The sequence below is a fragment of the Thiohalocapsa marina genome, assembly GCF_008632335.1.
In the GTDB taxonomy this organism is placed as follows: domain Bacteria; phylum Pseudomonadota; class Gammaproteobacteria; order Chromatiales; family Chromatiaceae; genus Thiohalocapsa; species Thiohalocapsa marina.
Genome location: NZ_VWXX01000012.1, coordinates 1 through 82,500, shown reverse-complemented (window position 1 = coordinate 82,500; position 82,500 = coordinate 1). Strand labels below are relative to the sequence as shown.

69 protein-coding genes and 1 tRNA gene (1 of these 70 only partly in view) are annotated in these 82,500 nt (G+C 67.6%); 23 read left to right on the top strand and 47 right to left on the bottom strand.

Annotated features, from left to right (window positions below; all coding sequences use genetic code 11):
- Window positions 1–342 carry the beginning of a tyrosine--tRNA ligase gene (gene tyrS, locus F2Q65_RS09870; RefSeq protein ID WP_150092909.1) on the bottom strand. The gene continues 861 nt to the left of window position 1, outside the view, so 342 of the gene's 1,203 nt are visible here — the first part of the coding sequence; its start codon is at window positions 340–342; the stop codon falls past the left edge of the window.
- A 222-nt stretch (window positions 343–564) separates the two neighbouring features.
- On the opposite strand from tyrS, the gene F2Q65_RS09865 reads away from it, so the two are divergent.
- The gene (locus F2Q65_RS09865; protein ID WP_150092907.1) at window positions 565–837 is read left to right on the top strand and encodes a hypothetical protein; all 273 of its coding nucleotides are present in this window, start codon (window positions 565–567) and stop codon (window positions 835–837) included.
- A gap of 55 nt (window positions 838–892) precedes the next feature.
- Here F2Q65_RS09865 and erpA read toward each other — a convergent pair whose 3' ends face one another.
- The 5 genes from erpA to F2Q65_RS09840 all read right to left on the bottom strand — a co-directional run bounded on the left by erpA (window position 893) and on the right by F2Q65_RS09840 (window position 3,865).
- On the bottom strand, window positions 893–1,246 hold the full coding sequence (gene erpA / locus F2Q65_RS09860; protein WP_150092905.1) for an iron-sulfur cluster insertion protein ErpA: 354 nt from the start codon (window positions 1,244–1,246) through the stop codon (window positions 893–895).
- Window positions 1,247–1,321: 75 nt separating this feature from the next.
- Window positions 1,322–2,041, bottom strand: coding sequence for a DUF6776 family protein (locus tag F2Q65_RS09855; protein WP_150092903.1), 720 nt, complete (start codon window positions 2,039–2,041; stop codon window positions 1,322–1,324).
- Between the two features lie 58 nt (window positions 2,042–2,099).
- Window positions 2,100–3,143: an N-acetyl-gamma-glutamyl-phosphate reductase gene (gene argC / locus F2Q65_RS09850; protein ID WP_150092900.1), complete on the bottom strand. Its 1,044-nt coding sequence runs from the start codon at window positions 3,141–3,143 to the stop codon at window positions 2,100–2,102.
- A gap of 48 nt (window positions 3,144–3,191) precedes the next feature.
- On the bottom strand, window positions 3,192–3,551 hold the full coding sequence (locus F2Q65_RS09845) for a HesB/IscA family protein (RefSeq protein ID WP_150092898.1): 360 nt from the start codon (window positions 3,549–3,551) through the stop codon (window positions 3,192–3,194).
- Window positions 3,552–3,700: 149 nt separating this feature from the next.
- Window positions 3,701–3,865 carry a rubredoxin gene (locus F2Q65_RS09840; RefSeq protein ID WP_150092896.1) on the bottom strand — a complete coding sequence of 55 codons (165 nt, stop codon included), beginning with the start codon at window positions 3,863–3,865 and terminating at the stop codon, window positions 3,701–3,703.
- A 215-nt stretch (window positions 3,866–4,080) separates the two neighbouring features.
- On the opposite strand from F2Q65_RS09840, the gene hemL reads away from it, so the two are divergent.
- Both hemL and F2Q65_RS09830 read left to right on the top strand, forming a co-directional pair.
- On the top strand, window positions 4,081–5,367 hold the full coding sequence (gene hemL / locus F2Q65_RS09835) for a glutamate-1-semialdehyde 2,1-aminomutase (protein WP_150092894.1): 1,287 nt from the start codon (window positions 4,081–4,083) through the stop codon (window positions 5,365–5,367).
- A gap of 68 nt (window positions 5,368–5,435) precedes the next feature.
- Window positions 5,436–7,538, top strand: coding sequence for a VTT domain-containing protein (locus F2Q65_RS09830; RefSeq protein WP_150092892.1), 2,103 nt, complete (start codon window positions 5,436–5,438; stop codon window positions 7,536–7,538).
- A 10-nt stretch (window positions 7,539–7,548) separates the two neighbouring features.
- Here the strand turns inward: F2Q65_RS09830 and mpl are convergent, their stop codons facing one another.
- The 15 genes from mpl to F2Q65_RS09755 all read right to left on the bottom strand — a co-directional run bounded on the left by mpl (window position 7,549) and on the right by F2Q65_RS09755 (window position 32,335).
- Entirely contained in the window at window positions 7,549–8,952 is a 1,404-nt protein-coding gene (gene mpl / locus F2Q65_RS09825; protein WP_150092890.1) for a UDP-N-acetylmuramate:L-alanyl-gamma-D-glutamyl-meso-diaminopimelate ligase, read from the bottom strand.
- Between the two features lies 1 nt (window position 8,953).
- Window positions 8,954–9,472, bottom strand: a complete 519-nt coding sequence (locus F2Q65_RS09820) for a hypothetical protein (RefSeq protein ID WP_150092888.1) — start codon at window positions 9,470–9,472, stop codon at window positions 8,954–8,956.
- 6 nt (window positions 9,473–9,478) lie between these two features.
- Window positions 9,479–10,678 (bottom strand): 2-methylaconitate cis-trans isomerase PrpF, encoded by a 1,200-nt coding sequence (gene prpF, locus F2Q65_RS09815; protein WP_150092886.1) that lies wholly within the window; start codon window positions 10,676–10,678, stop codon window positions 9,479–9,481.
- A 13-nt stretch (window positions 10,679–10,691) separates the two neighbouring features.
- Window positions 10,692–13,298 (bottom strand): Fe/S-dependent 2-methylisocitrate dehydratase AcnD, encoded by a 2,607-nt coding sequence (acnD, locus tag F2Q65_RS09810; protein ID WP_150092884.1) that lies wholly within the window; start codon window positions 13,296–13,298, stop codon window positions 10,692–10,694.
- A gap of 50 nt (window positions 13,299–13,348) precedes the next feature.
- On the bottom strand, window positions 13,349–18,136 hold the full coding sequence (locus F2Q65_RS09805; protein WP_150092882.1) for an Lhr family helicase: 4,788 nt from the start codon (window positions 18,134–18,136) through the stop codon (window positions 13,349–13,351).
- A gap of 113 nt (window positions 18,137–18,249) precedes the next feature.
- The gene (locus F2Q65_RS09800; RefSeq protein ID WP_150092880.1) at window positions 18,250–19,320 is read right to left on the bottom strand and encodes an FAD:protein FMN transferase; all 1,071 of its coding nucleotides are present in this window, start codon (window positions 19,318–19,320) and stop codon (window positions 18,250–18,252) included.
- Window positions 19,317–19,958, bottom strand: a complete 642-nt coding sequence (locus F2Q65_RS09795) for a GNAT family N-acetyltransferase (protein WP_150092878.1) — start codon at window positions 19,956–19,958, stop codon at window positions 19,317–19,319. The genes F2Q65_RS09800 and F2Q65_RS09795 overlap by 4 nt, the downstream gene beginning before the upstream one ends.
- Before the next feature lie 4 nt (window positions 19,959–19,962).
- On the bottom strand, window positions 19,963–22,134 hold the full coding sequence (locus tag F2Q65_RS09790) for a DNA topoisomerase 3 (RefSeq protein ID WP_150092876.1): 2,172 nt from the start codon (window positions 22,132–22,134) through the stop codon (window positions 19,963–19,965).
- A 131-nt stretch (window positions 22,135–22,265) separates the two neighbouring features.
- Window positions 22,266–24,311 (bottom strand): acyl CoA:acetate/3-ketoacid CoA transferase, encoded by a 2,046-nt coding sequence (locus F2Q65_RS09785; protein WP_150092874.1) that lies wholly within the window; start codon window positions 24,309–24,311, stop codon window positions 22,266–22,268.
- Between the two features lie 57 nt (window positions 24,312–24,368).
- Window positions 24,369–25,343: an alpha/beta hydrolase gene (locus F2Q65_RS09780; RefSeq protein ID WP_150092872.1), complete on the bottom strand. Its 975-nt coding sequence runs from the start codon at window positions 25,341–25,343 to the stop codon at window positions 24,369–24,371.
- Between the two features lie 9 nt (window positions 25,344–25,352).
- On the bottom strand, window positions 25,353–27,743 hold the full coding sequence (locus tag F2Q65_RS09775; protein ID WP_150092870.1) for a DUF3141 domain-containing protein: 2,391 nt from the start codon (window positions 27,741–27,743) through the stop codon (window positions 25,353–25,355).
- 38 nt (window positions 27,744–27,781) lie between these two features.
- A complete protein-coding gene (gene fabI, locus F2Q65_RS09770) occupies window positions 27,782–28,561 on the bottom strand; it encodes an enoyl-ACP reductase FabI (RefSeq protein ID WP_150092915.1) in 780 nt (259 codons plus the stop codon).
- 65 nt (window positions 28,562–28,626) lie between these two features.
- Complete coding sequence (locus F2Q65_RS09765; protein ID WP_150092868.1) at window positions 28,627–29,817, bottom strand: acetate/propionate family kinase; 1,191 nt, start codon at window positions 29,815–29,817, stop codon at window positions 28,627–28,629.
- Window positions 29,818–29,908: 91 nt separating this feature from the next.
- Entirely contained in the window at window positions 29,909–31,339 is a 1,431-nt protein-coding gene (locus F2Q65_RS09760; RefSeq protein WP_150092866.1) for a bifunctional enoyl-CoA hydratase/phosphate acetyltransferase, read from the bottom strand.
- Between the two features lie 114 nt (window positions 31,340–31,453).
- On the bottom strand, window positions 31,454–32,335 hold the full coding sequence (locus F2Q65_RS09755) for an SDR family NAD(P)-dependent oxidoreductase (protein WP_246156121.1): 882 nt from the start codon (window positions 32,333–32,335) through the stop codon (window positions 31,454–31,456).
- Window positions 32,336–32,508: 173 nt separating this feature from the next.
- On the opposite strand from F2Q65_RS09755, the gene F2Q65_RS09750 reads away from it, so the two are divergent.
- The 3 genes from F2Q65_RS09750 (at window position 32,509) to F2Q65_RS09740 (ending at window position 34,863) form a co-directional block, all read left to right on the top strand.
- Window positions 32,509–33,009 carry a methyltransferase family protein gene (locus F2Q65_RS09750; protein WP_150092862.1) on the top strand — a complete coding sequence of 167 codons (501 nt, stop codon included), beginning with the start codon at window positions 32,509–32,511 and terminating at the stop codon, window positions 33,007–33,009.
- 273 nt (window positions 33,010–33,282) lie between these two features.
- Window positions 33,283–33,852: a LemA family protein gene (locus F2Q65_RS09745; protein WP_150092860.1), complete on the top strand. Its 570-nt coding sequence runs from the start codon at window positions 33,283–33,285 to the stop codon at window positions 33,850–33,852.
- 84 nt (window positions 33,853–33,936) lie between these two features.
- Window positions 33,937–34,863, top strand: a complete 927-nt coding sequence (locus tag F2Q65_RS09740; protein ID WP_150092858.1) for a GIDE domain-containing protein — start codon at window positions 33,937–33,939, stop codon at window positions 34,861–34,863.
- Between the two features lie 122 nt (window positions 34,864–34,985).
- Here the strand turns inward: F2Q65_RS09740 and ppa are convergent, their stop codons facing one another.
- The 8 genes from ppa to mnmL form a co-directional block, all read right to left on the bottom strand.
- A complete protein-coding gene (gene ppa / locus F2Q65_RS09735; protein ID WP_150092856.1) occupies window positions 34,986–35,534 on the bottom strand; it encodes an inorganic diphosphatase in 549 nt (182 codons plus the stop codon).
- A gap of 152 nt (window positions 35,535–35,686) precedes the next feature.
- Window positions 35,687–37,696 carry a sodium-translocating pyrophosphatase gene (locus tag F2Q65_RS09730; RefSeq protein ID WP_150092854.1) on the bottom strand — a complete coding sequence of 670 codons (2,010 nt, stop codon included), beginning with the start codon at window positions 37,694–37,696 and terminating at the stop codon, window positions 35,687–35,689.
- A gap of 70 nt (window positions 37,697–37,766) precedes the next feature.
- The gene (locus F2Q65_RS09725; protein WP_150092852.1) at window positions 37,767–37,970 is read right to left on the bottom strand and encodes a hypothetical protein; all 204 of its coding nucleotides are present in this window, start codon (window positions 37,968–37,970) and stop codon (window positions 37,767–37,769) included.
- A 71-nt stretch (window positions 37,971–38,041) separates the two neighbouring features.
- Entirely contained in the window at window positions 38,042–39,295 is a 1,254-nt protein-coding gene (locus tag F2Q65_RS09720; RefSeq protein WP_150092850.1) for a 6-phosphofructokinase, read from the bottom strand.
- Window positions 39,296–39,368: 73 nt separating this feature from the next.
- Entirely contained in the window at window positions 39,369–39,740 is a 372-nt protein-coding gene (locus F2Q65_RS09715) for a hypothetical protein (RefSeq protein WP_150092848.1), read from the bottom strand.
- 267 nt (window positions 39,741–40,007) lie between these two features.
- A complete protein-coding gene (ubiV, locus tag F2Q65_RS09710; RefSeq protein ID WP_150092846.1) occupies window positions 40,008–40,946 on the bottom strand; it encodes a ubiquinone anaerobic biosynthesis protein UbiV in 939 nt (312 codons plus the stop codon).
- A gap of 14 nt (window positions 40,947–40,960) precedes the next feature.
- Complete coding sequence (ubiU, locus tag F2Q65_RS09705) at window positions 40,961–41,956, bottom strand: ubiquinone anaerobic biosynthesis protein UbiU (protein ID WP_150092844.1); 996 nt, start codon at window positions 41,954–41,956, stop codon at window positions 40,961–40,963.
- Window positions 41,957–42,052: 96 nt separating this feature from the next.
- Window positions 42,053–43,009: a tRNA modification radical SAM protein MnmL/YtqA gene (gene mnmL, locus F2Q65_RS09700; RefSeq protein ID WP_150092842.1), complete on the bottom strand. Its 957-nt coding sequence runs from the start codon at window positions 43,007–43,009 to the stop codon at window positions 42,053–42,055.
- A 290-nt stretch (window positions 43,010–43,299) separates the two neighbouring features.
- Between mnmL and F2Q65_RS09695 the strand changes: the two genes are divergently transcribed.
- From F2Q65_RS09695 to F2Q65_RS09680, 4 genes are all read left to right on the top strand, one after another.
- Entirely contained in the window at window positions 43,300–43,725 is a 426-nt protein-coding gene (locus tag F2Q65_RS09695) for a secondary thiamine-phosphate synthase enzyme YjbQ (protein WP_150092913.1), read from the top strand.
- 82 nt (window positions 43,726–43,807) lie between these two features.
- Complete coding sequence (locus F2Q65_RS09690) at window positions 43,808–45,100, top strand: RuBisCO large subunit C-terminal-like domain-containing protein (RefSeq protein ID WP_150092840.1); 1,293 nt, start codon at window positions 43,808–43,810, stop codon at window positions 45,098–45,100.
- A 171-nt stretch (window positions 45,101–45,271) separates the two neighbouring features.
- On the top strand, window positions 45,272–46,042 hold the full coding sequence (locus F2Q65_RS09685; RefSeq protein WP_150092838.1) for a carbonic anhydrase: 771 nt from the start codon (window positions 45,272–45,274) through the stop codon (window positions 46,040–46,042).
- Between the two features lie 10 nt (window positions 46,043–46,052).
- Entirely contained in the window at window positions 46,053–47,021 is a 969-nt protein-coding gene (locus F2Q65_RS09680; protein WP_150092836.1) for a metallophosphoesterase, read from the top strand.
- On the opposite strand, the gene F2Q65_RS09675 is transcribed toward F2Q65_RS09680, so the two are convergent.
- Window positions 47,013–47,516, bottom strand: a complete 504-nt coding sequence (locus tag F2Q65_RS09675; RefSeq protein WP_150092834.1) for a CDP-archaeol synthase — start codon at window positions 47,514–47,516, stop codon at window positions 47,013–47,015. The two genes, F2Q65_RS09680 and F2Q65_RS09675, sit on opposite strands and share 9 nt — an antisense overlap.
- Before the next feature lie 34 nt (window positions 47,517–47,550).
- Between F2Q65_RS09675 and F2Q65_RS09670 the strand changes: the two genes are divergently transcribed.
- Window positions 47,551–48,312 carry a phosphate-starvation-inducible PsiE family protein gene (locus F2Q65_RS09670; protein WP_170265624.1) on the top strand — a complete coding sequence of 254 codons (762 nt, stop codon included), beginning with the start codon at window positions 47,551–47,553 and terminating at the stop codon, window positions 48,310–48,312.
- A 44-nt stretch (window positions 48,313–48,356) separates the two neighbouring features.
- Here the strand turns inward: F2Q65_RS09670 and F2Q65_RS09665 are convergent, their stop codons facing one another.
- The 3 genes from F2Q65_RS09665 to F2Q65_RS09655 form a co-directional block, all read right to left on the bottom strand.
- Window positions 48,357–50,435 carry an NAD(+) synthase gene (locus F2Q65_RS09665; RefSeq protein ID WP_150092830.1) on the bottom strand — a complete coding sequence of 693 codons (2,079 nt, stop codon included), beginning with the start codon at window positions 50,433–50,435 and terminating at the stop codon, window positions 48,357–48,359.
- A 234-nt stretch (window positions 50,436–50,669) separates the two neighbouring features.
- Window positions 50,670–51,479: an ABC transporter permease gene (locus tag F2Q65_RS09660; RefSeq protein WP_150092828.1), complete on the bottom strand. Its 810-nt coding sequence runs from the start codon at window positions 51,477–51,479 to the stop codon at window positions 50,670–50,672.
- Window positions 51,476–52,159: an ABC transporter ATP-binding protein gene (locus F2Q65_RS09655; protein WP_150092826.1), complete on the bottom strand. Its 684-nt coding sequence runs from the start codon at window positions 52,157–52,159 to the stop codon at window positions 51,476–51,478. The genes F2Q65_RS09660 and F2Q65_RS09655 overlap by 4 nt, the downstream gene beginning before the upstream one ends.
- 267 nt (window positions 52,160–52,426) lie before the next feature.
- Between F2Q65_RS09655 and F2Q65_RS09650 the strand changes: the two genes are divergently transcribed.
- Window positions 52,427–52,801, top strand: a complete 375-nt coding sequence (locus tag F2Q65_RS09650) for a thiol-disulfide oxidoreductase DCC family protein (RefSeq protein WP_150092824.1) — start codon at window positions 52,427–52,429, stop codon at window positions 52,799–52,801.
- 158 nt (window positions 52,802–52,959) lie between these two features.
- On the opposite strand, the gene trmB is transcribed toward F2Q65_RS09650, so the two are convergent.
- Window positions 52,960–53,676, bottom strand: a complete 717-nt coding sequence (trmB, locus tag F2Q65_RS09645) for a tRNA (guanosine(46)-N7)-methyltransferase TrmB (RefSeq protein ID WP_246156119.1) — start codon at window positions 53,674–53,676, stop codon at window positions 52,960–52,962.
- A 56-nt stretch (window positions 53,677–53,732) separates the two neighbouring features.
- Between trmB and F2Q65_RS09640 the strand changes: the two genes are divergently transcribed.
- The gene (locus F2Q65_RS09640; RefSeq protein ID WP_150092820.1) at window positions 53,733–54,323 is read left to right on the top strand and encodes a class I SAM-dependent methyltransferase; all 591 of its coding nucleotides are present in this window, start codon (window positions 53,733–53,735) and stop codon (window positions 54,321–54,323) included.
- On the opposite strand, the gene F2Q65_RS09635 is transcribed toward F2Q65_RS09640, so the two are convergent.
- From F2Q65_RS09635 to pcnB, 7 genes are all read right to left on the bottom strand, one after another.
- Entirely contained in the window at window positions 54,320–55,108 is a 789-nt protein-coding gene (locus tag F2Q65_RS09635) for a thiazole synthase (protein ID WP_211354012.1), read from the bottom strand. The two genes, F2Q65_RS09640 and F2Q65_RS09635, sit on opposite strands and share 4 nt — an antisense overlap.
- A 79-nt stretch (window positions 55,109–55,187) precedes the next feature.
- Window positions 55,188–55,388 carry a sulfur carrier protein ThiS gene (gene thiS, locus F2Q65_RS09630; RefSeq protein WP_150092815.1) on the bottom strand — a complete coding sequence of 67 codons (201 nt, stop codon included), beginning with the start codon at window positions 55,386–55,388 and terminating at the stop codon, window positions 55,188–55,190.
- Between the two features lie 176 nt (window positions 55,389–55,564).
- A complete protein-coding gene (gene katG / locus F2Q65_RS09625) occupies window positions 55,565–57,736 on the bottom strand; it encodes a catalase/peroxidase HPI (RefSeq protein ID WP_150092813.1) in 2,172 nt (723 codons plus the stop codon).
- A gap of 378 nt (window positions 57,737–58,114) precedes the next feature.
- Complete coding sequence (panD, locus tag F2Q65_RS09620; protein WP_150092811.1) at window positions 58,115–58,495, bottom strand: aspartate 1-decarboxylase; 381 nt, start codon at window positions 58,493–58,495, stop codon at window positions 58,115–58,117.
- A gap of 205 nt (window positions 58,496–58,700) precedes the next feature.
- Window positions 58,701–59,552: a pantoate--beta-alanine ligase gene (gene panC / locus F2Q65_RS09615; RefSeq protein ID WP_150092809.1), complete on the bottom strand. Its 852-nt coding sequence runs from the start codon at window positions 59,550–59,552 to the stop codon at window positions 58,701–58,703.
- 14 nt (window positions 59,553–59,566) lie between these two features.
- On the bottom strand, window positions 59,567–60,370 hold the full coding sequence (gene panB, locus F2Q65_RS09610; RefSeq protein ID WP_150092807.1) for a 3-methyl-2-oxobutanoate hydroxymethyltransferase: 804 nt from the start codon (window positions 60,368–60,370) through the stop codon (window positions 59,567–59,569).
- Between the two features lie 82 nt (window positions 60,371–60,452).
- A complete protein-coding gene (pcnB, locus tag F2Q65_RS09605; protein ID WP_246156117.1) occupies window positions 60,453–61,838 on the bottom strand; it encodes a polynucleotide adenylyltransferase PcnB in 1,386 nt (461 codons plus the stop codon).
- Between the two features lie 153 nt (window positions 61,839–61,991).
- Between pcnB and F2Q65_RS09600 the strand changes: the two genes are divergently transcribed.
- Window positions 61,992–62,066, top strand: a tRNA-Glu gene (locus F2Q65_RS09600).
- 141 nt (window positions 62,067–62,207) lie between these two features.
- Here the strand turns inward: F2Q65_RS09600 and dnaJ are convergent.
- From dnaJ to hrcA, 4 genes are all read right to left on the bottom strand, one after another.
- Window positions 62,208–63,341: a molecular chaperone DnaJ gene (gene dnaJ, locus F2Q65_RS09595; protein ID WP_150092803.1), complete on the bottom strand. Its 1,134-nt coding sequence runs from the start codon at window positions 63,339–63,341 to the stop codon at window positions 62,208–62,210.
- 185 nt (window positions 63,342–63,526) lie between these two features.
- Entirely contained in the window at window positions 63,527–65,482 is a 1,956-nt protein-coding gene (dnaK, locus tag F2Q65_RS09590; RefSeq protein ID WP_150092801.1) for a molecular chaperone DnaK, read from the bottom strand.
- A gap of 203 nt (window positions 65,483–65,685) precedes the next feature.
- Window positions 65,686–66,309, bottom strand: a complete 624-nt coding sequence (gene grpE / locus F2Q65_RS09585; RefSeq protein WP_246156115.1) for a nucleotide exchange factor GrpE — start codon at window positions 66,307–66,309, stop codon at window positions 65,686–65,688.
- A 91-nt stretch (window positions 66,310–66,400) separates the two neighbouring features.
- Entirely contained in the window at window positions 66,401–67,492 is a 1,092-nt protein-coding gene (hrcA, locus tag F2Q65_RS09580) for a heat-inducible transcriptional repressor HrcA (RefSeq protein ID WP_211354011.1), read from the bottom strand.
- A 341-nt stretch (window positions 67,493–67,833) separates the two neighbouring features.
- On the opposite strand from hrcA, the gene F2Q65_RS09575 reads away from it, so the two are divergent.
- The 4 genes from F2Q65_RS09575 (at window position 67,834) to F2Q65_RS09560 (ending at window position 73,528) form a co-directional block, all read left to right on the top strand.
- Entirely contained in the window at window positions 67,834–68,709 is an 876-nt protein-coding gene (locus F2Q65_RS09575; RefSeq protein WP_150092797.1) for an NAD(+) kinase, read from the top strand.
- Window positions 68,703–70,382 (top strand): DNA repair protein RecN, encoded by a 1,680-nt coding sequence (gene recN, locus F2Q65_RS09570; RefSeq protein ID WP_150092795.1) that lies wholly within the window; start codon window positions 68,703–68,705, stop codon window positions 70,380–70,382. Before F2Q65_RS09575 ends, recN begins: the two co-directional genes overlap by 7 nt.
- Window positions 70,383–70,470: 88 nt before the next feature.
- Complete coding sequence (locus tag F2Q65_RS09565; RefSeq protein ID WP_150092793.1) at window positions 70,471–72,672, top strand: HAD family hydrolase; 2,202 nt, start codon at window positions 70,471–70,473, stop codon at window positions 72,670–72,672.
- A 1-nt stretch (window position 72,673) separates the two neighbouring features.
- Window positions 72,674–73,528: an HAD-IIB family hydrolase gene (locus F2Q65_RS09560; protein ID WP_150092788.1), complete on the top strand. Its 855-nt coding sequence runs from the start codon at window positions 72,674–72,676 to the stop codon at window positions 73,526–73,528.
- Between the two features lie 31 nt (window positions 73,529–73,559).
- On the opposite strand, the gene F2Q65_RS09555 is transcribed toward F2Q65_RS09560, so the two are convergent.
- The gene (locus tag F2Q65_RS09555; RefSeq protein ID WP_150092786.1) at window positions 73,560–74,333 is read right to left on the bottom strand and encodes a YdcF family protein; all 774 of its coding nucleotides are present in this window, start codon (window positions 74,331–74,333) and stop codon (window positions 73,560–73,562) included.
- Window positions 74,334–74,351: 18 nt separating this feature from the next.
- Entirely contained in the window at window positions 74,352–75,992 is a 1,641-nt protein-coding gene (gene pgi, locus F2Q65_RS09550; protein ID WP_150092784.1) for a glucose-6-phosphate isomerase, read from the bottom strand.
- A gap of 428 nt (window positions 75,993–76,420) precedes the next feature.
- On the opposite strand from pgi, the gene F2Q65_RS09545 reads away from it, so the two are divergent.
- The 5 genes from F2Q65_RS09545 to F2Q65_RS09525 form a co-directional block, all read left to right on the top strand.
- Window positions 76,421–78,112: a thiamine pyrophosphate-dependent enzyme gene (locus tag F2Q65_RS09545; protein WP_150092782.1), complete on the top strand. Its 1,692-nt coding sequence runs from the start codon at window positions 76,421–76,423 to the stop codon at window positions 78,110–78,112.
- Between the two features lie 30 nt (window positions 78,113–78,142).
- Entirely contained in the window at window positions 78,143–78,637 is a 495-nt protein-coding gene (locus F2Q65_RS09540; RefSeq protein WP_150092780.1) for a 2-oxoacid:acceptor oxidoreductase family protein, read from the top strand.
- 10 nt (window positions 78,638–78,647) lie between these two features.
- Complete coding sequence (locus F2Q65_RS09535) at window positions 78,648–79,982, top strand: phenylacetate--CoA ligase family protein (RefSeq protein WP_150092778.1); 1,335 nt, start codon at window positions 78,648–78,650, stop codon at window positions 79,980–79,982.
- A gap of 28 nt (window positions 79,983–80,010) precedes the next feature.
- Window positions 80,011–80,448, top strand: a complete 438-nt coding sequence (locus F2Q65_RS09530) for an amino acid-binding protein (RefSeq protein ID WP_150092776.1) — start codon at window positions 80,011–80,013, stop codon at window positions 80,446–80,448.
- Window positions 80,449–80,635: 187 nt separating this feature from the next.
- A partial coding sequence (locus F2Q65_RS09525) for a hybrid sensor histidine kinase/response regulator (protein ID WP_150092774.1) occupies window positions 80,636–82,500 on the top strand: 1,865 nt, incomplete at its 3' end.

Genomic DNA, 82,500 nt, shown 5'->3' with positions numbered 1-82,500 from the left:
GGGGTCCAGCACACGGAAGACCTGCTCCTTGTAGGTCTCGGCATTCACCGCGACCTCTTCCCGCGTCAGCGGTTTGCGGGTTGCGTTCTTCCCTGTCGGGTCACCGATCATGCCGGTGAAGTCGCCGATCAGGAACAGCACCCGATGTCCGAGCTGCTGGAATTGGCGCAACTTGTTCAGCAGCACCACATGCCCCAGGTGCAGATCTGGAGCGGTGGGATCGAAACCGGCCTTGATGCGCAGCGGCTTGCCCCTGGATAGCTTGGTCTTCAGGGCATCGACAGTGAGGACCTCATCGGTCCCGCGGGTGAGCAACGACAAGGCACCTTCGAGTTCGGACATCTTCTACTTCATCCTGATGGGAGACGGCGATGGGCAGTGGTGCCCGGAGGAGACAGGAGCGACGCCTCACCAGCCGAATCCGGCAGAGACGGGCCGGAAGTCCGCCGGAATCCGGCCGAAACCGGCAACGTGCAGCACGGGACGACGCTTCCGGCTTTATGAGCAAGCCGCTGCTGTTCTAGAATCCGGGCAGGAAAGCAGAGTAACCGACCGGGGCGTCACATGAAAGACTATAAGCGGAGCGCACGCAGCCTCCAGTTTCGCGAGCGCCAGTCAGCGCGCCCCAGACGCCTCGTATCGCCAGCGCTGCTCATCATCGGCGTCATCGTGCTCATCGCCGGACTTGGCGTCTACTGGCTGCAGATACCAGGTGTAGGGTCGACATCGGATGTCTCAGGCCGGGCGGCCTCGGCGCCGGGCACCATCACCATCCCCCTGACCCTGCCGGCGAAAGGCGAACCTGTCAATGCGCCGGGCGAGAGCGCCGAGCGCTGAGGCGGCGCCCACCCAAGGCACATGACCGACGCCAATCGCCGGCGTCGGTGCGCGATCAGACGCCGAAGGACGAGCCGCAGCCGCAGGTGGTGGTGGCATTCGGGTTGCGAATGACGAATTGCGCCCCCTGCAGCCCTTCCGAGAAGTCGATCTCGGCACCGGTCAGATACTGCAGGCTCATGGGATCGACCAGCAGCGTCACGCCATCGGTGACGACCTCGGTGTCGCCCTCTTCCGCCCCCTCGGCGAAGGTGAAGCCATACTGGAATCCGGAACAGCCGCCGCCCTGGATGTACACCCGGAGCATCAGGTCCGGGTTGCCCTCCTCAGCGATCAGGTCGGCCACCTTGGCGGCCGCCTGGGCCGTGAACACCAATGGAGCGGCGTCTTCCGCGATAACATCTGACATGTCTTAGTACCCGTTGCAAATGCGATTTCGGTTTTCGCAGGTTGGGGAGTCCGTCCGCGGTCTTGCGGGCCGCCGCTAGGGATCGTCCGATGGGATGTCGGCCTCGTCTGCCCGCAGCAGATCGACGGCGGCGTCCCCGGTCCGCCAGACAAAGGACTCGGATGTGGCAAGGAGATTGTCACTACCGGGCTCGATGTCAACCACCACCTGCCGTGGTGTCGCGTCCGCAGGCAACTGGATCACGCCCTCGAGCCGCTGGAAGTGATCGAAGGCCAGTTCGTGCCGGCCCAATGACGACCCCGGCAGATCCGACAAGGCCAAGGTTTGAAGCTGACTGTCGCGCTCCAGCACCACGTGCACCGACGCCTCGCCGACGGAGCGGCCGAACTCCGGCACCAGCTGACTCAGGATGATGCGATATCTGTAGGCGCCGGGTGCATCCATCGCGGTGAGCGCGAACGCCCGGATCTCCACCGCGCCACGATCGCCTTCGCGGATCAGGCTGCCCAGGTAGGCGACCTGCCTCGCCAGGCGCAGGCGCTCGCCCTGCAGTTCGACCAGCTGCGCCTGAACCGCGCGTCTGGCCTCTTGGTCGATCATGTGCGTCCGCTCCAGACGCACCTGCGCATCGCGCATTTCGGCCAGTGCCTCGCTGAGGGTATCGCGCTCGGTCTGCAGGGCCTGGATTCGGGCCATGGCGCGCTGGGCATCGTGCCCAGCCAGCAGGTATCCCAGGGCGAAGGCGGTGCCGATGACCAGCAGCCAGCCCGCGGTCACAAGCAATCTGAACGACATCCGGTCGCCCCGACGCCGCTTCAGCCTGCTTCTGACCGACATGACCTGGGGCGGGCCGTCAGGGCACGAGACCCACCGTCGGCAAGGCCAGGGCTTCGTCCAGCCCGAACATCAGGTTCATGTTCTGCACCGCCTGACCCGCGGCCCCCTTGACCAGGTTGTCGATCACCGACTGCACGACCACTACACCATTGCCCAGCGGCTCCACCACCGACAGCCGGCACAGGTTGGTGCCGCGAACCGAGCGGGTCTCGAGGGCCGCGGCCGACGGCATGACATCCACGAACGGCTCGTCCGCATAGCGCTGCTCGTACAGGGTCTGCAGGTCTGTGCGGTCGTCGGTCAAGAAGGCGTACAGGGTCGCCTCGATGCCGCGGGCCATGGGCACCAGGTGCGGCACGAAGGTCAGGCCAACCTCCTGGCCGGTAGCGCGCCGCAGGTTGGCGCGGATCTCCGGCTGGTGACGATGCCCGGACACGCTGTAGGCCTTGAAGCTCTCGCCCACCTCGGCCATCAGCAGACCGGTGCTGGCCTTGCGACCGGCACCCGTGACGCCGGACTTCACATCACAGATCAGACGGTCTTTGTCCACCAGACCCGCCTCAGCCCCCGTCTCCAACAGGGGCAGCAGGCCCAGGGTCACGGCGGTGGGATAGCACCCCGGATTGGCCACCAGGCGGGCGCCGCGGATCGCCTCCCGATTGATCTCGGGCAGGCCGTAGACCGCCTCGCCCAGCAGCGACGGGGCCGCGTGGGTCATGCCGTACCAGTGCTCCCAGACCTCGACCTGGTCGAGGCGAAAGTCCGCCGCCAGATCGATGACCCGCACCCCCGCCGACAGCAGCGCCGGGGCGTGCTGCATGGCCGTACCGTTGGGCGTGGCGAAGAACACCAGCTCGCAGTCGCTCAGGGCGGGCGTGTCCGGGGAGGCAAACTCCAGCTCCACATGGCCGCGCAACTGCGGGAACATCGCATCCACGCGCGTGCCGGCGTCCGCGCGCGAGGTCACCACGGACACCGCTACCCCGGGGTGGTGCACCAGCAAGCGCAACAGTTCCGAACCGGTGTAACCGGTGCCACCGACAATGCCGACCTTGATCATGCTGTTACCGCGTCGCAATCGGGGGTTGGAAAGCCACGGAGGGCCGCGTCAGGAACAGCCCGACGCCGAGCCGCAACTACTGCAACCGGAGCCGGCAGACGGCAGGTTATTGAAGACGAAGGTGGCATTGCCGTCGCCGGGGTCGACAAAGTCGATTTCAACACCGCGGATATACTCCAGGGTCGCATCATCCACCACAACCTTGTACGCCGAGAAGTCACGCACACCGTCGTTGTCGTTGATCGCATCCGTGAAGGTCATGCCGAAGCTCACGCCGCTGCAGCCGCCCGCGGTGGCGTAGACGCGCACGCCGGCGATACTGTCGTCGATGTCGTCGAACAGCTCGCCCATCTTGCGGCGGGCGGATTCAGTCAACGCAAGTTCCTGATCGGTCAGTTCCATCAGCATGGGATTCTGTGCCTCGATAAGCCCGTTGGAAACCCGTCACGCTACCATAAGGCCCGGATGGAATACCAGAGCAGGCTTCAGGGTTTCTCGCCCGGTGGCGCTATCCTGCCCGTTGCCATCGGCATCGGTACGTCGCGGATCGGACGGCCTCAGACCTCCACCATCTCGAAGTCTTCTTTGCCGGCACCGCACTCCGGACACAGCCAGTCGGCGGGCACATCCTCCCAGCGGGTGCCAGGGGCGATGCCCTCATCGGGCCAGCCCTGTTCCTCGTCGTAGATCACGCCACACACCAGACACGCATACCGTTTCATCGTTCGAGCCTCCTGTTCGTCTCGCCTTCGGTTTCTCTCCGGGGCCAATGGTCAGGCTGTCAGGCAGGTTTTTCAATCGCGCGCGGTCGCCCTGCTGACGTGGAGAGGTTGCCAACAACAGCAGCGGCGCCGGACAATGGGGGGTTCATGCCGCCATAAGCGACTGGCCACATCAGCCGCGGGGAAACCCGCCTCGCCCGACCGGAGACAGCACCTTGTCCAGATCACACGACTTTTTCGCAGCCGCCCAGCGCCACATCCCCGGTGGCGTCAATTCCCCGGTACGCGCCTTCCGCAGCGTCGGTGGCGATCCGGTGTTCTTCGACTCCGCCTCCGGCGCCTATGCCACCGATGTCGACGGCAAACGCTACATCGATTACGTCGGCTCCTGGGGGCCGATGATCCTCGGTCACGCCCATCCGGACATCATCGGCGCGGTCGCGGCGCAGATCCAGAAGGGGCTCTCCTTCGGCGCGCCGACAGAGCTGGAGACCCGCATGGCGGACGCCGTCTGCGAACTGGTCCCCAGCATGGACCTGGTGCGCATGACCAGCTCCGGCACCGAGGCGACCATGAGCGCCCTGCGTCTGGCCCGCGGCTACACCGGTCGCGACAAGGTCATCAAGTTCGAGGGCTGCTACCACGGCCACGTCGACTCGCTGATGGTCAAGGCCGGCTCGGGCATGCTCACCCTTGGCGAACCCAGTTCCCCCGGTGTGCCGGCGGCGCTGGCGGAACTCACCATCACCCTCAGTTACAACGACATCGATCAGGTGCGCGAGACCTTCGACGCCATCGGATCGGAGATCGCCTGCGTGATCGTGGAGCCGGTCGCCGGCAACATGAACTGCATCCCGCCGGTGCCGGGCTTTCTGGAAGGACTGCGGGAGCTCTGCACGGCGCACGGGGCCGTGCTGATCTTCGACGAGGTGATGACCGGTTTCCGGGTGTCCCGCGGCGGCGCCCAGGGCCTCTACGACATCACGCCGGACCTGACCGCACTGGGCAAGATCATCGGCGGCGGCATGCCGGTGGGCGCCTTCGGCGGCCGTCGCGAGATCATGCAGCAGCTCTCGCCCCTGGGCCCTGTTTATCAGGCCGGCACCCTGTCCGGCAACCCCATCGCCATGACCGCCGGACTCAAGACCCTCGAGCTCATCTCCGCCCCCGGCTTCCATGACGCGCTCACGGCGAAGACCGAGCGACTGACCGATGGCCTGCGCGAGCGCGCCGCCGCCGCCGGCATCCCGCTGGCCACCAACCGCGCCGGCGCCATGTTCGGTCTGTTCTTCACCGACGCCGACGCGGTGACCAACTTCGCGCAGGCCACCGCCTGCGATCAGGAGCGGTTCAAGGCCTTCTTCCACGCCATGCTCAAGCGGGGTGTCTACCTGGCGCCGTCGGCGTTCGAGGCCGGCTTCGTCTCCGCGGCCCATGGCGATGCCGAGCTCGACGCCACGCTGGAGGCCGCCGCCGCGGCCTTCGCCGAGATCGCCGGCTAGGGCGCCATCGACGGCGCCAGCGCAGAGCGCCGCAACGCCGTTCTCACGGACGCCGGTCAAGGGGTGCGATGGAGGGATTCATCCAGACACTGCTGCAGTGGGTCCAGGCCAACCCGGGCTGGGCCTACGCAGCGGTGTTCCTCGCCGCCTTTGCCGAGTCCCTGGCCATCGTCGGCGTCATGGTGCCGGGGGTGGCGATCATGCTCGGCGCCGGCGCCCTCATCGCCACCGATGCGCTGCAATTCTGGCCCGCCTGCCTCGCTGCTGTTGCCGGTGCCGTACTCGGCGACGGTCTCAGCTACTGGCTTGGCCACCACTACCGGCACCGCATCCGCCACTGGTGGCCGTTCAGCCGCCACCCCCGGCAACTGGACCAGGGCATGGCGTTCTTCCGGCGCCACGGCACCAAGAGCGTCGTCATCGGTCGCTTCTTCGGACCGGTCCGTGCCGTGGTACCGCTGGTGGCCGGCATGCTTGCCATGCCGCCGTCGCGGTTCGTCGCCGCCAACGTCGCCTCCGCGCTGGCCTGGGCGCCGGCCTACCTGGCGCCGGGCATCGCCTTCGGTGCCTCGCTGCAGCTTGCGGCAGAGGCCGCCACCCGGCTGGTCGTGCTGCTGCTGGTGCTGCTCGGCGCGCTGTGGTTCAGCGCCTGGGCCGCGAAACGCCTGTTCTGGTTCTTCAGTCCGCGCGCCAACACCTGGGTGCAGGCACTGCTGCGCTGGAGTGCGCTGCACCCGACCCTGGGCCGCATCGCCCAGGCCCTGGCAGAACCTGCACACCCGGACGCCCGCACCCTGACGGGGCTGGCCGGCGCGTTGCTGCTGGCCACGGCGCTGTTCGGCATCACCCTGAGCATCGGCCTGTTCGGTCCGCAGGAGCTCGGCCTCAACCGGATGGTGCTGCAGCTGGGGCAGAGCCTGCGCACCCCCTTCGCCGACACCCTGATGGCTGGCCTGGCGCTGCTGGCCTCGCCGCTGGTGCTGCTGGGGCTGGTGGTCACGGTGTTCGCCTACCTGCGCCGTCTGCGCCAGCGCCGCGACAGCGCCTACTGGCTGGCCGCCAGCCTGTTCGTGCTGTTTGCCACACCGGCCCTTGGCTGGCTGCTGCGCATCCCGCGACCCGCTCCAGGAGCCAATGCCGGTTTCGCTGTCGACCCGGATGTCAGCCCAGACGCCGGCCTCGATCCCGGAATGCATCCGGGCATCGGTCTGGTGCTGGAACTGCCCTGGCCCTGGTCCTTTCCGAGCGCGGCCGTGCTCGGCGCCACCTTGAGCTACGGCTTTCTCGCGCTGATGCTGTCGCGCGGCGTCAGTGGTCCGGGGCGCTGGCTGCCCTACGGCATCGCCGCCGGCATCGTCGCCTGCGTGACCCTGGCCCGGCTGTACTTCGGCGCCGAATGGCTGACGGACATCCTGGGCAGCATCGGCCTCGGCCTGATCTGGATTACGGCCCTCGGGCTGGCCTTTCGCCGCCACACCCGGCAGGTGCCCCCCTGGGGCGGCCTGGCGTTGGTCAGCGTGCTAGGCCTCGGGGTCGGCCTGGGCACCAGTCTGGTGCTTGCGTCCGCACTACGGCCACCGGCCGATGCCGTCGCACACCGCGCCCGCGGCAACGTCGAGCACATCAGCCCCGCCCAGTGGCAGGCCCGAGACTGCAGCCGCCTGCCGAGCCATCGCTCTGATCTGCGGCAACGCCATCAGCGGCCGTTCCGCCTGGTCTATGCGGGGGATCTCGACGCCCTGGCCAAGGCACTGGCACCCAGCGGCTGGGGCGAGGCAGAGCGCCTGACCCCGTCGACGGCACTGCGGCTGCTTTCACCATCGCTGTCCATGGCCGAACTGCCGGTGATCCCCCAGGTGCATGACGGACAGCATGAACGGCTGACCCTGGTGCGCGAGGCGGGCGCGGATCGCCGGTATGTGTTGCGCATGTGGTCAACAGACTGCCGCATCGCGCCGGACGTTCCGGTCTGGGTTGGTGACGTCACGGCACTGCGCAAGGTCAGCATCGGGCATTTTCTCGTGCTGCCGCTGACACGCGGGGATCACGACAGGGCACAGGGGCAGTTCGAGGCAGACCTGCGGGCGACCCCTGAGCTGGTCACGGGACCCGGCCAGCCACTGCTGGTCGTCGGCAGCGACAGCGGATTATTGCCTCCAGAGCGGCGCTGACAACGGCGCCCTACTCCGCGCCGACGTTCGCCCCGTCGGCACCCGCAAGGGCCGTCAGCAGCCGTCGATGGATGCCCTGAAACCCGCCATTGCTCATCACCAGCACATGGTCACCGGGGCTGGCCTCGGCGGCCACCGCCTGCACGATGTCCTCCACGGCATCCGCCACCGACACCTGTCCGCCCAACGGCGCCAGGGCCACGGCGGCATCCCAGTCGAGGCCAGGAGGGACGAAGACATGGACGCGATCCGCCTGTTCCAGGGCGTTTGCCAGCGCCGCCGCGTGCACACCCATGCGCATGGTGTTGGAGCGCGGCTCCAATATGGCCAGGATGCGCGCCTGGCCCACGCGCCGACGCAGCCCGCCCAGCGTACTGGCGATGGCGGTCGGATGATGCGCGAAATCGTCATAGACCTGCACGCCGCCGGCCTCGCCCACCAGTTCCATGCGTCGCTTGACGCCATGGAAGCGGCCGAGGGCGTCCGCCGCCCGCGCTGGCTCCACGCCCACCTCCGCGGCGGCGGCGATGGCCGCCAAGGCGTTCTGCACATTGTGCGCGCCGCAATGCTGCCAACGCACGGCGCCCACCGGCTCCGCTCCCTGCAGCACCGCGAAGGCCGAGTCATCGGCCGCAAGGGGCTCGGCCTTCCAGTCGCCGCGGGCCCCGCCAGAATCGCCGGTGGTCCGACCAATGGTCCGGGTCGGCGTCCAGCAGCCCATGGCCAGCACCGCATCGATGGCGGGCTCGCCGACGGGATGCAGGATGGCACCCGAGCCGGGCACCGTGCGCACCAGGTGATGGAACTGGCGCTGGATCTGCCCGAGATCGTCGAAGATGTCGGCGTGGTCGAACTCCAGGTTGTTGATGATCAGCGTCCGCGGGCGGTAATGGACGAACTTGGAGCGCTTGTCGAAGAAGGCCGTGTCGTACTCATCGGCCTCCACGACGAAATGGCGCCCCGCCCCCAGCCGCGCCGACAGGCCGAAGTCGAGCGGGATGCCGCCGATGAGAAACCCCGGTTCAAGCCCCGCCTCCTGCAATATCCAGGCAAGCATGCTCGCAGTGGTGGTCTTGCCGTGGGTGCCGGCCACGGCGAGCACATGCCGCTCCGCCAGCAGGTGCTCCGCCAGCCATTGCGGCCCGGACACATAGGGCAGCCCGGCATCGAGCATGTACTCCACGGCGGGCAGGCCTCGCTTCATGGCGTTGCCCACTACCACCACATCCGGCGCCGGTTTCAGGTGGTCGGCGGCGTAGCCCTCCGACAGGGTGATGCCGGCGGATGCCAGCTGGGTGCTCATGGGCGGGTAGACATGGGCGTCGGAGCCCGTGACCTCATGCCCCAGGGCACGCGCCAGCAGCGCGATCCCGCCCATGAAGGTGCCGCAGATGCCAAGGATGTGCAGATGCACTTCAGGCCGTTCCCTGGGTGAGGCCGCCGATCAGCATGAACGACAGGATGTCGAAGGCCACCGCAATGGCCGCCCCCTGCGCCAGCCGGATCTCGAGGGCGTGGCGCAGGATGTGCGCCGCCACCAGCACGCTCCAGACCACCAGACCAAGGAACAGCAGGCCGGCCAGCATCAGTTGCCCGCCCGCATCGGTGCCCGGAGCGGCCAGGCCCACTGGCAGCAGGGCCACCACGCCGATCAGGGTGTCAGCGCCGAGCAGGCTGGTGGCAGTCTGCAGAAAGCGCGGCTGCCGGTTCAGCAGTTTCAGGCCCAGGTGCAGGGCGCCCAGCAGCAGCAGGATGTCCAGCGCCGTCTGTGCCAGACCCGCCATGACGGATGCACCCGCGGTGATGGCCAGCAGCATGCCTCCAAGCAGCGCCGCCAGCACCACCAGCCCCAGCAGCGCCCGGGAACCCGGCAGGTCCTGAGGCCGCCGGCGAAGCAGGCACAGCTCGACGAAGAAGTGCAAGATGGGCAGCACAATCGCCTACCGGACCTGGCTGAACACATCAGAGGGCACGCGCACGAAGCCCTCCATCAGCACCCGGGCGCTGCGGCTCATGACGGCCTTGGTGATGGTCCACTCCCCCGCCGCCAGCCGGGCCTCGGCGCCGACCCGCAGGGTGCCGGAGGGATGACCGAAGCGCACCGAGGTGCGGTCACCGCCGCCAGCGGCCAGGTTCACCAGGGTGCCGGGGATGGCCGCCGCGGCGCCGATGGCCACCGCCGCCGTGCCCATCATGGCGTGGTGCAGCTTGCCCATGGACAGGGCGCGCACCAGCAGATCGATGTCGCCGGCGGCCACCGGCCGACCGCTGGAGGCGACATAGTCCTTCGGTCCGGCCACGAACGCCACCTTCGGCGTGTGCTGGCGGCGGGCGGCCTCGTCCGGGTGGCTGATCAGCCCCATGCGCAGGGCGCCCTGAGCGCGGATGGCCTCGAATCGGGCCAGCGCCCCGGCGTCGCCGTTGATGGCCTCCTGCAGCTCGGTGCCGGTGTAGCCGATATCCTCGGCATTGACGAACACGGTGGGGATGCCCGCATCGATCATGGTGGCCCTGAGGGTGCCGAGGCCGGGGACCTCCAGGTCGTCCACCAGGTTACCGGTGGGAAAGATGGCGCCGCCGCCGTCCTCGTCGGCCGCCGGGTCCATGAACTCGATACGCACCTCGGCCGCCGGGAAGGTGACGCCGTCGAGCTCGAAATCGCCGGTCTCCTGCACCGCGCCATTGGCCATGGGCACATGGGCAACGATGGTCTTGCCGATGTTGGCCTGCCAGATACGCACCTCGGCGATGCCGTCCCGGGGAACGCGTTCGGCGTCCACCAGCCCGTTGCTGATGGAGAAGGGTCCCACCGCCGCGGACAGGTTGCCGCAGTTGCCGCTCCAGTCGACGAACGGCTGATCGATGGAGACCTGGCCGAACAGGTAGTCGACATCGTGTTCCGGCCGGCTGCTGCGCGACAGGATCACCGTCTTGCTGGTGCTGGAGGTGGCCCCGCCCATGCCGTCGATCTGTTTGCCGTAGGGATCGGGGCTGCCGATGACCCGCAGCAGCAGCGCATCGCGGGCCGGACCCGGCTGCCGGGCGGGCTCGGGCAGATCCTGCAGACGGAAGAACACGCCTTTGCTGGTGCCGCCACGCAGGTAGCAGGCGGGTATCCGGAGTTGGGGTGCGTGAGTCATGGGCATCCTGGGGTCAGGCCGCATGGGCCGAGTCGAGAAAGTCCTGGGCGAACCGCTGCAGCACGCCCCCGGCCTCGTAGATCGAGACCTCCTCGGCGGTGTCCAGGCGGCAGGTCACCGGCACCTCCAGCCGCTCGCCATCCTTGCGCTGGATCACCAGCGTCAGGTCTGCCCGCGGTGTGCGCTGGCCGACCACATCGAAGGTCTCGCTGCCGTCGATGTGCAGGGTCTTGCGGTTCTGCCCCGGCTTGAACTCCAGCGGCAGCACGCCCATGCCGATGAGGTTGGTGCGGTGGATGCGCTCGAAGCCCTCGGCGACGATGGCCTCGACGCCGGCCAGGCGCACGCCCTTGGCCGCCCAGTCGCGCGACGAGCCCTGGCCGTAATCGGCGCCGGCGATGATGATCAGCGGCTGCTTGCGCTGCATGTAGGTCTCGATCGCCTCCCACATGCGCATCACCTGGCCATCCGGTTCCACGCGGGTCAGCGAGCCCTGTTTCACCTCGCCGTCCACCACGGCCATCTCGTTGATCAGCTTGGGGTTGGCCAGGGTCGCGCGCTGGGCGGTCAGGTGGTCGCCGCGATGGGTGGCGTAGGAGTTGAAGTCCTCCTCCGGCAGGCCCATGCGCGCCAGGTACTCGCCGGCGGCGCTGTCCGGCAGGATGGCGTTGGACGGCGACAGGTGGTCGGTGGTGATGTTGTCCGGCAGCACCGCCAGCGGCCGCATGCCGCGCAATGTGCGCTCGCCGGCCAGCGCACCCTCCCAGTACGGCGGACGGCGGATGTAGGTGGACTGCGGGCGCCAGTCGTACAACGGGCTCCTGGCCTGGTCCACGGTGCCCAGGTCGAACATGGGCACGTACACCTGCCGGAACTGCTCCGGCTTCACGCAGCGGGCGACGATGTCGTCGATCTCCTGGTCCGTGGGCCAGAGGTCCTTCAGCGTGATGGGCCGGCCGTCGGCGTCCAGACCGAGGGCGTCCTGCTCGATGTCGAAGCGGATGGTGCCAGCGATGGCGTAGGCCACCACCAGCGGTGGCGAGGCCAGGAAGGCCTGCTTGGCGTATGGATGGATGCGGCCGTCGAAATTGCGGTTGCCAGACAGCACCGCAACCGTATACAGGTCGCGATCGATGATCTCTTGGCGGATCTGCGGCTCCAGCGCGCCGGACATGCCGTTGCAGGTGGTGCAGGCGTAGCCGACGATGCCGAAGCCGAGTTGCTCCAGCTCCGACAGCAGGCCGGCCTCCTCCAGATACAGCCGGGCGACCTTGGAGCCGGGGGCGAAGGAGGTCTTGACCCAAGGCTTGCGTACCAGGCCCAACGCATTGGCCTTGCGTGCCAGCAGCCCGGCAGCCACGACGTTGCGCGGGTTGGAGGTGTTGGTGCAGCTGGTGATGGCGGCGATGATGATCGCACCGTCGGGCATCAGGCCCTGCTGCTCCTGCGCCAGCGCCTTGTCCAGGTCCACGGCGATGCCGCGCTCGGCCAGGGCGGAGGTGGGCAGGCGCCGATGCGGGTTGGACGGCCCGGCCAGATTGCGCACCACCGACGACAGATCGAACTCCAGCACCCGTTCATAGTCCGCCTGGGCCAGGTCATCCGCCCAGAGTCCGGCGGTGCGGGCGTAGGTCTCCACCAGGGCCACCTGCTCGGGTTCGCGGCCGGTGAGGCGGAGATAGTCGATGGTCTGCCCGTCGATGGCGAACATCGCCGCGGTGGCGCCGTATTCAGGACACATGTTGGAGATGGTGGCGCGATCACCGATGGTCAGATCCGCCGCCCCCTCGCCGAAGAATTCCACGTAGGCGCCGACCACCCGCTGCTGACGCAGGAACTCGGTCAGCGCCAGCACGATGTCGGTGGCGGTGATGCCCGGCTGTCGGCTGCCCGTGAGCCGCACGCCGACGATGTCCGGCAGGCGCATCATGGAGGCGCGCCCCAGCATCACGGTCTCCGCCTCCAGGCCACCGACCCCCACCGCGATCACCCCCAGGGCGTCCACATGGGGGGTGTGGCTGTCGGTGCCGACGCAAGTGTCGGGAAAGGCGACGCCATCGCGCACCTGCACCACCGGCGACATCTTCTCCAGATTGATCTGGTGCATGATGCCGTTGCCGGCCGGGATCACGTCGACATTCTTGAACGCGGTGCGGGTCCAGTCGATGAAATGAAAGCGGTCCGCGTTGCGCCGGTCCTCGATGGCCCGGTTCTGCTCGAAGGCATCCGGCTCGAACCCGGCATGCTCCACCGCTAGGGAGTGGTCGACGATGAGCTGGGTCGGCACCACCGGATTCACCAGCGCCGGGTCGCCGCCCTTGTCGGCGATGGCATCCCGCAACCCGGCCAGGTCCACCAGCGCCGTCTGACCAAGGATGTCGTGGCAGACCACCCGCGCCGGATACCAGGGAAAGTCCAGGTCCCGCTTGCGCTCGATGAGCTGCCGCAGCGCATCCGTCAGTTGCTCCGGGTCGCACCGACGGACCAGGTTCTCGGCCAGCACGCGGGAGGTATAGGGCAGACTGGCGTAGGCACCGGGGGCGATGGCATCCACCGCGGCGCGCGCGTCGAAGTAGTCCAGCGTGGTACCGGGCAGCGGTTTGCGGTTGGCGGTATTCATTGGCGGTTCGTGTTCGTCCGATAGGAAGTCCGATTGGCAGAGCGCAGATCTTAGCAAATCCCATCCACTGACGCCCGGGGCCGCCAGCGGACTGGCACCAGGGCGTCGTAATCCAGCTCGAATCCGGCGCCGAGAAAGGCCTCGCGCAGGGGCGACTCCAGCGCCGGAAGGCCGTCGATATGCTGGATCAGCAGCCGTTTCCGGCCGCCGGTGGGCAGCCGCTGCAGCGCTGCCAGGGCCAACGCCAGCGTGCGCTGTCCCGCCTCCTGTCTGTCGTCGAAGGCATCCGGAAAGCTCAGCAGCTGACGACCACCGGCGCCGACATAGAACACCGGCCAACCGGCCACCAACACCACCGAGGCCGCGGCCACGCGTTTCGGCGGCTGTCGGGCGCTGCGCCCGTTCCCTGCCCTGTCGCCGGCCCCGGGCTCGGCTCCGGATCTAGGCCAGGGCAACAAGCTGCCGTAGGGGTTGGCCGGGTCCGCCGCAGACAGCACGCAGACCTGTTCCTCGCCGAAGCCATCCACCGGCGCCTCCTCCAGACGTGCAGCGCGCAGTCGCTCCACCGCCCCGGGCAGCGCGAACTGCGCCCCGGACAACCCCTCGACGAAGTGTCCGCGCCGCACCCGTCCGCTCTCCTCCATCTGCTTCAGCACCCGGTACAAGGTCGAGAAGCCGCCGGGCAGGCCATCGGCGGCCACCGCCTCGCGGCTGACGACACCATAGCGCTCCAGCAACCAGTGGGCGCGGGCGAACTGCCGACGACTCTCCACCGTCGCGGCCTGTTCGGCATCGCCGGCGTGCGCCTCCGGTCCCGCCCCTGGTCCAAGCACTGGGGTGGCCACCAGCGACCAGCGCCCCCCCGCCAGTGCATGGGCGCCGACCCCGCGTCGGCCCCGGGCGGATGCCGGGCGCCCGCGAGCACCCAGGGCCCGCAGCGGCGCGAAGGTGTCGTTGCTGATGACCCCGTCCCAGACCAGGTCCCAGAGGGCCCGCTCGAAGTCCTCCCGCGCCGCCGCAGAGGTCAGCCGATGCCCGGCGCGCTCAACCACCTGCTCCAGCTCCATCAGGAAGCAGGCACCCCGCTGTCGCAGCGTATCCAGCAGCACCCGCCGGATCCGCGCCGGCGGATCCTGTGCATCTGGGCCCCCATTCGCTCCAGCGGTTCCGTCAGCGGCCGGCTCCGCGGCCCCCGAGAGCCCGTCCCCGGTCACCGCGTAGGCAAGATTCTCCCGCCGATACAGCGCGATGCGACCGTCCTTCGGTCCCAGCGCCCCCTGCCCCACCCACACCACCTGCCCGGTGGCGGCGAGCATGTCCAGGTCCTCGGAGCGATAGCCGGGCACCCGGGCCGGCAGCAGCACGCGGTCCAGCAGGCCCCAGCTGACGGCGAACCCCTCCAGCTGCATGACCGCCTCCAGCAGGCGCTCCGGCCCCCGGCGCTCCTCGCCGAGGCCGTGCCAGGCAGGCAGAAAACGGGCCAGGGTGGCGCCGTCCACCGGTGCCACCTCATCGCGCGCACGCGCCAGGGTGCGCCGCCGCAAGCGTCGCATGACCTCGGCATCGCACCACTCGGGCTCCACGCCCAATGGGCGGATCTCGCCGTGCACCAGCACGCCCCGGGTCTCCAGCAAGCGCAACACCGGCTCCACCTGGGCCGCACGCAGGCCAAAGCGGCGCGCCACCTCGGTGGTCGGAAAGGGGCCATGGGTGCGGGCGTAGCGGGTCAACAGGTGCTCCAGCGGCGCCGTCGTCGGCGCGATGAAGCCCTCCGGCAGGCCCGGCGGCGGCACGCAGCCCAGGGCATCGCGATAGAGGCCGGCGTCCTCGGCGGCGATCCAGCGCAGCTGCCCGGCAACGCGCACTTGCACCGCGCGGCGCTGGTCCTGCAGCCGCGCCAGCCAGCCCGCTGGTGGTTCCGTGCTGCGCCCGGCCAGTTCGGCGTCGGTCAGGTCGCCCAATCGGCGCAGCAGATCGTGCAGTTCGTCGGCATCGCGGGCGCGGCGCTCCGGGTCCAGGTGCGCCAGCTCCGCCTCCAGCTCGTCCAGCACCCGCGGATCGATCAGCTCGCGCAGCTCCGCCTGGCCCAACAGTTCCGCCAGCAGCCCGCGATCCAGGGTCAGGGCCTGGGCGCGACGCTCCGCCAGGGGCGCGTCCTGTTCGTAGATGTAGGCGGCCACATAGGCGAACACCAGCGAGCGGGCGAACGGCGATGCGCTCTGCGTCTCCACCTCGTGAACGCGGATGCTGCGGGAGCGGACGGCACCCAGCAGCGTCTTCAGCCCGGTCAGGTCGAACACGTCGCTCAGGGCCTGGCGGTAGGTCTCCAGCACCACCGGAAAGCCCGGATAGCGGCGCACCACCGCGAGCAGGTTCTGTGCCTTGAGCCGCTGCGCCCACAGGGGCTGGCGACCCCGAGCGGAACGACGCGGCATCAGCAGGGCGCGGCCGGCGTTCTCGCGGAACAGGCTGGCGAACAGCGAGGTGTCCGCCAGTTGCTCGGTGATGCGCTCTTCCACCTCGTCCGGCGGCGGCAGCAGGGCGTCCAGATCCGGCAGCGCCTCGCCGTCCGTCAGGCGCAGCACGATGCCGTCGTTGGTGTACATCACCTGCACCTCGAAGCCCTCGCGGCGCTCCAGCTGCCACTGCAGGGCCATGGCCCAGGGGGCGTGGATGCGGGCGCCGAAGGGCGTCAGGATGCAGACGCGCCAGTCGCCCAGCTCGTCGCGGAAGCGCTCGACAACGATGGTCCGGTCGCTGGGCACCACGCCGGTGGCCTGCCGCTGCTCCTGGATGTAGGCCGCCAGATTGCCGGCGGCAAAGTCGTCCAGCGGCGTCTGCTGCCGGATCCAGTCCGCCGCCGCCTCGCCCTTGAGCCGTTCCACCCGCCGGCAGAAGGCACCGATGGCACGGCCCAGTTCCACCGGCCGCCCCGGACCGTCGCCGCGCCAGAACGGCAGCTTGCCCGGTTCCCCCGGCGCCGGCGAGACAATCACGCGATCACGGGTGATCTCCTCCACCCGCCAGCTCGACGCGCCCAGCAGGATGCACTCCCCGGCGCGGGTCTCGAACACCATTTCCTCGTCCAGCTCACCGATGCGCGGGCCGTCGCCGCCCAGGTGCACGGCATAGTTGCCCCGATCCGGGATGGTGCCGGCGTTCAGGCGGGTGATCATGGGCGTGCCCTTGCGCGCGCTGAGGCGGTCACTGGCTCGGTCCCAGGCCAGCAGCGGCTTGAGGTCGGCGAAGTCGCTGGACGGAAAGCGCCCCGAAAGCATGTCCAGCACCGCCTCCAGGGTGCCGCGGCCGAGTTCGCGGTAGGGACCGGCGCGATTCACCAGCTGCCGGATATCGTCGACGCTGCGGTCGGCGCCGACGCAATGGGCGGCGATCTGCTGGGCCAGCACGTCCAGCGCATTGCGCGGCATGCGAAACGGCTCCAGTTCCCCCTCCAGCATGCGTGCGGCAATGACCGCGCATTCGAGCAGGTCGCCGCGAAACTTCGGAAAGATGCGCCCGCTGCTGACCTCACCGACGCCATGGCCCGCACGCCCGACCCGCTGCAGCCCCCGCGCCACCGAACCCGGCGACTCCACCAGCAGCACCTGGTCCACGCCGCCCATGTCGATGCCCATCTCCAGCGAACTGGTGGCGACGATGGCCCTGAGCGTACCGCGCTTGAGACCGTCCTCGATCTCGGCGCGCCGCTCGTGGCTGACGCTGCCGTGATGGGCGCGCACCAGCTCCACCGGAGCGTCATCGCCGATCGCCGTGTCCGCCGGCGTCGCGCCAGAGTCCAAACCGAGCCCGGGGCCGATAGCATCCAGCACGTCTTCCCCGGCGGCCACCTCGTTCAGGCGCCGGCACAGCCGCTCGCACAGCCCGCGGCTGTTGACGAAGACAATGGTGGAGCGATGCCCCAGGATCTCGTCCAGCAGCGCCGGGTAGATGGCCGACCACATGCCCTTCTTCGCCGGCGGACGCGCCACCTCGCGGGCGTAGAGTTCGCCCAGGATGGGGCCGCCGCCATGGTTCGGATCCGGGTCCGGTGTCGACGGCGGCCGCTCCATGTCCGCCACCGGCACCGTGACCCGCAGGTCCAGGCGCGGCGGCGCGGCGGCGTCCACCACGCGCACCGGGCGGTCGCCGCCCAGCCAGCAGGCGGCCTCGGCCAGGGGCTTCACCGTCGCGGACAGGCCGATGCGCTGCGGATCCTGCTCGCAGAGCAACGCCAGCCGCTCCAGCGACAGCGCCAGATGCGCGCCGCGCTTGGTGGCCGCCAGGGCATGCACCTCGTCGACGATCACCGTGTCCACCCGGCGCAGGTTCTCCGCCGCCCGGGAGCCCAGCAGCAGGTACAACGATTCCGGCGTGGTGACCAGGATCTCCGCCGGCTCCTTGAGTTGTTGCTGGCGTTCCCGGGCTGAGGTGTCGCCGGTGCGGATCGCCACCCGGGGCGGCGCACAGGGCTCGCCGAGCAGTGCCGCCGAACGGGCGATGCCGGCCAGCGGCGCGCGCAGGTTGCGTTCGATGTCGTAGACCAGGGCCTTCAGCGGCGAGATATAGAGCACGCGGGTGCCGGACGCACCGGGTTTACCGGTTGCGCCGGACGGGCCGGTTGCGTCGCCGGATGCGGCCGATTCCGGCCCCGCGGGCACGCGCATGAGCCGGTCGATGGACCACAGGAAGGCGGCCAGGGTCTTGCCGCTGCCCGTCGGCGCGGTGATGAGCACATGATCGCCGGCGGCGATGACCGGCCAGCCGGCGGTCTGCGCCTCGGTGGCACCGTCGAAATGCTGCCGGAACCAGTGCCGGGTGGCGGGGCTGAACAATTCCATGAGGACTCGGGAACGGGAGGACTCGGGAACGGGAGGACTCGGGAACGGGACGCTGCGCCCCGGATGGCTGTGCTGCGGATGTCCTGTCGCGCGAAGCGGCGGTCAGGACGACGTCAGGGCGACGCCAGCGGTGGTGACAGCACCAGCGGCGCCTCGCGATCCAGGATGGTCAGGCGGTCGCGAAACCCGGGGTTCAAGTGCACCCGCCCGTCGTCATCCACCAACAGCGCGTAGCGGATGCCTAGCGACCGGGCGATGTCGTGCCAGCCATCCGGGCCGGCGACGAACAGCGCCACCGCCGCCGCTGCGGCCACCGTGGCCTCCGGATGGACCACGGTCACCGCTTGCACGCCGCGGGCCGGGCGCCCGCTACGCGGATCCAGGATCGGGTGATAGGTGACGCCGTCGTGGATCCAGTCCCGGTCCTGAGCGGTGCGGGTGGCCACGCTTTCGTCGCCCTCGATGTTCAGCGTGGCAAAGACGCCGCCGCTGCCGCCCCGGCGCACCGGGATGCGCCAGGGCTGGTCGCTGCGATCCCCGATGGCACGCAGATCGGCGCCGATCTTGATCATGGCGTGCCGCACATCCAGTTCGCGCAGCCGCGCCACCGCCAGATCGATGGCATAGGCCGGGATGATGGGCGAGAAATCCAGTCGCAGCGCCGCGTTGTTGCCGCGCACCTGCAGGATATCGATCTCGATGTCGGACATCCGCGGGTCCGCCTCCAGCAACTGCGCAATGGCAGGTTCCGGCGGCGGGCGCATGCCCTCGGGCACCTCGACATTGAAACCCCAGAGGGCGATCAGCTTGCCGATGGCCGGATTGAACAGATCATCGGTGAGCTCGGCGTAGCGCTGGCTCAGATGCACCAGGGGCAGCACCGTCACCGGCGCCTCGAAGGCCTCGCCAGTGGGCAGCAGGCGGTTCACGCGGGCCATTTGCCCATCCCCCCACACCTGCAGGTCCCGCTCCAGCGCGGCAAAGTCCTGGCGGATGGTCTCCACCGCCTGCTCCGCCCGCTCCGGCGCCACCTGCAGCAGGGTCAGGTCGACACTGGTGCCGAAGGCCTTGAAGCGCGAGTTCACCGCCGGTGACTGCTCGCCGCAAGCAGACAGCAGCAGCGCCAAGGCGACGATCAGCGCCGGAACATTGCCGCGGATCAGGCCGGACTGCAACGGCCTCATCGGTCCGACTGCCCGCCGGTCGGCTTGAGCCAGAACACCATGGGCTTTGGCGACTGGCCCGTTTCGCCCAGTTCCTGCCAGGCAAAGGTCGTCCGCAGTTCCGGGTGACGGCGATAGCCCCGATGTTGCCAGAAGGCGTCCAGCGGCACGTAATCGGCGGGGCGGCGCGGATCGTCCGCGGCACGCTCCACGGCGCAGAAGCTGTACCACCGCCAGGGGCCGAAGCCTGTGCCGGGGTCTGCCGCCAGCGTCCGGGCATGGGCCTCGCGCTCCTGGAAGAAGCGCACGCCGATGCCGCGACCGCGATACGCCGGCAACAGCACCGACTCGCCCAGATAGAACACCCCGGCGGGATCGTACCCCGCCGCCAGAAACGGCGCCTGCACCTCGTCCATCTCCTCGGTCAGCGGCAGGGCCGTGGCGGCGCCGACCACCCGATCGGCATCCAGCGCCAGCACCACCACGCTGCCCCGGGCCTGGCTGTAGGTGCGGAGATAGTCCGCCTCATAGGTCAGGTCGCCGTCGTACAGGTACGGAAAATCCCGAAACACCTGAATGCGCAGTCGCGCCAGTTCGGGGATCTGACGTTCGAGGTCGGCACCGGCAACGCGGACCAGTCGGATTGTGTCTGTGCTCATGCACTCACTCTGACAGCGGGCCGCGCGGACTGCAAGCGGCACCGAGCGGTGGGTCCGCCAGTTGTTGCCGGACCAGCAGGCGCAGTTCACGGTCCGTGAGCCGATGGCCGTCGACGACCTTGGGCACGATGTAGTCGCAGCCTTCGCGCCAGCGATTGCAGCCGAAGGCACGCCGTCCCTCGATGAGCTGTCCCTGGCGGCACCTGGGACAGCCCAGCGGCTGCGCCCGCAGGGAGTCCGCCGTGGCCGGCGGATCGTCGCGCGCTTCGGGCGCGCCGCCGTGCTCCGCGGGCGGCGCGGCTACCCCCTGGGCCACGCGAACCACCCGAGCCACATCGGCCACCAGATCGCGCACCAGGGTACAGATGTCTGCGTAGAAGCCGTCCGCATCGGCCGCGCCCTGCTCGATCTCCTGCAGCCGCTGCTCCCAGGCGGCGGTGAGTTCGACGCTGCGCAGGGGCTCGGCCACCAGCGCGATCAGCGCCCTGCCCTTGTCGGTGGCCCGCAACTGCTTGCGCTGGCGCTCGATGTAGCCGGTGCGCAGCAGCTTCTCGATGATCGCGGCGCGGGTGGCCGGGGTGCCCAGACCGGAGCCCTTCATGGCCGCCGCCAGCGCGTCGTCGTCGATGTCGCGTCCGGCGTGCTTCATGGCGTTCAAGAGGGTTGCATCGTCATAGGGCCGCGGCGGCTGCGTCTCCTTTTCGACCACCTCCAGGCCGTCCACATGCACGCTCTGACCCTTTTGCAACGGCGGCAGGGCGCTTGACTCAGCGGCAGTCTCGGCGCCCGGCACGGTTGCCCCCGATGGGGCCGGCCCGGCCAGTGGTGGCTGCCGCCGCGGCCCCACACGCTTCCAGCCCGGCTCCAGCTCCACCGACCCGCGGGCGATGAAGCTCGCACCACCAATGTCCAGCTTGACCAGGGTCTCCTCGACCCGCTGGTCCGGCAGGAACACGCCGACGAAGCGCGCCGCGACCAGGTCATAGATCTTGCGCAACGGCTCCGGCAACCCCGCCGACGGACGCCGAGCGGTGGGCAGGATGGCGTGATGATCCGTAAGCTTGGTCTTGTCCACATAGAGCTTGCCGAGACGATGACCAGCCGCCAGCCGCTGCTCGGCCTCGGCGGCCAGGGGGTGGTCGACCGCCTGCAGGATCTGCGGCAGTTGCGGCAGCATGTCTTCGCCGATATGGCGACTCTCGGTGCGCGGGTAACTGATGAGCTTGTGCTGCTCATACAGGGCCTGCGCCAGTTCCAGCACCCGGGCAGCAGTGAAGCCGTGGCGGCGGTTGGCGTCGCGCTGCAGCGTGGTCAGATCATAAAGCGGCGGCGGGCGGTTGTTGCGGACCTTCTTGTCCACAGCCACCACGGTGCCCGTACGATGTGGCTCGATGGCCTGGGCGATCTCGCGCAGGCGCCGTTCGGCATGCTCCTTCTTGTCGAGGCGCGTCTCGCCGTCCTCGACATAGCGGGCATCGAAGCCCTCTGCCAGACGGGCCTTCAACTCATAGAAATACGCCTTGGTAAAGCCCGCGATGGCGGCATCGCGTGCAACGATCATGGCCAGGGTCGGCGTCTGCACCCGACCGACGGTGTACAAGCCCCGGTTGCGAACGGTATAGGCGCGGGTCAGGTTCATGCCCACCAGCCAGTCGGCCTGGGCGCGGGCGCGCGCGGCGGCAGCCAGGGCGTCATAGTCAGCACCGGGTCGCAAGTGGGCGAAGCCCGCGCGGATGGCCTCGTCGGTGAGACTGGAGATCCACAGCCGCTGCACCGGCTTGCGGCAGCGGGCGTGCGCCATGATGAGGCGGAAGATCAGCTCGCCTTCGCGTCCCGCGTCCGTCGCGCAGACGACGCGCTCGGTGTCGGCGGCGGTCAGCAGGGCCTTGACGATCCGAAACTGGTCCTGCGTGCGCTTGTCCGTGCGCAGCTTCCACCGCGCCGGGATCATCGGCAGCTGCGCCATGCTCCAGCGGCCGGACCAGTCGGCGCCCCTGCCGGCACCCCCATTGGCTCCATAGTCATCCGGCTCGGCGAAGTGCACCAGATGCCCCAGCGCCCAGGTCACGCACCAGCCGTTGCCGCGCAGGCATCCGGTGCCGCGCCCGGTGGCACCGAGCACACGCGCGATGTCCCGGGCGACACTGGGCTTTTCGGCAATCACGAGGGCGGTCATGGCCCGGAGTATAACCGCTGCAAACGGACTCCGATTGTCCCGACGCGTTCAGTAGCCAGGCCATCTACCGGAACCGGCAGCCAGCATCGGCCGCCGGAGTTGGAGAAGGACTCTGCGGCCGGCGGACGCGTTCAGCGCCCGGCGGCGGGTCCGCCGGACATGCGCTGCCGGGCCTCGTCCCGGCTGGCGTAGAGGTTCGGCTCCAGGCCGTGCAGGGAGAGTGACTCACCCAGCTTCATGCGCAGGAAGGCGCTGGTGGAGTAGCGCGTGATGCCCGCGTAGTAGCGGTCCACCAGATACCGGACCATGTCGGCGTAGGCATCGGTCAGATCGGGCCGGAGGCGGAAATTGTCATAGTTGACGATGGTATCCACCTTGCGTCCCAGGGGCTTCAGCAGGGCCTCCACGGCGTCGCGGATGCGGCCGATATCACCGGGCTCGTTCACCGCCAGGGCCTCGAAGTTGACGAACAGCTGGTTGCGCTCCGGGTCATAGACCAAGCGCTCCGCCAGCGGCAGCTCCAGCAGATCGCGCTCCAGTCCCATGGGCGCGTCGACGAAGATCCTGGGGTCCATGACCCGCAGCGGGTCGGCAATCCTGGGCCGGAAACCCATGTGCGCCAGGATGTCTCGCTCCAGGTCGACACCCGGAGCGATCTCGGTCAGGGTGACGCCGTCGGGTCTCATCTCGAAGACGCAACGCTCGGTGATGTAGAGCACCGGACGCCCCGTGCGCCGCGCCCGCGCCCCGCTGAAGGTGACCTGCTCGACCTGCGCGATGAACTTGGCGCCGCCGTCCCCGTCGCCGATGCAGAGTTGCCCGTCGCCGATGCCGAGCGCGGTCTTCGCCGTGGTGAAGGTGCCGACAAAGATCAGCTTTTTCGCATTCTGGCTGATGTTGATGAAGCCCCCCGCGCCCGCCAGCCGCCGACCGAAGCGGCTGACATTGACGTTGCCCTCGGCGTCGACCTGTGCCATGCCGAGGAAGGCCAGGTCCAGCCCGCCGCCGTCGTACAGGTCGAACTGTGCGGGCTGATCGATCAAGGCGGCGATATTGGTGCCGGCGCCGAAGTTCAGACCGCTCGCGGGCAGGCCGCCGATCAGCCCCGGCTCGGCGGTCAGGGTCACGAAGTCGAGGATGTGCTCCTCGTTGGCCACGTTGGCGATGCCCTCGGGCATGCCGATGCCCAGGTTCACCACGGCGTTCGGCCGCAGTTCGAAGGCCGCCCGGCGGGCGATGACCTTGCGCGCATTCAGCGGCAAGGCCGGGATCGATTGCATCGGCACCCGCACCTCGCTGCTGAAGGCCGGGTTGTAGGGCTCGCCAAAGGTCTGCCAGTGCTGCTCCGGGGGCGCCACCACCACGCAGTCCACCAGGATGCCTGGAATGCGCACCTGCCGCGGATTCAGGGTATGGCGGTCGGCGATGCGTTCCACCTGGACGATCACCAGCCCACCGGAGTTGTGCGCCGCCGTCGCCAGCGCCAGGGACTCCAGCAGCAGGGCCTCGCGCTCGACGGTGACATTGCCGTCGGGGTCAGCGGTGGTGCCGCGGACGATGGCGACATCGATGGGGAAGCCCTTGTAGAACAGGTAGTCCTCACCGTCCAGTTCCAGCACGCGCACCAGGTCCTCGGTGGTCCGCGCATTGAGCTTGCCGCCCCCCAGACGCGGATCGACGAAGGTCTCCAGGCCGACCCGGGTCAGGGTGCCGGGCTTGCCGGCGGCGATGTCGCGAAACAGATGCGCCATGACGCCCTGGGGCAGGTTGTAGCCTTCCACCTGATCCGCGTTGACCATGGCCTGCAACGCCGGCACCAGGCCCCAGTGGCCGCCGATGATACGTCGCAACAGGCCCTGCTGCGCGAGCTGGTTCAGGCCCCGCTCCCGGCCATCGCCCTGCCCCGCCGCGTAGACCAGGGTCAGGTCCCGCGGTGTCGCCGTGTCGGTGAAACGCCGGGCCAGCGCGGCCGCGACGTGCTCGGCAAAGCCAATGCCGACGAATCCGCCGCTGACAACGGTGTCACCGTCACGGATCAGGCGGACCGCATCGGCCGCGGACACGATCTTGCTGCGGTTCGGCTCATGCCGTTCCGGTCCTTGCAGCAGCGGATGACCGCTCGCCTTCGGCGTGACTGCATCTTCGGGCTGCCGGGAATCGGCCTGGCTTCTGTTCATGCTGGACCCTTGCTTCATGCGCTGCGTCAAAGTTTCATCGTCGTCGAGTCTGTCGCCTCATCGGCCGAGGAAGGCGCCGACGGCCGCATAGGTCTGTCGGCAGGCCAGGGGGGCCAGGCCCTCGAGGTTGAGAAACCCGTGGATCATGCCAGACAGGCAGTGGTGTTCGGCCTCGATGCCGGCCTCGCGCAGGCGCTGCACATAGACGCTGCCCTCGTCCCGCAACGGACAGAGCTCGCAGGTCAGCACAAGCGTCGGCGGATAGTCCGGCGTCAGTTCCATGAACAGGGGCGAGATGGCGCGACGGTTCTCTGCGTTCTGCAGATACGCGTCGAACATCCAGAGAATGCGCTCGCGCTCGAGCAGATAGCCCTCGGCGTGCTCCATCACCGAGGGCTGGGACAGGGTGTAGTCGAGGCTGGGATAGATCAGTATCTGACGTTCGATGTGCATGCCCGGCTCGAACTGCGCCAGGTGCGACACCGTTGCGCACAGCGCCCCGCCGGCGCTGTCGCCGACCAAGGCCAGACGCGGCTGGTAGACGAGGCCGAGACGCTGCAGCAGCGGAAACACCCGCTTGGCGCTGGCCAGGGTGTCCTTCAGCTGGGCCGGATAGGGACACTCCGGGGCCAGCCGGTAGTCGATGGCAACGACGATCCGCCGGGCGGCCAGGGCCAGTTTCCGCGCAATGGGGTCGTACAGGCTGACCCCGCCGGCCACATGACCGCCGCCATGCACGAACAGCAGCACCGGCAGCGCCTCGTCCGGCTGCGGGTGATAGACCCGGACCGGAACCCGGTAGTCCGGCCCGGGGATGATCTCGTCGCGCACCTGGGGCAGTTCCGGCACCTCCGTCAGGAACCGCCGCGTGGCCAGTTCCCAGGATTCGCGGGCATTGGTTACCGTGCGCCGATAACCGTGGACACGCGCCTTCTGCTTCGCGGACCGCAGCACCCGCAGCCAGTCTCGCAACGGTTCCGGCATGGACGCCGGGAACGATTCCGAGATGGCCGCATCCCGCTCAAGCGTCATGCCCGCGCCTCACGCCACCTTGCGCACGACGGCCCCGTCGTCGCCCCCGTCCCAGGCGTCCAGTTCCAGCACTTGTGCCAGCTGGCCCAACATGAGCACGGTCTGGGCGCACATCTCCTCGCGGGGTCCGGCGATGCACTCGCACAGCGCCATTGCCCGGCGCCGGTCCGCCTCGTCCCCGATCAGCGTCGGCAGCGCCTGCATGGCCGCCTCCGGCTCGTAGCCCACGATCAGGCTCTCCTTGTGGATCATCCGGGCGCGCGCCTTGGGCTTCATGCTGGCAAAGGGCTCGGTGGACATGAGCATCTGGTTGGAGCGCTCCAGCCGCGAGCGGCGCACCTCCTTGCGCGAGTGGGCAATGAAGATCAGCATCCGGATCACGCCGTCCTCGAAACCGCCCTGGTCGATGCGGTCGAGCGCGTCCTGCACCGTGGCCAGCGTACGCAGGTCTTCCTTGGGCTCGGCCTTGCTGACCACGCCACCCATGCGCTCGCCCAGGGCCTGGGTGGCCGGCGCGCCCCAGAGCAGATGGAAGTTCCATTCGATCACGGCGTTCTGCAGATCGCGCACCCCGTCCCACCACTGGGTGACCAGACCGGCGCCAAACCGTTCCATCTGTCGAAACGGGTTGTCGGCGGAGACCGCCTGCCGGTTCTGGCGCACCTGCTCGGCCAGGGGCGCCACTCCCTGCATCAGGGGGTTGCGGTCGCTCTGCAGCCAGCGCTGCATGCGCATGGGGCTGGCATTGGCCATCAGGTCCGCGCTGGCCTGATTGACCGCGGCGCGCACGAAGGGCCGCAGGGTCAGGTCATAGAGCTCGGCGCCCAGTTCCGAAAAGCGGGCGACGGTGGCGAAGGGCCGGTCCGAATCGGTGCCACCAGCCTGCTCCATCATCTGCTCGATGCTGCGCTCGGCGAAGGCGACGTGGAAGATCTTGTCGACCCCCTCGCCCTTCTCGTCGGTGATCACCATCTCGTAGAGACCGGGCCGGAGCGCCTCGATCGCCTTCAGGGTGGAGACGATCTGGCCGTGCTCCCGCTTCGCCACTGATGAGGAGACGAAGATGCCCAGATGGCCGACACTCTCGTGCAGGGTGTAGAGGATGCGCTGGCCGCGGGCGCGGATCTCGTCGACATCGGTGTAGTGATCGGCGATCCAGCCCAGGGCCTGCTGCGGTGGCGTGATGTTGTCGCCATGGGAGGCGAAGACGATGATCGGCGAGTTGACATCGCGCAGGTCCAGATGGGTGCGCTCGTTCAGCAAGGCCCTGCCACGCCCCAGGCGATTGCCGACGAACAGGTTCTCGACGATCCAGGCGATCTCCGCCGGCGTCATGAAATAGAAGCTGCTCCACCAGCGCTCGAAACCGACGAAGCGCGGCACCTCGGTATCGATGCGATCCCAGAGGTTGTAGTACTTCGCCCACCAGGTATTGCTTGGCGAGAGGCGCTCGAAATTGAACACCAGGTTGGCACCGTCGAAGGCGCCGTTGCCCAGGTCCGACAGCAGGTGGACCGAGGTGGCGCCGCCGACCAGACCGCCGAGGTAGCGCATCGGGTTCTTGCCCTTCTGCCCGGCCCAGTACGACAGCGGCGCGCCGTTGGCCACCACCGGGCCGGTGATGTCCGGGTTGGTCGCCGCCAGCAGCATGGCACCCCAGCCGCCCTGACAGTTGCCGATGACGATGGGCTTCGGCGAGTCCGGGTGGCGGCGGCGGACCTCGCGGACGAACTCGGCTTCGGCCGCGGTCACGTCGGCCAGCGTCTGGCCAGGGACCGGCAGACGACTGAAGGTGACGAAGTAGGTCGGATGCCCGCCATGCATGGCGGCACCGACCTGGCTCTCGTCCTTGAACCCGCCGATGCCCGAGCCATGACCGGCGCGCGGGTCGATGATGATGTAGGGCCGCCCGTCCTCGCGCACCGGCATGCCCTCCGGCGGCACGATGCGCACCAGCGAGTAGTTCACCGGCCGCGGCAGCGTATGGCCGTCGATGACGGTCTCGTGCGCCCAGCTCAAGACGGTCTCGTCGCTCCCTTCCTCATGTTCGACGAAGTGATTGCCACACTGACGCAGGGCATCCGCGTAGAGCACCGAGCGATCGGCGCCATCCCTGAGATAATCCAGCCAGTGCTGCAGCAGCGCCGGCGTGGCCATGGCCGCGGCCACCTGCTGCCAGGTCTGCAGGTTGCGACTGGTGTTGCTCTGGGCGGTCTCCAGCGCACGACCGGCATGCGTCTGCAGCAGGTCGCCGAGATCGCGGGCATACTGCTGGTGCTCGTCGGCGCTGCCCGACAAGGCATCGGGCAAGGCCCCGGAAAAGGCGCTTCTGAATGCGCCGGGCCAGCCGTCGAAACTGGTGATCTCGATCGGCGACGCGAGTTTGGCCAGGTCGAACATGGGTAGCCTCCAGCAATCGGGTGTGTGACTAGGCCAGCTCAGGCCTTGATGTGATAACCGCCATCGCAGTACAAGGTCTGCCCGGTCAGCATGGTCCCGGTGCGGGTTGCCAGCATCGCGGCCAGGGCGCCGACATCGTCGATGGTCGCCAGCCGGCCCAGCGGCGCCCGCTCCGCGGCCTGCGCCATCAGCGCGTCGAAGTCCTTCAGCCCCGAGGCGGCCCGGGTCGCCAGCGGCCCCGGCGACAGGGCGTAGGCACGGATGCCCTTGGGACCCAGCTCGTCGGCCACGTAGCGCACCGAAGACTCCAGCACCGCCTTGACTGGCCCCATCAGGTTGTAGGTCCGGATCACCTTCTCGGCCCCGTAGAAGCTCATCGCGAACAGCGAGCCGCCCTCATGCATCAGCGGCTCGGCCAGCCGCGCCATGCGCAGGAAGGAATGCGCCGAGACATCCACGGCGACACCGAAGCCGCTGGCGGAGCTGTCGGTCAGGCGACCATGCAGCACCTCCTTGGGTGCGAAGGCGATGGAATGCACGGCGAAGTCCAGCCGCCCCCAGCGCTGGTCGATGGCCTCGAACACCGCCTCCAGTTCACCCTCCCGGGTCACGTCGCAGGGCAGGAACAGCTCGGCCCCGACGGCCTGGGCACAGGGCTCGACATAGGGCCTGGCCTTGTCGTTGAGATAGGTGACGGCCAGTTCGGCACCGAGCGCGCGGAAGGCGCGGGCGCAGCCGTAGGCAATGGAGTGCTCGTTGGCGATCCCAAGGATCAGACCGCGCTTGCCCGCGAGCGTGAAATAGTCCTGGTCCAGCATCATGCAGTCCTCGGCAGAAACGGGGCTCGTTGGGTGGTTTTGAAGTGGGGTATTCGATCAGTGGCTCAGGACGTCTCGCGCACGACGCGCAGGGTCTGCATGGCGATCATGCGCTCCTCGTCGGTCGGGATGACCCAGACCGAGGGCGTCTTGGACGCCGGGCTGATGCAGCTGGCGCCGACGCGGTTGGCCTCGGCATCGAGATCGATGCCGAGCCAGGCGGCATCGCGGCAGACCCGCGCCCGCACCTCGGCATCGTTCTCGCCCACACCCGCAGTGAACACCAGCGCATCCAGGCCGCCGATGGCCGCACAGAGCGCGCCCAGGGTCTGGCCGATGCGGTAGACGAAGTAGTCGATGGCCTCGGCGGCGCGCGGATCATCGCTGCGATGCAGGTCGCGCAGGTCATTGCTGACCCCGGATAGGCCGAGCAGGCCGGATTCCTTGTAGAGCAGCCGCTCCAGTTCATTCACCCCGAGCCCGTCCTCGCGCATCAGGTACAGCAGCACGCCCGGGTCCAGCAGGCCCGGGCGGGTCCCCATGGGCACGCCGTCCAGGGCCGAGAAGCCCATGGTGGTCTCGACGCTGCGCCCCTCGCGGAGCGCGGTCATGCTGCAGCCGCTGCCGAGATGGGCGATGACGACGCGGCCATCGGCAATCTCTGGCGCCAGTTCGCGCAGGCGACGCACGATGAAGGCGTAGGACAATCCATGGAAGCCATAGCGCTTCAGACCGCGGTCGAGCAACGACCTCGGCAGCGCAAACTGTTCGCTGATCCGAGGCCGTCCCTGGTGGAAGCCGGTGTCGAAGCAGGCCACCTGGGGCAGATCGGGGTGCTCCGCGGCCACCAGCCGGATTGCCGACAGGTTATGCGGCTGGTGCAGCGGCACCAGTGGTATCAGGCGGGTGAGGGTCTGCAGGACCGGGTCGTCGATGCGCACCGGCTCGGCATAAGCCTCGCCGCCGTGGGCGACCCGGTGGCCGATGGCCAGGATCCGGTCGCTGCCGGCCTGCTGGCCGAGCCAGTCCCAGATCTGTCTGAACGCCCGACCGTGGCCGGCGCCGGGGGGAGCGGGTTCGCGATAGGCCTCCGCGAGCAGCGCGCCGTCGGCGGCGCTGGCGACGAAATGCGGATTCGAGCCGATGCCCTCGACCTGTCCGCGCAGGGTCAGTTCCAGGTCGTCCGCCAGCACGCGATAGAGGGCGAACTTGATGCTGGATGAACCGGCATTGAGTGTCAGGATCTGCTCGCTCATGGCACGCGTCTGGTGCGGCTAGTGGTGGGGCTGACGGTGGAGCTCGTGGCGGGGCTCGTGGCGGGCCTGACGGTGGGCCGAATGACGGGAGTCAGGCCGTTTCCGGGGCCGCTTCGATGGCCATGTCGGCGACCGGCGCGCCTTGACGCAAGGCGTGGGCATGCAGCACTGCGGTGGCCGCCGAGGCCCGGCGCGTGCGCACGCTGTCGGCGCGGGAGGTCAGCACGATGGGCACGCGGGCGCCCAGGACGATGCCGGCGGCCTCGGCATTGGCCAGAAAGATCAGCTGCTTGGCCAGGATGTTGCCGGCCTCGAGATCGGGCGCAATGAGCACATCGGCGACGCCGGCCACCTCGGAGCTGATCTTCTTGATGCGGGCCGCCTCCAGGTTGATGGCGTTGTCCAGGGCCAGGGGGCCGTCGAGGATGCCGCCGACGATTTGCCCGCGGTCCGCCATCTTGCACAGCGCGGCCGCATCCAGGGTCGACTGGATCCTGGGCCGAATGGTCTCGACGGCGGACAGCACGGCGACCCTGGGTTGCGCGATGCCCAGGGTGTGCGCCAGATCGATGGCGTTCTGACAGATGTCGCGCTTTGCATCCAGATCCGGGTCGATGTTCACCGCGGCATCCGACACCAGCAGCAGGCGCGGATAGGTGGGCACGTCCATGACGAAGATGTGGCTGATGCGCCGTTCCGTGCGGATGCCGCTGGCCTTGTGCAACACCGCGCCCAGGACCTCGTCGGTGTGCAGGCTGCCCTTCATCAGGATCTCGGCGCGCCCCTCGCGCACCAGGGCCACGGCACGCTCGGCAGCGGCATGGCTGTGCTCGACATCGATGATCTCCGTCCCGGCCAGATCGATGCCCGCCTGCTCGGCGACCGCGCGGATGCGGCATGCGGGGCCGATCAGGATGGGCTCGACGAAGGTGCTTTCGGCGGCCTCCATGGCCCCCGCCAGGGAGACCTGGTCCACCGGATGCACGACGGCGGTCGGGATCGGCGGCAGCGGCGCCACCTTGTCGAACAGCGCGTTGAAGCTGTCGTGGTGGCGCACCGTGACCTTCGCCGCCGCAGCCGCCTCGATGCGCAGCTTCTCCGTCGGCGCCACCACCACGGCGCGCCCGGTCATGACCGGTTCGCCGCGCTGATTGACCACCTCGCAGCGCAGCAGCACCAGGTTCTGAGGCTCTTTCTCCACCACCCACACCCGCGCCGTCAGGCTGTCGCCCAGGGCCACCTGACGGTGGAAAACCGCGTCCTGGTTGCGATAGACGGTGCCCGGGCCGGGCAGGACATTGGCCAGCAGGCTGGAGATCAGGCCGGTGGCCCAGAGGCTGTGCCCGACCACACCCTGGGCGCCATGGGCACGGGCATAGGCCTCGTCCATGTGGATGGGATTGAGATCACCCGAGACCTTGCTGAACAGCGCGACGTCGTCCCGCGTCAGGGTCCGCTGCAGTTCGGCAGTCTGTCCGACCCGGATCTCGTCGAAGGTCCTGTTTTCGAGGAAGGTCGCCATGGGGAACTCCACCGGCAGCGGGCCGATCGGGGGCAGCGGCCCCGTCCAGGACCTCGAACCGCCCGCGTTTTGTTGCATTGCACAATAGTCTACGCGGGCGCTGTGACGGCACAGTTACGATCCTGGAACGGTTCGGTGAATCCCGGTATCCACAGGCAGGCCGACCATCTCCGCGCTGAGTTCCCAGAGCCGTGCATTGGCGGTGACATCATCGGCCTGGGCTGGCGCCTTGATAGGCATCCGGTCGCCGATATAGGCGCCGCTGAGACCCGCGGTTGCATCCGCTATCAGCAGGTACAGCACGCGCTCGGCGGCCTGCTCCGGGGTCTTCAGCGCCCAGCCCAGCAGCCGGTCCACGGCGCGCCAGAACAGGCCCTGGGCACCGTCGGTGCCGCCCAGGTTGGAGCGGAACACGCCGGGGAAAACACAGTTGACAGTGACGCCGCTGCCGGCGAGCCGACGCGCCAGCTCGCGGGTGAAGTGGATATTGCCGAGCTTGGCCTGACCGTAGGCCTGCATCATGCGATAGGGTCGGCGCTGCCAGTTCAGGTCGTCGAGGACCATGGCGGTGTTCATGCGCGTGCCAACATTGACGATGCGCGCCGGGGCGCCGGCCTGGAGCCGATCGAGCAGCAGCCGGGTCAGCAGATAGGGCGCCAGATGGTTGACGGCCAGGGTGCGCTCGACGCCATCTGCCGTCAGCCCGTGGCGCGGAAAGGCGGTGCCGGCATTGTTGATCAGCAGGTGCAGTGCGTCGACCCGGCTGCGCACCGCGGCGGCCAGATCGCGGATCTGCGCCTGTGATGACAGGTCGCAGCACAGCAGCTCAACCGCCGGGTTGCCCGTTGCCGCAACGATCTCGTCCTGCGCGGCCCGTCCGCGGGCGGCATCCCGGGCCACCATCAGCACGCGCAGGCCGCGCGCCGCCAGGGCCCTGGACACGGCCTTGCCCAGTCCGGAACTCGCCCCGGTCACCAGGGCCTGTTGCTGGTTCATGGTCATCGCCTCCTGATCCTGGTCTGTGGCGGGATCGGCCCGACTGGATCCCGTGCCTGCGGGCACGGCCGGGCACTTCCGTATAAACTCGGCGCAGGCAAACCTTCCTTCGGCCGCGCCAGACTTTCTGCACGGCGCTGCGCCATGAACAACTGATCCGGGACCAATCTGTCATGACTTCCAAGCAAAACACACGCGCCGGCCTGGGCCGTCGCGGCGAGTGGCTGGTGGCGCTGCAATTCGCGCTGATGGCGATCTTTTTTCTGCTGCCGGTGTGGCAGCCGGGCCTGGGCGCCGCGGCCATGGACGCGACCATGCTCTGGCGCTCGCTGGGCGCAGGGCTGCTGGGCCTGGTAGCGCTGGTCTTCGGCGGGCTGGGCTCGCATCATATCCGCGACTACCTGACGCCGCTGCCCTATCCGGTGGATCACAGCCAGTTGGTGCAGCACGGGGTCTACGGCCTCGTCCGGCATCCGCTGTACGCCAGCCTGCTGTTCGCTGGTCTGGCCTGGACCCTGTACCATCTGAGCCTGTCCCACCTGCTGTTTCTGGCGGTCTGTTTCCTGTTCTTCGACTACAAGGCCAGTCGGGAAGAGGCCTGGCTGACCGAACGGCACCCGGAGTATGTCGCCTACGCGCAGCGCGTGCGCAAGTTTCTGCCTTGGGTGTATTGACCGAGATCGGCTCGAGGGGCTTCTGGCGCAGGTTTCCGTTCTTCAGGCCCAGGAAGATGCTGATTTATTGGCCATCCTGGCCAAAATCAGCACGCGAGCAGCGCAGCGGGGTACGACCATGGTTTCCTTCGCCGCCCAAACCGCGACAGCCTGAAGCTCATACAACGGCTGTATATAATCAGGGCAACCCGTCTCCTCTGCGTTGCTGGCCTCGACGCCAACCGCAGACCGGGGGACTCGCTGATGCACAACGAACACAACACAGGGTGGCCCATGAACCTGACGCTGATAGTCCTTCTGTGCCTTGGGGTCATCGTGGCCCTGTATGGGGTGGTGATCTACAACAATCTGGTGCGGCTGAAGCATACGGTGGGCAAGGCCTGGTCGAACATCGATGTGTCGTTGAAGCAGCGGCATGATGAGTTGCCCAAGCTGGTGGCGGTGTGCAAGGAGTACATGAGCTACGAGCAGGAGACCCTGGAACGGGTGGTGCGCGCCCGCAGCGAGGTGTTCAGCGCCCAGGCGCGGGGCGATGTGCAAGGCCTGGGCAGCGCCGAGACGGAACTGCGCATCGGCCTGGACCGGTTGCTGGCCCTGGCCGAGAACTACCCGGACCTGAAGGCCAACCAGAGCTTTCAGCAGTTGTCCCAGCGCATCTCGCAACTGGAGGACACCATTGCCGACCGCCGGGAGCTGTACAACGAGAGCGTCAACCTGAACAACATCCGGCGGGAGCAGTTCCCGGATCTGCTGGTTGCGCGGCTGTTCGGCTTCAGGCCCTTTGAGTTGCTGGAGTTCCAGGCCGCGCGTAAGGACGTCGACGTCGCCGGCCTCTTTGCCTAGCCGCGGCGTGCCTGCCCCAGCCGGCCCCCAAGGCTGAAATCCAGGCAGTTCCCCAGCCCCCAACCGCACCCGGTACCGGATCCCATGCTGGATTTTCTGAGCCGGACGGCCATCGACGCCGACCCGGCGGAATTCTGGTTTTTCGCCGCCTTTGCGGCGATGTTCACGGTCCTGTCCGTGCGCCAGGGGCTGGCGGCCTTCTGGAAGCTGCGACTGGTGCTGGATACGCCGACAGCACGGATTCGCTCCGCGCCGCAGGGGTATGTGGAACTCAAGGGCCAGGCCCTGGCCCTACGGGGGCCGATCCTGGCCAAGCTGAGCGGCTCGCCCTGTGTCTGGTATCGGTACCAGGTCCAGGAGCGCCGGGGCAGCAGCGGCAAGGAACGCTGGGTGACCATCGAGCGAGGGGATGCCGGGCGCCCGTTCCTGCTGGATGACGGCAGCGGCCGCTGCCTGGTGGACCCGGCGCAGGCGGATCTGCGCTGTCGGATACACAAGACCTGGTACAGCGCCCAAGCCGGCGGAGCCGCGCAGGACCGGCCCTGGCAAATTCTGGCATGGCGGCACCACCCGCGGCGCTATCGGCTCACCGAAGACCGCATCCTGGACCAGGAACCCGTCTATGTCCTGGGCAACCTGCAGACCCCGCGCCGGGATGTGCGCGAGCGCCAACGCCTGACCCGGCACCTGCTGGCGCAATGGAAGCGCAACCCGGAGCGCCTGCGCGTGTTCGATCGCAATGGCGACGGTGACATCGATGCCGCGGAATGGGAGCAGGCACGGGCGCAGGCCGCGCACCTGGCGCAGCAGGCCGAGGCACGCCTGGCCATGGAGCCGGTGCTGGCCCGGGTAGGGCCGACCGACGACGCGCGGCACCCGTTCGTGGTCTCCACCGAGGACGAGGGTGCGATGACCCGGCGGCTGCGGCTGACAGCCTTCGGCGGGACCTTGCTGGGCGGCCTGATCGGCATCGGCCTGGCCCATGCAGTGCTGGTACGGCTGGCCGGCTGAGACCTGTGCCGGTTCGGACTTGGCCGGGGCTTGCTTGCAGAGTAGCTGGCGGCCAGCAGTTGACGACTGGCAGCCGGCGCCTGGCCGACGCCCGCCCGCGGGCGGGCCGGCCGCCGTCGGAGTCAGAAGTTCGGCTTATCCGGTGCCTCTTCGAACATCCGCACGCTGCTCATGATCTCTTCGCAGGCCTCGTCGCGGCCGGCCCAACCGCCGACGCGGACCCACTTGCCCTCGTCCAGATCCTTGTAATGCTCGAAGAAGTGCGCGATCTGATCCAGCAGGTGCGACGGCATGTCGCGGAAGCTCTCGATGTTGCGATAGCCCTTGAACAGCTTGTCCACGGGCAGCGCCAGGATCTTGGCGTCATCACCGGACTCGTCGGTCATCTTCAGCACGCCGATGGGCCGACACTTGATCACCGAACCGGGAATCAGCGGATAGGGCGTGACCACCATGACGTCCACCGGATCGCCGTCCAGCGACAGCGTATGCGGCACATAACCGTAATTGCACGGATAGTGCATGGCCGTGGTCATGAAACGATCGACGAACATCGCCCCCGTATCCTTGTCCATCTCGTATTTCACCGGTTCGGCGTGGGACGGGATCTCGATGATGACGTTGATCTCGTTGGGGACGTTATCGCCCCGTTGAACACGATTCAGGTCCATGGTGTCGGTTTCTCTGTGTTGTCAGGATGTGAGAGCAAGAAAAAGGCCCGCCAGGCGGGCCGATTGATACGCCTGGCATTCTACCCCAGCGACGGGCAGCCTACCCACTGCGCCAGACAATGCAGAGCATTGCCCGACGCCGGAGGTCTGCCTCACAGCAGGGGCACGATCAACAGGGCCACGATGTTGATGATCTTGATCAGCGGATTGACCGCCGGACCGGCGGTGTCCTTGTACGGGTCGCCCACGGTGTCGCCGGTGACCGCCGCCTTGTGCGCGTCGGAGCCCTTGCCGCCGTAGTTGCCGTCCTCGATGTACTTCTTGGCATTATCCCAGGCGCCGCCGCCGGTAGTCATGGAGATGGCGACGAACAGACCCGTGACGATGGTGCCGATGAGCAGGCCGCCCAGGGCCTCCTTGCCGAGCAGCAGGCCGACCACCACCGGCACCAGCACCGGCAGCAGGGACGGCACGATCATCTCCTTGATGGCATCCCGCGTCAGCATGTCCACGGCGCTGGAGTAGTCAGGCTTCTGCTCGCCCTTCATGATGCCCGGCATCTCGCGGAACTGCCGGCGCACCTCGTTGACGATGCCGCTGGCGGCGCGGCCCACCGCCTCCATGGCCATGGCCCCGAACAGATAGGGCACCAGGCCGCCAATGAACAGCCCGATGATGACCATGTGGTTGTCCAGGCTGAAGTTCAGCGTCTCGTCACCCAGGGCATGGGTGTAGTCGGCAAACAGCACCAGCGCCGCAAGGCCGGCGGAACCGATGGCATAGCCCTTGGTGACGGCCTTGGTAGTGTTGCCCACGGCGTCCAGCGGATCGGTGATGTTGCGGATCTTCTCGTCCAGTTCCGCCATCTCGGCGATGCCGCCGGCATTGTCGGTGATGGGGCCGAAGGCATCCAGCGCAACGATGATGCCAGTCATGCTGAGCATGGAGGTGGCGGCAATGGCGATGCCGTAGAGGCCGCCGAACCAGTAGGACAGCAGGATGGCGACACAGACCGCCAGCACCGGCGCGGCTGTGGCCTTCATGGACACGCCGAGACCGGCGATGATGTTGGTGGCATGGCCGGTCTGGGAGGCCTTGGCGATGAGCTTGACCGGGCTGAATTCCGTACCCGTGTAGTATTCGGTGATGACCACCATCAGGCCGGTCAGGCCCAGGCCCACCAGCGCCGCCAGGTACAGCAGGAAGCTCGCGCCGATGCCGCCGCCCGGGTTCATGATCAGCGTGATCGGCAGGAAGGCCACGGCGGCGATGCCGCCGGCGACGATCAGCCCCTTGTACAGGGCGTTCATGATCTTGGTGTCGCCTTCCTGCGCCTTGACGAAGAAGGTGCCTGCAACGGACGCGATGATGGACACGCCGCCGAGCACCAGCGGGTAGACCACGGCACTGGAGGTACCCAGCATCAGCGAACCCAGCAGCATGGTGGCGACCACGGTGACGGCATAGGTCTCGAACAGGTCCGCGGCCATGCCGGCGCAATCACCCACGTTGTCACCGACGTTGTCCGCGATCACCGCCGGATTGCGCGGGTCGTCCTCGGGGATGCCAGCCTCCACCTTGCCCACCAGGTCCGCGCCTACGTCGGCACCCTTGGTGAAGATGCCGCCGCCCAGTCGCGCGAAGATGGAGATCAGCGAGCCACCGAAGCCCAGGCCCACCAGCGCGTGCAGCACCACGTCCTGCGCCAGACCCATGGCCATGAGGATGCCGTAGTAGCCCGCCACGCCCAGCAGCCCGAGACCGACCACCAGCAGGCCGGTGATGGCGCCGCCGCGAAAGGCCACCTGCAGCGCACTGTCGAGCCCGGTCTCCGCGGCCTGGGCGGTGCGCACGTTGGCCCGTACCGAGATGTTCATGCCGATGTAGCCGGCGGCGCCGGACAGCACCGCACCGATCACGAAACCCACAGCAGTGGCAGTATCGAGAAAGACCCACAGCACCACGGCCAGCACCGCGCCGACGATGCCGATGGTGGTGTACTGCCGATTCAGGTAGGCCTTGGCCCCCTCCTGCACCGCAGCGGCAATCTCCTGCATGCGTGGCGAGCCGGCGGGCAGCTTGAGGATCCACTGCACCGACCAGATGCCATAGCCCAGCGCCGCGAAGGCGCAGAGGATGGCGAAGATGGTTCCGAATGACATGACAACTGACTCCTGTTTCTGGTTAGACAGGCGGTTCGATGCCGCGAACCGACCCCGCCGGTCGCGGAGCTCAGCGGCCGACGCCGGAGAAGTCGGTGCCGGGCCGCAGACCGAAGGCCTGCTCAAGGTCGAATTCCCCGATCAGGCCATCCACGGCCTGCTGACCGTGCGTGCGCTGGACCTCGCCCAGCAGCAGACGCACGGCGTTGCGATTGTAGCCGCTGCCGAACTGCAGCTGGGTGGTGATCAGTTCGCGTGCGCGATCCAGGGTCATCTCAGCCTCCATTTCGAGTGTCGAAAAGCAAAAGGGGCCGCTGTGGCCCCTCTTGTTCGTCGTTCAGCGCCTCAGAGCTCGAATGGCCCGAGCTTGCGGGCAACGCCGGCGTTGTTCAGCGTCACGTACTTCGGCAAGCCGTTTTCGAAGGGCGGATAGTCCTCGCCGCTGATCAGCGGATAGAGGTACTCGCGACACTTGTCGGTGATGCCGTAGCCGTCCTCGGAGATGAAGTCCTTGGGCATGAACTTCTCCACATTGGCCACCTCCGCCAGCGGCGCCTTGCCGATCTCCCAGACGTAGGGCGCCGACGACTTGCGGACCACCGTGGGCATGATGGCGTTCTGCCCGTCCAGGGCGAACTCCACCGCCGCCTTGCCGAGGGCGTAGGCCTGCTCCACATCGGACTTCGAGGCCAGATGGCGAGCAGCCCGCTGCAGATAGTCGGCAACCGCCCAGTGGAACTTGTAGCCGAAGGCCTCCTTGACCATGTTGGCTACCACCGGCGCGGCACCACCCAGCTGGGCGTGGCCGAAGGCATCGCGGGTGCCCTGCTCCGCCAGGAAGCGGCCGTCGGGCCAGTGACAGCCCTCCGACACGCACACCGTGCAGTAGCCATGCCGTTCCACCTTGGCCCTCACCGCCGCCAGGAACTTCTCCTGGTCGAACTCCACCTCCGGGAACAGCGTGATGACGGGGATGCCCTGGTCCTCCACCAGCGCGCCGGCGGCAGCGATCCAGCCGGCATGGCGGCCCATGACCTCGAGCACGAAGAGCTTGGTGGAGGTGGCGCTCATGGAGCGCACGTCGAACGAGGCCTCGAGCGTGGAGGTGGCGATGTACTTGGCCACCGAGCCGAAGCCCGGGCAGTTGTCGGTGATGGGCAGGTCATTGTCGACGGTCTTGGGCACATGGATGGCCTGCACCGGATAGCCCATCTTCTCGGAGAGCTGCGACACCTTGTAGCAGGTGTCGGCGGAGTCGCCGCCGCCGTTGTAGAAGAAGTAGCCGATGTCGTGGGCCTTGAACACCTCGATCAGGCGCTCGTACTCACGCTGGTTGGCCTCCAGGCTCTTGAGCTTGTAGCGGCAGGAACCGAAGGCGCCGGACGGGGTGTGACGCAGGGCCGCGATGTTCTCGGCGGACTCCTGATTGGTGTCGATCAGGTCTTCGGTGAGGGCGCCGATGATGCCGTTGCGACCGGCGTAGACGTTGGCGATCCTGTCCGAATGCTGCCGCGCGGTCTCGATGACGCCGCAGGCCGAGGCATTGATCACGGCGGTGACGCCGCCTGACTGGGCGTAGAAGGCATTCTGGGCGCTCATGGGTATCCTCTTCGGTTGTTGGTTTGCGTGATCGACGATGGACCCGACACCGGCCGCCCTGTGCAGAGGTGCGCTAGCGCCCGGGGAGGTCGCCGCGCTGCTCAGCGGCGAAGTCGGCCTGCGCCTGGAGCAGCCCGACGGCGCATTCCGCCAGGTCGTCGTACTCCGGGTTGCCGGTGCCCATCTGCCTGTAGGGCTTGTAGAAGAACTGGCAGCGGTAATTGCGCTCGCCGGTCTTGAAGATGACGAAGGTACAGCCGTCGTCTGACTGCCAGGCCACCACCGGGCAGGGGGTCAGCTCGCGATCGGCCGGGCTGATGCGCACGTCGGCGTCGCCGAGCTGGACCTCGAGCTCACGGCCATAGCGCTCTTTGAGCGTGGTGCGGATGACCCAGAGCTCGGTGTCCGTGAGATCAGGGATGCTGTGCTGCGATGTAGGGGGCATGTGCTGCCGTCCGTATGACTGCGCTCAACTGTCCGCTCAGGCGGGGCCTGGCCGGGTACGGCCTGCGCGCCACCGGGGCGCCGCGACTGCCGGAATCAGATCCTAAGGGTACAAAAACAGGGCGCGGCACGCATCGAAAAAATTCAATGGCGGCAAATACCCGACCAGCCATGGTTTTCACCCAGGGAAATGCTGATTTGTTCAGCATTGTTCGCGCGGGGATCCTTGCCCCGCACGGCAATCGCTAGGCGTCAGGCCGGCTTCGCGTCAAGCGGCGGTCACCGAGGCGGCTGCGGGGGCGTGCAGGTCCATGCCGGCCCCGCCGTACCAGTAGCCGTCACAGGCACCGGTGGGCATCAACCGCTCCAGTTGTGCACTGGCATCGGATGGGTCCTGAGCGCCGCTCAGGGCGGCATGGAACAGCGCGATCACCTTGTCCATGTGTTGCGACTGCGGGCTGAGGCGAAGGATGTCCACGCCTAGTTCACGCATCTGCACCAGCGCCGGCAGCAGGTTCATGGTGCGGGCGGACTGGGTCTGAATGCCGTTCAGCGCCAGGAAACGATTGTCGTCCTGGGTGGTGACCACCATGCCGTCCGGATGGTCGATGCAGGCATAGCGGCAGTCGTCCTTGGGCAGGTTGCGGGCGCGAGCAGTGAAGCAGCGGGCGGAATAGGCCAGCGGCAGACGGCCGTAGGCCATGACCTCGGTCTCGACGCCGTCCGGGCGCGCCCGCTGCATCTGCGCCAGGGTGTCGTGGGTGAGTTCCACCGGCAGCACCCAGCGGCTGCAGCCCTGGCGCGCCAGCAGGTCCAGGGTGTGCTCGTTGTAGACATTGACACTGTGACCGACGACGAAGGGGCGGCCCTGCAGCAGATGCACGGCGCCGATGTCGTTGGCCTCGACCAGGAATCGGTCCTGGCCGCAAATGGCGCGCAGGCGCAGCAGCTCGGACTCCGCCTCCAGCAGCGACAGGGTGGACAGCACCACCTCCTTGCCGGCGTCCGCGAGGCGCTCGGCGATGGCCAGCCAGTCGTCGAAGCGCACCTGGTTGCGCTTGGAGCAGACGGTCTCGCCCAGGTAGACGATGTCCACCGGGGCATCGGCCACCATGGCATAGAAGTCCTCGACGGTGTCCTTGGGCCAGTAATAGCTGATCGGCCCCAGGGACAGGCGCGGGGTGTGGCGGTTGTCGGCTGTGCTCATTGTCTGTCTCCCGCTCACTGCCAGGGCCGATGGTAGGCACCGAGGGTGGTCTGCGCCCCCTCCGACACCTTGCCCAATTCCGCGGTCCATTCCGGCCGCGGCGCGAACTGCTCCGGCGCGCGCTCGAAGGCGTCCAGCGCCTGGCGCCAGACACGGGTGACCTGCGCCACATAGACCGGGCTGCGCTGGCGGCCCTCGATCTTCAGCGCCTTGACGCCGGCGGCGGCCAGCTCGGGCAACAGCTCCATGGCGTTCAGGCTGGTGGGCTCCTCGATGGCGTGATAGGTGTTGCCGCCGGCCTGGAAGGTGCCCTTGCACAGCGTCGGGTAGCCCACGTTCTCACCCTTGGGGTGACGCTGGATCAACACGCCCCCCAGCCGGGTATCCAGGCCCGTGGGGGTTTCGACCCACTCCACGTGGCTCGCCGGCGAACAGGCGCCGTAGGTATTCGGCGAGCGGCCGGTGGCGTAGGACGACAGGATGCAGCGCCCCTCCACCATCACGCACAGGCTGCCGAAGGCGAACACCTCTACCTCCACCGGGCTGTTGTCGATGACGTGGCGAATCTGGCTCATGGACAGCACACGGGGCAGCACCGCGCGTTTCACGCCGAAGTGTTCCTGGTAAAAGCGCAGCGCCTCGTAATTGGTGGCCGAGCCCTGCACCGACAGGTGCAGATTCAGCTGCGGATGCGTACGCGCGGCATAATCCAGCACACCGATGTCGGCGGCGATCAGCGCATCGACACCCAGATCGGCGGCGCGATCAACCGCCTGCTGCCAGCGGCTGAAGCCGTCCGGACGCGGGTAGGTGTTCAGCGCGATGAACACCCGCACCCCCTTGCGCCGGGCATAGCGGACGCCCTCCGCCAGCTTGTCCTGGGTGAAGTTCAGGCCGGCGAAGTGGCGGGCGTTGGTATCGTCGCGAAAGCCGGTGTAAACGGCATTGGCGCCATTGTCGACGGCCGCCTTCAGCGATGGCAGATTGCCGGCGGGACAGACCAGTTCCATCGGGATTCCTCGGGGTTTGTTTCTGGGTTTGCCCCCGGCTTCGTCTCCAGGCCTGGAGAGCGGACGCCAGGAGTGGATGAATCGGCCGGACGGCGCTCAGGCCGCCGTGCTGGCGGGAAGGCCGTGACCCCGCTGCGACCCGGACAGGGCCCCTTGGCGGGTGCCGCGACGCCTCAGCGTGTTCTCGATGCCGTTGAGCACGGCCCATTTCTTGCTGCACCAGTCCGGGGCCAGCAGGATGTCGCGGCTGGCGGTGCCGGTGACCCGGTGGTAGAGCACCTCCGGCGGCGTGCGTTCGATCAGGTCTGCAGCGATGCCGATGTAGTCGTCCATGGACAGGGGCCGGTAGTGGCCGAGCCGCCAGTCGCGCGCCAGCAGCGTGTGCCGCACCACATGCAACGGGTGCAGTTTCAAGCCGTCGGTACCGAGTTCAAGCACCCGCTCCAGGCTATGGATGGCCGCCTCGCGCCCTTCGCCGGGCAGGCCGACGATCAGGTGTGTGCACACCGGCAGCCCGTGCAGCCGGGCCGCACGCACCGCCCGGCGGTAGTCGGCGAAGCCGTGGCCGCGGTTGACCCGATCCAGCGTCCTGTCGGACGCCGACTGCAGGCCCAGTTCGAGCCAGATCTCGTTGCCCTCGGCCCGCAGCGTCGAAAGCAGATCAAGCACGGCATCCGGCACGCAGTCCGGCCGGGTGCCCACGGACAGACCGATGACATCCGGCTCCGCCAGCGCCTCGCGGTACAGGGCACCCAGGCGTTCGACGTCGTCGTAGGTGTTGGTATAGGCCTGAAAGTAGGCCAGATACCGCCGTGCCCCGGTACGCTTGCGCACCACCCGCCGACCGGCGGCGATCTGCTCCGCCACGGAGGGCTCCCGGCGTGCATTCGGACTGAAGGACACGTTGTTGCAAAAGCTGCAACCGCCGCGGCCCTTGCTGCCGTCGCGGTTCGGACAGGTGAAGCCGGCGTGGATGGCGAGCTTGTGCACCCGCGCGCCATGACGGCGCAGCAGATCGGTGCCGAAGGTGTTTACCAGGTCGGACAGGGCCATGGTAGAGACGGAATGGCTTAAACGACCAAACACCCTCCCATAATCGAAGCCAGGGGGCATTGATCGTCATCAAGCAATCACCGCATCGGCGTCCCCCGTTGGCCGACACCCAGCCCACTCAGGCTGTGGCCGAAATCCGGTGGTTCCTTGCTTTAACCAGCCGCGACAAGGGAGCCGAAGTCGCGCTGCCGACAGTCACGTAGTCGAAAGCCGACGGCGAAACGGGCAGAATAGTCAGCAGCCTTTCCGAACCCCTGATGCCCGACCACCGACACCCCCGCCCGGACCCTATGCACTGCATCCACGACCGCATCCAGCTCGAGACCACCGCCCCGATACAGATCCTGGACATCACCGACCAGGTCCGCGAGCGCTGCGCCGCCAGCGGCCTGCGCGACGGCATGGTCACGCTGATCTCGCGGCATACCACCGCACGGCTGAATCTCAACGAGCGCGAAAGCCAGCTCCAGCGCGACATGGTGACCTTTCTGAAGCGCCTGGTACCCCGCGACGGTGATTATCTGCACAACCTTGCACCGGTGGACGACCGCGACAATGCCCACTCCCACCTGCTCGGGCTGTTCATGAACGCCTCGGAGAGCATTCCGGTCAGTGACGGCCAGCTGATGCTGGGCGAGTGGCAATCCATCTTCTTCATCGAGCTGGACGGCCCCCGCCCCCAGCGCAGCGTGACGCTGCAATTTTTAGGAACTTGACAAGTTCATCAGCGGCCCCCCTGGACAGACCAGGGCACAGGACACGGCCCGCTGAGCACCCGCCAAGCAGGAGACCCCGTTCATGCAGCAGGCCGACATCGACGGCTTCTACGCCGATCCGTCGCAGATCGACCCCGAGGAGTACCTGCTCCTCGATCTCTACTTCGAATGCAGCGGCGACCCGCGCAGCGCCGCGGCCCACCTGTGCAGCGAGCAGTCCACGGCCCAGTGGAGCCGGGTCGGTGTCGCCGAGGACTACCGGCCGCGATTCGCCGCCAAGGTGATCGACCTGGTGGTCGAGGGCCGGCGCGCCACAACCAGCTACCCGCTGGATCCGCCGGTGGCTGGCCCAGTGAGCGCCTGCCGCGTGCGCATTGCGCATCCGCATGCCAATTTCGGCCCGCGGCTGGCCAACATGCTCAGCGCCGTGCTCGGCGAGGGCGCGTTCTTCGCCCCGGGCATCCCCATCGTGAAGCTGCTGGATATCCAGTTTCCGAGCGCATTCCTGGCCCAGTTCCAGGGACCGCAATTCGGCATCGACGGCCTGCGCCAGCTGTGGAACGTCCATGCGCGACCCTTCTTCTTCGGCGTCATCAAGCCCAACATCGGCCTGCCGCCCGGTCCCTTCGCCGAGCTGGCCGAACAGGCCTGGCTCGGCGGCCTGGACATCGCTAAGGACGACGAGATGCTGGCTGACCCGGACTGGTCGCCGCTGGCGGATCGCTCCGCCCTGCTCGGTGCGGCACGCCAGCGCGCGGAGCAGGCCACCGGGGAGACCAAGGTCTACCTGGCCAATATCACCGACGAGGTGGACCGGCTGGCGGAGCTGCACGATCTGGCCGTGGCCAACGGCGCCAATGCGGTCATGCTCAACGCATTGCCGGTGGGTCTGAGCGCCGTGCGCATGCTGCGCCGGCATGCTCGGGTACCGCTGGTGGCGCATTTCCCGTTCATCGCCGCCATGAGCCGGCTACCGAACTTCGGCGTGCATACGCGCGTGCTGACGAAACTGCAGCGCCTGGCCGGCTGCGACGTCATCATCATGCCGGGCTTCGGCAGCCGCATGATGACCTCGGAAGCCGAGGTGCTGGAGAACGTCGCCGCCTGCACTGCGCCCATGGGGCCGATCAGGCCCGCGCTGCCAGTGCCCGGCGGCAGCGATTCCGCCGCGACGCTGGAGGCGGTCCATCGGCACATCGGCCACGCAGACTTCGGCTTCGTGCCCGGCCGCGGGGTCTTCGGCCATCCCGGCGGACCGCGGGACGGCGCCGCCAGCCTTCGCCAGGCCTGGGACGCCATCGCCCGCGGCCTGTCGGTCGCCGAGCACGCGCGCAACCAACCGGCGCTGCGGGCCGCGCTGGAGCGGTTCGGCTGATCCGACCCGCTCAGCATCTGTCCGTAAACCGAGGGGCTTTAACAACATGTCCGTCTGATGCATTGCGGCCGCACGACGGGCTCGGCTATGTTACCGGCGTGCCGATGACCCGATCCGGGTGAAACCGGGCCGGACCCCGCAGGCGCGACACCACACGAGGACACACAACACATGACGCACGCAAACCTTGTACATCAGCTCGCCTGCCGTGCTGGCGCAGTTTCTCTGCTCGGCGCGGCCTTCGTCGCCACGGCAGCGGTCGCCGGCAGCGGCACCCACTGGGGATACCACGGGGCCGAGGGACCGGAACACTGGGGCGAACTCGACCCCGCCTTCGTGGCCTGCGGTACCGGCGTGAACCAGTCGCCGATCGACATTCGCGATACCGTCAATGCCGAGCTGGCGCCGATCGAGATCCACTACGCCGTCGGCGGCCACGACGAGATCAACAACGGCCACACCATCCAGATCGATTACGAGCCCGGCAGCGACATCGTGCTGGACGGCCACGCCTTCGAACTGAAGCAATTCCACTTCCACACCCCCAGCGAAAACCACATCGACGGGCACGAATTCCCGCTGGAGGCCCACCTGGTGCACGCCGATGCCGACGGCAACCTGGCGGTGATCGCGGTGATGTTCGAGGCAGGCAAGCACAACCAGGCCCTGGCACGGGCCTGGCAGGACATGCCGACCGAGCCGGGCACGCACCATGAGCTGCTGACCCGCGCCTCGGCCGCCGCCTTGCTGCCCGCAGACCACGCCTACTATCGCTTCAATGGCTCGCTGACCACCCCGCCCTGCTCCGAAGGCGTGGTCTGGCTGGTGATGAAGCAACCGGTGACGGCGTCGCCGGCGCAGATCCAGCAGTTCGCGGATGTCATGGGGCACCCGAACAACCGTCCCATCCAGGCCACCCACGCCCGCGTCGTGCTGCAGTAGCGGACGGGCCATGCCCACTGACGGGAGCAAGGATGGGAGCAAGCCCGACCTGAGCGCGCTCGAACAGCGCATCGGGCGCGCCCATCTGCGCCGCCGGCTGGGGCTGGAACAGGAGCACGAGGTTTTTACCTTCGGTCGCCCCGGCGCGCATTTTTTCTATCCGGAGAACTGGTACTCGGTGCATGGCGTCATCCGGCACAGCCTCCGGCTGGTGGGTCTGTACGGTCGGGCACAGCGCAACACGCGCAACATCCGCCTGCGACAGAACCGGCTCGAGCTGCGCGGGCTGCCCACGGCCCTGGCCGGTCTGCGCATCCTGCACCTGAGCGACCTGCATACGGATCTGGACCGACGCATCACGGCGGCCATCGCCGAGCGGGTGCAAGGGCTCGACTACGACCTCTGCGTGCTGACCGGCGACTACCGGGCCAGGACCTTCGGCCCCTTCGACGAGGCCCTGGCCGGCATGGCCAGCGTCCGTACCCAGCTCAAGGGGCCGGTCTACGCCGTGCTGGGCAATCATGACAGCATCCGCCTGGTGCCCGGGCTCGAGGCCATGGGCATCCAGGTGCTGCTGAACGAGGTGGCGGTCATCCACCGCGACGGCCAGTCACTGTATCTGGCGGGCATAGACGACGCCCACTACTACCAGGTGCACAACATCGACCGGGTCACGGCCCTGATCCCGGATGGCGCCGCCGCGCTGCTGCTTTCCCACACCCCGGAGATCTATCGCCATGCGGCCTACGCCGGCTTTGGGGCGATGCTCTGCGGTCACACCCACGGCGGCCAGATCTGCCTGCCCGGCGGCATCGCCATGACCTGGGACGCCCGCTGCCCGCGTCGGCTCGCGGCCGGGGCCTGGCGCCATGGCGACCTGGTGGGCTATACGTCGGTGGGGGCTGGCTCGTCGGTGGTGCCGGCGCGACTGAACTGCCCGCCGGAGGTCACCCTGCACACGCTCGATTCGTCAGCCTGAGCGACCCGCACCGCCAATGTGCCGCATGGTCCACAGGTGGCCGAGCAAAAACGCGACCACGATCACAGCCAGATCGAACCAGCCGAGCCCGAGCGCCGCCTTGGCCGCCAGCGCCGGCAACAGGGCCTCCGGCACCTGGTCCAGGCCCGGTGCGTCCGTGCTCGACGCCAAACCCAGCCGCCGTTTCACGAAGCTCGCGAGCAGGTCTCCCGCCATGGCCGCAGCGGCGACGGCCAACCCCAGCCACCAGTCGCAACCCAGCAGCATCGCCACCAGCGGGGTGACGAGCAGGGCCCCCGCAAGCCCTCGCCAGGTCTTGGTCCGCCCCAGCAGCGGCTGGCCATCGGACAGCAGACGCCCGCCGTCGATCGGCCACGCGCCCAATGCTGCAAACCGGCGTCGAATACATCCGCGCGCGAGCAGCCAAGGCATGCCATTGGCGGCGACGATCAAGGTCAGCAGCACGACGATTGCGGGATAATTCAGCGCAGGCATCCGTCCGATGTTACAACAAGGAAACCGCCCATCCATGCCCGATGTACGATTCAATGTCGAGTTTGCCGGCGACCTGATGCCGGGCGCCGATCAAGCGACCGCGCGGATCCGTCTACAGACGCTGTTCAAACTGAGCGACGACGCCGCGGAACGTCTCTTCAGCGGGCTACCGGTCACTTTAAAACGCAACGTAGACGGCGCCGTCGCGGCGCAGTTGCATGCCGCCTTTGCCGATGCCGGTGCGATGACCCGCATCGTGCCTGCGAGCACCGCGGCATTACAGCCGTCGGGGGCCGGCGCCGCGGCGGCTGTCCCGGAACTGGACCCTTTCGGCTGGGGCAAGCCGCCCGGTCAGGTCCACTCGCACACGGACAAGGCATTCCATCTGTTCGAGCGCAGTCTGGCCTTCGTGCTGCTGGTGCTGATCTCCGTGGTTGCCGTGATCGCCGTGGTCGAGCTCTGCTTCGTCCTGTACAAGGATCTGGTCTCCACGACCGGCTTCCTGCTCGGGCTCAACGAGCTGTTCGAGGTGTTCGGCATGTTCCTGATCGTGCTCATCGCGATCGAATTGATGGCCAGCATCTACATGTACATGATGGACAAGTCGGTGCATGTGGAGATGATGCTGCTGATCGCCATCACCGCGCTGACGCGCAAGGTCGTGGTGCTGGATCTGGAGAGCAAGGGCGACCCGGCGCTTTACATGCTGGGGATGGCCGCGCTGCTGGCCACGCTGATCGGCGGCTTCTATCTGGTCAAGCGACTGGACTACCGCCATCGGTCCGACCGGGATTGATCGCCATCCCCTTGGCAGACAAGCGACCGCCGAGACCACCGGCCTCATGCCACCGGGACGTTATCCCGCAGCTCGGTCAGCCAGACCTCGGCCTCGGCATCGCTCGGTGCGCGCCAGTCGCCGCGCGGAGACAGGGAACCACCGGAACCCACCTTGGGACCGTTGGGCATGCAGCTGCGCTTGAACTGACTGGTCTTGAAGAAGCGCCACAGAAACACCTCCAGCCAGTGACGGATGCTTGCCAGGTCGTACTGGTTGCGGCGCTCCGGCGGCAGGTTTTCCGGCCAGTCGCCCTGGCCCCGGTCGTGCCAGGCATGCCAGGCCAGAAAGGCGACCTTGCTCGGCCTCAGGCCATAGCGGGTGATGTAGAAGGTGTTGAAGTCCTGCAGCTCGTAGGGGCCGATCCTGGCCTCGGTGCTTTGCAGGCCGCCACTGTCGCCATCCGCCCCTGCGCCATCCGCGGGCACCAGTTCCGGCGAGATCTCCGTGTCCAGGATGGCCTGCAGCACGGCATTGGTGCCGGCATCGAACTGCCCGCTGGCGATGACCCAGCGGATCAGATACTGGATCAGGGTCTTCGGCACCGACGCGTTGACATTGTAGTGCGACATCTGGTCGCCAACGCCGTAGGTGGACCAGCCCAGCGCGATCTCGGACAGGTCGCCGGTGCCGAGCACCAGGGCGTTATGCAGATTCGCCAGCCGAAACAGGTGCGACGTGCGCTCGCCGGCCTGGACGTTCTCGAAGGTGACGTCGTAGACCGGCTGCCCCTCGGCATAGGGGTGCCCCAGATCCTGCAGCATCTGGCTGCAGGACGGGCGGATGTCGATCTCGCTGGCGCTGACACCCAGGACCCGCATCAGCGTCAGCGCATTGTCGCGGGTGCCAGCGCTCGTGGCGAAGCCGGGCAGGGTGTAGGCCAGGATGTTGGCCCGCGGCAGGCCGAGCTGGTCCATGGTGCGCGCCGCCACCAGCAGGGCCTGGGTGGAATCGAGCCCGCCGGATACACCGATGACAATACGTGCGATACCGCTGGCTTCCAGCCGCTTGGCCAGGCCATGCACCTGGATGTTGTAGGCCTCGTAGCATTGCGCGTCGCGGGCGGCGCTGCCGGAGGGCACATACGGAAAGCGTTCGACCACTCGCCGCAGGCCGGTCACCCCGCCCTGCCCGTCGGCGCCGGGCAATTCAGGCTCGAAGCCGACCCGCCGCAGGCTGCGCAGCCGCTCCCGGTAGCTCCGCACGCAATCGCCGAAGCTGGTGTTGCGCAGCCGCTCGGCCCCGAGCAGTTCCAGGTCGATGTCCGCGGTGATCATCTGGTCGGTGCGCACGAAACGCTCCGACTCGGCCAGCAGCCGGTCGTGCTCGAAGATCACCGCATGCCCGTCCCAGGCCAGATCCGTGGTGGACTCGCCGGGGCCCGCGGCGGAATACAGATAGGCAGCGATGCACTTGCCGGACTGGGCGGCGCAGAGATGATTGCGATAGCCGGCCTTGCCGATGGTGATGTTGCTGGCAGACAGGTTCAGCAGCACGGTGGCGCCGGCCAGGGCCGCATAGGTGCTGGGTGGAATGGGCGTCCAGAGGTCCTCGCACAGTTCCATGTGCACGATCAGGCCGTCCAGGTTCACCGCCTCCAGCAGCAGGTCGTTGCCGAAGGGCACGGTTGCGTCGAACAACCGGATCTCCCGCGACAAGGCCGCGTCGGCGCCGGCGAACTGGCGCTTCTCGTAGAACTCGCGATAGTTGGGCAGATAGGTCTTGGGCGCCACCGCCAGCACACGTCCGGCATGCACCGCCACCGCGCAGTTGAACAACCGCCCGTCCAGCCGCAGCGGCAGGCCGACCGCCAGCAGCGGGCGCAAGTTGCGGCTGGCATCGACCACGGCGCCCAGGGCCTCGAGGCTGGCGTCCAGCAGCGCCTGCTGGTGAAACAGGTCGTCGTTGCTGTAGGCGGACAGACCCAGCTCCGGAAACAGCGCCAGCAGGGCGCCGTCTGCATGGGCGCGCCGGGCCAGGGCGATGGTCGCCTCGGCATTGGCGGCGGGATCCGCCACCCGCACCCGGGGTACGGCGACCGCGGCGCGGATCAGGCCATGGCGATACGGGTTGTAGAAATCCATGGATGAGTCTGCCCTGGTTCAGGTTGCACCGGCCTGGCAAAGTATACGCATGCCCGGCACAACGATGGCATGGATCAGGTCCAGCAATTCCAAATTCAAACCGCAGAGGCGCGGAGAACGCAGAGGCCAACCAGCGTTTTCATAAGGCTTCTCTGCGTGCGCTTTGCGTTCTCTGCGACTCTGTGGTTAATCAATCCGCGGCAAAGCCGCGAACTTGAAATTGCTGGGATCAGGTCACGCTGCCCCACGCCCGGACGCCAGCCGGTCCAGCCGCAGCCGATGGCGGTCGTCGAACAGCCGCCGCGAGCCCGCCCAGATGGCGGCCACGCTGCCGAGGCCGGTGCCGGCGGCGATGAGGAACATGATCAACAACTGGTACTTGGCCGCCTCCATGGGCGGGCTGCCGGCCAGGATCTGGCCGGTCATCATGCCCGGCAGGCTGACGATGCCGGCGCTAGCCATGGCATTGACGATGGGGATCAGGCCGGAACGCAGCGCATCGCGGCGGATGTCGGCGATGGCCTCGCTCCAGCTGGCACCGAGCAGCAGCCGTGCCTCGATGCGGCCGCGACCCTCGGCGGCCTGGCGGGTCAGGCCGTCCAGGGCGATGGCGATGCCGCTCATGGTGTTGCCAAGCAGCATGCCCAGCAGCGGGATCAGGTACTGGGGCTGATACCAGGGCTCGACGCCGATGATCACCGTCAGCGCCAGCACCGTGATGCTGAAGGATGACAGGAACATCGAGGACGCGCCGATGCCGTAGCCCCAAGGCCCGCGAAAGCGACGCGTCTGCCGGGCCATGACCTCCCAGCCCGCCACCGACAGCATCACCAGCGCCAGCAGGGCGATCAGCCAGGGATCAGTGGTCTCGAACAGCACCTTCAGCACCAGCCCGAGCAGAATCAGCTGCACCGTGCTGCGGGCCGCGGCGACGAGGATGCGCCGCTCCACGCCCAAATGTAGCCGCCAGGACAGCCCTGCCAACAGCAGCACCAGCCCCGCCGCCAGGGTCAGGTCGAAGGGGCCGAGGGGGATCAGGCTCATGGGCCCTCCTCCGGCACCAGCCGGTGCTCCCGGATCACCCAGGCGACATCTCCCAGGCGGGCACGCTGCTCCGGATCGTGGCTGGCCCAGAGCACCGCGGCACCCCGGCGTCGCCGGTAGTCCTCCACCACCGCCTCGACGGCGCTGCGATTGGCAGGGTCCAGGTTGGCTGTGGCCTCGTCCAGCAACAGGGCCTGGGGGTGCAGCCACAACAGGCGCGCCAGGGCCAGCCGCTGGCGTTCGCCGGTGGAAAGGCGCAGCACGGTCCAGTCCAGCACATCCGCCTCGAAACCGAACCGGCGCAGCAGCGCATCCAGTTCCTGGTCCTGTTGCCGCGGCCGCTGCCGATGCCGCGCATCCTCGTCGACTGGGCCATGAGTGCGCTCTGCGCCGGCAGAGCGCCGGGCAAAGTGCGGCGCCACCGTCTCTGCCCACCAGCCGGATTCCGCCGGCAGCAGGCCCACGCGCCGGCGCCAGTCCGGCGCAGCAACGGACGAGCGCGCCTGGTCGCCGAGAAACACCTCGCCGTCGTTCGGATCCAGGTCCGCGATGGCGCGCAACAACAGGCTCTTGCCGGCGCCCGAGGGCCCGGACACGAATCCGAGCGCGCCCGCAGCTAAGGTCAGGCTCACGGGTTCGAGCAGGCGGGGTCGCAATTGTTGCAGTCGCAATGAGGGCATCGTTAAACCAGGTGAGAACGGCTGCGTGGCCAGGACACACAGCCGTGAATCGTCAACATCATTGACCCGACCCGATGCTTGCCTGGCGAACCGGACGTGACCGGTTCAGCCTGACACAGCTGCCGTCCGGACCGTTACAGATGCCGCATCCGGGGTGATTCATCGCGTCATCGCTCCGATGTTGCATCAATCAGAAGCCGATCCATCCGGGAACGGTGTCGGAAACAGATTGATGGCTGGCGTGATCCGGCATGGAGTGACAAGCGAATGGCTGAACTGACGGCATATTACGACGGCGGTTGCCCCTTGTGCAGCAAGGAGATCGCGCATTATCGGCGGCTGGACAAGACCGGGCGGATCCGCTGGGTGGATCTGATGGACGCCGGCGACGAACTCCAGCAGGCAGGGCTGGACTTCGAGACCGCGATGCGACGCATCCATGTGCGCGAGGCCGACGGCCGGCTGGTTTCGGGTGTCCCGGCGTTCGTGGCCATCTGGCGGCGGCTGCCGGCCTATCGCATCCTCGCAAAAGGCGTCGAGCGGCTTGGACTGACCCGGCCGCTGGAATGGGGTTATGTGCGCTTTGCCGAGCGGCGTTACCGAAAACGCTGCCGCGATGGTGCCTGCGAGATCGGTCGCTGAGGGATCGCAAGCGCGTGGAGCAAGGGCTTGCCATCGACGAAAGCGGCTCGCTGCATCTCGCTTGCGATGCGCGCGCGCTGGACAGCGCCATCGACAACATCGACGAGGACGTCGTCTTCGAGACCTGAATCGACGCCGTCACCCCGAAGGGATACGCATCAGCGGCGGATGTAAATCAGATCATGTACGCGGTGGCCGAGGCCCTCGCCGCGACGCTCGAACTTGGTCTGCGGACGCTCCGGCGGGCGGGGTGAAAATCGGCCACGGCCGGCGGCGTTACGGAACAGCGTGTCCGCCGCTTCCAGCGTGGCCAGCATGTGCTCGGCATAGGGCTCCCAGTCGGTGGCGGCGTGAAAGGTGCCGCCGGACGCCAGCGCCCGGGCCACCAGTCGGAGAAACGCCGGCTGCACGATGCGGCGCTTATGGTGGCGCTTCTTCGGCCAGGGGTCCGGAAAGAACAGCTGCACCGCCGCCAGACTGCCCGGGGCGAGACCGTCGCGCAGCAATTCCAGCGCATCGGCCCGCATGACCCGCAGATTGTCAAGTTCGCGACGTTCGATCTCCAGCAGCAGGTGGCCGACCCCGGGCCGATGCACCTCCAGCCCGAGAAAGTTGCGCCCGGGTTGCGACTGCGCCATCTTTGCCAGCGACTCGCCGTTACCGAAGCCGATTTCGAGCACACAGGGATTGCCGTTGCCGAAGAGCGCAGGCAGGTCCAGCGGCTGTTCCGGACGCCGGTCGACGCCAAAGCGGGGCCACAACTCACTGAAGGCACGCGCCTGGCCGGTGGTGAGCCGTCCCTCGCGGAGGACGAAGCTGCGTACCGGCCGGCGCGGCGGCGCGTCGATCTCGGATTCCTTGCATGCGGCAGACACGGTCATTCCTGTTGCATAATGCCTATCGGTTTTTGCGAGTCACCAGTCCGAGACCCATGCCCCGAATCGATGTCCATACCTTCTACGCCGACTGCCTGAAACAGCACGGTGCCACGGCCGAGGGCCTGCATTACCAGTCTGCCAGCACCCAGCAGGCACGCTTCAACGTGCTCAGCGAACTGCTGCCGGAGGCCGTCACCACCATGACGCTGGTGGACGTGGGGTGCGGCTTTGGCGACTTCCATCAGTTCCTGCAGCAGCACGGGCGCGCGCCCCGACGCTATGTCGGCATCGATCTGCACGAGCACATGGTCGAGGTGGCGCGTGAGCGGACAGGCGCGGAGATCCTGCTCGGTGACGTGCTGACGGACCCGCTGCCCGCGGCGGACCTCTATCTCTGCAGCGGCGCCATGAACACCCTGACCCGGGACGAGACCCGGCAGTTCATCCGCCGCTGCTATCAGGCCGCGCGCATCGGCTATATCTTCAACCTGCTGCACGGCAATGACCGGTCCGAGACCTTCAACTACCGCCAGCCGGCGGAGATCGAGGCCTGGGCCGAGGAACTCGGCGCCCGTTGCCGGATCATCGACGGCTACTTGCACCAGGACTTCACCGCCGCCCTGATGCGACCAGACGCGGTCTAGAAAAACAGCCCTTCGATGGGTGATGAGGCCGATGCGAAGCGTCTGGCCTGCATGCGCCCGGCCCGGTAGGCCTCGCGTCCGGCCTCGATGCCCTTGCGCATGGCGCTCGCCATCAGCACCGGATCCCGGGCGGCGGCGATGGCGGTATTCATCAGCACGCCGTCGCAGCCCAGCTCCATCGCCACGGCCGCATCCGATGCGGTGCCGACGCCGGCATCCACCAGAATGGGCACCGAGGCGTTTTCGACGATGGTGCGGATGTTCAACGGATTGCGGATGCCCAGCCCGGAGCCGATCGGCGCCGCCAGCGGCATGACCGCACAGCAACCGATCTCTTCCAGTTGCTTGGCAATGATCGGGTCGTCATTGGTATAGACCATGACGTCAAACCCGTCCGCCACCAGCACCTTGGCGGCCTCCAGCGTGGCCATCACGTCCGGGAACAGGGTCTTCTCGTCACCCAGCACCTCCAGTTTCACCAGGCTGTGGCCGTCCAGCAGCTCGCGGGCCAGGCGGCAGGTGCGCACGGCGCTGTCGACATCGTAGCAGCCCGCGGTGTTGGGCAGAATGGTGTACTTCTCCGGCGGTAGCACGTCGAGGATGTTCGGCTCGCCGGCATTCTGGCCGATGTTGGTGCGCCGCACGGCCACGGTGACGATCTCCGCGCCGCTGGCCTCGATAGCCCGGGCGGTCTCGTCCAGGTCCTTGTACTTGCCGGTACCGACCAGCAGGCGGGATCGATAGCTGCGGCCCGCCACGGTAAAGTTGTCGTTGGCCGCAGACATTGGCGTTTCTTCGGTCATTGGTTGGTGGGTCTGTCCCTGCTCATGAGAATTGGGGTATGGGTTTCAGGAGGTGTCGCCGTCAGCCGCCGCCGACGGCCTGGATGATCTCGACACGATCGCCGGCCGCCAGCCGATGGCTGTCGAACAGGCTGCGCGGGACGAGCTCTGCGTTGACCTCCACGGCCACGCGTTTGCCGCCCAGATCCAGCTGGTCGATGAGACGGGCCATGTGGAGTCCTTCCGGGACCTCGGTCGGGGTACCGTTGACGGTGATCTGCATGTCGGAATCGAATCGCTGTCGGATGGATTTGCCAAGGATCATTCTATACGTAACGCAGGCGGGTGTGTCGACGCCGCCCTGGCTGTCGGCACCCCGCCATTCAGCTGACCAGTCATCTACCGGGTTCCGCCTAAGAGACGCCACCGGCTTAGCCGGCGGCGTCTCGTCCAGGCGTATCAGGACGCCAGATCGAAGCGATCGGCGTTCATCACCTTGGTCCAGGCGGCGACGAAGTCATGGGCGAACTTCTCCTGGTTGTCGTCCTGGGCATAAACCTCGGCGTAGGCCCGCAGGATGGAGTTGGAGCCGAACACCAGGTCCACCCGGGTCGCGGTCCACTTCACCTCGCCGCTGTCGCGGACCCGCACCTCGTAGCGGTTTTCGCCCACCGGCGCCCAGCTGTAGGCCATGTCGGTCAGGTTGACGAAGAAGTCGTTCGTCAGCGCGCCGACCCGGTCGGTGAAGACACCGTGCGCGCTGCCGCCGTGGTTGGCGCCCAGCACCCGCAGGCCGCCGACCAGCGCGGTCATCTCCGGTGCGGTCAGGCCCAGCAACTGGGCGCGATCCAGCAGGAGTTCCTCCGGCTTGACCACATAGTCCTTCTTCTGCCAGTTGCGGAAGCCGTCATGCACCGGCTCCAGCGGCTCGAAGGACTCGGCATCGGTCATCTTGGCGGTGGCATCACCCCGGCCCGGCGCGAAGGGCACCTCGATATCCATGCCGGCAGCTCGGGCGGCCTGCTCGATGCCGACATTGCCAGCCAGCACGATCACATCGGCCAGACTGGCGCCGGCCCCAGTGGCGATGGGCTCGAGCACGCCCAGCACCCGCGCCAGACGATCAGGCTCGTTACCCTCCCAGTCCTTCTGCGGCGCCAGGCGGATGCGGGCGCCATTGGCGCCGCCCCGCATATCCGAGCCGCGGAAGGTGCGGGCGCTGTCCCAGGCGGTGGCGACCAGTTCGCCGATCGACAGACCGCTGTCGGCGATGCGCCGCTTGACCGCGCCGATGTCGTAGCCGGTATTGCCCGCCGGCACCGGATCCTGCCAGATCAGATCCTCAGCCGGCACGTCGGGGCCGATGTAGCGCGCCTTGGGGCCCATGTCGCGGTGGGTCAGCTTGAACCAGGCCCGCGCGAAGACCTCGGAGAAATAGTCCGGGTCCTTGTAGAAGCGCTCCGAGATCTTGCGATACTCGGGGTCCATCTTCATGGCCATGTCCGCATCGGTCATGATGGGGTTGTAGCGGATCGAGGGATCCTCCACGTCCACCGGCTTGTCCGCTTCCTTGATGTCGATCGGCTCCCACTGCCAGGCGCCGGCCGGGCTCTTCTTCAGCTCCCACTCGTAGTTGAGCAAGAGCGAGAAATAGCCGTTGTCCCACCGGGTCGGATGCGTGGTCCAGGCGCCCTCGATGCCGCTGGAGACGGTGTCGCGCCCGATGCCGCGCTTGGTCTTGTTCATCCAGCCAAAGCCCTGGTCTTCGATTGCCGCGCCTTCGGGGTCCGGGCCGAGCAGGGCGGCATCGCCGTTGCCGTGGCACTTGCCGACGGTGTGGCCTCCGGCGGTCAGGGCGACCGTCTCCTCATCGTTCATGGCCATGCGCGCGAAGGTCTCGCGGACGTCCTTGGCGGTTTTGAGCGGATCCGGATTGCCGTCCACCCCCTCGGGGTTGACGTAGATGAGGCCCATCATGACCGCGGCCAGGGGGTTCTCCAGGTCGCGCTCGCCGGAGTAGCGGCTGCCCTCGCTGCCGCTGGGCGCCAGCCACTCCTTCTCTGAACCCCAGTAGATGTCCTTCTCGGGATGCCAGATGTCCTCGCGGCCAAAGGCGAAGCCGAAGGTCTTGAGCCCCATGGATTCATAGGCGATGTTGCCGGCCAGGATGATGAGGTCGGCCCAGCTGATCCTGTTGCCGTATTTCTTCTTGATCGGCCAGAGCAGGCGACGCGCCTTGTCCAGGTTGACGTTGTCCGGCCAGCTGTTCAGCGGTGCAAAGCGCTGGTTGCCGGTGCCGGCGCCGCCACGACCATCGGCGATGCGGTAGGAGCCGGCGGCGTGCCAGGCCATGCGGATCATCAGGCCGCCGTAGTGGCCCCAGTCGGCAGGCCACCAAGGCTGGCTGTCGGTCATGAGCGCGTGCAGGTCCTTTTTCAGCGCCTCCACGTCCAGCTGCTTGACCGCCTCACGGTAGTTGAAATCACCCAGCGGATTTGTCTTGGTGTCGTGCTGGTGCAGAATGTCCAGGTTCAGCGCCTCTGGCCACCACTCCATGGCGGACTGTCCGGCCGAGGTCATGGCGCCGTGCATCACGGGGCATTTTCCGGTGGTCGTGGCTTGCGTAGTCATCTCGTTCTCCAGGGTATGGTCGATACACCCGAACCGCGCCTTCGTCCGGCAGCGCGCGCGACGGGTGCGCCTGTGGTGCTCTGCTCAGCGGTGTGCAGCCAAACTGCTTCGGGATGCCGCACATCCCGTTGCATACTGCAGTTCGAAGTCGAGGTTAGGTGGAAACAATGCAACAGGCCAATCGTTTCACCGAATCTCGCACATCGGCACCGCCGATGAGGGAGAAAACCAGCTGGAGGAGCTAGGCGAGCCATAATGGGCAAGCGATGCCAGGCGAGTCACTCCGGAGACTCGCCTGGTCAGGTGATGAAGGAGAACGCGACCCGGGAGCCCGAGAGAACCGAGGGACCCGAGTCGGACGGTCTTTCAGGCGCCTCGTCAGGCAGCCTGTGCAGGAATCTGTCTGCTGGTGCCGGTGACCTGATTGAACTCGTTGCAGTAGACCAGGGTCGGCTCGAAGGCCGCGGCCTCCTGCTCGCTCATGGCGACGTAGCAGCAGATGATGACCCGGTCCTGCGGCGACGCCTTGTGCGCCGCAGCCCCGTTCACAGAGATGACGCGCGATCCCGCTTCCGCACGGATGGCGTAGGTAGTGAAACGCTCGCCATTGGTCACGTTGTAGATGTGCAGCTGTTCGTATTCACGGATCCCCGCAAGCCGCATCAGGTCCTCGTCGATGGCGCAGGACCCCTCGTACTCCAGTTCCGCGTGGGTCACGCAGGCGCGGTGCAGTTTGCATTTGAGCAAGGTCAGTTGCATATTTAATCACCTCTCGCTGGCCGAGACGCCCAATGCCGGGGCTCCGCACGCGAACAATCATTCACCGACCGCGTGTTGGTCGGCCCGGATGCGCAACAATGGGCGCCGTGAGCTTCGGTCGCCGGATTTTGCTGCACTGCAATATTTCGCGTATTGTCGCAATCCAGGTGCCGTGCTTGCAAGCGCAAGCTGCGCGATGCCTGCGCTAACCCGGCAGATCCAGTGTCAGGTTGTCGATCAGTCGCGCCTTACCCAGCCAGGCCGCGCCGAGGACGACCAGCGCGCGGTCCTGCGGGGCCGGATGCGCCAGATCGGCCCGCCGCCGTACGCTGATATAATCCGGCCGGAAGCTCGCCGCCGACAGGCTGCGGGCGGCGTCCCACTCGGCGTCGGACGACGACTCGCCCGCCCGCAGCCGCTGCGCCACCTGTTGCAGGGTCGCCTGCAGCAGCGGTGCCGTGGCCCGTTCCTGCGGACTCAGGTAAGCGTTGCGTGAACTCAGCGCCAGGCCGTCGGCCTCACGCACGATGGGGTGTCCGACGATCTCCACCGGCAGGTTCAGATCCTCGGTCATGCGCCGGATCACCAGCAGCTGTTGGAAGTCCTTCTCGCCGAAGACCGCCAGGTCCGGTTGCACCATGTTGAACAGCTTGGCCACCACGGTGGCCACACCGCCGAAATGACCCGGTCGGCTGGCACCGCACAGCAGCGACGACAGAGCAGGGACCTCGACAACGGTGTGCCCATCGCGCCCACGGGGGTAGACCTCCGCCTCCGACGGCGCAAACAGGCAGTGGTTACCCGCCTCGTTCAGCAACCGGGCATCTTCATCCAGGGTTCGGGGATAGGCGGTAAAATCCTCGCCGGCGCCGAACTGCATCGGATTGACGAACACCGTGGTCACCACGCGGTCCGCGCGCGACAGGGCCGCCTCCACCAGCGCCAGATGCCCGGCGTGCAGGTTGCCCATGGTCGGCACCAGGCCGACGCGCAATCCCGCCCGGCGCCACTGCGCCACCTGCGCCCGCAAAGGGGCGATCTGATGCAAGGTCTGCATGTTCCGAGCCTCCGTCAGGCCAGGGTCTGCTCCGGTCCGGGAAAGGCCCTGGAGCGCACCTCGGCGACATATGCGGCCACCGCCTGCGACACACTGTCGGCGTCGGCCATGAAGTTACGGCTGAACCGCGGCGAGCGGCCCGGCGTCAGCCCAAGCATGTCGTGCAGCACCAGGACCTGTCCGTCGGTGCCGCTGCCGGCGCCGATGCCGATCACCGGAATCTCGAGCTCGGCGGACAGTGCCGCCGCCAGTTCCGCCGGCACGCATTCCAGCACCAGCAGAGAGGCGCCGGCCTCCTGCAACGCCAGGGCATCGGCCCGGATACGCGCGGCACCGGCATCGTCCCGGCCCTGGTAGCGATAGCCGCCAATCTGGTGCACCGACTGGGGCAGCAACCCCAGATGTCCGCAGACCGGGACGCCGAATCGGGTCAGCAGGCCGACCGTCTGCAGCACGGCGGCACCGCCCTCCAGCTTGACCATCCCGGCACCGCCTTCAGCCATCAGCCGCTCGGCGGCCTGCAGGGCGCGCTCGGCGGTGGCGTAGGACAGGAACGGCATGTCCGCCAGCACCAGGGCCCGCTTGCCGACCCGGCTGACGCAGGCCGTGTGGTAGACCATGTGCTCGAGGCTGACCGCCACCGTCGATGGCTGTCCCTGCAGCACCATGCCCAGGGAGTCGCCCACAAGCAGCACATCGACACCGGCCTGCTCCAGCAGGTGACAGAAGGCCGCGTCGTAACAGGTCAGGGAAACGATAGGCTCACGGCGGCGCTTCATCGCGCGCAGGGTGGCGGAGGTGATTCGATCGACGGTCATCAGGTCTCTGGCTCCAGTTGCTGGGATGTCCAGCATAGTGCCCTTGTCGCCCGGACGCCAGACGCGCCGAACCGACCTGCGTTCACCCGGCGCCGGAAGATGCAGGCGCGGAACCGCCGTCGTCCGCCGCCGGCTGCGGCTTGCGCCGCCGACGCGGGCGCTTGCGCTTGGCCGCACCGCCGGTCATGCGCACACGCTCGGCGGTGTCGACTTCCTGAAAACGGGTCCACCAGGCCGCCAGTTCCGGATCCACCTCGCCGGCCTCGGCCCGCAACAGCAGGAAGTCGTAGGCGGCGCGAAAGCGCGGGTGCCCCAGCAGGGCCAGCGGCCGCTTGCCCTGCCGGCGCTCCAGCCGGGGCTGCAGGCCCCAGATCTCGCGCATGGGCAGGCCGAAGCGCTTCGGCACGGACACCCGGCGCTGCTGCCGCGTCGCCACCTCATGGGAGGCCAGCGCCATGGCATCGGCCCAGGCCGAACCCTCCTCCAGCAAGGCCTGGTAGCGCAACCGCACCGGCTCCCACAGCAGCACCGCGAACAGGAACGCCGGCGCCACCGGTTTCTGCTCCGCCAGTCGGGCATCGGTGTTGCCCAGGCCGCGGGCGACAAAGGTGATGGGGAAGGCGTGATCTTCCTGTGCCAGACAGGCCTCGGTCTCCGGGAACAGTTCAGCGAACAGGCCGTAATGGCGCAGCTTCTCGAACGCCGGCAACGCGAAGCCGGCATGGAACAGCTTGAGTGTCTCGTCGAACAGCCGCGCCGGCGCAATGTCACGCAGCAACGGCGCCAGTCGCACCAGCGGTTCCTCGCAGCGCGGATCGATGTTGAATCCCAGCTTGCAGGCGAAACGCACCGCCCGCAGCATGCGCACGGGGTCCTCGCGGTAGCGCGCCTCGGGGTCGTCACCGATGAGCCGCAGCCGACCCGCGCGGATGTCGTCGAGCCCGCCGGCATAATCCACCAGAGAGAAATCGTCGATGTTGTAGTACAGCGCATTGACGGTGAAATCGCGCCGCATCGCATCCTCGGCGATGGTCCCGTAGACGTTGTCGCGCAGGATCATGCCGTTCTCGACCAGACGGTCGCTACCAGCGCCCCTGGCCCCCGCCGGCATGTCGGCCTCCCCTGTATCCGCCTGCCGATCACCCTGACCGGTGCCGCGGAAGGTGGCCACCTCGATGATCTCCGGGCCAAAGTGGACATGGGCCAGGCGAAAGCGCCGGCCGATGAGCCGACAGTTGCGAAATACCGTGCGCACCTGCTCCGGCGTGGCGTCGGTGGCCACGTCGAAGTCCTTCGGCTCGTGGCCCAGCAGCAGATCGCGCACACCGCCGCCCACCAGATAGGCCTGATGGCCCGCCTGATGCAGGCGATACAGCACCTTGAGAGCGTTCTGGCTGATGTTCGCCCGCGAGACACAATGTTCCGGACGCGGGACGATCAGCGGTTGGGTTGTGAATTCTTGATCCAAGCGGCGGAGACTTCCTGATGTCGACCCGGGACCGGCGCCATGCCGCGTCACCCCGGGCGATCGATCTGATGAACCATGTCCGCAGCCACTGCACATGGTGCTTGAGCGGCGGGAGAATCTGCGTATAATACGCGATTCTTGCAGCCGCTTCTCGCTCCCTTCGTCTAGCGGTTAGGACGCTGGCCTCTCACGTCGGTAACAGGGGTTCGAATCCCCTAGGGAGCGCCATTTCTCTCCCCCTGTTTCGTCTGCCTGCCTTCAGTGCACATCAGAATGCACTCGATGAGCATTGCCCCCTAGTAGTCCGATCTGGTTTGCGCGATTGGGGTTGCGCGATTGACGCGCAACCGGCGATGCGCTTCCCTTCGGTTACAGCCCCATCTTTTCGAAGAAGTTCTTCACGCCGTCGAGCCAGGAACTCGAGTGCGGACTGTGGTGCTTGCCCCCGGCGCTGAGGCTGGCATCGAATTCCCGCAGAATCTCCTTCTGGCGCTCGTTCAGATTCACCGGCGTCTCCACCAGCACCCGGCAGATCAGATCACCCAGCGGTCCGCCGCGCACCGGCTTCACACCCTTGCCGCGCATGCGAAACATCTTGCCCGTCTGGGTGCCGGTGGGCACCTTGAGCACCACCTTGCCGGTCAGCGTCGGCACTTCCATCTCGCCGCCCAGGGCCGCAGTGACGAAGCTGATCGGCACCTCGCAGAACAGGTTGTTGTCCTCGCGGGTGAAGATCGGATGCGGCTGCACATTGACCTGCACGTACAGATCGCCGGACGGACCGCCGCGCTCTCCGGCCTCGCCCTCCCCTGAGAGCCGGATCCGGTCGCCGGTGTCGACGCCGGGCGGCACCTTGACCGACAGCGTCTTTTCCTCCCGCAAGCGGCCGACACCCCGGCAGTGACTGCAGGCCTCCTCGATGATCTTGCCCGCGCCGCGGCACTGGGGACAGGTCTGCTGGATGGAGAAGAAGCCCTGCTGCATGCGCACCTGACCGGCGCCGTGGCAGGTGGGGCACTCCTTGGGTTTGGTGCCGGGCTTGGCGCCGGTGCCGCCGCAGTGGTGGCATTCCACCGTGGTCGGGATGCGGATCTTGACATCCTTGCCGGCAACCGCCTCCTCCAGGGTCAGGGACAGGTCGTAGCGCAGATCGGCACCCCGATGGGTGCGCCGACCACCGCCCCGACCGCCGAAGATGTCGCCAAAGACATCACCGAAGATATCGGAAAAGCCCCCGGCACCGAAGTCCCCCGGGCCGCCGCCGAAACCGCCCTGGCTGCTGACGCCAGCATGGCCGAACTGGTCATAGGCGGACCGCTTGCGCGAGTCCGACAGCACATCATGGGCCTCCTTGGCCTCCTTGAACTTGGCCAGCGCCTCGGCGTCGTCGGGATTGCGGTCGGGATGATATTTCATCGCCAACCGACGAAACGCCTTCTTGATGTCGTGCTCGCTGGCGTTGCGGCCGACGCCGAGCACCTCGTAGTAATCGCGTTGGGACATGGATCCTTCAGCCTCCGGCAGGCGGTCACTCGTTACCGGCCCGACAACTGCCGTTGAACGCAGTGGCGCCGGACGATGCCGGCGCCACTATGATGAACCTGGCCGATGAGCGGATCTCGCCGCTCATCGGCAATGCTCGCGAAACGCGAGCCTGACAGCCACCCGCCGGGGGTGGCAGTGGCGGCTCACTTCTTGTCGTCCTTGACCTCTTCGAACTCCGCATCCACCACGTCGTCGGCGCCGGAGCTGGATCCTGCGCCTGCGCCGCCGGCGCCCGCACCCCCGGCAGCGCCGCCAGGGGCGTCGCCACCGCCCTGCTGGCCCTGGGAGTAGAGTCGCTCGGCCATCTTGGCCGAGGCCTCGCCCAGGGTCTTGCTCAGGGACTCGATGCGGTCCTTGTCCTCGCCCTTCATGGCCTCTTCCAGGTCCTTGATGGCGCTTTCGATGGCGTCTTTCTCGCCCGCCTCCAGCTTGTCCTCGCCGAGCTGCTCGACGGACTTGCGGGTGGCGTGGATCAGGCTGTCCGCCTGGTTGCGGGCGGCCACCAGCTCGTGGAACTTGCGGTCCTCGTCGGCGTGGGCCTCGGCGTCCTTGACCATGCGATCGATCTCGTCATCCGACAGGCCGGAGCTGGCCTTGATGACGATGGACTGCTCCTTGCCGGTTGCCTTGTCCTTGGCCGAGACATTCAGGATGCCGTTGGCGTCGATGTCGAACTTGACCTCGATCTGGGGCACGCCACGCGGTGCCGGCGGGATGTCGGCCAGATCAAAGCGACCCAGCGACTTGTTGTCGACCGCGCGCTCGCGCTCGCCCTGCAGGACATGCACGGTCACGGCCGTCTGGTTGTCGTCCGCGGTCGAGAAGGTCTGGCTCGCCGAGGTCGGGATGGTGGTGTTCTTCTCGATCAGCTTGGTCATGATGCCGCCGAGGGTCTCGATGCCGAGCGACAATGGGGTCACATCCAGCAGCAACACGTCCTTGACCGCGCCGCCCAGCACACCACCCTGGATGCTCGCGCCAATGGCCACGGCCTCGTCCGGGTTGACGTCCTTGCGCGGCGCCTTGCCGAAGAACTCCTCAGCCTTGGCCTGCACCTTGGGCATGCGCGTCTGGCCACCCACCAGGATGACCTCGTCGATCTCGCCGGCGCCCAGGCCCGCGTCCTTGAGCGCGACCCGGCAGGGGTCGATGGTGCGATCGATCAGGTCTTCCACCAGCGACTCCAGCTTGGCGCGGGTCAGCTTGATGTTGAGATGCTTGGGTCCCGTCTGATCGGCGGTGATATAGGGCAGGTTGATGTCGGTCTGCTGGCTGGAGCTGAGCTCGATCTTGGCCTTCTCGGCGGCCTCCTTCAGACGTTGCAGCGCCAGCGGATCGTTGTGCAGATCCACGCCCTGGTCCTTCTTGAACTCCGAGGCCAGGAACTCGATGATGCGAAGGTCGAAGTCCTCGCCACCCAGGAAGGTGTCACCGTTGGTCGAGAGCACCTCGAACTGGTGCTCGCCCTCGATCTCGGCGATCTCGATGATGGAGATGTCAAAGGTGCCGCCGCCCAGATCGTAGACCGCGATCTTCTGATCGCCGCGACGCTTGTCCATGCCGTAGGCCAGCGCGGCCGCGGTCGGCTCGTTGATGATGCGCTTGACCTCGAGACCGGCAATGCGACCGGCGTCCTTGGTGGCCTGGCGCTGGGAGTCGTTGAAATAGGCCGGTACCGTGATGACTGCCTCGGTGACCGTCTCGCCGAGATAGTCCTCAGCGGTCTTCTTCATCTTCTGCAGCACCTTCGCCGAGACCTCTGGCGGGGCCATCTTCTTGCCGTTGACCTCGACCCAGGCATCGCCGTTGTCGGCCTTGACGATCTTGTAGGGCACCATGTCCTTGTCCTTGCCGACCACCTGGTCCTCGAACCGGCGGCCGATCAGGCGCTTGATGGCGAACAGGGTGTTGGTGGGGTTGGTCACCGCCTGGCGCTTGGCCGACTGGCCGACCAGCACCTCGCCATCGCTGCCGAAGGCGACGATGCTGGGGGTGGTGCGATCACCCTCGGCGTTCTCGATGACCTTCGGCTTTTCGCCTTCCATCACTGCGACGCAGGAGTTGGTGGTGCCGAGGTCGATGCCGATAATCTTTCCCATGTGTTGTCTCCGATGAATTCGTGTTCAATCTGTCCGGTCGAATCCGGCGGGCTGCGAATCCGTGATCAAATTGCCCCGGACATGGGGCAAAACCTTTGGATTCTCAAGCCTTCTGTCTCCGCGCGGATCGCCGCTGGCGGCCGGGGCGTCCAGCCTGTCCCGGTGCCGCCCTGGTCCTGCCGTAGCCTGGCCGTGTTCTGACCTCAGTCTTGCCGGGAAACCATCACCAGGGCCGGTCGCACCAGGCGGCCGTTGAGCAGGTAGCCGCTCTGGATCACCGCCGTCACGGTGTTCGGCGGCAGGTCCGCGCGCGGCTGCATGGACATGGCCTGATGGTACTCGGGGTTGAACGGCTCGCCGTCGGGATGCACCCGCTCGATGCCGAACTTGCCCATGACGTCGCCCAGCTGCTTCAGCGTCAGCTCGGTGCCCTCCAGCAGCTTGCTCAGCAGCTGGGCCACATCGCCTTCGGACTCCTGCGCCGCCGCCAACCCCAGCTCCAGGCTGTCGCGCACCGGCAGCAGCTCCTTGACAAAGCCCTCCAGCGCGAACTTGTGCGCGTTCTCCAGCTCCTTGGCCTGACGGCGCTTCATGTTCTCCATCTCGGCGCGGGTGCGCAGCAGCTGATCCTGGCTCTGGTCCACCTTGGCCCGGGCGTCTTCCAGCAGGACGGTCAGCTCGGCGGCATCCGCCGGACCGTCCTGGGGCGCATCCGCCGGGCCGTCCTGGGGCGCATCCGCCGAGGCATCACGGACATCGGCGGCGGCGTCCTCCACCGGCTGCTCCGCGGCGGCGGCGTTCTCCGCCGACTCGGCCTGTTCGTTCATCGCTCTCTGATCTGTTGCCATCGCTAACCTCTTCCGCGGAGCGCCCGAGCACCGTCGGCGTCGGGCCCTGCCGCGTGCTCAGTCGGTGAATTTACTGTTGCCTCAGGGCCGCCGCCAGCAGCTTTGCCGTGACGTCGACCACCGGAATCACACGTTGGTAGTCCATGCGCGTCGGGCCGATCACGCCCAGCACCCCGAGCACCTGGTCCTCGACCCGGTAGGTCGTGGTCACCAGGCTGCAGTTGTCGAGCAGGGCGTAACCGGACTCGTAGCCAACGAAGATCTGCACGCCGTCGGCGGCGATGCAGCGGTCCAGCAGGTCCAGGATCTGGCGCTTCTCGTTGAAGGCGTCGAACAGCGAGCGCAGCCGCTCGATGCTGGCCAGCTCCTCGAACTCCATCAGGTTGGTCTGCCCGGCAATGAGCAGATCGTCCTTGTGCTCGGCGGACTCCACCACCTGCTGTGCCATCGACAGCGCGCGCATCATCAGCTCGTCCAGGTTGCGATGCGTGCGCTTCAGATCATCCATCAGCCGTCGACGAACCTCGCGCATGTCGCGCCCGGTGAACATCTCGGTGAGCAGGTTGCCAGCCTGCACCAGGCGTGCCGGCGGACAGGGCTTTTCGGTCAGGATGACACGGTTGTGCACCTCGCCCTCGCTGGTGACCAGGATCGCCAGCACCCGGGTGCCTGACAACGCAACGAACTCGATCTGCCGAAACACCTCGCGCTCGTGCCGCGGCACCATCACCAGGCCCGCCAGGTGGGTCACCCCCGACAGCAGCCGGGAAGCGGTCTCCACCAGACCCTTGGGATTGCCCGGGGCATCCTCGGTCGTGACGAAACTCGACCGCAGGGCGGCCACATCCGTCTCCGCCAGCGGCGACACCGTGAGCAGGCTGTCGATGAACAGCCGATAGCCGGAGACCGTCGGCACCCGTCCGGCAGAGGTATGCGGCGACGACACCAGCCCCATGTCCTCCAGGTCCGCCATCACGTTGCGCACGGTGGCCGGACTCAGGTCCAGGCCGGCGTCCTTGGCCAGTGTCCGCGAGCCGACCGGCTGACCGTCGCGGATGTGGCGCTCGATCAGCGCCTTGAGAAAATGCAGCGCACGCTCGCTGATCTCGCCGCCGTCCTTCAGCGGGACGGGCGTGTCGCCGGGTGTAAAGTTGCCGCTCACGTCAGTCTATGCAAACAGGCCTGTCAGGTGAAGATTAGCACTCGGGTCATGGGAGTGCTAACATCGGCAATCTAGGGTGTGCGGCCTTATCTGTCAAGCACTCGGAGTCAGGCCTTCGGGCCGGCAGCCGGGCCGGACATCCGAGCCAAACGTCCGAAGCAGACGTCCGAGTCAGACATCCGAGTCAGACATCCGAGTCAGACATCCGGGGCAGGCGCCCGCCACCGCGTCTGCCGGCCGTCCCGGCGGCCGGACTGTTGGCGCCGCGCCGGGTGCGTGCTACCGTTTCGCTGCATCATCCCGTTCCAACTCCGGTGACAGCGGTTCTCCGTCGCGACCCCATGGCAACGTTTCAGACCCTCGGCATCGTCGGCAAGCAGCACGATGATCCGCCCACCAGGGCGACCATCCAGCGACTCGTCGGCCATCTGCACCGACGCGCCATCGCCGTCCGTCTCGAACAGCAGCTCGCCGCCGCACTGAACGCGGCCCCGGGCGTGCCCTTGTCACAACTGGGACACCACTGCGACCTGGTGGTGGTGGTCGGCGGCGACGGCACCCTGCTGCACGCCGCCCGCGAGATCTCAGCGCAACAGATCCCGCTGGTGGGCATCAACCTCGGCCGCCTGGGCTTCCTGGTGGACGTGTCCCCCAGTGACCTGGAGCACGGCCTCGACCGCATCCTCGACGGCGAGTTCGAGGTGGACGACCGCAGCGTGCTGGATGCCCGCATCGAGGGCGCCCGCGGCCGCGCCGTGAACGATGTCGTGATCCACAAGTGGAACACGGTGCGCATGATCGAGTTCGAGACCTACATCGATGGCCGCTTCGTCAACGCCCAGCGCTCCGACGGGCTCATCATCTCCACCCCCACCGGCTCCACCGCCTACGCCCTGTCCGGCGGCGGGCCGCTGATCCATCCGCGCATCGACGCCCTGGTGCTGGTGCCGATCTGTCCGCACACCCTGAGCAACCGCCCGCTGGTGGTGGCCGGCGACAGCCACATCGAAATCCGCATCTGCGGCGACGACCTGGAGCAGGTACGGGTCACCTGCGATGGCCAGCTCGACCTGCCGCTGATCCCCGGCGCGCCGGTACGGATCGAGCGCAGTGCCCACCGACTGCGCCTGCTGCACCCGCGCGGGCACGACCACTACGCCATCCTGCGGGCCAAGCTCGGCTGGGGCGGACACATCCGGGCAGGTGTGCCATGCTGACCCACATCGTCATCCACGACCTGGTCATCGTCAGCCGGCTGGAGCTGGACTTCGGCAGCGGCATGACCGCCCTCACCGGCGAGACCGGCGCGGGCAAGTCCATCCTCATCGACGCCCTCGGCCTGACCCTGGGCGACAAAGCGGACGCAGGCATGATCCGCAACGGCAGTGACCGTGCCGAGGTGAGCGCCGGCTTCGACCTCGGCGGCTGTCCGGAGGCCCGCGCCTGGCTGGCGAAACAGGCCCTGGACGACGGCGACGAGTGCCTGATCCGCCGGGTCCTGGTGCGCGGCGGCCGCGCCCGCGGCTTCATCAACGGCCAGGCCGCCAGCGGCGCCCAATTGCGCGAACTCGGCGACCTGCTGGTGGACATCCATGGCCAGCATGCGCACCAGTCATTGCTGCGCCCAGCGGCCCAGCGCGCCCTGCTCGACGGTTACGGCGGGCACCAGGCCACGGCCGCGGAGGTCGCCGAGCTGTACCAGCGCTTCCGTGACCTGGACAGCCGCTGGCAGCGACTGACCGCCGCCCGGGACGAACGCGCCGCGCGCCTGGAGTTGCTGCGCTTCCAGGTGGAGGAACTCGACGGATTGGCACTGGCCGACGGCGAACTGGAGCAACTGGACGCGGAACAGCGCCGGCTGGCCAACCTGGGCCGTCTGCAGGAGACCGTCGGGGCCCTGGTGGAGCAGCTCTACGCCAGCGACGGCGCCGTGCGCGACCAGCTCGGCCACGCCGGCGGCGAGCTGGAGGCCCTGCTGGACATCGAACCACGCCTGGGCGACTCGCGGGACCTGCTCGACGGCGCCCTGGTGCAGGTGGAAGAGGCCGCCGCCAACCTGCGTCAGTATCTCGATGACCTGGACATGGACCCTGCCCGGCTGGCGGAGGTCGAATCGCGCCTGAGCCGCATCCACGAGCTGGCGCGCAAGTATCGCATCACGCCGCAGACGCTGGGAGAGGCGCTGGACACGCGCCGCACCGAACTCGACCAACTGGAGCAGGCGGACCAGTCCCTGGGGGACCTGCAGCAACAGCGCGACGCCGCCCGCACCGCGCTGCTGGACCGTGCCAAGGCCCTGAGCGTCGCGCGCCGGGGCGCCGCCGAGCGGCTCGGCGCCACCGTCACCGCCGCCATGCAGGCGCTGGGCATGGTCGGCGGGCGCTTCGCCGTGGAGGTCGCCAGCGGCGACGCCGAGCACATCGGCGCCGGCGGCCTGGACAGCATCGCGTTCCAGGTCAGCGCCAACCCGGGCCAGCCGCTGCAGCCGCTGGCCAAGGTCGCGTCCGGCGGCGAACTGTCGCGCATCAGCCTGGCCATCCAGGTGGCCACGGCGGAGATCGGCCGCATCCCGACCCTGGTCTTCGACGAGGTGGACGTCGGCATCGGCGGCGGCGTCGCCGAGATCGTCGGTCGCCTGCTGCGCCGGCTCGGCGATGCACGCCAGGTTCTGTGCGTCACCCACCTGCCACAGGTGGCCGCCCAGGCGCACCGGCAGATGAAGGTACGCAAGCAGGCCGTCGACGGCCAGACCTTCACCGACATCGATGCGCTGGCCGCGGATGCGCGCATCGACGAGATCGCTCGCATGCTCGGCGGCACCGAGATCACCGCCACCACCCGCGCCCACGCCGCCGAGATGCTCGGCGCTGCGGAACAAAACGCCGATTGACCACCCCGGGCAGCGGCCGGATGCCCCACTGGAGCCGTCCGCCGACAGCGTGTAGTCTAGCCGTAGGCCCAAACCCCGTGGCGGCACCATGATCGGCAACGACCGACCCCTGTACATCGTCCTCATCAGCGTCCACGGCCTCATCCGTGGCAACAACCTGGAACTCGGTCGCGACCCCGACACCGGCGGCCAGACGCTTTACGTGGTGGAACTCGCCCGTGCGCTGGCCGCCCGCGACGACGTCCAGCGCGTCGACCTGTTCACCCGCCTGGTGGACGACCCCGGCGTCAGCCCCGACTATGCCCGGCCGGTGGAAGACCTGGGCGATGGCGCGCGCATCGTCCGCATCGAGGCCGGCCCGCCCGGCTACCTGCCCAAGGAGGCGCTCTGGGACGAGCTGGATGCCTTCTCCGACAACATGCTCGGCTTCCTGCGCGAAGACGACCTGCTGCCGAGCCTGATCCACAGCCACTACGCCGACGCCGGCTACGTCGGCACGCGGCTGTCGGCCCAGCTGGGCGTGCCGCTGGTGCACACCGGGCATTCCCTTGGGCGGGTCAAGCGGCGCCGGCTGCTGGCCTCGGGCATCAGCCAGCGGGTCATCGACGAGCGCTACAACATCGACCGCCGCATCCACGCCGAAGAGGACACCCTGGCGGCCGCCAGCCTGGTGGTGACCAGCACCACGCAGGAGATCGAGGAGCAGTACGGGCTGTACGACCACTACCAGCCCGAACGCATGTCGGTGATCCCGCCGGGCACCGACCTGAAACGCTTCCACCCGCCCACCGGCGACGAACAGAAGGCCCCGATCAAGCGAGAGCTGGAACGCTTTCTCAAGCACCCCAAGCGGCCGATCATCCTGGCCCTGTCGCGGCCGGACGAGCGCAAGAACATCGCCGCGCTGATCGAGGCCTACGGCGCCTCGCCCGAACTGCGGCAGGCGGCCAACCTGGTCATCGTCGCCGGCAACCGCGACGACATCCGCGATCTGGACAACGGCCCGCAGCAGGTGCTGACCGACATCCTGCTACTGATCGACAGCCACGACCTTTACGGCCAGGTGGCCTACCCCAAGCACCACAGCGCCGACGAGGTACCGGTGCTGTACCAGATCGCCGCCGCCTCCCGCGGCGTGTTTATCAACCCGGCCCTGACCGAGCCCTTCGGCCTGACCCTGATCGAGGCCGCCGCCAGCGGCCTGCCCATCGTCGCCACCGAGGATGGCGGCCCCATCGACATCATCAAGCATTGCCACAACGGCATCCTGATCGACCCGCTGGATCGACAGGACATCACCAAGGCCCTGCTCAAGGTCATCAGCGACGCCTCGGGATGGCGCCGCATGGCCAAGAACGGCCTGGCCGGGGTCAAGCGGCATTACGCCTGGGCGGCGCACGCCGAGAGCTACATCGAGGCGATCACCCCGCTGCTGGAGACCGTGGAACCGCCACCGCGGGCGCCGCTGTCGCGCCGGCCGATGCTGTATCACGACCGGGCCATCTTCACCGACCTGGACCAGAACCTGCTGGGCGACCCGGACTCGCTGGCGGACTTCATCCGCATCGTGCGCGAGAACCGCAAGTGCAGCAGCTTCGGCATCGCCACCGGCCGCCGGCTGGACTCCGCCCTGGCCATCATGCGCCGCTACGGCATCCCGCGGCCGGACGTGCTGATCACCGCGCTGGGCACCGAGATCTACTACGCGCCCCAGCTCACCTACGACTATGCCTGGAGCCGGCACATCGACTACCTGTGGCATCCGCGTCGGGTGCGCGAGGCGCTGACCGACCTGCCCGGCATCGAACGCCAGCCGAACACCGAGCAGAGCCGCTACAAGGTCAGCTTCTACATCGATCCGGCGCATGCCCCCAGCCTGGAGGAGATCTCCAGTATCCTGCACCAGGCGGACCTCAGCGTGCACCTGAACCTGTCCTTCGGCCAGTTCCTGGACGCGGTGCCGGTGCGTGCCTCCAAGGGGCTGGCCTTGCGCTACGTCGCCGACCAGTGGGGCATCCCGCTGGAGCACTGCCTGGCCGCCGGCGGCTCAGGCGCGGATGAGGACATGATGCGCGGCAACACCCTGGCGGTGGTGGTGGCCAACCGCCATCACGAGGAACTGTCCCAGCTCACGGACACCGAAAGCATCTATTTCGCCGAACGGCCCTATGCCGCGGGCATCCTCGAGGCCATCGCGCATTACCGCTTCTTCGACGCCTGCCAGGTGCCGACGACGCCGGCGCCGGACCCCGAATCCGAGCCGGAATCCGCATCCGCCCCCGGAGCATGACATGACCGACGCCCACCACCGCATCCTGATCTGCACCGATCTCGACCGCACGCTGCTGCCCAACGGCTCGCAACCGGAATCGCCGGCGGCCCGCCCGCGCTTCGCCGCACTGGCGGCGCATCCGGAGGTCTGTGTGGCCTATGTCACCGGGCGACACCGCGCGCTGGTGCAGGAGGCCATCGAGGCGTACGGCATCCCGGTGCCGGACTTCCTCATCGGCGACGTCGGCACCAGTATCTATCGCATCAGCGACGGCGATCTGCAGCCCTGGCCGGACTGGGGCACGCACATCGCCCATAGCTGGGCCGGCCAGGGGCCGGACAGCCTGGCCCGGCTGCTGCAGGGTGTCGACGGGCTGCTGCTGCAGGAGCCGCAGAAACAGGGACCCTGGAAGCTCAGCTACTACACCGCCGAGGACTGGGAGCGCGAGACGCTGCTGCCGCAGATCGACGAGCGCCTGCGGGCGGAAGGCATCGCCGCCAGCCTGATCTGGAGTCTGGACGAGCACACCGGCACCGGGCTGCTGGACGTGCTGCCGGAGCGCGCAAGCAAGCACCTGGCGATCGAGTTCCTGATGCAGCGCGAGGGCTTTGCCCATGCCGGCACGGTGTGCTGCGGCGACAGCGGCAACGACCTGGCCATGCTCACGGGCCCGCTGCAGGCGGTGCTGGTGGCCAACGCCACCACCGACGTGCGCGCCGATGCCCAGGCGCTGGCGGATGCCGCCGGTCTCTCGCACCTGCTCTACCAGGCCCAGGGCGATTTCCATGACATGAACGGCTACTATGCGGCCGGCATCCTCGAGGGCGTCGCGCACTATCTGCCGGAGACGGTGGACTGGTGGCGGGCGATCTAAGGAGACGGCAGCACCTGAAACGGAAACGGATCTAGTCTGCCCAGCCGCGCCAGCGGTAGACCCACAGGCCCAGATACTCCTTCAGGGCGCGGGTACTGTCCGCCAGGGCCGCGGCATCCGGCAGCCAGCGCAGCGGATGCGCCGGCTCCGGCATCACCTCGAAATCCGTCGGCGCCGGGATCACCTCCACCCCGGTGGCGCGGAAGCTGGCCAGGGCCCGTGGCATGTGCAGGGCCGAGGTCACCAGCAGCACACGCTCGAGCCCCGAAGCCGCCAGCAGCCGTGCCGTCTCGACGGCATTCTCGCGCGTGTTGCGACTTCGGCCCTCCAGCCGCAACGCCGTGTCCGGCACCCCCAGATCGCGCAGGAAGGCGCGCATGGCCTCCGCCTCCGACGGCCGCTCACCCTGCCACGCAAAGCGCCCGCCGGACAGGATCACGATGTCGGCCTTGCCGGCATGAAACAGCCGTGCCGCCTGCCAGGCCCGATCGGCGCCGGCACCCAGGTCCGGATAGGGCCGCCCCGGCGGCGGCGCCCGCATGCCCCCGCCGAGCACCACCACCGCATCCGCCGCCGGCAGCGCCGCCACCGGACGGGCCTCGAATCGGCCCTCCAATGACCAGCGCAGCGCATCCGACACCACCGGCAGCGACCAGACACCCAGCCACCCCACCGCCACCAGCAGCGATGCCGCCGCCAGCCGGCGTCGACGCAGCCCCAGCAACAGCAGTGCCAGACAGCACAGCGCCAGTGACAGGCCCAGGGGATAGGCCAGCTGCGTGATCAGCTTGTCCAGGTAAAGCATGGAACCCAGCCCGCGAACTCAGCGCCGGCGCAGGTAGTACTCCAGCAGCGCACGGGTGGAGGCGTCATGGTCCGCCGTCACCTTGCCGGCGGCCAATTCGTCCAGGATCACCCCGGCCAGCTGCTTGCCGAGTTCCACGCCCCACTGGTCGAAGGAATTGATGTCCCAGACGATCCCCTGGCAGAAGATCTTGTGCTCGTAGAGCGCGATCAGGGCGCCGAGGGTACGCGGTGTCAGCTGGTCCATCAGCAGGGTATTGGTCGGCCGGTTGCCGTCGAACTGGCGATGCGGCGCCAGCCGCGCCGACTCCGCCTCGGACAGCCCGCCCGCGCGCATCTCCGCCAGGGCCTCGTCCAGCGTGCGACCACGCATGAGCGCCTCGGTCTGGGCGAAACAGTTGGCCAGCAACTTGGCGTGGTGATCGCCCAGGGGGTTGTGGCTGTGGATCGGCGCGATGAAATCCGCCGGGATCAGTTCGGTCCCCTGGTGGATGAGCTGGTAGAAGGCATGCTGGCCATCGGTGCCCGGCTGGCCCCAGACCACCGGCCCCGTGGCATAGTCCACCCGCACGCCGCCGCGGGTCACATGCTTGCCGTTGCTCTCCATGTCGCCCTGCTGGAAGTAGGCGGGAAAGTATTCCAGTGACTGGTCATAGGGCAGGATGGCCTGGGACCGGGCGCCGGCAAAATCGACATACCAGACCCCGAGCAGCGCCATGATCACCGGCAGGTTCCGCTCCAGCGGCGCGCTGCGAAAATGCGCGTCCATGTCGTGGGCGCCGGCCAGCAGTTCGCTGAAATTGTCGAAACCGACGGCGATGGCAATGGGCAACCCGATCGCAGACCAGAGGGAATAGCGCCCCCCCACCCAGTCCCAGAAACCGAACATGTTCTCGGTGTCGATGCCGAACGCGGCCACCGCCGCCGCATTGGTGGACACGGCCACGAAATGGTTGCGCACCGCCGCCTCGCTGCCCAGGGCCGCCACCAGCCATTGCCGCGCGCTGTGCGCATTGGTCATGGTCTCCTGGGTGGTGAAGGTCTTGGAGGCGACGATGAACAGCGTTGTCTCAGGGTCCAGCCCGCGGACGGTATCCATCAGGTGCGTCCCGTCGACATTGGAGACGAAATGCGGTCGCGGCGTCGCACCCTGATACGGCCTGAGGGCCGCGCAGACCATCTTCGGCCCCAGATTGGAGCCGCCGATGCCGATGTTCACCACATCCGTGATGGCCTTGCCGGTGAAGCCCTTCCAGGTGCCCGCACGCAGCCCCTCGCTGAACACGCGCACCTGCTCCAGCACCGCATTGACGTCCGGCATCACATCCCTGCCGTCCACCAGCACGGGCCGATTGGCGCGATTGCGCAGCGCCACATGCAGCACCGCCCGTTGCTCCGTGTTGTTGATGGGCTCGCCGGCAAACATCCGTGCGCGCCAGCCCTCCAGATCCACCGCCCGGGCCAGATCGAACAGCAGCGCCAGGGTCTCGTCGCTGGCGATGTTCTTTGAGTAGTCCAGGTGCAGGCCCGCGGCGTCAAGGCTCATGCGCTCGGCGCGCCCACCGTCCCGGGCGAACAGGTCGCGCATGTGGACCTTCGACATCTGCTGCCAGTGGGCCGTCAGGGCCTGCCATTGAGGGGTGTTGGTGACGAGCGCCATGGCGCGGGATCTCCTGATCAAGGGGATGAACGATAGACCCGTTGATTCTATACCCGTTGCAAACGAGATTTCGGTTTTCGCGGGTTGGGTGTCGGCCATCGGGGGACGCCGTGAATACATCCCCGTAGGCTTCACGATCGCATCCCTGCGATCGAGACCCCCGCCAGCCGACACCCAACCCACTCAGCCTGTGGCCGCAATCTGGTGGTTCTTTGCTATATACCCATCAGGCGCGGATTACGGCACGGGCTAACCAGCCTGGGCAAGGGGGCATTCGATTTTGTTTGCGAGCGCCCGGCAGTGGTTCGGCTGCGGACTCTTTGGACAGCTCGTGACCTGTATCAAGGAGACCGGAGGTAATATTCCGCCTGACAATTCCGCGGTGTAATCTACCGGGCTCCCAGTTTTTAAGCCCATAAGAGCGCATTATGACAGAACGGCTCTTGCTCAGCGGTGACGAGGCGGTCGCCCTCGGTGCGTTGCACGCCGGCGTGCGGCTCGGCACCGGTTATCCCGGCACCCCGTCGACCGAAATCCTTGAGGAATTCGACCGCCTCGGCGGCCGTGCCCAATGGTCTCCGAATGAAAAGGTGGCACTGGAGGTCGGCATCGGCAGTGCCTTTGGCGGTGCCCGCACCCTCGTGACCATGAAGCACGTCGGACTCAACGTCGCCGCAGATGCCCTCTTTACAGCCACCTACACCGACGTTGAGGGCGGTCTGGTGATCGTCTCTGCGGATGATCCCGGCATGGCCTCCAGCCAGAACGAACAGGACAACCGCCACTTTGCCCGTGCCGCGGGCGCGCCGATGCTCGAGCCGTCGTGCTCGCAGGAGGCCTATGACTTCACCCGGCTTGCCTTCGATCTGTCGGAGCGGTGGAAGATCCCGGTCATCCTGCGTTTGACCACCCGTATCTGCCACGCCAAGACCGTCATCACGCCGCAACCGCCGGTGCAGGGCCTGCGCGAGCCGAGCTTCCGCCGCGACATACCGGCACGGGTCATGATCCCCGCCTTCGCCAAGCCCGCGCACCATCGGCTGCGTGCCAAGCTCGCCGCCATTGCGGAATGGAACGAGGCGCAGGGGCCCCTGCGCATCGACGAGCCCGAGCGGGCCGCTGACAGTCCGGCCAAGGCCGGCTCGCCCCAGGGCCGCCAGGGCCGAGCGCCGCTTGGTATCGTCGCCAGCGGCGTCGCCGCCGTGCATGCCCGCGAGGCGGCGCCCGACGCCCGTCAGCTGACCATCGGGCTGACCTGGCCGCTGCCGCTGGAGCGCATTCGTGCCTTCGCCGATGGCGTCGACCGCCTGCTGGTCATCGAGGAAGGCGACCCGCTGCTGGTCGAGAGCCTGCGCGGTGCCGGCATCGGCGCCGAGGGCAAGCCCGAGATGTACCGTTTCGGCGAGCTCAATGTTGCGCGCGTGCGCCGCATTATCGCGGGCGATCGTACCCCTGAGCCGGCGCCGCCCGTTGGCAAACCGCCGGAGCTGTGCCCGGGCTGTTCGCATCGTGGCGTCTTCGAGGTGTTGCGCGACCTCGATTGCATCGTCGCTGGTGACATCGGCTGCTACACCCTTGGTGTCTTGCCGCCCTTTTCCGCCATGGACACCTGTGTCTGCATGGGCGCCAGCATCGGCGTCGGCCTGGGTCTGCGGCATATCCTGCCCGAAGAGCAGGCACGACGCGTGGTCAGCGTCATCGGCGACTCTACCTTCGTGCACTCCGGGCTCACGGGACTGGCGGAGATGGTCTATAACCCGCCGCCGACGGGGCATGTCGTTCTGATCGTGGACAATGGAACCACGGCCATGACCGGCCAGCAGGAGCACCCAGGCACCGGACGAGCCTTAGACCGCTCACCCACCGAGCAGATCCGCTTCGAGGTCGTGGCCGAGGCTATGGGTGTGCAGAATATTCACATAGTGGATGCTCCACGCTCGGGCCAAACCGGGGCGCAGCAACTGGAGCAACTGCTCAGGACGCTGTTGGCCAAGTCGGAGACCTCGCTGGTCATCGCGCGTGAGCCCTGCGTGCTGGCGGCACCCAAGATCCGTCTCTATGAGAAGGCCGCCGCCGAGCTCAGGCAGCCGTCAAGCTGTGCCGCGGACATTGCGGATTAGACAGACACATCAGGCAGAACGGAAAATCCCATGGCCTTTGTAAAGAACATCGTCATCGCCGGGCTCGGCGGGCAGGGCATCGTCAAGGCATCGGACATCCTCGCGGATGCCGCGCTGCGGGCCGGCTTCGACGTCAAGAAGAGCGAGCTGCACGGCATGAGCCAGCGCGGTGGCTCGGTGACCAGCGACGTGCGCTACGGCGAGCGGGTGCTGAGTCCCATGGTGCCACCCGGCGAGGCCGATGTGCTCTTGGTGCTGGAGGAGACTCAGGTGGCAATCAACCGGCCGCTGCTGGCGGCCGACGGCGTGCTGATCGGTCCGGACATCATCGCGCCTGGCGCACTGCGCAATCGCAAGAGCCTCAACGTCGCCATGCTCGGCGCCCTGTCAGCGGTGCTCGAACTCCCCGAGACGGCCTGGGTGCAGGCCATCCATGCCAACCTGGCGGAAAAGCTTCACGCCTTGAACGAGCAGTCCTTCGCGCTCGGCCGCGATGCGGCCGTCAAAGGGGCCGTCGGCCAGTGAGGGGATGCGGATGTTGAAAGAGCGTTGGAACGATACCGCCGGCGGCTTCCATCCCGCCAGCGCGTCGGACTATCTGCCCGAGCCTCACTTGCGCGAGGTGCAGCTGCGGCGGCTGCGTGCAGTGGTCTCGCGCGCCTACGAGCACGTCGAGCTGTTTCGCACGCGCCTGCAGGAGCGCGGCCTGACGCCGGCTGCCATCGAGCGACTGGAGGACATCCAGCAACTGCCCTTCACGGTCAAGGCGGATCTGCGCGATACCTATCCTTTCGGGCTGTTCGCAAGCCCCATGAGCGACGTGGTGCGACTGCATGCCTCGTCCGGTACCACCGGCAAGCCCATCGTCGTCGCCTATACGCGCGACGATGTCGAGGTCTGGTCCGAGGTCATGGCCCGCACCCTGGCCTGTTGCACCCTGCACCGCGGCGACATCCTGCAGAACGCCTTCGGCTACGGGCTGTTCACGGGTGGCCTCGGCGCGCACTACGGCGCCGAAGCCCTGGGTGCGACGGTCATCCCCATCTCGGGCGGCAACAGCGACCGGCAGATCATGCTGATCCGTGATTTCGGTGTCTCCGCCCTCTGCTGCACGCCGAGCTACTTCATGCACCTGATCGAGCGCGCCAACGACCTTGGCGTCGATCTGCGCAAGCTGCCGCTGCGTGTCGGCATCTTCGGCGCCGAGCCCTGGTCCGATGCCATGCGCGGCCATATCGAACCGGCAACCGGTATCCGTGCCTTCGATATCTACGGCCTGTCCGAGATCACCGGCCCCGGCGTGGCGAGCGAATGCAGTGCCCAGGATGGCCTGCATGTCTTCGAGGACCATTTCTACCCCGAGATCATCGATCCCGACACCGGCGCGGCCCTGCCCGACGGCGAGGAGGGCGAGCTGGTGCTCACCACCCTGAGCAAGCAGGCCATGCCGATGATCCGCTACCGCACGCGCGACATCACCGCGATCCTGCGCGAGCCCTGCAGCTGCGGGCGCAGCATCCGACGCATCCGCCGCATCGGCCGGCGCTGCGACGACATGTTCATCATCCGTGGCGTGAATGTCTTCCCGTCCCAGGTCGAGGCCGCACTGCTCACCGTCGAGGGAACCCTGCCGCACTATCAGATCATCCTGACCCGCGAGCACGGTCTGGACCAGATCACGGTCGAGGTCGAGGTCACCGCCGAAGTCTTCAGCGACAAGGTCCGCGCCCTGGAGGACGTGCGCGCGCGTATCGCCCACGCCATCGAGCACATCCTCGGTATCCGTGTCGGCCTGCGCCTGGTGGAGCCGCGCAGCATCGAGCGCAGCCAGGGCAAGGCCCGGCGCGTTATCGACCGTCGGAATGCCTGACCTCGGGAGCCCGCAGATGAACGAACACATGCCTCTGAAACAACTGTCGATCTTCCTCGAGAACCGCCCCGGCAGCCTGCGTCCACCGATCTGCGCCCTGGCGGAGGAGGGTATCGACATCCTGACCCTGTCGCTGGCCGATACTACCGAGTTCGGCATCCTGCGCCTGATCGTGCAGGACTGGGACAAGGGGCGCCGGGTGCTGGAACAGGCCGGCTGGGTGGTCACGGTGAGCGAGGTTGTCGCCGTCGGCGTTGCCGACCGCCCCGGTGGCCTTGCCGAGGTGCTCGCCGTACTCGAGGGCGCCGGCCTCGACATCGAATACCTCTATGCCTTTGCGTTACGGGACGAGGACAAGGCCTTTCTGATCTTCCGCTTCGATGATCCGGCCCGCGCGACCTCGGTGCTCCGGGGGCACGGGCTGCACGTGCTGGATATCACCGACCTGCTGCGCGGCAGCGCCTGAGCCCGAGACGTATCGCCGGATCGACGGATAACGGACAACGGACAACGGATAACGGATAACGGATAGGAAATCCAACCGGCCCTGAGGATCAAGCCTGCGACACGCAAACAGGGTTATGATCGCTGAGTGCTAGGGAGGCGCTCATCCAGCGTCGCACCTGTGAAATCCCAGAGCGATTACTTGTCGAATGTTGGACTTTGTCACGGCGGCGTCTCTTGGGCTCATCACCTTTGCCGCGATCGCCCTGTTCTATCATCATTATCTATGGCAGTGGCTGCCCGGCCAGGCGACCCGCCAGCTGATGCTTGGCGGGCTGCTCGGTCTTGGGGCCGTCCTGGTGATGCTGCAGCCGGTCGAGATCGCCCCCGGCCTGTTGCTGGACGCGCGGGTGTTGCTGATGGGCTTTGCGGGCCTGTTGGCGGGGTGGCGCGGCGCGGCAGCCGCCCTGCTCGTGGCCGTTCCCGCGCGCCTGCTCATGGGCGGCCAAGGTGCCCTGGTCGGCAGCATCACCTTGACCATCGCGCCGCTGATTGGCCTCGCCTGGCGGCTCCTCGAAGCGCGCTGGCGCCTGCAGCCGCCATGGTGCCATCTGGCGTTCGGCGGGGGACTCTCGCTGGCCTTATCGACCATCCTCTTGTTCCCCGAGCCGCAGCGGGGGCTGGCGTTACAAGAGGCCATGCCCATCCTGATCGCGGTCAATCTGCTTGGCGCGCTCTTGGCGGGATGGATGGACTGGGGCATCCAGACCACCGCCGCGCGCCGAGAACGCCTACGGAAAAGGGACGAGCAGCGCTTCAAGGATCTGGCCCTGATCCTGGCGGACTGGATCTGGGAGACCGACGCCGAGGGGCGCTATACCTATGTGTCCGACAAGGCGGAGGGCTGCCTCGGCCTCACGCCCGAAGACTTGCTCGGCAAAACGCCCTTCGACCTGATGCCGGCAGCCGAGGCGGAGCGGGCCAGAACCCGCTTCGCGGCGATCGTCGCTGAGCAGCGACCGTTCACCGACTGGGAAAACCTGGTCTGCCACCGCGATGGCTCCCTGCGTCACCTACTGAGCAGCGGCATACCGATCCTCGGCACGGACGGGGAGCTCAAAGGCTATCGCGGATCAGGCAAGGACATCACCGAGCGCAAGCAGGCTGAGCTGGCGCTTGCGGCGGCCAAGGCCGAGGCCGAGGCCGCCAACCAGGCCAAGTCGGAATTCCTGGCCAACATGAGCCACGAGATCCGCACGCCCATGAATGCCATCATCGGCATGACGTATCTGGCGTTGCAGACCCCGCTCGATGAGCGCCAGCGCAACTACATCGAAAAGATCGGCCGCTCCGCCGACGCCCTGCTCGGCATCCTCAACGACATTCTCGACTTCTCCAAGATCGAGGCCGGCAAGCTCGCCATCGAGCGCATCGACTTCAGTCTCGAAGACGTCCTCGGCAACCTCTCGGCGGTCATTGGTCTCAAGGCCGAGGAGAAGGGCCTGGAGCTCATCTTCGACCTGCCCGCCGATCTGCCCGTGGCACTGGTGGGCGATCCGCTGCGCCTGGGGCAGATCCTCACCAATCTCAGCAACAACGCCGTGAAGTTCACCGAGCGCGGCGAGATCGTCATCGGCGCCGAGGTGCTCGCCCAGGACGCCGAGACCTGCCGGCTGCAGTTCTTTGTGCGCGATACCGGCATTGGTCTCAGCGCAGAGCAGCAAGCCAAGCTGTTTCAGTCCTTCAGCCAGGCCGATGCCTCCACCACGCGCCGCTTTGGCGGCACGGGGTTGGGGCTCGCCATCTCCAAGCGTCTGACCGAGCTCATGGGCGGGGCGATCTGGGTCGAGAGCACGCCCGGCGTCGGCAGCACCTTCCACTTCACGGTCCAGCTCGGTCAGCAGCAGGGCGCGCACGCGCGCCCACCCATCGGTCTCAGCGAGCTGGGTGCGCTACGGCTGCTGGTGGTGGACGACAACGCCAGCGCCCGCGAGACGCTCGCGGCCATCCTCACCAGCCTCGGGCTGCGCGTGGATGCCGCGGCCAGCGGCGAGGAGGCCCTGACCCGGCTGCG

Coding starts and splice junctions, on each gene's coding strand:
- pgi (WP_150092784.1), bottom strand. CDS start 75,992: ATGGCGCTCGTCACCAACACCCCTCAATGGCAGGCCCTGACGGCCCAC.
- F2Q65_RS09530 (WP_150092776.1), top strand. CDS start 80,011: ATGCCTCTGAAACAACTGTCGATCTTCCTCGAGAACCGCCCCGGCAGC.
- F2Q65_RS09560 (WP_150092788.1), top strand. CDS start 72,674: ATGACCGACGCCCACCACCGCATCCTGATCTGCACCGATCTCGACCGC.
- grpE (WP_246156115.1), bottom strand. CDS start 66,309: ATGAACGAACAGGCCGAGTCGGCGGAGAACGCCGCCGCCGCGGAGCAG.
- F2Q65_RS09635 (WP_211354012.1), bottom strand. CDS start 55,108: ATGTCTGCGGCCAACGACAACTTTACCGTGGCGGGCCGCAGCTATCGA.
- F2Q65_RS09535 (WP_150092778.1), top strand. CDS start 78,648: ATGTTGAAAGAGCGTTGGAACGATACCGCCGGCGGCTTCCATCCCGCC.
- F2Q65_RS09680 (WP_150092836.1), top strand. CDS start 46,053: ATGCCCACTGACGGGAGCAAGGATGGGAGCAAGCCCGACCTGAGCGCG.
- F2Q65_RS09795 (WP_150092878.1), bottom strand. CDS start 19,958: ATGAGCACAGACACAATCCGACTGGTCCGCGTTGCCGGTGCCGACCTC.
- F2Q65_RS09750 (WP_150092862.1), top strand. CDS start 32,509: ATGACTTCCAAGCAAAACACACGCGCCGGCCTGGGCCGTCGCGGCGAG.
- F2Q65_RS09720 (WP_150092850.1), bottom strand. CDS start 39,295: ATGAGCGCCCAGAATGCCTTCTACGCCCAGTCAGGCGGCGTCACCGCC.
- F2Q65_RS09690 (WP_150092840.1), top strand. CDS start 43,808: ATGCAGCAGGCCGACATCGACGGCTTCTACGCCGATCCGTCGCAGATC.
- F2Q65_RS09685 (WP_150092838.1), top strand. CDS start 45,272: ATGACGCACGCAAACCTTGTACATCAGCTCGCCTGCCGTGCTGGCGCA.
- panD (WP_150092811.1), bottom strand. CDS start 58,495: ATGCAACTGACCTTGCTCAAATGCAAACTGCACCGCGCCTGCGTGACC.
- thiS (WP_150092815.1), bottom strand. CDS start 55,388: ATGCAGATCACCGTCAACGGTACCCCGACCGAGGTCCCGGAAGGACTC.
- F2Q65_RS09660 (WP_150092828.1), bottom strand. CDS start 51,479: ATGAGCCTGATCCCCCTCGGCCCCTTCGACCTGACCCTGGCGGCGGGG.
- F2Q65_RS09540 (WP_150092780.1), top strand. CDS start 78,143: ATGGCCTTTGTAAAGAACATCGTCATCGCCGGGCTCGGCGGGCAGGGC.
- dnaJ (WP_150092803.1), bottom strand. CDS start 63,341: ATGTCCCAACGCGATTACTACGAGGTGCTCGGCGTCGGCCGCAACGCC.
- fabI (WP_150092915.1), bottom strand. CDS start 28,561: ATGCTGGACCAGGACTATTTCACGCTCGCGGGCAAGCGCGGTCTGATC.
- panB (WP_150092807.1), bottom strand. CDS start 60,370: ATGACCGTCGATCGAATCACCTCCGCCACCCTGCGCGCGATGAAGCGC.
- F2Q65_RS09575 (WP_150092797.1), top strand. CDS start 67,834: ATGGCAACGTTTCAGACCCTCGGCATCGTCGGCAAGCAGCACGATGAT.
- F2Q65_RS09670 (WP_170265624.1), top strand. CDS start 47,551: ATGCCCGATGTACGATTCAATGTCGAGTTTGCCGGCGACCTGATGCCG.
- F2Q65_RS09780 (WP_150092872.1), bottom strand. CDS start 25,343: ATGACGCTTGAGCGGGATGCGGCCATCTCGGAATCGTTCCCGGCGTCC.
- F2Q65_RS09650 (WP_150092824.1), top strand. CDS start 52,427: ATGGCTGAACTGACGGCATATTACGACGGCGGTTGCCCCTTGTGCAGC.
- F2Q65_RS09675 (WP_150092834.1), bottom strand. CDS start 47,516: ATGCCTGCGCTGAATTATCCCGCAATCGTCGTGCTGCTGACCTTGATC.
- F2Q65_RS09745 (WP_150092860.1), top strand. CDS start 33,283: ATGAACCTGACGCTGATAGTCCTTCTGTGCCTTGGGGTCATCGTGGCC.
- F2Q65_RS09725 (WP_150092852.1), bottom strand. CDS start 37,970: ATGACCCTGGATCGCGCACGCGAACTGATCACCACCCAGCTGCAGTTC.
- F2Q65_RS09775 (WP_150092870.1), bottom strand. CDS start 27,743: ATGTTCGACCTGGCCAAACTCGCGTCGCCGATCGAGATCACCAGTTTC.
- ppa (WP_150092856.1), bottom strand. CDS start 35,534: ATGGACCTGAATCGTGTTCAACGGGGCGATAACGTCCCCAACGAGATC.
- argC (WP_150092900.1), bottom strand. CDS start 3,143: ATGATCAAGGTCGGCATTGTCGGTGGCACCGGTTACACCGGTTCGGAA.
- F2Q65_RS09755 (WP_246156121.1), bottom strand. CDS start 32,335: ATGAACCAGCAACAGGCCCTGGTGACCGGGGCGAGTTCCGGACTGGGC.
- F2Q65_RS09865 (WP_150092907.1), top strand. CDS start 565: ATGAAAGACTATAAGCGGAGCGCACGCAGCCTCCAGTTTCGCGAGCGC.
- F2Q65_RS09740 (WP_150092858.1), top strand. CDS start 33,937: ATGCTGGATTTTCTGAGCCGGACGGCCATCGACGCCGACCCGGCGGAA.
- dnaK (WP_150092801.1), bottom strand. CDS start 65,482: ATGGGAAAGATTATCGGCATCGACCTCGGCACCACCAACTCCTGCGTC.
- F2Q65_RS09805 (WP_150092882.1), bottom strand. CDS start 18,136: ATGGAATTGTTCAGCCCCGCCACCCGGCACTGGTTCCGGCAGCATTTC.
- F2Q65_RS09640 (WP_150092820.1), top strand. CDS start 53,733: ATGCCCCGAATCGATGTCCATACCTTCTACGCCGACTGCCTGAAACAG.
- F2Q65_RS09565 (WP_150092793.1), top strand. CDS start 70,471: ATGATCGGCAACGACCGACCCCTGTACATCGTCCTCATCAGCGTCCAC.
- F2Q65_RS09545 (WP_150092782.1), top strand. CDS start 76,421: ATGACAGAACGGCTCTTGCTCAGCGGTGACGAGGCGGTCGCCCTCGGT.
- F2Q65_RS09790 (WP_150092876.1), bottom strand. CDS start 22,134: ATGACCGCCCTCGTGATTGCCGAAAAGCCCAGTGTCGCCCGGGACATC.
- F2Q65_RS09765 (WP_150092868.1), bottom strand. CDS start 29,817: ATGAGCGAGCAGATCCTGACACTCAATGCCGGTTCATCCAGCATCAAG.
- panC (WP_150092809.1), bottom strand. CDS start 59,552: ATGCAGACCTTGCATCAGATCGCCCCTTTGCGGGCGCAGGTGGCGCAG.
- F2Q65_RS09785 (WP_150092874.1), bottom strand. CDS start 24,311: ATGAACAGAAGCCAGGCCGATTCCCGGCAGCCCGAAGATGCAGTCACG.
- acnD (WP_150092884.1), bottom strand. CDS start 13,298: ATGAATACCGCCAACCGCAAACCGCTGCCCGGTACCACGCTGGACTAC.
- F2Q65_RS09855 (WP_150092903.1), bottom strand. CDS start 2,041: ATGTCGTTCAGATTGCTTGTGACCGCGGGCTGGCTGCTGGTCATCGGC.
- ubiU (WP_150092844.1), bottom strand. CDS start 41,956: ATGGAACTGGTCTGTCCCGCCGGCAATCTGCCATCGCTGAAGGCGGCC.
- F2Q65_RS09840 (WP_150092896.1), bottom strand. CDS start 3,865: ATGAAACGGTATGCGTGTCTGGTGTGTGGCGTGATCTACGACGAGGAA.
- F2Q65_RS09760 (WP_150092866.1), bottom strand. CDS start 31,339: ATGGCGACCTTCCTCGAAAACAGGACCTTCGACGAGATCCGGGTCGGA.
- prpF (WP_150092886.1), bottom strand. CDS start 10,678: ATGACTCACGCACCCCAACTCCGGATACCCGCCTGCTACCTGCGTGGC.
- F2Q65_RS09695 (WP_150092913.1), top strand. CDS start 43,300: ATGCACTGCATCCACGACCGCATCCAGCTCGAGACCACCGCCCCGATA.
- F2Q65_RS09665 (WP_150092830.1), bottom strand. CDS start 50,435: ATGGATTTCTACAACCCGTATCGCCATGGCCTGATCCGCGCCGCGGTC.
- F2Q65_RS09715 (WP_150092848.1), bottom strand. CDS start 39,740: ATGCCCCCTACATCGCAGCACAGCATCCCTGATCTCACGGACACCGAG.
- katG (WP_150092813.1), bottom strand. CDS start 57,736: ATGACTACGCAAGCCACGACCACCGGAAAATGCCCCGTGATGCACGGC.
- ubiV (WP_150092846.1), bottom strand. CDS start 40,946: ATGAGCACAGCCGACAACCGCCACACCCCGCGCCTGTCCCTGGGGCCG.
- F2Q65_RS09830 (WP_150092892.1), top strand. CDS start 5,436: ATGGAGGGATTCATCCAGACACTGCTGCAGTGGGTCCAGGCCAACCCG.
- F2Q65_RS09730 (WP_150092854.1), bottom strand. CDS start 37,696: ATGTCATTCGGAACCATCTTCGCCATCCTCTGCGCCTTCGCGGCGCTG.
- F2Q65_RS09845 (WP_150092898.1), bottom strand. CDS start 3,551: ATGCTGATGGAACTGACCGATCAGGAACTTGCGTTGACTGAATCCGCC.
- recN (WP_150092795.1), top strand. CDS start 68,703: ATGCTGACCCACATCGTCATCCACGACCTGGTCATCGTCAGCCGGCTG.
- F2Q65_RS09655 (WP_150092826.1), bottom strand. CDS start 52,159: ATGCCCTCATTGCGACTGCAACAATTGCGACCCCGCCTGCTCGAACCC.
- F2Q65_RS09800 (WP_150092880.1), bottom strand. CDS start 19,320: ATGAGGCCGTTGCAGTCCGGCCTGATCCGCGGCAATGTTCCGGCGCTG.
- erpA (WP_150092905.1), bottom strand. CDS start 1,246: ATGTCAGATGTTATCGCGGAAGACGCCGCTCCATTGGTGTTCACGGCC.
- mnmL (WP_150092842.1), bottom strand. CDS start 43,009: ATGGCCCTGTCCGACCTGGTAAACACCTTCGGCACCGATCTGCTGCGC.
- F2Q65_RS09555 (WP_150092786.1), bottom strand. CDS start 74,333: ATGCTTTACCTGGACAAGCTGATCACGCAGCTGGCCTATCCCCTGGGC.